Below are 115,343 nucleotides of genomic sequence, written 5' to 3'. Positions count from 1 at the left end.
TGACGGAACACTTAAAAATGAGGTGTTTTTTACCAGCGTTTCTATAGAGGATAGTTATGTAAGTGTTCGTCTGCTACCAGACGAAATGATAAAAGACTTGAAAGAAATTGCTGGTTCTGGCCTTTCGGAGTTGCTGACTGATGCTGGATATTTTAAGATTACTGAATTAGACGATGCTTTACTGGCACATGTTGAAGAAGCAGTAGCGGCAACATTTAAAGTTTATAAAGACAACGGTTGGGTAGTTTAAAACCTTGGCATGCCGAGCTTTTAGAGGAGCTAGATTTTATGGTAGTTCCGTTTGAGCTATTGCCCGATAACTGTTACGACTTGGTATCTTTAAAAGCAGGCACCGTCGTTCTTAATTTGATGAGCTTCGACAGTACAAAGTTGCCTGAAGAGTTAATTGAACTTCAAGAAACGTTTGGACGAAAAAATTCACAACTGATCCACGTTTGGGAAGACGTATGGGGCAGCAGAAAAGAACAGGTTTTAAGTCGGATAAAAGCGATAGTTGGGTTCAACACACGCATTCATGCTCGAAAAACAGCTGTTACCATTTTATCTCAGTTAGAGGCCGACGCGTTTCTTAATGAAAATCATTTACAGTATACTGTTCGTCTAAAATATCGGTATGGGCTCGTCTTAGATAGCAGATTGGTTGCAGTTGCTGGTTTTAGCGCATTACGAAAAATGCATAACGATATGGATGACTACAGATCTGCTGAGTTGATTCGCTTTGCAAACCTGCAAGATACCACAGTGGTAGGTGGATTCACCAAGATACTGGCTCATTTTATAAAAGTTCATCAGCCAGACGATGTGATGAGTTATGCAGACAGGGATTGGTCACTGGGTTCAAGTTATGAAAGATCTGGATTTAAACATGTTGAAACCACGCTACCTTCCAGAATTTTCGTGGACAAGAAGACGCTAGCAAGAACTTTCCCTCATCGTTTGACGAATATTTCAAGCGAAAACGGATATTTTGAAGTCTATAATACCGGTAATTTGAAATACATCCTGGCTTGTGAATAGTGTAAATCCTTTGATTATCATATTGGGACCGACAGCGTCTGGTAAAACCAATTTGGCAGTAAGGTTAGCCTACGAGTTAGGTGCAGAAATCATAAGCGCTGATAGTCGCCAGGTGTTTCGGGATATGAACATTGGCACGGGAAAAGACTTGTCTGAATACAGTTTTGCTGGACGCAGCATCGCTCATCATCTAATAGATATCAAATCAGCTGGAGAAAAATATAATGTCAACGAATTTAAAGAGGATTTTTATAAAGTCTTTCAACAACTAAATAGTGAAGGCATATTAACAATACTCTGCGGTGGTACCGGTATGTACATTCACAGTCTGCTTCAAAACCAGACCTATACCGCAATTCCTAACAATCATGAATTACGGACTGCATTAAGTAGTCTTGATATTGAAGAATTACGGACTAGACTAGCCCGTTATCCGGTCGAGTTTACTCGGCATGCAGACCTTAGTTCTCATAAACGACTGGTAAGAGCGATTGAAGTTGCTGAGTATTTACTTGTCAATAAGCTGCCGGTTGCAGCAAAGCCAATTACTAACACTTTGGTAATTGGGTTGAACCCAGAGGTTGAAATCCGAAGGTCAAACATTATATCCAGATTAGAACGGCGCATTGAGGACGGATTAATTATTGAAGTTCAGCAACTCATTGACAACGGGTTAAGTGAAGAGATGCTGGAATACTATGGATTGGAATACAGGTTTGTTGGTGCTTATTTGAAGGGCAATTATACATTAGTTGAACTAAAAGATCGACTTAGCACAGCAATTTGTCAATATGCTAAAAGGCAAATGACTTTCTTCAGGAAGATGGAAAAAGATGGCATTACAATTAATTGGTTCAATCCAAGTGCGGAACCTAATAAATTATTTAATAGCGTGTTAGCGTTAATTAAGAGTTCCATAGACATTTAAATTTTATTTGTTTACAAATTCTTGCGGTGGGATATTCTTGTATGGCATACAATTTGTTATCGTGGTGTTGGCAGTGAAGTTACTGCAAATTGAACTTAAACAAACGAAAATGAAATTATCTACAAAATTTATGGCGTCTGCAGTAGCTGCAGTTGCACTATTCTTATCAACAAATGTTAATGCACAAGAATCTCGTAAGTTCGGGATTGGTCTAAGTCTTGGAGTACCGACTACAGATCTATATAGTTTTGCAATTGGCGCTGACGCTCGTATGCAATTTGACGTGACTAAAAGATTATCAGTTCCTGTGGCAGTAGGTTACAATCATTATATCGCTAAAGATGATGTTGCTGATCTTCATGACTATGGATACATTCCTGTAAAAACTGGTTTGAAATACTTCTTTGACCCAAGTGGATCTGGAGTTTATGCGATGGGTGAAGTTGGAGCTGCTTTCGGAGTAACTAGCGATGCAAAAACAACATTCCTTTATGCGCCAACAGTTGGATACTCGTTTAGTAACGGACTTGACTTAGGTGTAAGATATGAGAACACAGGCAAAGGAGTAAATGCTTTACCAAATACTCAAATGGGCCAAGTAGCATTACGTATTGCTTACGGTTTCAAACTTTAATACGAAATCAAGAGATGCCTTGAGTGCTACTATGCGTTCAAGGCATTTTTTATATCTATAATTATTGTTAGTGTCTCTAAAAAAATATTTATTTCTTCTTTTTTAAAAACCGCCCGGAAGTTTGCTTCGTAAATATAATAAATAACAATCCAATATTATCAACCTTATAAATTGAATCTTATGAAAACTATTACAAAAATTCTTTCAATCGCTGCAGTTGCATTGACGATTGGTACTACTAGTGCAAGTGCACAATCTATGGAACGCACTACTGGAGTACGCCTTGGTTTCGGCCTTAATGGCGGTGTTGCGGAAAAGGGCTCTCCATTTGAATATGGTGTTGGCGCAGATGCAAGACTTCAATTGGACCTAACTAAGGAGCTTTCACTTACTGCTACGGGCGGCTATACTCGCTTAATGGCTAAAGACAACATGGGTGATGATTATGATTTCATTCCGGCTAAAGGTGGTGTTAAAATATTTCCGATAGGTAACATGTATACCATGGGTGAGATAGGTGCTGGTTTTGGAATTAAAGACGGCTCTAAAACATCGTTAATCTTCGGTGGTGGAATCGGTTATGAATGGAATGGTGGAGTAGACATCAGCGCTAGATATGAAGGTTACAGACAAGATAGTTCTTCTAGCACTTACAGACCTCAAAATGGACAATTTGCTTTACGTATAGCCTACGGATTTAAATTGTAACACTTAATTATCATATTCTATTTAAGCCTCTGATTTTTCAGGGGCTTTTTTAGTTATTTAGATTTAAAATAGTAATTTAACAGAAAAACAGCTTGGCGGGCTTTACAACCAAATAAATAACACTATTATGAAAAGATTTCTTGCGGCAGGAATGCTAATGATCCTATTTTCGTGCAGCAACTCTCAGCAAAAAGATACTGCTTTAGCTAGTGATACTGCTGCGGTACCTGGCGAACAAACGAGCGCTGTTAATTTAGTTGATTCTAAAGCTCAAACAATCTACAACGATTACATCTCTTTAAAGAATTCTTTGGTAGCCACCAAATATGAAGAAGCGCAGCAATCAGCGGAGAAACTTAAAGCAAGCCTTTCCAACTACCCTGGTTGTGAAAACACCGCATTAATTGCCGGAAAGATCTTTACTGCTAAAGATATTCCGGAGCAACGTAAGGAATTTACCTTATTAAGCTCAGACGTTATTGCAATGTTCAAACATACTGACCTGACTAGTGGTTCTATCTATGTTCAACACTGCCCAATGGCGAACAATGGCAACGGCGGTGATTGGCTATCATCTGAAAAGAAAATTCAGAATCCGTATTACGGAGATGAGATGTTAGAATGTGGAGCTGTTTTAGAAACAATCAATTAGAAGTATTATAATTTAAATTTAGAATATATATATGTCAGATATTGTAGAAATTAAGATTGATGGTAAGGTGTATGAGTTTCCTGTAGTAACAGGAACAGAAGGGGAGAAGGCCATCGACATTTCAAAACTGAGGGATTTAACCGGGCACATCACATTAGATTTTGGTTACAAGAATACCGGCTCAACAAAAAGTGCAATTACCTTCCTTGACGGAGAGCAGGGGATACTTAAATACCGAGGTTATCCTATTGAAGAACTAGCTGCCAAATCGACGTTTTTAGAGGTTGCTTACCTTTTGATCTATGGAGATCTTCCAGCTAAAGAAGAACTTGACGGTTTTCAATCAAAGATCAGAATGCATACGCTGATTCATGAGGATATGAAAAAGTTCCTTGACGGATACCCTTCAAAATCTCACCCGATGGCTCAACTGGCATCACTCGTGTGTTCTTTATCTACATTTTATCCAGAATCTTTAAATGCAAATTCTTCTGCTGAAACCATGGATCTAACCATGATTAAGTTGTTGGCTAAGTTTCCTACAATTGTTTCCTTTATCTACAAGAAGTCGCTAGGTCATCCACTTATTTATCCTAAGAACAAGTACGACTACGTAAGTAACTTCCTCAACATGATATTTGGACAACGGACCGAAGAGATCGAGATTGATCCGGTTGTTGTTACGGCAATGAACACCTTGCTGATCCTGCATGCTGATCATGAACAAAATTGCTCTGCATCAACGGTAAGAATGGTTGGTTCTTCGGACTGTAATCTTTATGCGTCTGTTTCTGCAGGCATCGCTGCATTGTGGGGGCCACTGCATGGTGGCGCAAACCAAGCGGTAATCGAAATGCTGGAACTCATCAAAGAAGATGGTGGAGATACAGAAAAATGGATCAATAAGGCTAAGGATAAAAATGATCCTTTCAGAATGATGGGCTTCGGTCACAGAGTATATAAGAACTTTGACCCAAGAGCAAAGATTATTAAGAAAGCCTGTGATGATATCCTTGAGAAACTCGGCATAGATGATCCGGTTTTAGAGATAGCAAAAAAATTGGAGGAAGCCGCGTTAAGTGATCCTTATTTTGTTGAGCGTAAACTTTACCCAAATGTGGATTTTTACTCAGGTATAATCTATCGAGCATTAGGATTTCCTACGGATATGTTCACCGTGTTATTTGCTTTAGGCCGTCTTCCAGGGTGGATTGCTCAGTGGAAAGAGATGCATGAAAACAAGGAACCAATTGGTCGCCCTCGTCAGATTTATACAGGACACACGAATAGAGAATTCGAAGCTATTGAAAACAGATAATAGCATTCCGCTTAATAAAAAACCCGTTTCATTAATAATGAGGCGGGTTTTTTATTAAGTCATCATGAAATAGATGAGATTTCGAATTAATGCTTCAGTCAGATACAAAGAAAACGCATACAAAAAGAATAGACTTATCATCTTCCCAATTGTTTTACCTTTAGACCTTTTGTAGAAAACTCTTAATCCCGTATACAAATACCAGCATACCCATACAAATATTCCGAATCCAAGCGCGGTTCCCATAAAAGAACCAATTCCAAAAATGTATTTGATAACCGGGTATGTGACGATGGATACAATAAAGTAAGCAGTCATTCCATGAATAGTAAAAATCAGATGATCCAGGTAATAAATGTGATTCTTCCTGAAGTTTATCATAATAAAGAAGGCCAGTAGAGGCATGAGAAGAAAATATTGCTTAGGTTCATATTTCTTCACTTCCTCACCGATTGTCCAGTTGCCTTTAGCCGACTTAACATTAACCTTTATGTCCTGTTTTTTAAGTTGGCGCTCGAACCAATTGTCTCGTTCTGCCTCTGGTAAATGCTTTTGTCTGAAAAGGTACGAGTCATAAGTGCTGTCCCGCCTTTTTTCATGAACCCGCTCCAGCGAAGTGATCAAATCATTTAGCGACTTGGAACTGGACGAATCAGGGCGTATTTTCCTGAGACTATCGAGATATCTACCTTGAGCAGCGAAACTCATCATGTCATACTGATACTTAACCCCTTCAATTTTTGCTCTGTCAAGGACATACTTAAGTTCACCTTTTAAATTACCAGCCTTATCAACCCTTGTCTGAACATTATCAAGTGAAGCTGCGGTCACAGCCTTTGCCTTTACGTTGTCTTTCTCGGTATGCTCTTCCCTCGCAGCAGGAACAATTAAGAAATAGACGATAGATACAAAAATATAGAGATTAACCGGGTTTATATATCGGGCCCTCTTACCTGCGATATAATCCAAAGTCACCATTCCTGGCTTCGTTAACAGGGGAGAGATGGTTTGAAAGAACTTTGAATCGAAGTGAAAGTAATGGGCTATGCTATGCCCGATAAAGCCCCAGAATGATTCCTTTAGCTCAATATTTGGTTGCCCACAGTCGCTGCAGTAGTGCTTTTCTACATAGCTGCCGCAATTCAAACAAATGTGTTCTTTCCTATACTTTCCGGTTGACATAAAATTCTAGTGATTCATCGCTTTGATGGCCTCGTCTTCTGCCCGGTTATGCTTGTATTTAAATATGAAAGGAAATACCAATGCAAGGACCAAGGTATATGCTGAGAAGGTTAGCCATATGTTATGCCAGTCCTTGCTTTGATCCGCGAAAGTAAAGAACTTCTCGATGATCAAGCCGCTAGCGAAGCTCCCAAACAATGCTCCAAACCCGTTTACCATCATCATAAACAATCCCTGGGCACTTCCACGCATCGTTTGATCAATTTGTGTTTCAACAAATAAGGAACCTGAAATGTTAAAGAAGTCAAACGCCATTCCGTAGATAATGCAGGATAGGACAATCATCCATAAACCCCCGGCCGGATCAGCAAAAGCAAACAAGCCAAACCTCAATACCCAAGCCAGCATACTAAAAAGCATCACGTACTTGATGCCAAACTTTCTGAGAAAGAATGGTATAGCCAAAATAAACAGTGTTTCCGAGATCTGTGAGATAGACATTATAATTGCCGGGTATTTTACTGCCAGCAAATCTGTATAAGCGGGAATGTTTTTGAAGTCATGTAAAAAGGTATCGCCGTAGGCATTGGTCAATTGTAATGCTGCGCCGAGAAACATGGAGAACAGAAAGAACACCGCAAACTTTCTTTGTTTGAACAACGTAAAGGCGCGTAATCCTAGGGCATCAACAAAGGTTTTCGTCTCAATCTTGTTTGCCAAAGGAGGGCATTTGGGTAGCGTAAAGGAATAGATGCCTAATATTAACGATACTGCAGAAGCGATGTAGAATTGATTGGAGGAAGCCTCGTTGCCGGACAAGCTTACTACCCATAAGGCAGCGATAAACCCAATTGTTCCCCAGATTCTAATTGGTGGATAATCTTTGACCACATCCTTGTTGTTACTTTTAAGCGCTGAGTACGCTACCGTGATGGATAAGGACAGCGTAGGCATGTAAAAGATCATATTCAATAGGATGACCCAGAAGAAGGTTGTCGGATTGTCTACCAGGGGCAAGCAAAAAAGAACTATTGCACCAAGAATGTGCATGGTTCCGTACAGTTTCTCGGCATTTATAAAGCGATCGGAGATAATTCCTGTAATTGCTGGCATAAATATCGAAGCAATACCCATTGTAGAGAAGATCACTCCGAATTCTGCCCCTGACCATTGCTTATTTTGGAACCAATAGACCCCAATAGTTATTAGCCATGATCCCCAGATGAAAAATTGCATGAAATTCATCAGGGTCAAGCGAAACTTAACGTTCATAATTGTAGTTTAGTTTGAAAATAGCAAGTAATGGCTGAATATAGTACTGTTTCAAATAGGAACCTTATTCGGATTTATTTCTTTTGTTGATCTCATCCCGTATTCTTGCAGCTTTCTCGTAAGCTTCCTCAGTTATTGCTTCCTGAAGTTTTTGCTGCAGCTCTTCGGTACTCCAATCTTTGTAACCCGAAGACGGAATCGACGTGGTGATGTCTTCAGAGCCTTGTTCTTTCGGAATATTGTCCATATTCTCTAGAAATAGTAAGTCGTTGCCTTCAATCACAATCCCTGCAGAGGAAAGGATGAATTCATAAGTATAAATTGCAGCATTGAACCGAACCGCTAATGCTATGGCATCTGAAGTTCTTGCATCAATTTCTTTGGTGTTCTCTCCATCACTACAGATTAGTTTTGCGAAGAAGACTCCTTCAACAAGGTTATATATCAGTACTTCCTGGATTTGTATGGCATAAGCTTCGGCTAAGGTTTTAAACAGATCATGCGTTAGTGGCCTCGATGGAGTCATTTGCTCAATCTCAATCGCGATTGCCTGCGCCTCAAATGCACCAATAATTATTGGCAGACGTCTTCTTCCATTCACTTCCCCGAGAACTAAAGCGTAAGCGCCAGACTGAGTTTGGCTGTAGGACAAACCTACAATGTCAAGTTTTACTTTTTTCATATTAAGATGAGCCGCTGTCAGGACAAGCCTAAGCAGCGGCTTATGTTTACCCTTTATGGGATTTTAAGGCTTCAATTAACTTTGGAACAACGTCAAATGCATCTCCAACAATGCCATAATCAGCTACTTTAAAGAAAGGAGCCTCCGGGTCTTTGTTAATTACAACAATGACTTTTGAAGAGCTGACTCCAGCTAAATGCTGTATTGCTCCAGAAATACCTATAGCGATATAAAGATTCGGACTAATTGCGATTCCAGTCTGACCTACGTGTTCAGAATGTGGTCTCCAGTCTGCATCAGAAACTGGCTTGGAGCAGGCCGTGGCCGCACCAAGAAGAGTTGCTAACTCTTCGATCATTCCCCAGTTCTCCGGGCCTTTTAAACCACGTCCTGCTGATACCACCAATTCTGCATCGGGCAATGATACCTTATTTGTTGCTCTTACGATCTCCTTTACGATGGCATTAAGATCAGTTGATTTAATAATAGGACTAAAAGCTTCAACTGAAGCTTCAGTCGCACTTTCTTTTACGCCAAAGGCATTGGGGTTCAGTGCAATAACCTTCTTCTCAGATAGAAGTTCGGTCGTTGCAAAAGCCTTACCGGAGAAAGCGGTCTTTTTAACCAGGAACTTTCCACCTTCCATAACAGGAAGCTCAACTGCGCCGTCGATTAAGCCGGCCTCAAGCTTAACAGCTATTCTTGGTGCAAGTCCCTTTCCAGAGAAAGAGTTCGATAATACTACGATGTCTGCAGACTCAGCTTTAGCTGCTTCTACAATAATAGATGCATAAGCCTGATTGACGAACTTTTGCAACTGCTCATTCGAAACATTGAGGACCTTTGATGCGCCATAGCTCCCTAATAATTTTAATTCTAACTCTTCAACGTTTCCTATGGAGATTGCTGTTAAAGTGGTGCTTTGTTTATCTGCAATGGCTTTTGCATAAGAAACTGCCTCAAATACAGATTTCTTGAATTTACCATCGACTTGTTCTACATATACTAAAACTGACATACGGTCTTTTAAGATTTAAAATTGATGAACTTTAAATGACTTTCGCTTCCTGATGAAGAAGGTCAATTAATTTAGACGGATCCTCTGCCGGAACTAATTTAACGGTTCCCCGGGGAGGAGGTGTTTCAAAATTGCTAATTTTTACTACTTCAGCAACAGGCTTTGCTTCTAGAACCTGCAAGGGTTTAGTTCTCGCAGACATGATCCCCCGCATATTAGGTATTTTAGGTTCGGCAGTACCTTCAGCACAACTCGCCACAAATTTACCGGTAACGGTGATCACTTCTTTTCCACCTTCTATTTCACGGTCAATCGTAGCCGTAGATCCGTCATATTCAAGTTTCTTTATAATTGAGATTGATGGGATATCCATAAATTCTCCAATCATAGCAGCTACCTGTGAGCCATTATAATCGATAGACTCACGTCCACACAAGATCATATCGAAATCCTGTGTCTTGGCATATTCAGAGATTTGATAGGCCACATAGTATGCATCCCTTGGGGTAGCATTGATCCTAACGGCATCATCCGCTCCAATCGCCAGTGCTTTCCTAACGGTAGGATCAGTCTGACTTTCTCCTACGTTTACTACAGTCACGGTGCCTTTACCACCTTCACATAGCTCAATCGCTTTAGCTAGCGCGATTTCATCGTAGGGGTTAACTATAAATTGCACACCGGCAGTATTGAATTGTGTATTATCGCTGGTAAAAGTTATTTTTGTCGTTGTGTCGGGTACATTACTGATACAAACTAATATCTTCATACGTTTAATATTTATATAAAAGGTTATTCATAAGGTGAGGTGCCTTCAAGACTCCGATGCCTTTGTGCAAATCTACTTAAAAAAGCAGGGATAAAAAATGCAAAGTACCCGATTGGCCAAGTTATTAGAATTTTTAGAAAGTGACCCCAATGATCCATTTATATTATATGCACTTGCTACTGAATACAATTCATTAGCCAATGCAGAGAAGGCTTTTGCCTATTATTTAAAGCTGGTTGCAGAACATCCGGAATACGTTGGAACTTACTATCATCTTGGTAAACTGTACGAGAAAACCGGCGATCTGGATGCAGCGATTAAAGTATATCAAAATGGGATGACCGCAGCAAGAACCAAAAGGGATATGCATGCATTTTCAGAGTTACAAGGCGCCTTCAACTCTGCATCCGGACTGGATTACGAAGACGAATAGTATACTATGCTTAACAGGAAGCACTTATTATTTTTAAGAGACGTTGTCTTCTTTACTCTTACGGCTTTTGGTGGTGCTCAGGCCCATCTATCTCTACTTTTGAGGTATTTTGTTAAGAATAACCGTTACATCTCAGAAGAACAATTGTTGGAGATCAATGCACTGGCACAGGTACTACCCGGGCCGGCATCTACACAAACCCTTGTTGGTATTGCCTACAAGGTTGGTGGCTTAAAACTATCACTGATTACCTTTTTAATATGGATCTTGCCCTCAGCTGCTGTGATGACCTTTGCCGCGATCAGCTATGCGCGGTTCGACCAAAAGCAAAAATTTTCTGAGATATTGGAATATATTCAGCCTATTGCCCTTGGCATCGTTGCCTATGGGGGATACATCCTTGCGCGCCGTGTGTTGGCCACCCAGGTGAGCATCTTTTTAGCAGTATCTGCCGCTATCTGTACCTTAGTTTTAAGAAATGCTTATGTGTTTCCAATGGCTATCCTGATAGGTGGAATGGTTTCCTCCGCCTTAGAAACTCCAAAAGAGGAGAGTGACATCAGAGTTAAATTGTTCTCAAACATCAACAGAAAAAAACTGATCTATTTCCTTGGACTCCTCTTGCTTCTGGCATTATTAGGAGCCATCATTAACAGAACTTCCCCCTTTAGCTTACCTATAAGGCTTTTTGAGAACTTTTACCGCAACGGCATTTTTATCTTCGGAGGAGGGCAGGTACTGGTGCCTCTAATGTTTACAGAGTTTGTACAGATGAAACAGTATTTGCATGCCTCAGGCTTCCTTTCTGGATTTGCACTGCAACAGGTATTGCCCGGACCAACATTCTCCTTCACCAGCTACATAGGCGCCCTGAGCATGAGGAACTTCGGCTACGGATTAGGAGGGCAAGTTCTAGGGGGCTTTGTGGCAGTAATAGGAATAAACCTACCAGGTTTGATCCTTGTGCTGTTTATTGTTCCCTTTTGGGATGATTTGAAGAAAATAGCCCGAATCAAATATTCGTTGTCAGGCATCAACGCTGTCAGCGTCGGCTTTATAATAGCAGCGTTTATCTTACTTGTCATTCCTATCCGACTGGATATTACGGCGATTGGCATACTACTGCTTACCTTTTTGATTCTAAACTTCACCAAAATCAGCCCTAGTATCCTCGTTATAGCAGGTATTTTACTTGGCTACTTTATATAAATCTCCGACTAAAACGGAGCATCTTCATCATGCATATCATCCATCCTTGAAGGCTTGATAATAACGTTTCCTGATGGTCTGTCGAAGTTCTGAGAAGGACTCATTCCTGCGCCTGCACTGTCCATAGAGAAGGAGGTTGGAGCTGCAAAGTTGTCTTCCAGATCGGTAAACTTTACATACTTTCCAATGAAGCGTAAAGGAACAATACCTGTTTCACCATTACGGTGCTTTGCAATGATGACCTCTCCAATTCCGGCTTGCGATCTACCTTGTTCATCTTCAGTGATCCCGTAATATTCAGGTCTGTATAAAAACAAAACCATATCTGCATCCTGCTCAATGGAGCCGGATTCACGTAGATCTGATAGCATTGGTCTCTTACCATTTGCTCCGGGTCTGCTTTCGACAGCACGACTCAACTGGGAAAGCGCCAATACCGGAACGTTTAGTTCTTTGGCAACAGACTTCAAGGCTCTTGATATACTACCAATTTCTTGTTCCCTGTTACCGCCACCACTTTGACCTTCACCTTTACCATGCATTAGTTGCAAGTAGTCGACGATGATCAGCTGAAGATCGTATTGTGATTTAAGTCTACGGCATTTAGCGCGGAATTCAAAAATGTTAAGTGCTGGAGTATCGTCGATCAATAGTGGAGCCTCAGTTAACGTACCTATTTTACTGTGCAGCTGTTGCCATTCCCATTCGGCAAGGTTTCCCTTTCTGATCTTCTCTTGTTCTATTTCCGTTTCCCCAGAGATCAAACGATTTACTAGCTGTACAGAAGACATCTCTAGCGAGAATACTACAACAGGTCTTTTAAAATCTACAGCAGCGTTACGGGCGCAGGTAAGTACGAACGCCGTCTTACCCATTGCCGGTCTTGCCGCGATGATCACCAGATCTGAAGGTTGCCATCCACCAGTTATCCTGTCCAGATCAGTAAAGCCGGAAGGTACCCCAGTTAAGCCGTCACTTTTTCCTCTCAATTCTTCAAGTGTAGCTAGAGATTGTTTAATAATCTCATCCATTTTCTGCGTATCTCTTCTTAAGTTATTTTGAGCGATATCAAACAGATTTTTCTCCGCATGGTCTAAAAGGTCAAAGATGTCTGTAGTGTCTTCGTAAGCACTTTGGATGATCTCAGAAGAGATTCTGATGAGTTCTCTTTGAATATATTTTTGCGATATAATCCGTGCATGATATTCAATGTTCGCCGCGGATGCCACACGATTGGTGAGGTTTGTGATATAATAGGCACCACCAACCATCTCAAGCAGACCAAGAGTTCTAAGTTCTGCAGTTACGGTAAGTATGTCGACAGGTTTTGACTTTTGAAAAAGACCTTGTATCGCCTCAAATATCTTTTTATGCGCTTCATGATAAAAGACATCAGGCTTTAAGATGTCAATAACGGTAGAAAGTGCATCTTTTTCAAGCATCAGCGCACCCAGCACAGCCTCTTCGAGATCGATAGCCTGAGGCGGTATTTTACCCAGCGTATTCATGGAAGTTGCTAATCTGCTCTTCCTTGCTGTGAAATTAGTTTTGTCTTGCCCCTGTGATCCGTTATCGATACTCATAGGTACAAAAATAGGCAAAAATTAAGTCCTGCCTAATTCTGTTTATACACATTCGCCAGTCAATAGTTTGATTGTTTTAACAAGGTGCGAAACCTTTTATAAAATTTATTAACAGCGAAATGTTGATAAGGGATTACAATCCTGCTATTATTGCCAGATAATAGTTCAGAATCATGAATTGAAGATTTAGGTGCTACTTCCCCTTGCACTACTTGCCGACTCACAGGTATTTCAGTGCGTATTCGTTGGGTAAACGACCCCTCTTGCCCAAGGAGTGTGCAATGATATACCTTGGAGTTCCCTAGTTGTGCAAACCGAGCTACATAGCGGCTGATTTCTCCAAACATCTTACCCCGGTCTAAATGGGTGTAAAAACAAGCATTACGGAATCCCCAATAATTTGGACTATTTTTGCCCTTCAATATTAAAAAATGGAAAATTCCAGAAGACCGCAAAGACCTAAAGAGAATAATGAATTTATATTTGGTATCCGTGCCGTTATTGAAGCAATAAAAGCCGGAAAGGATATTGAAAGTATCTACATCCAACGGGGCTTAGGAGGTGATGTCATTCTGGAATTAAAAGCATTGTTAAAGGAAGTAGATGCTCCGGTACATAATGTTCCTGTCGAGAAATTAAACAGAATGACCCTTAAGAACCATCAGGGTGTCATAGCAGTGATCTCAGCTATCACTTTTCAAAAGATAGAAGATATCATTCCTTTGATTTATGAAAAAGGAGAAACTCCTCTGGTTCTGATACTCGATGGAATAACAGATGTAAGAAACATGGGTGCTATCGCAAGAACTGCTGCTTGTGCTGGAGTCCATGCTATCATTGTGCCAACAAAAAACTCAGCACAAATCAATGCAGATGCTATTAAGACGTCTGCCGGTGCTTTGTTTACCATTCCAGTTTGCAGACATCCAAACCTGCATAAGACTGCGTTGTATCTGCAGGAATGCGGTCTTCAAATTGTTGGTTGTACGGAAAAAACAACTGACCTAATCTATGCACCTGATTATACCGCTCCAACAGCGATTGTAATGGGCGCAGAGGACGAAGGAATCTCTAACGAGATCTTAAGGATGGCAAATCACCTCGCGAAGATTCCAATGATGGGAGAGATCAACTCTTTAAATGTTTCTGTATCGGCAGGCGTTATATTATACGAGGCAATACGACAAAGAACGACTCAACTTAGCTAATCCTCTTCAAACAAGTATCCGCTATAAGCAAGCCCTTTCGCTACGCTGATAAAGTTATCGCCGGAGTGAATAGGCTTGTCTGGAAATCTGCTGTTGAATAAATTCCTTACCGCCGAAACCATCGAGGTGCCACCGGTTAGGAACAAGCTGTCAATATCAGAAGTTTGAATGCTGTTCTTAGAAAGAAAATCCTCTAAATAAGTGCTGATCTTGTTAAGGTCTCTTGAAATTATCTGATCGTATTCTACTCTAGAAACACCCTCATTTATATCAATTCCCATTTTAGAATAGCTAAACTGCGTATGGTGACTCCCGGACAATTCCAGCTTACTCTGCTCTATGGACTGAAATAGGGAATAGCCAAGATTGTTTTCTGTAAGCGTGATCAGGTTTTTGAACTTCTTGTCCTGCTTTGAATAGTGGTAATAATTTTGGATATCGTTTTTAATCTTCTGGCCATTGAAGAAATTCATTTGTTCCCAGGAACAGATATTGGCGAATAAGGAAACAGGTACGTTAAGCATTTTACCGGGAGCAGCCTCATATAGGGTGTGTTTCCCAAAATAGGGAGTGCCTTTGTCCCACATAAAGGAGGAGTCAAAACTGTCTCCACCTATATAGATACCCCCATTTGCAATAATGTCTTTTTGCCTTTCCTTCTCACCAGCCCTTGTCGGGTCTAAAGATAGAAAAGTAAAATCTGTAGTTCCTCCACCTAAGTCGGCTACCAGCACTTTCTCTTTCTGTTTTAAGGTTCGCTCATACGCAAAGGCGGCGCCAATTGGTTCAAATTGAAATCTAACCTCTGAGAAATCGGCATTGGTTGCGGCTTTGTTTAGCCGGTTCTGTGCCAACGAATCCTTCGTGGTATCATCATCGTCAAAAAACACCGGCCTGCCAATTACTGCTTTCCGACAATCTACTCCCGTTATAGAATCTGCTCTCCTTTTCAGTTCTTTCAAAATGAGTGTAACAAGATCGGAGGCATTTAACTTAGTATTGTGAACTTTCGTTTCGATGAAACTGCTTCTAGGCAGAATGCGTTTAATGGACTTCATGAAACGACCGCTCATGCCATCACTAACATAAGCGTCAATGGCTTCTTTGCCCACGACATAGTTCAATGGTGCTGAACTACTCTGATCAGCAAAGAAGTACAAGAGCGAAGGAATGATAATGGTTTCTACGATCTCTTTCGAATCTTCGTTGTATATGGAAAGTGCAGAGTTGGTTGTTCCAAAATCAATTCCGTAAAGGAAGTTATTCATGTGTTATTGGGCCCGGGCTATTAAATATATTTTGTACCAAATCTGGATTTTACATCAGCAACTATTTGCTTGACGCTTTGCTCGGCAGATCTGGGGCAAATTAACAGCGTATTATTGGATTCTACTACAATATAATCGTGCAAATCCTGAAGGATAACCAATTTATTTTCTGGAACGTTTACCATGCAATTCGAAGAATTATACATCATCACCTTTTTTGATGGAATCACCGCGTTTCCAACATAGTCGTGTTCAGCGATATCATAGATGGATGCCCATGTTCCAAGATCAGACCATCCAAAGTCCGCAGGCAGCACAAATACGTTTTCGGCCTTCTCCATGATTCCGAAATCTATAGAGATATTGGTGCACTGCTGGTAAGCATCACTAATAAAGTGAGGTTCGCTATCGGTATTATAAAGCGAATTTCCCTGGTAAAAGATCTCATGCATGTCAGGTAAATGCCTTTGAAATGCCTTGTTTATTGAATTGGCAGACCAAATAAAGATCCCTGCATTCCAAAGAAAATCACCGCTTTGTATAAATGACTTGGCCAGGTCCAGGTTGGGTTTCTCAGTAAATATCTTCACCTTAAAGATCTGGTCGTCAGTCGGCAAGGTTTGTTCGGTATATTGAATATAGCCGTAACCAGTGTCTGGCCGACTTGGTTTAATGCCAAGGGTGATCAGGCAATCATTTTCGGCCGCTGCTTTCAGAGACTGTGTAATCGCTGCAACGAAGGCATCCGGATTGGTGATAGTATGGTCAGAAGGCGCTACTACAATAGTGGCCTCTGGATTAAGCATGGCTATCTTCATGGAGCCATAAGAAATACAGGGGGCGGTATTGCGCATAATCGGCTCTGCGAGGATTTGATTGTCGCTGATATCCGGAAGTTGTTCCTTAATTATGTCTTTATAGATCTCGTTGGTAACGATAAAGATGTTTTCGGCGGGGCATATTTTTAGGAAACGTTCATAGGTGCTCTGAATAAGCGTCTTGCCGACTCCAAAGAAATCAATGAACTGTTTAGGGAATTCAGTTGTACTTACAGGCCAGAACCTGCTGCCGACACCGCCAGCCATTATAAGGGCGTAATTATTTTTATTCATAGTGATCTCTAGATAATCCCTTCCTGAAGAAGATCATGTAAATGTATCATACCAAAGTAGTTATTGGAATCGGTAATCAACAGTTGTGTAATGTTATTCTCCTTAATTAACTCGAGTGCTTGTACAGCGAGTACTTCTTTATCAAGATGTTTCGGGTTTGGTGTCATGAGATCCCTGGCTGTTATGTTTGTTAAGTTGGAATGTTGCTCAAGCATTCGTCTAATATCGCCATCAGTAATAATCCCCAAAATGTCATTGCCATCTACAACAACAACAGCACCCAAACGGTTTTGACTGATTTCAACAATAACATCTTTAACCGACGCAGTTGGGTGAATGGCTGGCTTTGAATTCCGAACAGCCAGGTCCCCGGTTTTAAGATATAACCTCTTGCCAAGTGCTCCACCCGGATGGAACTTTCCGAAATCCTTTTCATTAAAATTCCTGGCATTTAAGAGACAAATCGCTAACGCGTCACCCATTGCCAATTGGGCCGTAGTGCTTGTAGTTGGGGCCAGATTATGAGGGCAAGCTTCCTTCTCAACATAGGTATTCAGAACGAAATCTGCCTGCAAAGCAAGCTCCGAATTCAGTTGCCCAACCATGCCAATCACAATATTCCCAGTTTGTTTAAGCAGGGGGGTAAGAACTTTGATCTCAGGGGTGTTACCGCTTTTAGACAGACAAATCACCACATCGTTGTCTCTGATCATTCCTAGGTCACCATGAACGGCATCTGCGGCATGCATAAAAATAGAAGGAGTACCTGTGGAGTTGAAAGTGGCCACTATTTTCTGCGCGATGATTGCACTTTTGCCTATTCCAGTCACTATTACGCGACCTTCAATCTTCACGATTAACTCTACAATCTTAACAAAGTCGTCATCTATATTTTTTATCAGGCCTAAAATTGCCTGGGCTTCTAAGTTTAAAGTGCTGATAGCGTCCTGTATTATGGATTTTTTACTTTTCAAACAGAATTTATTAGTATATTGATGCTTTGTATGAGTGCAAAATTATGTTATTTTGAAGTAAAAATGGCACTGAATATTTTATACACAGAATGGATGTGAAAAAGTCGTTGTTTGACAACTTACAAACCTTTTTTGGTTTTGATAATTTTAAAGGTGATCAGGAGTCGATCATCACCAATGTTCTGGAGAAAAAGAACACTTTTGTTATCATGCCAACCGGAGGAGGGAAATCTATTTGCTACCAATTACCCGCATTGATGCAAGGTGGAACGGCCATCGTTATTTCGCCGCTTATTGCACTAATGAAAAACCAGGTTGATCAGTTAAGAGCGTTCGGAGGAAGTGATAGTATCGCTCATTTTCTAAATTCTTCTCTTAACAAAGCAGAAATCACACAGGTGAAAAGCGACTTGTTATCTGGCCAGACGAAGCTGCTTTATGTTGCGCCAGAATCGCTGTCAAAAGCTGAAAATATTGAATTTCTAAAGCTTATTACTATATCTTTTGTTGCGGTTGATGAGGCTCACTGTATTTCGGAGTGGGGACATGATTTCCGACCAGAATACAGGAAGATCAGACAAGTCATTCAAGGACTTGGAGAAGAGATACCTATTATTGCGCTTACCGCTACAGCAACACCTAAGGTACAGCAAGACATCATCAAAAATCTACAGATGTCTGACGCCGCTCTTTTTAAATCCTCTTTCAATCGTCCGAACCTTTTCTATGAGATCCGGCCGAAGAGAGATGTGCTCAAAGAGATTATAAGGTACATCAAACAAAATACCGGTAAGTCCGGAATCATTTATTGCTTAAGTCGTAAAAAGGTAGAAGAAGTTGCGGAAACCTTAAACTTGAACGGCATCAAAGCACTCCCTTATCATGCAGGCCTTGAGCCTAAGGTTAGGGCAGACACTCAGGATAAGTTCCTTATGGAGGACGTGGAAGTCATTGTGGCCACGATTGCTTTCGGGATGGGCATCGATAAGCCTGATGTTCGTTTTGTGATCCATCACGACATACCAAAAAGTATGGAAGGGTATTATCAGGAAACCGGAAGAGCTGGACGTGATGGCGGTGAAGGAATTTGTATTGCATTTTATGCCCAGAAGGACGTTGATAAGCTGGCTAAATTTATGAAAGACAAGCCAGTATCTGAACGGGAGATTGGTACACAAATATTAAAAGAAGTTATAGACTATGCAGAGTCTGGGGTTTGCAGAAGAAAGCAAATACTACACTATTTTGGCGAGAACTTCAATGAAACAGGTTGCAACTGCATGTGCGACAATTGTAAAAAGCCTAAGCAGCAGTTTGATGCAGAAGATTCTTTAGGAATCCTGTTGAAACTGATCAAGAAGATAGGGGAGAAGTTTGACGATGCACACATCCTCAACCTGATCATGGGTTCTGAGACAGCTCAGACCATTGCTTATGAACACAGTAAGCTGCCTGAGTTCGGAATTGGTGTTGTTGAAGGAGAAAATCATTGGAAATCATTAATCAGGCAAGCAGTATTAAATAATTTCTTGTCGAAAGACATTGATAATTATGGTCTGTTAAGCCTGACGACTATAGGGTTAAATTATATCCACAATCCATACAGCTTGAAGTTCATTTTGAATGAACCAATTGAAAGTGCGGCGGATGATGATGAGGATGATGTTAAGCACGGATCGGGCACGCTGGATACTCAATTGCTTCAATTGCTAAAGGATCTTACGAAGAAGATTGCAAAGCAAAGAAACGTTCCTCCTTTTGTTGTGTTTCAAGACCCATCGTTAGAAGAGATGTGTACCCACTATCCAATTACCATCGAAGAACTGAAACAGATTTCGGGAGTAGGTAATGGTAAGGCGATGAAGTTTGGGAATCCATTTCTTGACCTCATAAAAAAATACGTAGAGGATAATGACATTGAGCGCCCGATTGATCTGATCATAAAAACTCAGGCTAATAAATCGCAGCTTAAGGTTTCTATCATCCAAAACATAGATAGAAAAATTGGTCTTGAAGATATAGCAAAGTCAAAGGGGATAACATACGATGACATTTTGAAAGAAGTAGAAGCAATTGTTAATTCCGGAACCAAACTTAATCTGACCTATTTTGTCGATGAGCTAATTGACGAAGACAGGCAAGATGAGGTATTCGACTATTTTCAGTCTGCAGAGAACGACTCCATTGACGAAGCATTGAAAGAACTAGGAGAATCAGACTACTCTAGAGAAGAAATTCAGTTAATGCGTATCAAGTTCATGTCTGAACTAGGCAACTAAACCATTATCATGATCAACTTTAAATTAGATAAACTTAAGAACCAGGATTCTGGTAACTTCTTTTTAATGGCCGGGCCTTGTGCCATTGAAGGGGAAGAAATGGCGCTGCGCATCGCTGAAAAGATCGTTACCATCACAGACAAGCTTCAGATTCCTTATATTTTCAAAGGATCTTATCGCAAAGCAAATCGTTCAAAAGGAAGCTCTTTCTCCGGAATAGGTGACGAAATAGCGCTTAGGATCCTGGAAAAGGTTGGTAGAACTTTTGGGGTGCCTACTGTGACTGATATTCATGCACATGAGGAAGCGGCAATGGCTGCAGACTATGTGGATATCCTTCAGATTCCCGCATTCTTATGTCGTCAGACTGATTTATTAATCGCAGCTGCAAAAACAGGCAAGGTTGTTAATGTCAAAAAAGGGCAGTTCCTGTCTGCAGGATCAATGAAGTTTGCAGTGGAGAAGATTATGGAAGCTGGTAATAACAAGGTGATTTTAACGGATAGGGGAAATACCTTTGGCTATCAGGACTTAATCGTTGATTATCGGGGTCTACCTGAAATGCAAAGTTTTAATGTGCCTGTTGTAATGGATTGCACTCACTCTTTACAGCAACCAAATCAAAGTACTGGCGTCACTGGTGGTAAACCTGAATTGATCGGGACCATTGCTAAAGCTGCAATTGCTGTTGGTGCAGATGGACTCTTTATTGAAACACACCCTGATCCTGCCAATGCGAAGTCCGATGGTGCTAATATGCTTCATCTCGACCGTCTGGAAGAGTTGCTTGTCAAATTAGTAAGGATTAGACAGGCGGTTATTTAAATCCAGTTACGACAAACGAAGTTCTTCGATTCTGCTGTCTGTTTTGTTCCGTATCATTAGCCTTAATCGGTTGTCGTTTGCCATATCCCTTGTAGGTAAGTCTTTCGGCATGAATTTTCTGCGTCAGTAAATAAGTGTAGACTGATTTGGCTCTATTTAAGGAAAGCTTTTCGTTTTGGTCGTCATTACCAATACTGTCCGTATGGCCTTGTATTTCTATCCTGAGGCTCGGGTTGTTCAGCAAAAGCTGAGACAGGTTATACAGTTCGGTAAGTGATTCAGGAAGCAATGTGAATTCATTCGTATTAAAGAAGACATTTTTAAGTACCACATCATTACCAATCTTAATTTTCGTGAGCTTTACTTGTATTAAAAAGGGCTTGTCAAATGAGCCTTTGAGTGGTGAGATATTCTCTGAGTAGAATAGATAGCCATCGGCGCTTACATTGAGCGCATAATTACCGCCAAGCGCTGTGACTGCAAGAAAGGCCCCATTTTCAGGAGAGGTATAGTCATTGTAAGTGATGTCTTCACTTTTGAGGTTTACCATCTGTACTTCTGAGTCTAGAAAGGCTCCTGTTTCTTTATCAGTTACCGTCCCTCTAACATAGGTGATTGCGAATGGTTTTTTATCCAGGGGCATCTGAAAATGGTAGATATCCATATCCCCAAAGCCACCTTCCAGATTAGAAGAAAAAAGTCCCTGTGTTCCATCTGGAGAGACGATGAGACCAGTTTCTTCCTTAAAAGTATTGATAGGATAGCCTAAATTCTCCGGTCTTGTCCATTTTCCCTGCTCATTGATTCTGCTTAGAAAGATATCCTTGTTTCCCATTCCTGGCCAGCCGTCTGACGAAAAGTACAATGTTCTGCCATCTGGATGCATGAACGGTGTATGTTCATCGTATGGTGTGTTAATGTCAGGTCCGAGATTAATTGCTGCACTCCAATAGCCATCGCTTTGTAAGGTGCTCTTCCAGATGTCGTAGCTGCCGTAACCCCCAGGGCGGTTACTTACAAAATAAAGGGTGCTTCCGTCTGGACTTATAGCGGGCTGGGAATCCCAATAAAGTGAATTTACTTTACCACCCAGGTTGAACGGAATTCCCCAGGTGTTACCTTCTTTATGAGACAGATATATGTCGCAGCGCCCAAAACTATCCGGACGCCCGCAGCTGGTAAAAAAAAGATAAGAGCCATCAGGTGAGAGCGATTGCGCACCTTCATTGAAGTCAGGCGTATTGATTTTAGCACTTAGTGCTTTTGAATCACTCCATTTGCCGTCTTTGCGCTGCGCAATGTAAAAATCTTCGTTATCATTAATATTTCTGCTAAATATCAATGTATTTCCGTCTGCCGTTAGGGAAGGGAAATAGTCTCTGTTCACCGTATTGATTTCCGGTCCCATATTAACAGGCTTGTATTCTACAGGACTTTGTAGGGCTTTAATTGCAAACTCAGCGTCTGTTGTGTATTTCTTAGCTTTACCAGTAAATGTTGGGTCGTTGCCTTTATACTGCCTTATAAATGCTTGAATATGCTTCAGGGCATTCTGGTAGTCGCCTGTTCCCAGCTCAGCTTCTGCTAATCCGAAGTAGACCCTTGGCTCAATCGTTTCAGATAAGGATATTGCTTTTAGATAAGCTGATTTTGCTTTTGACAGTTCCTTTAACCTTCGGTTCAGATCTCCAAGTTGGATAAACGCATATTGGAAGGCAGGATCAAAGATCACTGATTCTTCGAGTGCAGCAACAGCAGCTTCAAATTGATCTTTCTTAAGAGAAACCTGTGCTTTTTCGAAACTATCCTGAGCCTTTTTTACAGAAGATTTCTGAGCCCATACCGTTTGGGCTATAGAAAGACACAGGATAATGATAATCCACTTTTTCATTGAGGCAGGATTAGCTTGATGACTAAAGCTAATGTTAAAAGCTCAGAAACTAAGGTATATTGAGATATTTGTGTGTTTGTAATGAAATTTCCCATTTAGGATTGGCCATCACATATTCAATAATGAGGGGTGTCATCTCCTTTGATCTTGACCATTCAGGCTGCAGGTATAATTTGCAACCTGGCGAAACAGTAGCCGAATATTCTTCCGCCCATTTAAAATCACTTTTGTTAAAAACGATCACCTTTAACTCATTTGCAAAAGGGGTAACATCTGGTCGAGGAGCTTTAAATTTCTTCGGGGAAAGACAGATCCAGTCCCAGTGACCCGACAATGGATAAGCCCCAGAAGTTTCAATAAAGGTAAGGATGCCCCGATCGTGCAGCTTTTTTGTTAAGTAATCAAGGTTATAAATTAAAGGCTCTCCTCCGGTGATGACAACTGCTTTACCAGGAAAACTATCTGCCTTCGCGGCAATCTCATCAGCAAATGTGAGCGGGTGCTGTTCGGCATCCCAACTTTCTTTGACATCGCACCATGGGCAACCGACATCACAACCTCCTAAACGAATAAAATAGGCCGCTTTTCCAGTATTGAAACCTTCTCCCTGAATGGTGTAGAATTCTTCCATTAATGGAAGTAAAGTGCCGTCTGCTGGTATTTGATGTGCCATAAATAAGGCCGCAAATGTAAATAAAATAATATAAGCAGAAGTCAAAGTACGTATATTGACGTGTTTAATGACGACAACATGAAAATGTTGGCCCTCTAAATTCTAAAAGCTTGAATTGGATCAAAGTAAACGACGCTATCCCTTCAGAAGACTTCGTAAAGCAAATAAAGCTTGAGGGAAAAACTTTGTGTCTTATTAAAGAGCAGGGTAAGCTTTATGCAGTTGAAAATTCATGCCCACATGCAGGTGGTATTCTAAGCGGAGGCTGGTGCAAGAACGGAAATATCATTTGTCCGATTCACCGTTGGGAATACAGCCTCGAAAACGGAAGAGGTGCTCAGGGTCAGGGCGACTATATCAATACCTATCCAGTAGACGTCCGGGATGATGGCACCTATATTGGTTTAAAAACCGGCTTTTGGAAGAAGCTTTTTAGTTAATAACTAGTTAATAGATCTCTCCCTTAGCTGAGGCCAGTGTGTTCTTTAATAATCCTACAATAGTCATTAGACCTACACCGCCTGGAACAGGGGTGATCCAGGATGCTTTCTCAGAGACACTTTCAAAATCAACGTCACCAAAGAGCTTGTAACCTGATTTCGTAACCTCAGACGTTTCTCTGTTCATACCTACGTCAATTACAACCGCGCCCGATTTTACCATGTCAGCCGTTATGAAATTCTTCTTACCGATTGCTGCGACAATGATATCGGCTTGAAGGGTTATTTCTTTAAGATTGGTGGTTCTGCTGTGTGTCAGGGTTACCGTGCAATTACCTGGAGAAACATTTCGAGCCATAAGGATGCTCATCGGACTACCTACAATGTTACTACGTCCTACCACCACGCAATGTTTGCCTACGGTGTCGATGTTGTACGCTTCTAACATCATCATGATTCCGTAAGGTGTTGCAGGGATAAAGCAAGGCAGGTTACGCATCATTCTTCCCAGATTTACCGGATGAAAACCGTCTACGTCTTTCCTATAGTCAATCGTTTCGGTAACCTTTTCGGGGTCGATATGCTTAGGCAAAGGAAGCTGAACAATTAATCCATCCACACCTTCATCTGCATTGATCTCTTTTATCTTAGACAACAGATCCTCCTCCGTTACCGAAGTGTCATAACGTACCAGTGAAGATTTAAAACCTACTTTCTCGCAGTTCTTCATTTTGCTCGCAACATAAGTTTCGCTTCCACCGTCGTTACCAACCAGTATGGCTACGAGATGTGGCTTCCTTCCACTTTCTGCAAGAAATGATGCGGCTTCATCCGCAATAGACAATTTAACTTTCTCTGATACGAACTTTCCGTCAAGTAACTGCATGGTCAAGGCTTGTTGCTTTATTTTATTATTTAGTCAAGTTTTAATACGGCCATAAAGGCGGTTTGAGGGATTTCAACGTTACCGACCTGGCGCATGCGTTTCTTTCCTTTTTTCTGTTTTTCCAGTAGTTTACGCTTACGTGAAATATCACCACCGTAGCATTTAGCGGTAACGTCTTTCCGTAACGCTTTAACCGTTTCTCTTGCTATGATCTTCGCACCGATAGAAGCCTGAATTATAATCTCAAACTGTTGACGGGGGATTAATTCTCTTAGTTTCTCACATATCCTCTTACCAAAATCATAAGAGTTGCTGCGGTGGATTAGTGAAGATAACGCATCAACCGGCTCTGCGTTAAGAAGGATATCAAGCCTCACTAAATCAGACTTTCGGTAGCCTATTTGATGATAATCAAATGATGCATAACCTTTTGATATCGTCTTCAATCTATCATAGAAGTCGAACACAATCTCTCCCATAGGGATCTCAAAAACCAGCTCCACCCGGTCAGATGTCAGATAAGATTGGTTGACAATGATTCCACGCTTCTGAATACATAGTGACATTACCGGTCCGACGAATTCTGATTTGGTAATGATATTCGCTTTAATATATGGCTCTTCAACGTATTCCAGTTTGCTTGGATCCGGAAGGTCAGATGGGTTATTTACACTGATTAGCTCCGACTTTGTGGTCATAGCCTGATAGGAAACGTTTGGAACTGTGGTGATCACAGTCATATCAAACTCGCGTTCCAGACGTTCCTGTATAATCTCCATGTGGAGCATTCCAAGGAAACCGCATCGGAATCCAAAGCCTAAAGCAGCAGAAGATTCTGGCTCAAAAACGATAGAGGCATCATTCAGCTGCAACTTGTGCATAGCCTCTCTAAGTTCCTCGAACTCGTCAGTATCCACCGGATATATCCCGGCGAATACCATTGGCTTAACTTCCTCAAAGCCCTTAATAGGCTCTGAACTTGGCTTGTCCTTATGGGTTATGGTATCACCTACCTTTACTTCTCTTGCTTCTTTAATACCAGAGATAATGTAGCCTACATCTCCGGTTTTGATGACATCTTTAGGCGCTTGCTTAAGCTTCAGCGTACCTACTTCTTCCGCAATATATTCCTTTCCGGTAGCAACGAATTTTACTTTATCACCTTTCCTTATCTCTCCGTTAAGTACTTTGAAATAAGCGATGATTCCTCTGAACGAGTTGAATACAGAGTCAAAGATCAGTGCCTGAAGCTCACTGTCGGGGTTACCTTTCGGTGCAGGAACACGCGCTACAATTGCTCTTAAGATATCATGCACACCCTGACCGGTTTTACCGGACGCAGGAATGATATCTTCCCTTTTACAACCGATGAGTTCAATGATCTGATCTTTTACCTCTTCCGGCATCGCTCCAGGTAAATCCATTTTATTAAGGATTGGTATGATCTCAAGATCATGTTCCAACGCCAGATACAAATTTGAAATAGTTTGAGCCTGAATACCTTGTGAAGCATCTACGATCAGTAAAGCACCCTCACAGGCTGCAATTGATCTTGATACTTCGTAAGAAAAATCTACGTGTCCAGGCGTATCAATCAGATTAAAGATATAGGGTTGGTCATCCTGGACGTAATCCATTTGAATAGCATGACTTTTAATCGTAATTCCCCGCTCACGCTCTAAATCCATGTCATCCAGCAGCTGTGCTTGAGATTCCCTTTGAGTAATGGTATTGGTATACTCTAATAAACGGTCAGCCAGCGTGCTTTTTCCGTGGTCAATATGTGCAATTATGCAGAAATTACGTATATGCTTCATCAGTGGCGCAAAGATAAGATTTTGCGGGAACTATTGGCTAGGTCGATCAGATTCTTTACTATGGCACTATCTGTTAAACTATAGCTGTATTCATCTGCATCGCCACCCATGCTAATGCTCTTATTTCTAAAGGCCATATTACTCTGGTAAACTTGCCTGGCAGAACCATGGAACTCCCTGATGCCAGTCGACTGGGTGATTTCAGCAATGTTACTAAGCGCGATACCTGCACCGGCCATTATGGTAATGCGATTTCCAGCCTGAACAACCAATTGTTTAATGATTTCTATACCGTCATATGCGGTGGCCATACCTCCTGAAGTAAGGATCCGGTCGAAACCAAGTGCAATGATATCCTCTAAAGCAGTGAAAAGGTCGTTAGTCATATCGAATGCCCGGTGAAAAGTCACTTTCATGGGTTTTGCCAACGCCACCAATTTCATGCACCTTTCCATATCAACCGATCCGTCTTCCTTTAAGATACCGATCACAACGCCATCACAGCCCAGCTTCTTACATTCTTGAATATCTTCACACATGATATCAAATTCCAGATCAGAATATAGAAAGTCACCGCCCCGGGGCCTAATGATGGGGTAGACCTCAATTTTCAGTCGTTCCTTGGCGAGCTTAATCTGAGCGTAACTTGGCGTTGTTCCACCCTCCAGCAAGTTGTCGCAAAGTTCCACCCGTACTGCACCTCCTTTTTCAGCTTCAATAGCCGAAATGAGCGAATTCGCACAAACTTCCATGTATACCATAACCTCCTTTAGCTGTAATAACTCTTGCCCGCAATCAGCAAGTCATTCTTCTTTGCATCACAAACGGCATAGCTGAAGCCAGTTTGAATCGCATAAGCTCCATATTCACCTTTTTTATTCAAGGCTAAAAACCCCACCTGAATATTCTTTGCGATATCAGGCTTTTTCTTAATAATCCGCATAACGGCTTCTTTGCAAGCTGCCTCCGGGGACAACCCTTGTCGCATCAGTTCAACTACCAAAAAGCTGCCTACGTTTCTGATCACCTCTTCTCCAACTCCGGTAGAGGTTGCACCTCCGATCTCATTGTCGACGTATAAACCAGCGCCAATAATGGGACTGTCGCCAACTCTTCCATGAAGTTTGTAAGCCATGCCACTGGTGGTACATGCACCAGAAAGGTTTCCTTTAGCATCAAGAGCAAGCATTCCAATTGTATCGTGATTATACTGGTTCCCAGGTAACTTTGTAGGAGCTGCTTTATCATAAAGTTTGTTCTCAATGTTCATTACCGGAGCATATTTTGCCGTCTTTAACCAGGCTTTCCAGGCAGCTTCACTTTCTTTAGTAAGTAAATTCTCTTTCTTGAATCCATTTTCTAATGCAAATTGAAGCGCACCGTCGCCAACCAGCATCACATGTGGCGTCTTTTCCATGACCAGTCTTGCTACAGAAATTGGGTGACTAATGTGTTCCATACCGGCCACCGAGCCACAGTTGCCAAATTCATCCATGATACATGCGTCGAGAGTTACGTGCCCATCTCTATCTGGTAATCCTCCATAACCGACGGTTTGAATCTTAGGATCTGCTTCTGGTACGCGAACACCTGTTTCTACAGCGTCGAGCGCTCTGCCTCCGGTGGATAAGACTTTCCAGGCTGCCTGATTTGCAGGTATCCCAAAATCCCATGTGGAGATAACGATGGGGCTGCCAATAGTACGGGCCTGTAATACTGCCGCCATGCTTTTTTTATCTACAGCCAGTAGTGAGGCCGACAATGCCGTTGCCTTAATGAATTTTCTGCGGTTGAACATCGCTTGCTCGTGTTGTTAAATGATTTGAAAATTATCCGCATCCTTTAGAAAAGGGAAGCTGTTACGTGTTTTTACCAGATCGTCGTAGCCTATACTAAAAGTATAAAGGTCTTCATCTTCCGGTTTATAATAAATTGTTTTCCCCATTGGGTCTATACATTGAGAATGACCACTATGGTAGACTTCCTTTCCATCGTGACCCACTCTGTTTACCGCAATTACATAACTTTGGTTTTCAATGGCGCGGGCAGGAATCAGGGCATTCCAATGTGTTGTACGCTTATCTGGCCAGCTTGCAACAAGCAGCAAGACATCATATTCTTTATTCTTATTTCTTAGCCATACCGGGAAACGTAAGTCATAGCAAATGGCCAATCTGATTTTCCAGCCCTTAAGTTCAACTATTACATTTTCTGTACCCGGCTGATAGTTTTTGTCCTCTTCGCTTAACCCAAACAGATGACGTTTATTGTAAAAGCTGAAGGCCCCATCCGGCTGCATCCATATTAAGCGGTTATAATACAGTTCATTCTCTTTAATAATAAGGCTTCCTGTAACTACACAATCATACTTAGTTGCAGTTTCAGCCATCCATTGCATAGTTTTTCCGTTCATTTCTTCAGAAAGTGCAACTGCATTCATACTAAAGCCGGTATTAAACATTTCTGGTAATATAATAACATCTGTCTTCTCCTTAATGCCCATAGAAAGCCGGAGCGCCAGGTTTTGAAGATTTTTATCAATGTTTTCCCAAAACAGATAGGCCTGAAAAATAGTAATTTTTAGGTTACTGATGTTTAGGTAATTGGAATCCTCCATAATACTATTTCAATTAAATGTAACTTATACTTTCATTAATCTCTCAACGGCTTTTTCAAGGGTTTCTTGCTTTTTAGCGAAACAAAACCTCAGTACATGGTGATCTGTATATCTACTGTAGAAGGCAGAAACCGGAATGCTGGCGACTCCAAATTCCTTCACCAGTTTAATCGCCATGTCCTTATCATTCAGGTCGTTAACCCCTTTGTAAGTTACACATTGGAAATATGAACCATTACAAGGTAATAATTTAAATTTGGTTTCATTAAGAAGGCTTCTGAACAGGTCGCGCTTCTGTTGAAAAAAGCCTGCGAGCTCAGTGTATCTGGCAGGGACAGCAAGGTATTTAGCTATGCCGACTTGCATAGGCGTGTTTACGCTGAAAACGTTGAACTGATGAACCTTTCTAAACTCTTTCATTAAGTAAGCGGGAGCTAAACAGTATCCTAGCTTCCAGCCTGTTGCATGCAATAGTTTTCCAAACGAGGCTACAATGAAACTTCGTTCCCGAAGCACAGGATATTTGGATACGCTAAGGTGTTCTTCTCCATCGTAAATGATGTGTTCATAAACCTCATCGCTTAGGATCAAAATATCTGTGTCCTTGGTTAGCTTTATTAACTCTTGAAGGTCAGCTTCCTTAAGCGTTCTACCCGTTGGATTCTGAGGACTGTTTATAATGATCATTTTCGTATTTGCCGAAAATAACTTCTTCACCATATTCCAGTCGATCTCATAATCCGGTTCAGAAAGCTCAAAGGGCTTAACTAAACCACCAAATAATTTAATGGTTGGGGAGTAGCAATCGTAAGCGGGTTCAAAGATGATCACCTCATCACCGGGATTAATAGTTGCAGCAAGTGCTGTAAATATCGCTTGTGTACCACCAGCACAAATGGTTATTTCTGTTTCCGGATCGTATTGGACGCCATATAACATTTCGTTTTTCGCGGCAATAACATTCCTCAGTTCAACACTGCCTGCCATAGGCGCATACTGATTGTTGCCATTGCTCATTGCTTCAGATACATAAGCAATCAACTCTGGATCGCAATCAAAATCCGGAAAGCCTTGTGAAAGATTGATCGCATTATGTTCTGCAGCGAGTTTGGACATTACAGTAAAGATCGTAGTGCCTACTCCCGGTAATTTCGATGATATAGATCTCATGTCCAGCGAAAATAGAAATAATTATTCTCCCTGTATATGAGATTTATTTAATAATTTCAACCTGCTATGACTTTTAAAACTAAAGAGAGCAAGCTCTTGCTCATACTCGGTGCTTTTTTTGTTGCAAATGCCATCTTGTCCGAATTCATCGGCGTAAAAATATTCACCGTTGAGGGCACTTTGGGAATCAAGCATTTTGACATCAATATGCTAGGCGTGCCAAATCTTTCTTTTAATATGTCTGCAGGAGTACTTACCTGGCCTATCATATTTATTATGACTGATATTATCAATGAGTATTTCGGGGTAAAGCAAGTGAGATTTCTTTCCATTCTTACTGCTGTGCTTATTTCTTACGCCTTCCTTGTAGTTGCTGCAGCAATGAACCTGACACCTTCTGATTTCTGGGTTGTGCAAAAAGTTAATGGGAAGCAATTAGATATGGACAATGCGTTTGCCGGTATTTTTGGTTAGGGAATGTGGATTATAGTCGGTTCCATTGTCGCCTTTCTAATTGGTCAGATTGTCGATGTGTTGATCTTCCATAAGATCAAAAAGATAACCGGAGAAAAGGCACTTTGGCTTCGTTCCACCGGTTCAACGCTTGTCTCTCAATTGATCGATAGTTTTGTTGTTATCTTTATTGCTTTTTATCTCAACCCGCAATATAGCTGGAGCTGGCAAATGGTGGCCGCAATCGGACTAGTGAATTATACCTATAAATTTATTGTTGCAATTCTTATGACCCCCATACTTTACCTCGTTCATAGTGTAATAGATAAATACCTTGGTAAGGACCTCTCACAAAGAATGATATCTATGGCCGGAAGGCAATAACAGGCGTAAATTAAATAGGTAGAAACCTTTTTACGTGTCTCAACAGGTTGTCGAGATCAAAGGGCTTGCTGATGAAATCATCAGAGCAGGCTTCCTCAAGAACAGCTTTTTCAGCTGCGTGCGCAGACATGATAATGATGTTGATGTTTTTTGTAAATTCCCGCTCCTTCATGTCCCGGCATATGTCAATTCCATTACCATCTGGCAACATCACATCAAGAAGAATCAGATCAGGTATGTTAGCTTCAAGTGATTGATAAAAGTCGGTAACGTTCGACGATGATTCCACTCTGTAACCAGATTCCACTAATATATATTCTACTATAAACCGTATGTCATCATCGTCTTCAACAACATGTATAAGTTTACTCATAATTAAGCTTCTGTATTTCGGAAAAATAACGCTCTAAAGGAAAAAAGGTTTTGAAAACATGGACATAGTGCTCAAATAATATATATTTGGCGCATAAATTAAATAATTGAACATGGAAAAATTTTCACAAGTGAAGGAATTACTAGCTTCTGTTGAAGCTGATGCGGAGAAGTTTTATAGTGCTGGTAACAGTGCAGCTGGAACAAGAGTTCGTAAAGCGATGCAAGATTTAAAGGTACTTGCGCAAGAAATTCGTGCAGAAGTAACTGATAAAAAAAATAGCGCTAAATAAGTTCGATTTTATTTAAGTCCCAGCAGTGACTCGATCACTGCTGGATATTTCTACTTCTCATCATGAGCTACACTCCTAATCCTGAAAGGTATAACAAAATGAAGTATAGGCGTTGTGGAAACAGCGGTATAATGCTTCCGGAAATCTCGTTGGGCCTTTGGCACAACTTCGGGCATGTGGACCAGCTCGAAAACAGCGCCAATATACTGAAGCTGGCCTTTGATAATGGGATCACCCATTTCGACCTGGCTAATAATTACGGCCCACCCCCTGGATCAGCAGAAGAGAACTTTGGTAAGCTTTTGGAAAGGGATTTCAGAGGTTATAGAGATGAGATGATTATTTCTACGAAAGCAGGCTATACCATGTGGGACGGACCTTACGGTGATTGGGGCTCAAAGAAGTATCTTATTTCAAGTCTCGACCAGAGTCTTAGAAGAATGAAACTGGATTACGTGGACATTTTTTATCACCATAGACCTGATCCTGACACTCCGCTTGAGGAAACAATGTATGCACTTGATCTGGTAGTTCGCCAGGGAAAGGCGTTGTATGCAGGAATATCTAATTACAGAGCGGAAGAGGCAGCGAAAGCAATCCAAATTCTTAAAGAGTTAGGTACGCCTTGCCTCATTCACCAGCCAAAGTACTCCATGTATGAGCGCTGGGTAGAGGGTGGTTTAATGGAACTGCTCGGTAAAGAAGGTGTGGGCTGTATTCCTTTTTCGCCTCTTGCTCAAGGTCTGCTTACCGATAAATACCTAAAGGGCATACCTGCGGATTCCCGGGCCGCCAAAGCTCACGGAGCTTTACAACTTGATCAGATCACTGAAGAAAAGATTGTTCAGCTAAACAAGTTGAATGCTATCGCAGAAAGCAGGGGTCAGAAACTTGCGCAGATGGCACTCTCCTGGCTTTTGAAAGATAAGCGCGTAACATCGGTACTGGTCGGGGCAAGCAAGCCTGAACAATTGGCAGACTCGCTGAAATGTCTTGAAGCTACTGACTTCAGTCCGGAAGAACTCAGCCAGATCGAAGCAATTCTTGCCGTTGCATAATATAGTTATGGAAGAAACTCAAGGTTTGCCTATACTTAATGCAGAAGAAACCAGGATACTGGGTGTCTTAATGGAGAAGTCCAAGACGACTCCGGAATATTACCCAATGACCGTTAATGCCATCACCGTGGCCTGCAATCAGAAGACTTCCCGCAAGCCTGTCGTACAGTATGACGATCAAACTGTGATGCTGGTGTTGGATACATTGAAGCGGAAAGGATTGATTTCTACGGCGACTGGTGGATCCAGCCGGTCAATTAAATACAAGCATAACTTCGCTATTGTTTTTCCTGTACTACCTGCAGAGGTCTCCATCTTATGCTTATTGATGTTAAGAGGGCCACAGACGCCTGGTGAAATTAACACCAACTCAGGTAGGCTATATGAGTTTGATTCTTTGGAAGAAGTGCAAGCTGTACTCGAGCGACTCTCAGAACCGGAAATGCCATATATTATGCAATTACCGAAGAAAGCAGGCCAGAAAGAAACCCGTTACACCCATCTTCTAAGCGGCACTCCAGATCTTTCCCAATTGGAACAAGAAATTGAGACCTTTGCTAAGCCTCCACCTGAATTAGAGGTCAGGCTTGCGAAAGTGGAGGAGGAACTCGCCTTGTTAAAGGCTGATTTTGATAAACTTATGAAAGAGCTAATCGGCTGATTTTATCTTTCCAAGATCCATACTATCAATCTTCAGACTATCATTTATAACCGGTTTCTCTGTGATTTTTGCTTCCGGAGCCCTAAGTCTCAGTTTGGGCTCAGAGCAGGAAGACAATGTAAGAAGGAGCATAAAAGTGCGTAAAATTGTTTTCATAACTTCTGACTAATTGATTACTTCGGTCAAAAGTACAAACAAAGGCGAGGACTCTTTACTACCTGCATTCTTGTGACAAAATTATGGCCAAGGTGATGCATAAAAACAATTCTGTAAATCGCCTGTTAGATCAAAAACATTTTAAAACGAAAGACATGGCTAACGAATCAACACCAAAACCAGAATCAAAAGAATACGATATAGATCATCCTCAAAACCTCGCTGCCCCACAGTTCAATAGTGACACAGATAAACGTGATGGTGCCTCGCTACCTGCTATAGAGAACATGAATGACGAGGATGAGAAAGTGAAACCTGAAGACTCAAACCGAAGTAACTTGCCAGCAACGGATTTAGGGAACAGCCCTGATGACGATGAAGGTGATAAAGAAAGAATTATTAGGAGGTAAAATCTCCTTGCTTAATCTTCTCTTCTTCTTTCTGGGCAATTAATTTGCCCTTTTTTAGGTCTATACGTAAGAGATTATATAAACTCATATAAACGTTGGCAATCCAAATTATAGAGAAACCGGCAATAATATAGCCACGCCAGTCTGAATAAAGCAAAGTATAGCGTGTCATTATTAATATTGCCAGAGTCACATAATGACTGAAGCAGTATTCGCAGGTAAGCATATAAAAAACTTTCCTCGCTACGAATATTTTGCTGTTATGTGACTTCTCGACACAAAAGCTTCTTGGCTCTTTAAAAATCTCTTCCTTAGTGACCGTCCAGGCAATACATGCAACTGGTAAGGCAAGTATAAATATCCAGTAAATAGGCTGATCCATTGAAATTCAAATGACTTGTTTATCCAGTCCTAACAAACTTTGTTAAACATTGTTCTCCAATTAATTCTTCCTAAGCGGATAATGACGTTATTTGTCGTCTAATGAATTCAAATTAGGAGCGATGAAGAAAAGACACAATATCTTTGAACGAATATCCAATCGAATAACAACCTGGACAGGAAGCGCTTCCGCATTCAGTACAGCACTATTAATCATAGTTATATGGTTAATTACTGGTCCAATATTCCATTATTCAGACACCTGGCAGCTCGTGATAAACACCGGAACAACCATTATTACGTTCCTGATGGTGTTTTTAATACAGAAATCACAAAATAAGGATTCAAAAGCAATTCAATTGAAATTGAATGAGCTAGTGGCAGCAAGTTCGCACGCAAGTAACAGATTGGTCGATATCGAGGACCTTACAGAGGCAGAGTTAGATATACTTCACAAATACTATCAAACACTCTCTGATATCGCAGAAGCCGATAATGACATTCATAAATCTCACTCCATAGACCAGGCTATCGTTCGACATAGAAAGAAAAAGACGCTGATTCAGAAGGGCGATTCCTAAATCCATTGGTTACTTTTTTCTAACTTCTTCATACAGCTCTATCAGGAGGCTTTGCAGCTTTATAATTTCTTCCTCCCTTTTATTAAGCTTGTCTGTGAGGTGGCCTAGTTCTTCCTTTTTCCTTGAGTGAAGCTTATCCTGGTCCTGGGCAAGAAGCGTCGTCACCGGCACTTCAAAGATTTTTGCAATCTGGTCAAGTCTGGAATAATTCACATCAGTGATCCCGGTTTCTATTTTCGAAAACGCAGGCGTTGAAATGTTAAGCTGCTTCGCAACCTGGCTTTGATTCCAATTGTGCTTCTGCCTTAAAGCTTTGATATTTTTGCCGATATGATCCATAAATCTGTGAAGTTGTTTGTTAATATAGTATTTAAGTTACAAAGAAAATTAAATGATTTACGAAATAATAACGACGCTAGATTTATCCTTTGCACAAATATCTTGTAAACTTATTAACGGCAGGCGTTTTATCTTTCATTTAAGTTAAAATAGAAACACTTAACATTCTATTCCTGTCAAATCAAGTATTTAGCAAAACGATGTGCCCTTTAAAGTGTTTTACACCTTAAATCCGTCCACATGAGTACTCGTCCGTTTAAACTTTTTTATATTTCTCTAATACCATGTTTGCTTTTCTTTTCCTGCAAAACCAGTATCATAAATCCATTTAAACCGGCATCACCTCATGAGCAATACCAGCGGAAACTTACAAGTACAGGCTTTGATAAAACCGCCGCAGGTTTAGCCTGGATAAGCGCTTCTCAGGCTAGTCTGCAAACGCCTGCGCAGATAAAGCTTCCTTTTAAAGAAAGGGGATATTTTGCTGCAGAGAACATACCTGCTGTAGCTTATACCTTTAATGCCACAAAAGGTCAAAAGATCAACATTTCACTATCACAGAAACCAGTAAATAATTTTAAAATTTACGTTGATCTGTTTTCTCTAGAGAATCAGACAATCAAGTCTCTGGCTTATATTGATACAGTTAAAGCGGCTATTGAATACGAGATTGACTATACTGGCAATTACCTGGTCCGACTTCAGCCAGAATTGTTAACTAACGGAGAGTATACACTCGAAATTAATTACGGGCCCTCACTGGAGTATCCGGTTAAAACAAGTTCTAGAAATACCATTCAAAGCTTCTTTGGAGACGGTCGCGATGCCAACAGCCGTAAACATGAGGGTATAGACATGTTCGCACCTCGCTTAACTCCTGTGATCGCTGCTGCAGAAGGAACGGTAACCCGTGTAAATGAAAATAACCTTGGCGGTAGAGTAGTATGGATGAGACCAACGGGAAAGAACTACACGTTATATTATGCCCATTTGGACAAGCAGATTGCAGTCGAGGGTCAGCAGGTATCAATAGGAGACACCCTCGGTCTTATGGGTAATACAGGCAATGCGCGGACCACTGCACCACATTTACATTTTGGCATTTATACAACAGGTGGCGCGGTAGATCCCTTTCCTTTTGTCAATCCAATAGTTAAACCACTGCCAGAAATCCTGGCTTCAACTATAAATTTGAATGCAACAATGCGGACGAATAGAAGTACCGAGGTACTGTTGGGAACCGAAGAGGGAGCAACAAAGATCTCCACTTTACCATCGAATACCATTGTACGTGTGCATGCTGCCACCCGAAACTGGTATCGGATTGAATTGCCGGATGGAAGAGCAGGCTATCTACAAAGTAATAGAGTCGGCTCGATTGCAAAGCCAATAAAAGCCATAAAGATCAATCGGGCTGAACAAACGGTATTCGATAAACCTGATAGCAATGCTGCGCTTAAAGCAACTATTCCGCTTCATTCTACAGCAAATATTCTAGGTTACTCCGGAGACTTTGCACTGATCGAAGGATCAGCGGATACAGTGGGCTGGATTAAAGCCAGGTAATAAAGAAGGAATTTCACCGACCGATTTCAACAGTTCACCGCCTTTTGCTCCGGACTTTACCTTGCCTCTGTTTCAATGCCAAAGGATATCACTGATCTTTAGTTTAATATTTATATATCGCATATATAATCTTCAACGGTTAGAACATGCTTATTATTTAAATCATTAAGCAATGAACATCATGATTTTTAAAACTTCGGTACAAGACAAAGAGGATTTAACGTTGGTAAGACCATTGATGAATATCCTATTCGGTGAGAAAAACTGGACCTTCGCATTTGAAGATGAAGACAAGATTCTACGTGTCGTAAGCTCCATTCCCTGTGGTCCTGTTATAGAAGAGATCTTTATGCAACGGGGCTTTTTTTGTCAGGAGCTACAGTATTCTTTGAGCGATTTCAATGTCTGATCTGTTTAATTAGTTTTTTCCAGCTATATTGGGCCGAATTCGTTATTGATATAAACTTATTGCCCCTTTATGACTAAAAATATCTTTATAGCGTCAGCAGAGCCCTATAGTGGGAAGTCAGTCATCGCTTTCGGTATGATCAATATGCTCCTGGCAAAGACCCAAAAAGTTGGTTATTTCAAGCCGATCATTGCGCAGGAAAACCCGAAGGAAAAAGACCAGCATGTAGAAGCGATGCTGGATTACTTTTCTCTTCCAATAAATTACGAAGACGCGTTTGCATTCACCCGCCAGGAGATGTTGCATCAGTCAGAAGATTCCAGCGACATTCTAAATACTATTATCAGCAAATATAAAAAGCTAGAGGATAACTACGACTTCACCGTCATCGAAGGCAGTGACTTCCTGGGAGAGGGCATTGCCTTCGAGTTCGAGTCGAACGCGTTAATGGCGAAAAACCTTGGCGCTCCTGTACTGATTGTTGTCTCGGGTAAAGGCAAAACCGCTAGTGAGTTGTTTAAAACGGCAATTAACATCTATCGCAATTTTTTAATGCGAGATGTGCAGGTCTTAGGCGTTATCGCAAACATGGTAAACCCGGATGAGGCCGAAAGAATCAAGCAGGCATTGTCCAATCAACTCCCTCCTGAATTGTTGATCGCTGTTATTCCAATAGAAAGTGGGTTACAGAGCCCTACAATGAAAGAGATCACCGCTGCTCTGGACGCCACTGTGCTATTTGGTGCTGATTTGATGGACAATCAGGTGGACAACTTTGTAACTGGAGCAATGATGCTTCCAAACTTCTTAAGGCATATTAAAGACAATCTTTTAATAGTTACACCTGGCGACCGGGGAGACATCATTATCGGCTCCTTACAAGCCAATCTTTCTGCTAACTATCCAAAGATCGCTGGTATTGTTTTGACTGCAGGCAGCTTACCAGATGAACCTATGATCAAGCTAATCGAGGGTCTGCAAACCATCATTCCAATAATTTCTGTTCAGAAGGGTACCTTCGAAACCACCACTGCAATTGGTGCAATACACTCTAAAATCACTATAGACAATAAAAAGAAGATTGAACTTGCAATAGATATTTTCGAGAAATATGTCGACCTGAAGGCTCTTGATAACAAGATCATTACTTTTAGCTACGAGGGGATCACGCCGCACATGTTTCAATACCAATTGGTTAAATGGGCTAAAAGCCAGAAGAAGCATATCGTACTGCCGGAGGGTAACGATGATAGGATCTTAAAAGCAGTAGAAAAGTTAATCGCTCAGGATATTGTAGAGATCACCTTATTAGGAGATCCCGCAGAGATTGGTGCCAGCGTTAAAAGATTGGGCCTCACCTTGGACTTAAATTCAATTCACATCCATAATCCGGCTGTTTCGGAGCACTACAATGATTATGTGACAACGCTATACGAGCTGCGTAAAACAAAGAATGTGAACATGGAGATGGCTACTGATATGATGACAGACGTTTCGTACTACGGTACCATGATGGTGTACAAAGGTCATGCAGATGGAATGGTATCCGGTGCTGTTCACACGACTCAACACACTATAAGGCCTGCGTTGCAATTTATTAAGACCAAGCCGGGCGTCTCTGTAGTTTCCTCTATTTTCTTTATGTGTTTACCGGAGCGGGTAGCTATTTTCGGAGACTGTGCGGTAAATCCCAATCCAACTGCACAGCAGCTTGCAGAAATAGCGATCTCCTCGGCATTGAGCAGTGCTAAATTTGGCATCGAACCTAGAATCGCCATGCTATCTTACTCCTCCGGAACATCCGGGGAAGGGGAAGATGTAGAACGCGTTAGAGAAGCAACAGCCATTGTTAAGGCAAGGCACCCGGAGCTCAAAATAGAAGGACCAATACAATACGATGCCGCAGTTGACCCACTTGTTGGGCAACAAAAGCTACCTGGCTCAGAAGTGGCCGGCCGCGCCAGTGTATTGATATTTCCGGATTTAAATACAGGAAACAACACTTATAAGGCGGTGCAAAGAGAGACAGGAGCACTTGCGATTGGCCCAATGTTACAAGGTCTCAATAAACCAATTAATGATTTGAGTCGCGGATGCACGGTAGATGATATATTTAATACCGTAGTGATCACCGCTATCCAGGCACAGGAAATCTAATTCTTTTATGAACATTCTAGTTATCAACTCAGGGAGTAGCTCCCTGAAATATCAGCTTTTCAAAATGCCAGTCAAAGACCCGATCTGTAGCGGCTTGGTAGAACGAATTGGCATTGAAGGATCCTTTGTAAAACATAGCGTGTACGTTGGAGCAGAAAAGCATTCTGTTTCCAAAGAAGGTTTTATCGCCAATCACGCGGAAGCCTTAAATCACGTCCTTCATTTGCTGGAGGAAGGCGAGTATCCGGTAATTAATAGTCCCGATGACATCACTGCAGTCGGTCACCGGGTTGTTCATGGAGGGGAGCACTTTAGTGCTGCGACCATCATTAACGCTGAAGTTAAAGGGCACATTAAGCAGCTGTTTTCTCTGGCACCATTGCACAATCCGGTAAATTACACGTGTATTGAAGTGGCTGAAGACACTTTCAAGAAGGCGGTTCAAGTTGCTGTGTTTGATACGGCATTTCACCAAACGATCCCCGAACAGGCATACAGATATGCAATACCAGAATCCTATTATAAAGAGCGTGGAATCCGGGTGTATGGTTTCCATGGTACCAGCCACAAATATGTGAGTGAACAAGCCAATCAATGGCTTGGAAGACAAGATACCAAATTAATTAGCATCCATTTGGGTAACGGCTGTAGCATTACGGCAATCAAAGACGGTCAATCTGTCGACACTTCAATGGGCTTTGGTCCCCTAAGCGGTTTGATGATGGGAACCCGTTCAGGGGATATTGATCCTTCTGTGATTTTTCACCTGATGGAACATGCCGGCTATACCCTCGAGCAGCTTAGTTCGTTATTAAATAAACAATCAGGGCTTCTGGGTGTAGGTGGCTCAAGTGATATGCGCGACATCAGGAAGTTAACTGCTGAAGGCGATGAATCCGCAGTCTTAGCGCTTAAACTCTATGCGTATAGAATTAAGAAGTTCATTGGTGCCTATGCTGCAGTATTAAATGGAATTGACGCCATCATTTTCACTGCGGGGGTAGGAGAAAACGATGTCGCTATGCGGAAGGCAGTCTGCGAAGAATTAGATTTCCTTGGGATTTCCCTAAACGAAGCGCATAACAACAGCTACCATGGAGTAGCCACTGACATCAGTAATCCGGAAGGAAAAGTTAAAATCCTTGTTATCCCGACAAACGAAGAATTTGAAATTGCCAGCCAATGTTATAGCTTAATGAGTTAAAACTTAGCGCGTATACCTATTCCCAATTTGAAAATGTCAGTTACCGATAATGCTGTGGAGTTCTGAAAGAAGTTAACCAGATAATAATCGTTAGTATTAAATTCAGAATAGATACTAAGCGCTTTTAAACCTGTTCTGTCGAGTACTTTACCTTTGGTTAGCTGAAATTCATTACTGAAAGAAAGGTGAGGCCTTGCGGCTTCAGAAAAGTAGTAATATCCTTTTGGATATTGAACCGTGTCAAAGTTGAAACCTAGATTTTTATTAAAGGTATATCTTACAAACAGTCCAGGGTTGAACGGGTAAACTTTCGCCCAGTTACTAATGTTGATCACAAATGGTCTGTAGGCAAATTTCGCAGTTACAATGTGCAAGGAGCCACCTTTAGATTCAGGAACATAGCCATAATTAATATCAATATTCCCACGTTTATTAGGAAACAATTCATAGCCGGCACCTACGCTCAAATAACCGATACTTCCCGCAAATTGTATGATTACATCTTCCGGAATTAAAAACTTTTGAGCTTTACTGTCAAAGCCGATCCCAAGAAGTATTGTAAGTGCGAGTCGCTTAAAAAAATATACGCTCATAAGAAAGTTTGTTATTGATAATTTTAGCCATTAAAAATTCCCGTGCACCTACAGTCGCTGTGATGATATAAGGTATTGAAGAACCCGGATAGCCGAATTCTGAATAGGTATGCGTATGCCCATGAAAAGAGGCAATAAAGCCAGGAGTTTTATCGAACAAAGAATGGTATGGCGTAATCAACGCCGGATCGTAGTCTTCGGAATTTGGTGGTACATGAGAGATTCCAACATAACCGGTCACACCTGCTTGGGGTTGAACTTGTTTAGTCAGCCATCCGATGTCGGGCGCAGTACCGTTAAACCCATATTCTCTACCATTGGTATTGTGGCAAATGAATTTGATGCCCCGGTAAACGAAACTATAATTAAGTTCCCCATACATCCGTTTAAATACGGCAGCTCCTTTATTGACAAGGTCATGGTTTCCGATGACTGAAATGTATGGTGCATTGAGCTTAATCTAGTTCTCTGGCGAGCCATTCCATTTCCTGCAACACGCCGAACTCCGAAAGATCACCTGCCATGGCCACGAAATCCAGTCCGTTAATCTGATTTATCTTTTTAACCAGTGTGGTCACTTCGTTATACGAGCGCTGGGTATCTCCGGTGATGACAAACCTGATGGTGTCATCTTTAAAACTGTTTTTTTGCAGCTTACTTAAGCCAGCAGCATTTAGATCTCTTGGTGAATCCCGGTCGGATGTCTGTTCGGGACTAAATTCCAGTGAGTTACAGGAAAGGAATAAGAAAAGGACTGGTATTAATAGGAAAGGTATTCTCATAAAAGGAATTAAAACAGTCAGCCGACCAAAAACGATGCCTGTTCAGGCCGCAAATGGCTGCATGAGTTAATGAATTTTGTTTATGACATTTCAGAAACGCAAGGCTTTAAACAAAACCCTGATCAGCGGGTTTTGAATTGATGAAACGCATACTCTTCTTTGGCGATAGCCTGACAGCGGGTTATGGACTTGCCAATGTGTCGTTGGATTCTTTGCCAGCTTTACTTCAGCAGAAGATTGACCATAACCATTTGCCTTACCACATTACAAATGCAGGAATCAGTGGAGATACTACAGCAGGTGGTTTGCAACGCATAGGATTACTGTTGCACCAGCAAGTTGATGTCTTCGTGCTCGAACTAGGTGCTAATGATATACTGAGAGGAATACCTCCAAAGACTTCATTAAAAAATCTTCATGGGATTGTTGATACCGTAAAAGCCAAATATCCTGAAGCTAAGTTATTGTTATTGGGAATGGAATTACCTGCCTGGATTCCAGGTTTAGTTGTATCAGAATTCAGGGCAATTTTTAAACAGGTTGCAGAAGCCAATGGGATGGCGTTCGTGCCGTTTTTTTTGGATGGTGTTGCAGGTATAAAGCACCTGAACCTACAGGATGGCATTCACCCCACGGCTGCTGGCTATAAAATTATTGCAGAACGAATCTGGCCTGCACTTAGAAAACTTCTCCAGGATTAATATCTTTCTAATCTGGAGTTTTTAGTAACTTGTGCCTTCCATCGAAATGGGTTGTTTTTTCCAATGTGCAGCCTTTGAAAAGAGCTTACGTGAAGTTACCACAACAACGACTCAGTAACGACTCTGTAATGACTTCGGACGACTCGACAATGACTATAGTCATTTCATAATCACTTAAACGCACGTCAATCTCGTATTTCAGCCATCACTGTGTGAACTCGTTATAAACGGCGTTCTAATTCTGCGCAAGCTTAATGGAGCGTTTGTTCGAAAATAAACGCTTTGTTCGATATCGGGCAAATTTGGAATTGCAAGGTAAGCTTAAATGTCTGATTTTTAAAGGATTGTTATTGGTATTACTGTTGTAATTATCCTGCCAAATAAAAGGCAATGGATAAGTCGATAGCAATCGAGATCACAACTAAACGTAAAAGAAAGCGCAACACTATCATTATAGTGGCAATCGTAATACTGATTGCCAGCGTATTTCTCGTTCGTGCTTTTATCCAACCCAGCATTAGCCGCGCAGAACTCACCTCTGCGGCAGTCGGAATTGGCGACATAGAAAATACCATAAATGCTTCCGGCGAAATATTACCTGAGTTCGAAGAAGTGCTAACCAGTCCTATCAATGCAGCAATACGTGAGGTGCTGATGGATGCAGGCATGAAGATTAAAGCAGGAAAGTCCATCCTCACCCTAGATAAATCTGCTGCTCAGAACGAATACGACAAATTGGGATTTCTTATCGAATCGAAAGAGAATGAGATCCGCAAGCTTAAGCTGGATTTAGAGAAAAGCTTTTACGACATTAAATCTAATAATAGCATCAAGCAGTTACGCATCAGTAATTTCAAAGATGCAGTTTCAAGCGCTCAACGGCTTTTTAAAGCAGGTGGTGGCACCAAAGAGGATATTGATCAGGCTGAGTTGAACTTGAAGGTTGCAGAACTTGAAAAACAGCAATTGGAAAACGAAATCAGAAGTAAGCAACAAACTATGAAAATTGAGATCAGAGAAGCTGAGATCTCTCTGGCGATTCAAAAGAGCGATCAGGCTGCGCTTACCAGAAAACTTAAGTTAGCAGATATCATCGCCACCCGGGATGGGGTAATCACCTGGGTGAATAAAAATATCGGCGCTAGTGTTACAGAGGGACAATCTTTAGCCAGAATCGCGAACCTAACTGGGTATAAAGTTGCCGGAAGTATCTCAGATACACAGCTGGAAGATATTAGAAACAATATGCCGGCTATCATTAGGATCAACGATACACAACTCCGTGGTCGCATAAACAATATTTCCCCGGCGGTTAACAACTCAATCGTTTCTTTTGATGTCCGCCTGGATAAAAAGGACAACAAGCTGCTCCGCCCAAATATGAAAGTAGATGTTTTTTTAGTGACGGCCACGAGAAACAAGGTACTGAGGGTTCCTAACGGTGCTGCTTTCAAAGGTTCTAATGAACAGATGGTTTTTGTTTTAAGTAACGGGAAGGCAGAGCAAAGACGAGTAAGGCTAGGGTTGAGTAATTTCGATTTTATAGAAGTATTGAGTGGTTTGAAGCAAGGAGAAGTAGTCATCACTTCAGATATGAAAGCTTATGAGTATGCCCATCAGATCCTGATCAAATAGCCTGGAGATGAGAAAGATTATAATTTTTAGTATGTTTTTGGCTATGATGGTTGGAAGTTCGCTGGGTTCCTATGGAGGATATCTTGCACAGGTTGATACCCTTAAACTCACCTTAAAAGAGGCCGTTGAACTGGCAAAAGCAAACTCGATCGCTGCTAAACAAGCGGTGACTGTTAAAGAAACAAAGTACTGGGAATGGCTGACATTCAAGTCGAATTATCAGCCACAATTGGCCCTCAGCGGGATCTTGCCTGGTTACAATAAAACGTATGCTCAGGTATTGCAGCCTAACGGGACCATCCTCTTCCAGCCCATCCACAACGACAATTCCTCATTAACCTTAGATTTTAAGCAAAGTATTGCGGCCACAGGTGGTACAATTTACGGGACGACTGAACTACAGCGATTCAGCGACTTTGACCGGAATACCGTTCTATACAATGGAACACCCTATGGATTGGGCTATACGCAACCTTTACTACAATACAATAGTTTAAAATGGGATAAGAAGATTGAGCCGCTAAAGTTCGATGAAAGCAAACAGGCTTATATTGAGTCACAGGAGCAAATCTCTATTAGAATAACTGAATACTTCTTTGATCTTTTGCTTGCGCAAGTGAACCTGCGTCTTGCACAAACGAACTTTGCAAATACAGGGAAGATCCTGAATATCGCAAACACCAAGTTCGAGTTGGGGAAGATTTCTAAGAACGAGATTTTACAGTTGCAACTGGAAGTGTTAAATGCGCAGAAGTCGGTGGGAACAGCTAAGCGGGATTTTGAAATTGCTGCGTTAAACTTAAAAAGCTATAGTGGTATCGAAGGAGAGGAGCGTTTGAGTTTAGTGATGCCAGATCCGGTAGGCCAATTTAGCGTTTCAGCCGAAAAAGTTATTGCGGAGGCCTTTGAGAACAGATCTGACGCCATCGCTTTCGTCCGGCGACTCGCAGAAGCAAAACGCGAGGTAGCAAAGGCGAAAGGGGAAAATGGTTTAGTAGCAACGCTACGTGCAAATCTTGGGTTTTCTAACGCTGCTAACCGGGTATTTGATGTATATCGATCGCCCAAAAGCCAGCAGTCGGTAGAACTACAGCTCTCCATTCCGGTACTGGATTGGGGAAGATCTAAATCCAGAACGAAGACTGCGCAGGCCAATGAGCAATTTGCGGTGTATGAGGTAGAGCAGGACAAACAGACGTTTAAGCAGCAGATCATCACTCAGGTCACCTTGTTTGATATGATGCAGGAGCAAATGGACTTGACGGTTCGGGCAGATCGGATAGCGTCTGAGAAATATCAGATTGCTTCGGAGCGCTATATACTGGGTAACCTGAGTATTACAGATCTAAGTATTGCTTTTCAAGAAAATGACCGGGCAAAACGTGACTTTGTGGCAGCGCTGCGCGACTTTTGGGGCGCTTACTATCAATTGAGATTCCTTTCGCTATATGACTTTGAAACCAACCAGAAAATAAAATATTAAAAGACAGGATATGATAAGATTACAGAACATCGAAAAGGTATACCGGACGGATACCGTGGAAACGCTTGCTATCAACGGCATTAGTCTGGATATCGCGCGAGGAGAGTTTCTCTCCATTATGGGTCCCTCCGGCTGTGGGAAAAGTACGTTATTGAACATTATTGGGCTATTGGATGAACCATCGAAAGGCTTGATAAGGATTGATGACCAGGATACAAGTAGTTTTGGTGACCAGCAAATGGCGAAGTTTCGCAACCAGAAATTGGGCTTTATTTTTCAGAGTTACCATTTGATCAATGATCTCCAAGTGCTCGACAATGTGGAACTGCCGCTTTTGTACCGTGATTCTTCGGCTAAAGAAAGAAGAGAACTGGCGACAGAAGCCTTGGAGAAGGTAGGTCTTAGTAACCGTCTTAAACACTTCCCTAATCAGTTGAGTGGTGGTCAGCGACAACGTGTGGCCATTGCACGGGCAATTGTCGGCAGACCCCAGATCATTCTTGCTGATGAACCGACTGGTAACCTGGATAGTGTAATGGGGAATGAAGTTATGGACATACTCATTAGCTTAAATAAAAAAGAGGGTACAACGATAGTTATGGTGACACATGATGAGCAAATGGCGCATAAGACGGATCGTTTGGTAAGGTTGTTTGATGGATCCCAAGTTCAATAGTTATGCTTAGAAATTACTTTAAAATAGCTATAGCTGTACTAAAGCGAAGAAAGTTCTTCACTTTTATCAGCTTGTTCGGGATCAGCCTAACCCTCACAATTCTTATAGTAGCTACCGCTTATATGGATAAGTTGCTGAGTCCTGATTACCCAGATTATAAAAGAGATCGCTCCTTATACATCACCGGTATTGAATATCAAAACAGTAAAGAAGGTTGGATTAATAGGAGTGACGTTTCTTATTACTTTCTAGATCACTATGTATCCAAGCTCAAAAATGTATATAAAATTGCTATTTCTTCGGGTCCAAAATCATCAAATGCGTATGTTAACAACAAGAAACTCGTCATTGCTTATAAATACACTAATGCAGCGTATTGGGATGTATTAGAATATAACTTTCTGGAAGGAAAACCATTCTCTCAACGGGAGATTGACAACGCAGAATTGATAACAGTCATATCTAAAGAAACCAAGGAAGCTTATTTTGGAAATAGCGGACCCGTAGTAGGGAAATATATCTCTGCCGATAACATCAATTATAGGGTCATAGGGGTTGTGGATAATGTTTCGGAAACACTTAACCATCTGGCAGGTGATATGTACTTGCCCTACACACTCTCCCGCGACGCCAAAAGTACAGAACTTATGGGCGCTTTCAATGGCATTCTGCTGGCAAAAAGCAAAGCTGAGCTACCTTTAATGAAGAATGAATTCAACCAAATGGTCAAAAGGCTTCCTTTACCAAGTAAAGAATTTGACAGATTGTACTGCAATGCCGACTCTTTCTTTGATAATACGACCAGATCTATTGCAGGTGATTCTACAAAAACCGCGACTTCAAAGGTAGTATCCGCTGCTGTTATACTTTTGCTGCTATTTTTGCTGCTGCCGACAATTAACCTGGTAAATATCAATATAACCAGGATTTTGGAACGATCATCCGAAATTGGTGTCAGAAAGGCATTTGGTGCCTCATCAAAAACACTTGTATTGCAGTTCCTTGTCGAGAATTTGATACTTACCTTTTTTGGTGCGCTAATAGGCCTGTGTCTTTCTTCATTAGTTATCTATGTGATCAACGAAGCCAGTCTCATCTCAAATATGCAACTTAAAATAAACTTCACTGTATTGTTCTACAGCCTGATTGCCTGTATTTTCTTTGGTTTGATTTCAGGCGTTTATCCCGCTTGGCTCATGTCCAGATTAAATGTTGTAAAAGCGCTCAAAGGTTAATACTTACTAAAAAAACATTAATATGTTTAGACATTTATTTAAACTCACATGGAATAAAAGAAAGCACAACTTTCTTTTCCTATCTGAAATACTCGTTTCTTTCCTGGTGATATTTGCAGTCTTTTCTTACCTGATCTATAACTATCAGAACTATCGCCAAGCCCCCGGCTTCGATTATAAAAGAGTTTGGGCCATTGAATATGACAATCGTGAACTGACAAAGGACCGCGATTCATTGTCTATGTTTTATGAACGTCTTCACAGCTCATTGAAGTCTATGCCACAGATTGAAGAGGTTTCTTTCTCAAGTGCTAATTTCCCTTATGCTGATAGCTTCATGAGTACAGGGTTAAGTCAGAATGGTCAGAAATTTAATAACGTAAGCAATTTTTTTGTAGGGGCAGATTATACTAAGGTCTGGAATATTTCTTTGACTGAAGGCAGATGGTTTCTTCCGGAAGACGCTAGCAGTAAGAATAGAAGCATCTTAATTAATGAAACGCTAAAGAAGCTGATGTTTGGAAAAGGAACTGCAACTGGGAAACTTATTGGCGATTTTGATAATTCTAATAAGCTAAAAGTTATCGGGGTTGTACCTGATGTTAAAGCCAACGGTGATTTTTCGCCGGTCAATAGTGCAATGTATACTTTACTTGATTCTAATGGCTTGAGAGATACGCACATAATCCTATTGAAAGTAGGGGAAAATGCAGATGCAACTTTTGAAGGTAAGTTGTATAAATTCATGGCAAGCTCAACTAAAAGTGCCGTAGAGATCCGGCATGTCGAGGAAATGCGCGACGCAAAAAACAGGACGACTTACATACCCATGATTATTTTTATGATCATCTCAGGTTTTTTAATATTTAATGTTGCCTTAGGCCTCTTTGGCGTTCTTTGGTATAACATCAGCAAAAGAAGGTCTGAGATTGGGTTAAGAAGAGCGATTGGAGCAAGCGGTGTTTCCGTTTCCTATCAACTTGTTTTCGAAGCAATGATCCTAGCCACAATCTCGCTGGCATTAGGTTGTTTCTTCGCTGTCCAGTTTCCATTACTCAACGTCTTTAGCATTCCCGCCAGCGTGTATATCATTGCTATTTTCTTGTCGGTTTTATTTATCTACACGTTAGTCTTTGTTTGTTCTTTTTATCCCGGTAGACAAGCTGCGGGAATCCGTCCGGCAATTGCATTACACGAAGAATAATAAGTATGTTAACTTTGAATATGATTTTAATCGTTGACGACGATATCGCAGTGAGAACATCTCTGGAGCTTTTGCTTACCGGCTCTGGGAACAGCGTCTTTACCGCAGATAATCCAATAGACGCGTTAGCTATTGTCAATCAACGTGTACCGCAACTGATCATCCTGGATTTAAATTTTTCCATAGGTACTTCCGGTGATGAAGGAATGCAATTGCTCAGTAATATCAGAGCAATTGATGCTCAGGTGCCAATAATTTTAATTACAGGTTGGGCGAGTATCGAGCTTGCCGTTAAGGGGATGAAACTAGGTGCAAATGATTTCATTAATAAACCCTGGAACAATGAGCATGTGTTGCAATCTGTAAACACGCTATTGGATTTGCAGGCACCAAAGGCGAAACATGCAACGCGAAGCCAGCTGGATGCCTCATTCTCTTTTAAGCATATTATAGGCGAGGATCCAGAGATACTAAGTATCCTGGAAACAATTGCGCAGGTTGCAGCAACCGACGCTTCTGTACTCATACTTGGAGAAAGCGGTACTGGAAAAGAACTTATAGCAGAGGCCATTCATGAAAATAGCTTGCGCAGAAACAAGCCGTTTGTCAAAGTAAACCTTGGTGGCGTTTCTTCATCGCTATTTGAGAGCGAAATGTTCGGACATGTGCGCGGTGCCTTTACCGACGCGCGCTTTGACCGGACCGGCAGATTCGAAATGGCAGATAAAGGAACCATCTTTCTGGATGAAATCGGTGAACTGGAAAGTGGCAGTCAAGTAAAACTGCTGCGGGTGCTTCAGGATCGTACCTACGAAGTACTAGGAAGTAGCAAGACAAAAAAGGTTGACATTCGCGTTGTCTGCGCTACCAACAAGGACCTGTTTGAAATGGTTAACATGGAGACTTTCAGAGAGGACCTGCTTTATCGCATCAATCTGATTACGATCAGGCTTCCTTCTTTAAGAGCACGTAAGGGAGATATTCCATTGCTGGTGAATTTTTTCATAGCTAATCTTAAAGAAATATATAACCGTCCACGCTTGTCGGTGAGCCCTGCTGCTATGAAATGGCTCCAACAACTGGAGCTTCCCGGTAACATCAGGCAGCTAAAGAACTTGGTTGAACGCTCTATTTTGGTAAGTAAAACTGATGAGCTTGGTGTTGGTGATTTTCAAGTTCATTTGGAAGTCGCTACTGTAAAGAAGAATAAAGCGGAGCTTCCAGGTGTAGGCGTGATAACCTTGGAACAGATGGAAGTGGAGATGGTTAAAAAGGCAATGCAATTTCACCAAAACAGGATTTCAAAGGCAGCAGCATCACTCGGCATCACAAGAAATTCACTTTACCGTAGGTTGGAGAAGTACCAGATACCGTTCAATGAGACTGAAGACTAAGTACATCCTGTTCATATCTGTACTTCACCTGGCTTTTCTAGGTTTGAGTTATTTGATCTTAAAACAAGATAAGATTATATTTTTCATTTCAGAGGTGCTCATCATTATATCGGTTATCATTTCAATCGGACTTTACCAACAACTAATCCAGCCTTTGTCATACCTTAAAGAAGGTATTAATGCAATTAAGGACCGGGACTTTAGCGTTAAATTTCTGCCAACCGGTAAAAAAGAAATGGATGAATTAATCCAGGTGTATAATGAGATGATGGATGCGCTCAGAGAAGAGCGGACCCGGCAGGAGGAGCAACATTTTTTTCTCGAAAAGCTGATTTATACGTCACCTACAGGTATCATTGTTTTGGACTACGACCATCAGATCAAGCAGATCAATCCAAAAGCAACCAAAATCCTGGCAGAGGGTGAAGAGCAGTTTTTAAGGGATATAGAGTCCTTGAAACCAGGTGAGTCAAGAACATTTAAAATAGGGGTAATGAATACCTACAAGATTCAGAAATCCAACTTTGTTGACCGTGGCTTTGCCAGAGTTTTTATTATGATAGAAGAGCTGACTGCAGAAATCTTCGAAGCAGAAAAAAAGGCCTACGGTAAAGTGATCAGGATGATGGCTCATGAGGTGAACAATACCGTGGGGCCGGTTAATTCTATACTTAACGTCGCCCTTGGAACTGATGATTTGTGGGTTGATGCGCCACGCTCTGCTTTAAAGAATGCAATACAGGTAGCTGTGGAACGCAACCAGAACCTAAATCTGTTTATGAGAAACTTCGCCGATCTTGTAAAACTCTCGCCGGTGAACAGGCTTACCGTGAGCTTAAATCGACTAATCCTGACTGTCGTTGACCTGATGAAGATAAAGGCTGATCAACAAAAAATAGGTCTCGAATTACACCTTCCTCTTAATGAAGTTCTCATTCATGCAGATGCGCTACAAATGGAGCAGGTTTTGATTAACATTATAAAAAATGCCATGGAGTCTATTGAGTTTGGAGGCTTGATTAAGATTACACTAGATGCAGGGTTGCGTCAGGTAGTCTTCAATGATAATGGGAAAGGGATAACCCCGGAACATGCAGAAATGCTCTTCAGTCCATTTTTCAGTACAAAGAAAGACGGACAAGGGATAGGCTTAACGCTCGTTCGCGAAATTCTTCATAATCATGGATATGGTTTTTCTCTTAAAACGCTAGAACAAGGTAACACCGCGTTTACGATAGTTCTCTAACCGCTTCCGGTTGTATGATGATAAAGCTTACAAGCGGGTAAGCTTCCTTGATCGAAGCTCTGATCCTGATAATAGCAGCATTAATACCTTCCGTATTTAGCTCTGCTTTAAATGCAATGATCAACATTAACACTACCTCTTCAGGTGACTGATAGGTCGATAAAACATGCCTTGCCTGTAGTACACTTTCGTCCTGCTCTGCAAGTTTGATGATCTTCTGTTGTGTCTCAGCTGCGATGCCCTCACCCATCAATAAGCTTCTGCTTTCCCTCGCTAAGATCATCGAAATTGCAACCAGCAGTAGTCCCACTAGCAGTGACGCAAATCCGTCCATCCATGGCAGATTGTATTTGTGTCCGATAAATAAGCAAATCGCAACCATACTCAAGCCCAGCACAGCGCCACCGTCTTCGAAGAGTACAAGGAAGTTTGCTGGATTCTTGCTTTTAATTATGGCCGACCACAAAGAATCATTTCCTTTAACTGCCTTAAATTCTTTCCAGGCAATAAAAAGAGAGATCCCTTCAAAAATTAAAGATACGCCTAGCACAACATAATTCCAGAATGGATCACGAAGTTCATCCGGATGAATAATGTGCGTAATGCCCTGGTAGATCGACAAGCCACCACCAAGGCCAAAGATCAATATTGATACAATAAACGACCAGAAATACAACTCTTTGCCGTAGCCAAATGGCCTAGCTGCATCTGCAGGTTTCTTACTCTGACGAATTCCAAATAAGAGAAGCAATTGATTAACGGTATCTACTAAAGAGTGAATGCCTTCGGAAATCATCGCAGCGCTGCTACTTAGGCCTCCGGCAACAAATTTAGTGATGGCAATTAGTAAGTTGGCGATTAAGGCGCTGTAAATTGAATTCTTGGATGCGGTTTTTGGCTTCATTTCCTGGTATTAACAGAAAAGAGACACAAATGATTTTGAGACTAAGAAGAAATAAGTTTCTTTTTTAATTATATTTATAACACACACATTGAAACTAAATATAAACTCAAATGAAAAAATTAATCATGTTGGCAGCGTTTACGCTGTCTTGCCTATGCACTCAGGCACAGGAAAAATCTATTAGGTTAGGAGCCAAAATCGGCGCAAACTTCTCACTCTTCACCCAGTCTGTCGCACCTTTCGATCAAAAGAATGGAACGCGCTTCGAATTCTTTGACCGTGATGCGCGTATTTCAGGCATGGGCGGACTTACCGCAGAATTCATCCTTACCAAAGGGTTTTCTTTTGGTGTTGAATTTCTCTTCAGTTCTAGAGGAATGACTTATAAAGAGGAAAATAACTATGCGGTGATCCTCGATGACGAAGGCGAAAACACAGCTACAAACCGTTACACCTATAATATTGATTACCTTGAAGTTCCTGTTACGATCAATTATAATTTTAAGGAAGCATCTTCCTCTTTACGGTTAGTTGGATATATTGGAATGGCTCCTTCGATGGCTATTCACGGGAAAACTAAATTGAGGTACGCGGAAGGTCTAGATGGAGATGGATACCGGGCTGCCAATGAAAACTCCAGCCTTAATAACGTCCGATTATACAATAACAATATTCTTGTCGGTTTTCAGGCAGGCGAAAACTCCACAAAGAGGCTGGGAGGGTACCTGGATCTGCGGGCAACGCATACCCTACGTCCTACTTTTGTTAACCAAACTCAGGGAGCTAACAATGCCAACACTAAAATCGTTACATTCACATTCGCAGTCGGTATTCGCATTTAGTGTAATATTTCTAAATTAGACTGTTAACCAGGTATAATGTAAGTTATGGATAAAGAGCAACTCAGAAGTCAGGAATGGTTTGGTAAAAAGGGTAAAGACGGTTTTATTTACCGGGCCTGGATGAAGAATCAGGGAATTCCTTCGCATCAATTGAATGGGAAACCGGTAATTGGAATATGTAACACCTGGTCTGAGCTCACACCATGCAATGCCCACTTTCGGGAGATTGCAGAATCGGTAAAGAATGGCATCTATGAGGCAGGTGGCTTTCCGGTAGAATTTCCGGTGATGTCGCTCGGGGAAACGCTGATGAAGCCAACAGCCATGCTTTTTAGAAACCTGGTAAGTATGGACGTTGAAGAGTCCATCCGGGCGAATCCGCTGGACGGCGTAGTATTGCTTTGTGGATGTGACAAAACCACACCTGCTCTGGTAATGGGTGCATGTAGCGTCGACATTCCCACAATAGTCGTATCTGGCGGGCCGATGCTAACAGGCAAGCATCTAGGAAAGGATATAGGAACCTCCGATATCTGGAACTTCTTTGAGAATAACCGCTCGGGGTTAATGACTGACGAGGAACTTTACGTTGCTGAATCTTGTCTGGCGAGAAGCAGGGGACACTGCGCCGTGATGGGTACAGCATCCACGATGGCCTGCATGGTAGAAGCCTTAGGTTTGTCACTAGCTCATAATGCAGCAATACCTGCTTCCGATTCCAGACGCAAGGCATTAGCTCATTTGTCTGGAAACAGAATCGTAGATATGGTACGGGAAGACTTAAAACCTTCCCAGATCCTGACGAGACAGGCGTTCGACAATGCCATTACTGTAAACGCAGCAATAGGGGGTTCCACTAATTTTATCATTCACTTACTTGCAATAGCCGCCAGAATTGGTGTGGATCTAACGATTGATGATTTCAATACATCGGATTGGGGGGTGCCGCTTCTTGCTAACCTTCAGCCGTCAGGCAAATTCTTCATGGAAGATTTTTACTATGCAGGCGGCCTGCCAGCTTTAATGAAGGAGTTACGGTCTCACCTGCACAATGAAGTAATTACCGTTTCAGGTAAGCCATTGTCTGCAAATTACGACGATTGCAACTGTTTCAATCCGAATGTCATTGGATCGATGTCTACGCCTTTTAATACTACCGCAGGCATTATGGTGGTTAAGGGAAACCTTTGTGAGAACGGTGCAGTATTGAAGCCTTCTGCCGCCACAAACGCTTTGATGCAACACCGCGGAAAAGCAGTTGTATTTGAGAACATCGAAGACTACAAACATAAGATCGATGATCCTGAACTAGATGTTGACGAGGGTGACATACTCGTATTAAAAAATGTAGGTCCACGCGGGTACCCTGGAATGCCCGAAGTTGGAAATATGTCTATCCCAAAAAAGCTGCTTGATAAGGGCATTCGCGATATGGTTCGTATTTCCGATGGCAGGATGAGTGGTACAGGATTTGGAACTGTCGTCCTGCATGTTTCACCAGAAGCGGCTGTAGGGGGTACGCTTGCTGTCGTTCAAAACGGAGATATGATCACTTTAGATGTAGCTAATAGAAGCCTTACTCTTGAAATTTCTGATGAAGAGATTTTGGAACGTAAAGGAAAACTCGTTGTAGGAGACGATATTGTTTCAAGGGGTTATACGCATCTGTACCAACAGCATGTGGAACAGGCACACCTCGGCGCAGACTTCGATTTCTTAAAGGGCGGTTCAGGAAGTAAAGTCATTAAAGACTCACACTAGATAGTTATGGATACACAGTTTAATGGGCAAGTGGCCATAGTTACCGGGGCCGGAAAAGGGATCGGTTATCAGATTTCTTCGGAACTTGCAAAGCATGGTGCCTTTGTGGTCATGAACGATACAGATGAACAACTGATTAACGAAGTATCTGCTCAGATCAATGCGCACTACGGTGAAAAAACAGTTGCAGTCTCCGGCGATGCCGGTGACATAGCGCTCATCCAAAGCCTTGTAGACAAAGCTGTGCAGCAATTTGGACAGCTTAATATCGTTGTCGCCAATGCTGGAATTACCTTATTTGGCGATTTTTTAACCTATGAGCCGGATGCTTTTCAATCCGTAATGAAAGTTAATTTACAAGGAAGTTTCTTTCTGGCTCAACGCGCATCCAGAGAAATGATCCGGCAAAACAAGGGTGGGAGAATTCTACTCATGTCTTCTGTCACAGGACTTCAGGCACACAAAGATCTGGGGGCCTATGCAATGACTAAAGCGGGACTACAGATGCTGGCAAAAAATCTTGTCATTGAGCTTTCCGAATATGGCATTACAGTTAATACCGTAGCGCCAGGAGCAACACTTACCGAACGAACGTTAGCAGATGAAGACTACAAAAGTACCTGGGCACGTATTACACCTACCGGCAGAGCTGGTACGGTAGAAGATGTAGCTAACGCAGTATTATTTTTAGTATCTCCCGCTGCATCGCAAATAACTGGTCAGACTCTTGTGGTAGATGGGGGCTGGAGTGCAGTAAGTGTATCTCCGTTTTAAAGCTTCTTTTATGGCAGAACTATCAATTTTCGCAGCCTCCCAAAATGTACTAGGGGAATCTCCCTTCTGGCATCAAGCCCGGCAGAGTGTGTTTTGGGTAGACATTGATTCGGGCACACTGCATGAGCAAGGATTAGTATCTGGCAGCAGTAATACCTGGCGTTTAGGTAATAAGATATCAGTTATTCTTTCTGCAGAGGGCGATCATTTGTTGCTCGGTTCCCTGGATGGCATCGCAAGATTTAATCTGTTGACACAGGACTGGGACCTGGTCGTACCTATTGAAGTCGGCGCGTCTGGGCTTCGGTGTAACGACGGTGCTTTTGACGGGCAAGGAAATCTTTGGATTGGTAATATGAATATGCAGGTTAAGGAAGGTCTTGGAAGTTTGTACCGTGTTCGTGAAAATCGGGAACCTTCGAAAATTCTTGATCAGCTTACCATTCCAAACGGCTTGGTCTTTTCTTTAGATCACAAGCGGATGTATTTCATTGATACCCCAACTAAGACGGTGATGTCTTACTTTATCGACCCAATTGGTAATCTATTATTGGAGAGACCAGCAGTTGTAATCCCAAATAATATGGGAATGCCCGATGGGATGACAATAGATGAACAGGGCATGTTATGGGTTGCCTTGTATGGAGGTGCAGCGGTTAGTCGTTGGAATCCCGAAAATGGAAGATTACTCGAGGTAGTTCCCGTTCCTGCTCTACATGTCACTAATTGTTGCTTTGCGGGCGACGAACTCGATGAGTTAATCGTAACCTCCGCCAGTGAAAACATGACCCAGGCTGAATTAGCAATGTATCCTCAATCTGGTAATGTCTTCAGAATCAAATCCCTTGGCGCAAAAGGGATTAAAATGCAATCTCATAAACCTTCGACCACATTTTTCCAGTGACATACACCTTCTTTGTATCCGGGTCATAAGCAATGCCATTCATTTCGTTAGCATTCGGATTGTCTGCTTTCTCGGCTGCGTAAATGGGGTTCATATCTAGTCTGGCAACTATGTTGCCCGTCGCAGGGTCAATTTTAACGATATCATTGGTGAGCCAAACGTTCGCATAAATGTAGCCGTCTATGTACTCCAGTTCATTGATCATAGGTAAAGGCTGTCCGTCTCTAGTCACCGTAATCGTCTTGATCGGCTTTTGGGTATTTGGGTCGAGGTAAGTTAATGCGCTGGAACCATCGCTCATAATGATGGACTTACCATCTGTCGTCAATCCCCAACCTTCAAGGTTTGCATATTTAAACTCACCTAGCTTCTTGAAGGTGTTTGCATCATAAATGAATCCTTTCTGATTTTTATAAGTGACCTGATACAACTTGTCGTTTAAAATAACTACGCCTTCTCCAAAGTAAATTGAACGGTCCAATTCAATTTTTTCATCGAGTTTACCTGTCTTGGTATTTAAAATACCAATTAGCGATCTGGCGGAAGGTTTATCACTTGGTGAGCCTGTACTTTCTATAAATTGTCCCTTGTGGACAAGGAAACCTTCCGTAAATGATACCGTATCATGGGGAAATGTACCATTCAGCTTAAATGTCAGATTCTGTATGGGATTCGGTAAAACAGCCGTAGCAGCATCTTCCGTAGTATTTTCTTCATTGCTACAGCTATTTAAAACAGCCAGTGCCAGTATGTAAATTAGTGACCTGAATTTCATGCCATAAATCTAATGAAATTAGAGAACTTCGAAACGGTACTTTTTTAAAGTAAATATATAGACTTGTTTACCTATTCAGCTGAAATGCAGATGATGGATTTGTTACTGTAATTTGATCGAATTCTTTTAATGTTAAGCCATTTTGTAGCAGTCGTGGCTTAAGTTTGGTAAACAGCGTGACATAGGGTACGGTATTACCATTTTGATAGGGCTGAAAATTTGTCTCCGAATCTTTGCGGACGACCGCAAACCCATCGTCCTGAGAAACTAGTAACCTTGAAAGCAGGCCTGCTGACTTAAATCTCATGATGTCACTTTCGTACTTGCTCAAAGAGGTTTCTGTACTATTCAGTCCGTCAAGACTGATCCAACAACCACTTTTAGCTAAACGTATCTGGGTGTCGCCTTTCTCATCGTTCTGAGCATGCACCCAGATGAAAGCCGAAGGTTTTACACCCATCGTCTTAAGGATGTCAAGTTGCTGAATTGCCGCTTCGGCGTTGCCTGTATGTATTGCTATTTTTAAGCCAGTCTTCAAGTGGGTTATCGCAGCTGATTTGATCAGTTTGATCTCAATCTCTTTCAAAGGTCCATTGTCAGTGCCCAGTTTTATAAATCCGGGCTTGATTTCGGTACCATCAATTCCATGCGTATATTCAGTTATCCATCGTTCAGAGAGTTGGCGATCTGATTCGGTGTATGCATGATCAGGCAGATATTTTTGTCCAACGGCTGCATAGTACCCCGTGTTGGTGATGATATTTAAGCCGCTTAAAGAAGATAACTGTTTCAAAAGCTTTACATTTTTTCCTATGTATGACGGACTGCATTCGAAAAGACTTTTAATGCCAACTTTTTTTATGGTCTCAAGGTGCGGTAACAACACAGCCAAGGCTCGTTCATCGGTATACTCCGCATGGTCAGTGCTTTTAGCCCCCGCAAAGTCAGTTATAAAATGCTCGTGTGGCAAGCTGTGTCCAAGCTCAGAAGCGTGGATTTTTCCTTTGACTGTCATCAAAAAAGGTTCTGCCACGGGAACGTTGATCGACGACTTCTGCCCCGCAAATGCTGGAACAGCGCAGAGGAAAGCTATAAAGTCCCGTCTCTTCATTCCGTGAATTTAACAATTTTACTTAGATTCGTCTAACCACCTATAAACCAAAAGTATGAATACTAAGCCAGTCGCTCTTTTTGCTTTTTTTATTGTAAGCTTGTCCTCGCTTTGTTTCAACCCTGCTTTTAGTCAGCACTCAGATTTGTCACCACGAGCGCTACGGTGTGAATATTTAGACGATCCGGAAGGACTGGATGAGCGGCAGCCCAGGTTAAGCTGGACGCTTGAAACTAGTGACCCTGAGAAATTCGGTTCAGGGCAAAATTCATATCAGCTTTTAGTTGGTACTTCCTTAAGTAGCCTGAAGGCCGGTAAAGGAGATGCCTGGGATTCCGGATGGATCAAATCTTCGCAGATGCAACTTATCAATTACGCGGGAAGGTCACTCGTGTCCGACAAAAAATATTATTGGAAGGTCCGTATCAAGGATGAAAAAGGTAATGTTTCGTCCTGGAGTAACACTGCCCAATGGAGCACGGGTTTATTAAGTCAATCAGAATGGCAGGCTAAATGGATTGGTACAGATCAGATCTATGATCCTGCAGTGGGCGATTGTAACATCTGGGATCCCTGGCTTCGTAAGAACTTTAGCGTCCCGAAGAAGCCGGCACGTGCCATGATCTTCCTGGCCTCTGTAGGATTCCATGAGCTATATGTTAATGGTAAAAAAGTGACCGATGATGTTCTGTCGCCAGCTGTAACTGATCATACAAAACGTGCAAGATACGTCGCTTATGATATTGCGCCATTCCTTACAAAAGGGGAAAATGTGATTGCAATATGGCTAGGTACTTCTTGGTCGATTTTCGGCCCATACATAGAAAAATCCAGACCAAATACTCCTATTGTAATTGCCCAGGCGAGAATAGATGGGCAGCTTCTAAAAACGGATGAAAGCTGGTTAACCCATAAAAGTCCAAACAAGCTGCTGGGCACCTGGGATTTTGGTAAGATGGGAGGAGAGCTTTACGATGCGAGTAAAGAGGAACCTAACTGGAACGCCTTAGATGTCGACAAAGCAGAATGGCAAAAGGCTGTTGTGTACAAGCCCAACCTAACCCTATCTGCGCAGCAAGTTGAACCGAACAAAGTTTTTGATGAGATCAGGCCTACCTCAATTGTGGCCAGGACAGATGGCTCTTTTCGCGTGGATATGGGTGTCAATTTCGCTGGCTGGACTGCTGTAAATGTGAGTGGCGACCCGGGCGACAAAGTGGAGTTTCTATATTCAGAACGGGAGCAGGAAGATATGACTTTCAATCTTCACAGCGCCTACATCATTGGTAAAACGGGGAAAGGAACATTCAAAAATCGTTTCAACTACAGCTCTGGGCGGTGGATTACCATTAAGGGATTAAAGCATCAGCCTGCCCTAACTGATATTAAGGGCTGGATGCTGCGGACAAATTATAAGGAATCTGCAGAATTCGAATGCTCAGATCCTTTACAAAACTGGATCTATAAAACGGTGAAATGGACTTTTCAAAATCTTTCAATTGGAGGCTTTATTGTCGACTGTCCTCAACGTGAGCGACTCGGGTATGGTGGTGATGCTCATGCTACTTGCGAGACAGGTATGATGAACTATAAGATGGGGGCCTTTTACACGAAGTGGATGGAAGATTGGCGGGACGTTAAAGGGACGGAAACCGTTGTGGGTAATATGTATGATACGGCCTGGTTTCACAAGGGCTCAATGAGCGGTCGCCCTTTAAATAAAGGTATTTTACCACACAGTGCGCCAACCTACATGGGAGGAGGTGGCCCGGCCTGGGGTGGGATAGTAGTTGCGTTACCATGGTTTGTTTATCAGCAGGAAGGTGATGTAAGGATGTTGAATAAAAATTTTGAATTGATTCAGGATTGGCTAGCTTTTTTAAAGACACAGTCCAAGGATAATATGCTGACTAGATATGGCGGAGACTGGGACTTTCTGGGTGACTGGTTATGGCCTGGTGCGACAGCCGAAGGTATGAATAACAACAAGCCACAGGCTGTGTTCCTTAACAATTGCTATATGGTATTTAATTTCAGAACCGCTGCCAAAATTGCCCGTGTCCTTGGCAAGAGCAGAGAGGCTTTAGACTGGGAGCAGCAGGCTTCTGCAACAAGTGCAGCGATTCATGCTAAATATTACAATGCTGATGACCACAGTTATTCTGACCGGTCAATGTCTAATCTTGCTGCTTCGTTGCTAGGAGAAATTATGCCGGTTGAATTAAAGCCATTGATTATGAAGCGTCTCGAAAAGGAAATCATGGAGGTACGAAACGGGCATATAAATGTAGGCATTACCGGTGGCGCTATGCTTTTTAGAGTGTTGAGAGAAGCTGGTCGTGATGATTTGATCTATTCGATGACCTCGAAAACCACTTACCCTAGCTGGGGCTTTATGAAAGAGAATGGAGCAACGACCATTTGGGAAATGTGGGAAAAAGACTTGCCTGGGCATTCGTTGCTGCACAGTTCCTATCTCTATCCGGGAGCCTGGTACATTGATGGCTTAGCTGGAATCAAAAAAGATGCTAACAGGCCTGGTATGCAGCATTTCGTGCTCAGGCCACCAATGCTCAAAGAAGAACAGATGGCTTGGGCAAAGGCTACGATGGATTCGCCTTCCGGGTTAATTAAAACATATTGGAAGCGTGAGAATAGAATACTTTATTATGAGATCACGGTGCCTCCTAATACCAGCGCAACTTTGCAAATTCCTGTGGCTGAAGCAGGCACAATATCAGGAGCAGGCATAGGCTTTAAGGATGCCGGGATGAAAGATGGATTTAAGACTTATCACCTTGGATCCGGGAATTACAAATTGCAGTTTAAAAGGAGCTGAAATAATCATTGATCTCGCATCGGTAGCTGTTTCGCTTTTCCCCAGACCTCGTAAATTTTGTCTCCTTTGCTGCTTAAACCACTGTGATGCCATTTGTCGCCTTCCAGTTTACCGTCGAAGCTAAGCGCAGCGCCCACGCGGGAATTGTCCCTTGAAAAGAATTCAATGTTCTCCGTATATATTCCATCTTTAAACGTGTATGACCCACCTCCTGTACCGGCAAACAGCTTTTTATCCGGATCAATAGCCACCCATTGAAATTTGGTACCAGTAAGCATTTTATAGGTTTGTCTGCTGCCCGTTTGATGGATCTCTGCGACTTTTCCATCGTCACCCATTCTCCCGGTGATCTTCCATACTCCGGCCAGTGGAGCCTTCCCTTCGTCTACTTTGCTAAACTTAATTTCGCCCTGCTCCATTTGCAATGCCAGTTGATTACCTGGTACGGAGAAAGGGATGCTCATTTGTTCACCCACTTTTGTAGAATCGCTGCTGTTGTAAAGTACCTTCACATTCAGTTTGCCGTTAGAAAGCTCGAAGTTACCACCCTGGCTCATGACAAATGCTTTTCCTTGTTTAAGCGTATAAAAACAAAAGTTATCCTGGAAGAATAAATAATGGGTCTCTTCTCCATTTGTGAGCTGCCAGGCGCCTGTCACTGCGGTGGATTGTGCCAGGGTAGCGCTGATGATTGCAAAAAATAGGACTACGATTACAAATAGTTTTCTCATTTTTGGATGTATTTTGTTGTCTTAAGATAGGTACAAATAATAGCATATGGAAATATTTCAGCGGACAATAAGCTTAAGAGCCAGAAGACGAGGCTTTCATTTAATTACTGCAGAACTGGAAGCAGCTTTGCCAGAGATTTCTAAGTTAAAGGTTGGCATTTGCCAGGTTTTTATTCAGCATACCTCTGCTTCTTTAACAATCAACGAGAATGCAGATCCAACAGTCAGAGCCGACTTTGAAATGTACTTTAACAAGACGGTATTGGAGGACGACCCAGAATATCAACACGACTATGAAGGATCCGATGATATGCCTGCTCATTTAAAAGCGGCGCTGCTCGGTTCTTCAGTAACAATTCCAATCACGCGCGGAAGGCTGGCTTTTGGTACCTGGCAAGGCATCTATCTCTGTGAGCATAGAAACCAGGCTGGGCAGAGGAACCTCGTAATTACTGCCTGGGGTAGCACATTATAGGCATTTATTCGTGTTCAGTTAATCCTTAAGTAAGCGTTGCTGAGGGGTTGTTAGGCCGTATCTAGGGCTAAGGGATATACCAACGCCCTAGCAACGCCCTAGCAAGGCCCTAGCAAGGCCCTGGAAACCACGAGCAACATCCGAAAAATATTCTAGATTTGTCTTGAGCGATTGGAAGTAATTCTCTATCTTTCAATGCCTTTTAAAGCGCCGTAACCAAATAATAAACGTCAAACGTCTGTATGAAGATTTTTTACTTGTTAATTGCAGTTACGCTCTCCTGTATTTCGTTCTCTAATGCTCAAAACCTCCGAAAAAAAGTTAAGCTGTTTGATGGCAAGACCTTTAAGGGTTGGCAAGGTGATCTGGGTAAAACATGGACCATTGAAGATGGTGCTATCGTAGGTGGAAATGGCATTGAAATGGTTCTGCACAATGAGTTTATCAAGACAGATGGAGAATACTCCAACTACAGCCTTAAATTAAAATTTAAGCTTACTGGGACGGAAGGCTTTGTAAATGGGGGCGTGCAATTCCACAGTCAGCGCATCACCGATCCTAACTTTGAAATGATTGGTTATCAAGCCGATATTGGAGAAGGGTTTTGGGCATCGTTATACGATGAATCACGCAGGAACAAATTGCTCGCGACCGCTGATCCGGAGAAAGTTAAATCGATACTGAAGCTCAATAACTGGAATGACTATGAAGTCAGGACTGTAGGCCGGCGAATTCAAATCTTTCTTAATGGCAAGCAAACGGTTGACTACACTGAACAGGATCAAAGTATTCCGCAGTCTGGGCATATTGCCTTCCAACTTCATGGAGGTGGCAAGACTAAGGTCCAATACAAGGACATCATTTTGCAAAGGCTCAAATAGCTCCCAAATTCTAAACACAAATAAACCAAATATATCATGACTACCAAACGTTACATCATTACTCTTCTAACTGCTGTGCTTATAATTCCGTTGAGCTATGCATTCAAAAGCGACGCATTAAAACTTATATCCTCAAGAAAGGAGGTTAAATTCGACAGGGAATTTATTCTTGAATCCACTATGCTAGGATATATAGGTCAGGATGGAAAGCGCAACCCTACTTTAAAAATGAGTAAGGGAGAGCTGGTACGTATAAAATTAGTCAATGGCGAATTAATGACGCACGACATTGCGATCGAAAAGGCTGGAGTAAAAAGCAAAACGCTTGTTGAAAAAGGCGATACCACGAGCGTAGTATTCCGTGCAGATAAAAGTGATGTCTATTTTTGCAGTATTCCAGGGCATCGGGCTGCAGGGATGGTTGGAAAGATTGAGGTAACAGAAGGTGCAGTTAAAACAGAAGTTGTCGTTGCAGGGATGCTGCCAAAAAAAGGAACTAAAACGCTGAACCTGAACTTCGAAAAGGCTACACTTGAAGACTGGACAGCTACCGGAGATGCGTTTACTAGTCCGCTGGTTGGAGCAGATATTGCTTCTGTCTATGAAAAGGACGTAAAAACCGGTATCAGTAGTGCCTATTTTGTGAGTAGCGGAGGTACTAAAAATTATAAAAAGACTGGAACACTAACCTCCGTGCCATTTTTGGTCACACAACCCTTTGCTTCATTTAAAGTGTCGGGTGGCGCCTTACAAGATACCAGAGTGGAATTGGTGCAGGCCGATAACAAAAAAGTGTTTTATCAAATCACAGGTGCAGGTAGGGCGACGCTTCAACCGGTAGTTGTTGATATGAAAGAGCTGATGAACAAGGAGATCTTCATTCGCATTGTAGATAATGAGACCGGTATATCGCAGATCCCATACATTGGCGACGATATATGGGGTCATATTAATTTCGATGATTTTCTGTTTTACGCTACCCGTCCCAACTTTTCTAACGAGTTAAAGAAAGAGGATATTATAATTCTTCCGCCGCTGGATCCTGTAGTTAATTCCGGGCTATCTGGTTTAAAAGCCGCAGAAGCGATGACAACTAAAAACGGTTTCAGCGTGAAATTAGCTGCCGCTGAACCAGACATCATTCGTCCAATTAGTTTTACCATTGATGCGAGAGGCAGATTATGGGTTGTTGAGGCCCATACTTACCCAATTCGCGCTGCTGAAGGGCAGGGCAAAGACAGGGTCTTGATTATGGAAGATACCAATGGAGACGGAACGCTGGATAAACGGACTGTTTTTATGGAAGGGCTTAATCTTGTAACAGGAATTGAAGTCGGCATGGGGGGCGTTTGGTTGGGCGCTGCACCGAATCTATTGTTTATCCCAATTGATATGAAGACGGATAAACCTGCTGGTCCACCGCAGATTCTACTTGATGGTTGGGGTTATCAGGATACTCATGAGATGTTGAACAACTTAAAGTGGGGTCCGGATGGATGGCTTTACGGAACGCACGGCGTATTTACGCAATCCAATGTAGGTGCTCCGGGCGCAACCGATGCTGAAAGAACCAGATTAAATGCTGGGGTTTGGCGGTATCACCCAACGTCAAAAAAGTTTGAATTGTTCGCCGAAGGTACCAGTAATCCATGGGGTATAGATTTTAATGACTACGGACAATCATTTGTGACCGTTTGCGTAATTCCCCACATGTTTCAAATGATTCAAGGAGCGAGGTATCTCCGCCAGGCAGGAAACCACTTCAATCCTTACACTTATGATGACATTAAAGAAATGGGCGACCATGTACATTGGATCGGCGATAGAGGTCCGCATGCAGGTAATTTCAGGTCTAATTCTAAAGGCGGCGGTCATGCACACGCTGGTGCCATGATCTATTTAGGTAGTGAAAAATGGCCAGCTGAATACCGCAATAATATCTTCATGAACAACATCCACGGAAGTAGAGTCAATATGGACGTGCTTACACGTAAAGGATCTGGTTATGTTGCAAGCCATGGCGAAGATTTTTTATTGACCAATGACACTTGGTCTCAATGGCTGAACTTTAAATATGACCAGAGCGGCTCTGTGTTCGCTATAGACTGGTATGATAAAAATCAGTGCCACAGTCCGAATCCTGATGTTCACCAGAAAACGATGGGTAGGATTTTCAAGATCAGCCATTCGAGCGACCAGTGGAAGAAGGTAGATTTATACAAGGCTTCAGACAAAGAATTGGTAGAATGCCAGTTGAATAAGAACGAATGGTATGTAAGAGAAGCGCGCCAGATATTACAGGAGAGAGGTCCGAACAAGAAAGTTCATAAAATGCTGAAAGAATTTTTAGCCAATAACCCGGATGAGACCAGGAAGCTTCGTGCACTTTGGGCTTTGCATGTAACGAAAGGCCTGGAAGAAACGGACCTGTTAGCCTTGCTATCCAATACCAGCGAATACGTGAGAAGCTGGGCGATCCAACTAATTGCCGAAGACAAGAACCCTTCTGCTGCTGCCATGAAGCGATTTGCGGAACTCGCGGCATCAGACCCCTCAGCAATGGTGAGGTTGTATTTAACCTCTGCACTACAGCGCGTTGATCCAGGTAAGAGATTTGAAATACTAGAGGCTCTGGTGCAGCATGAAGAAGATAAAGATGACCACAACCTTCCTTTGATGCTTTGGTATGCATTAGAACCAACCGTTCCTGTTGATATGAACAGGGCCCTGGCAATTGCGGCAAAAGCTAAAGCACCAAGGTTACTGACCTTCACTAAAGATCGTTTGACTGCTATTAATACACCTGATGCTAAAAAGGTATTGGATGCATTTAACCAGCAAATGGGTACGATGAAGATGGACCATAGTCAGCATAAAATGAAGTAGAAGTGGACCGCTAAAACCTTATCGGTTTACCTATTGTTTCTAGTGGAAATTGAATTCTTATGGGCTTAGAGAAATATAAGGACAAGCGCGATTTTAGCAAAACTGCGGAACCTAAAGCTGGTAAAAGCAGTGATAAGAACAAATTGCTTTTTGTTATTCAAAAGCATGATGCATCACGTCTCCATTACGATTTCCGTTTGGAAATGGAGGGGGTGTTGAAAAGCTGGGCCGTGCCTAAGGGACCATCAACTGATCCTAAGATGAAGCGACTAGCCATGATGGTAGAGGACCACCCATTTGACTACAGGACTTTTGAGGGGATAATTCCTGAGGGAGAATACGGGGGAGGGACTGTTATTGTTTGGGACCAGGGAACTTACGAGCCCATTGAGGACATCAAGGGTAAGAAAGCACAAGAGAAGCATTTATTGGAGCAGCTGGAGGCGGGGTCGCTAAAGATCAAGCTTCATGGCGAAAAGCTCAAAGGTGAATTTGCCTTGGTCAAGACCCATGGTATGGCTGAAAATAGTTGGTTGTTAATTAAACATAAAGACGATTTTGCGTCTGCCGAAGACATTACAAAGGAAGACAAATCTGTCTTATCGCATCAGACCATTGCAGAAGTAGAAAAGGACAGTGATCAGGTGTGGCATAGCAATAGAACTGACGAGGCTCCTGTAAAGGCAAAAGCGAAACGGGGACCCAAGTCTGAAAAGAAATTAGTAAAAAAAGACAGTGAATTAGGAATTCGTTTGGGTATGAAGCCTATGCTTGCGACGCTGGTAAATGAGCCCTTTGACGACCCGGACTGGCAATATGAGGTTAAATGGGATGGTTACCGTGCGCTAGCGTTTTTGAATAAAGGCGAAGTTGACTTAGTCTCCAGGAACAATAAGAGCTTCAAGGAGAAATTCTATCCGATTTATGAGCTGTTGAAGACCTTTCAAATGGACGCAGTATTTGATGGAGAGATATTGGTGCTAAATGAAAAAGGGATCTCTAATTTTGGAGATCTGCAGAATTGGCGAAGTGAAGCTGATGGAGAGCTTGTTTATTATGTTTTTGATCTGATCTGGCATGATGGAAAAGATCTGAAAGATTTTCCACTTCATGAGCGGCAAAAGCTTTTGGAACAGGTGTTGCCGCAAGATGATGATCGGGTCAGGTTAAGCAAAGTCTTTACTACCAATGGGATTGATTTTTATCGTGCTGCGGAGAAAATGGGCCTTGAGGGAATCATTGCAAAGAAAAAAGACAGTATTTATGTGCCTGATTTCCGTTCGAAGGATTGGCTAAAGGTCAAAGTGCATAAGAGGCAAGAGGTAATTATTGCCGGATATACCAAGAATACCGACACCACTAAACCCTTTAGTTCTTTGTTGCTTGCTGTTTATGTTGACGGTGCATTAGAATATGTTGGAAAGGTTGGAACCGGTTTTTCGGTAAAGCTTCAAAAAGAGATGATGGCGCAATTCGAGCCCTTAATTACCGATGAAAGCCCATTTAAAGAGGTGCCTGACATCAATAAGCCTTCGCGTTTCAGACCAAATCCACCGAAGGCAAAAGCGACCTGGCTTAAACCGGAACTGGTTTGCGAGATTGCATTTGCAGAAGTAACCAGTGACGGTGTATTTCGACACCCGTCCTTTGAAGGCATGAGGATTGACAAGAAGGCAAAAGAGGTTATCCGGGAGGTTGCTGCGCCAACACAAGATTTGGTTGATAAAGTTGCAGAGGTTGTAGAAGAAGTGAGTTCGGAGACTGAGGTGCACGAAACCGGTTTAAAACCGCCTAAGAGCGAAACGAAAAAGACGCTCTTAAATCCGAAAGATGAAACGCAGGTCAGGAAAGTCAATGGTCATGAGTTAAAATTTACCCATTTAAGCAAGCTATACTGGCCTGAGGAGAATATTAGCAAAAGGGATTTGTTTAACTACTACTATCAAATCGCTGATTATATTCTTCCTTATCTAAAAGACAGGCCAATGTCGTTGAACAGATTTCCGGGAGGAATTCACGGAAAGAGCTTTTATCAAAAGAACGTCAAAGACTCCGCTCCTGATTGGGCGAACACCTTCCCTTATTCTACCAGTGACGGTGAAGAAAAGGAGTATTTAGTGGGCACCGATGAGGCATCGCTGCTATGGATGGCATCATTAGGTTGCATCGAAATGAATCCTTGGTTTAGCAGAACGACATCTCCAGACCATCCGGATTACTGTGTAATTGATTTAGATCCCGATAAACAGACTTTTGACCAGGTGGTTGAAACTGCAAATGTGGTTAAGGAAATTCTGGACACAATCGGTGTTCCTTCCTTCTGTAAGACTTCCGGTTCAACGGGCATACATATTTACATTCCCCTGGCTGCAAAGTATGACTACGATCAAAGTCAGCTTTTTGCCAGGATCATTGTCAATATTGTGCACAAGCAACTCCCAGACTTTACGAGTGTGGAACGGATGATTGCAAACAGAGATGGTAAGATGTACTTAGATTTCTTGCAAAACCGGCCCGGGGCAACTATTGCGGGACCTTACTCGTTAAGACCAAAACCTGGAGCTACGGTATCCATGCCACTGCATTGGGAGGAAGTTAAGAAAGGTTTGCAAATGAAAGATTTTACTATTGCGAATGCAGTAGAACGGGTTAGGGCAGAGGGGGACCTTTTCAAAGGTGTGCTTGGCAAAGGCATCGACTTGGAAGAGACGATCAAGAAAGCGAAAAGCATGTTTGAGTAAGGCGTTGTTACGAACGGTCACGGAGCGTCATCAGGGTGACGCTCGTTACCGGTTAAGCGCTACAAAAATATTGGTCGGTCTAGTTTTATCGCGATGCGATGCGCTGCGTTCATTAAGCCAACATGGCTATAGGCCTGCGGGAAGTTACCCCACTGACTCCCATTACTTTCATCTACGTCTTCGCTAAACAGGCCTAAATGATTGGCATATTTGATTATCGACTCAAACTCCCTGATTGCATCATCCAGTCTACCAACACAAGCCAACGCTTCAACATACCAAAAAGCACAAATTAAGAATGTGGTTTTCGGTTTCCCGAAGTCATCTGTATGCTTATACCTGTAGAACAAACCGTTTTCTGCTTTCAACTCTTGCTCCAGCGCCATCAGATGATCTTTCGCTTTTTGCGAATTCGGATCAAGGTAATTCATCAGTATGAGCTGCAGCGTACTGGCATCAAGATGTGAACTTCCTACAGCATGGTTATATACTTTTCGTTCCGGATCGTAGCAGTCTTCAATGTGTTGAGCCGCTTTTTTAATCAAGATGCTGGCCCGCTCTTCAAACTCTGCATTGCCAATGGTCTTGGCCATTTTAAGCGCTGCATTTGCACCTGCCCATTGAAAGAGATTAGTATAGCAATGAATGTGAGCAAGATTTCTAAATTCCCAGATGCCGGCATCTTCCTCATCAATGGTATGTTCAATTTTAGTCAGCAAATAGTCGAGCCACTGAGAAGAGTCTCGCCGCTCTTTAAAGATAAAACGGGAATCTGTATAAAGAGGCAACATAGACACGAGAACCTGACCATAGATATCATTCTGAATGTGTTCATAAGCCTGGTTTCCTATACGAACGGGTTGGTTGCCCTGATAGCCGGCTATATGGTCGAGTATACGCTCTGTAAGTACTCTTTCTCCTGCGATTCCAAATAATGGCTGATAACGTTCATCGTTTCTAAAGGAGATATCCGTCACATAACCGAAATACTTTTCCATTTCTTCAAAGTGTCCAATGTGACTTAGCGCATTGATCACATAGTAAGTATCACGCATCCAGCAGTATCGGTAATCCCAATTTCTAGTGCTCCCCGGAGACTCGGGGAGGCTGGTCGTACTGGCTGCTATTATTGCGCCTGTATCTTCATATTGATGAATTTTCAATACTAATGCAGAACGTATAACGATAGGTTGATAGAAGATGGCTATACTTGAGTGTTTGATCCAGCGCCTCCAGTAATTGATGGTCTCTGTTAAGAAGCGCTCAGCCGTGCTGTTGATAGGTGCGTCGAGATTGTGTCCGTATGTTAAGATCAGATACTTTGTTTCATTGAGTGCAAAATATTTACCATCCTCTATATAACTTAGAGAGATATTGGTACTTAGTTGCATATCTTCATCTGCACCTGTAAATTCAATGTGATTACTTCCACGGTGTCCGAGTTGTTTTATTGTTCCATAATCAGCTACAGGTTTACACACAACTCTAACTCTTGGATTTCCTATGATCGTTTCAATCTTTCTAATCAACATCAATGGCTTATAGTAGCGTTCATGCTGATAAAATCTCGGTGCAAAGTCCGTGATTCTATAAGTGCCTTCTGAATTAGTGATCTCCGTACAGATGACATTTGTATTTTCAAAATAGAATTGGTTAGACTCAAACTCACCGCTTGGGCGAATAGAGAATTCACCACCTTTATCGGCGTCCAGTAGACCTCCGAACACGAAAGTACTGTCAAACCTTGGCCAGCAAAGCCAATCTATATTTGTATTTTTATTCACGTGCGCGAGGTAGGCGCAGTTTCCGATGATACCAGTTTGATAGGTATGTCTTTCTTGCATATTAGGTTGCCCGATTGTTTTATAAGTCTGAAAATGTAGTAAGTAATTCCCTGACCTCGTTATAATCTTTTAAATAATATTTGGCTGCAGAAATGTTACTGCCTACTTTAATGGTAAAAGCCCCGTCTGGGAGCGCCTTAAATATGTCCTCATCCGTATGGTCATCTCCAAATCCAATAATAAAATCCGGCTGGACATCTAACAGCCAGTTTTGAGTGGCTTTGCCCTTATTGACTTCAATGTTTTTGAATTCAATCACCTTATTCCCTTCTAACATCTGAAGCCCCTTGTCGGCAATCGTCATTCGCAGATGGTTCGTGATTTCATTGGCTCTGAGCTCTCCAAGTCCTTTTTCAACACGTCGGTAATGCCAGACCAGTGAGTAACTTTTATCTTCAATAAATGACCCCGGCGTTCTGTCGGTGTAGGCATCCAGTACTGCTTTTACTTCATTCTTCCACTTGTCGGTCAGTAATGGCAGCACCTTCCATTCTTCACCCAGATGCTTTTGCCATGCGCCATGTTCTGCGATCAGATCCACGTTTAAGTGACCGAACCATTGTTCAAGCGTTTGATAGTTGCGACCACTGATCAGTATCACCTTATTTGCAGGATCTTGTGTTAATTTAGTTAAGATAGTATAAAGAGCTTCATCCGGTGCGGCTTTATTGATGTCGCCATGGAAGCCAACGAGGGTTCCATCATAATCCAAAAAGATAAATCTATTTTTCGCGTTAGCATAAGCAGTACCAATATCTGCTCGGATAGCCGGCGATGCGTATTTTGTAAGTAAAGACTCCTGCATTTGTTTAACCTCTGATAATTTCTCCATAAAGTTTTTAACCCAAAGGTTAATATTGAATTTCTTTACGATGTACCGCATACTGGTCATGCGCGTAACCTGCTCTTCCAGAGGCATTTTTATAGCTTCGATGATTGCCCGCATAATGTCACCAATATTATTTGGGTTAACGATAAGCGCATCATTAAGTTCTTTAGATGCACCTGCCATTTCACTTAGAATTAATACGCCATCATTGTTGGTTCTGGAAGCGACATACTCTTTACTAACCAAGTTCATGCCATCTCTCATCGGAGTAACTAAACAGATATCCGCTACAGAGTATAGGGCTGATAGATATTCTATCGAGTAAGAGCGGTAGAAGTAATGAATGGGCATCCAGTTCATCGTTCTAAACCGGGAGTTTATGTTGCCAACTAACTGATCAATATTGTGCCGTAACTCTTTGTATTTTGGAACTGTGTCTCTCGAAGGTACGATGATCATAACCAGTTCAATCTTTTCGATATAATCAGGATGAAGCTGCAACAATAGTTCCAGCGCCTGAAGCCTTTGTATGATTCCTTTGGAGTAATCCAGTCTATCAATAGATAGAATTATCTTCTGATTTTTATGCACATCCTTAAAAGCTGCGGAGTGCCTGGATACTTTGGTGTTTTTCGTTAACTCATCAAATTTATCATTATCGATTCCCATTGGGAAGGCTTCCACTACAATTTGGCGGCTCTTATGAATAAGTACATTTTCTGAAAGCTTCGCTGATGACAGACGGGAAGCGGCGCTTAGGAAGTGACGCACGTCATCGAAGGTATGGAAACCCAAAAGGTCGGCACCTAGAATCCCATCAATAATTTCTTCTCTCCAGGGAATCAACCGGAATATCTCATAGGATGGAAACGGAATGTGCTGAAAGAAGCCGATGGTTACTTGCGGCATATTACTTCTTACATAGGAGGGAAGCAGTAACAGTTGATAATCATGAATCCATAAGGTGTCTCTGTCGCCGATATGATTTATGACCTCCCGACTAAACTTTTCATTGACGGTTTTATAGGAATCCCAGTAGTCTTGTTCGAAATTGGCATAGGTAGCGACATAGTGAAAGATTGGCCATAGGGTTTCGTTGCTGAATCCTTCATAGTAAAGATTGATTTCTTCGTTACTTAGAAAGACAGGTATGAGATTTAAAGCGGTGAGTTTCTGTCTGACTTCTTCCTGCCGATCCTCCGGGACTTCAATTCCAGGCCATCCAATCCAAATATTATTACCGGTTTTGTATACCGAGCCTAGTCCTGTTGCTAAGCCGCCTTCGCTAGCCTGTAGTATATATTCGCCGTTTTGCTCAGTGATCTTTACCGGGAGACGATTTGATACTATTATAGTTCTGTTATCACCTGTCATATCACATAAAACAACGACATCAAGCGTTAATTGTTTATTTTCTTTTTAATTTGGCGCTTTATAATCTATCCTTATGAAGTTGTCTTTTTTAAAATTGTTGCCTGTTTTAGCCGTTGCAAGTTTATGTTCCTGCTCCTCTCTTTACCTACCAAATGTTCCTAACACCCCCATGCTGAGTACAAAAGGAGAATTTAGCGGTGGCGCCCATGCGTCCCTTGGAGGCAACCTAAGTTTAAACGGTGCTTACGCGGCTTCGAACCATTTTGGTGTAATTGGAAGCCTGTCTTATTTAAATAATGATGGCAGCAGAAAGGACTTAAAACAGAAGCTTGGCGAAATAGGAGGTGGGTACTTCAGTTCATTTGGTCCTGACGACAATCGCATCATAGAAGTTTATGCAGGATATGGAGGGGGCAGAACTGACCGAACCTATTTTAACTACGATAACGACATTTTAACAAGTACAGAGCAGCAGGAAACGACGTATAGTAAAACCTTTTTTCAGGTGAATTACAGCTCCAGAAAAGCCAATAATTTAAAACTCTTTGGGAAAGCGTTCCCAATCAATTATGGAACCGCGGTCAGGATTAGTCATGTAAACATGAAGACCTTTTTAATCAATGGAATCGGGCAGCCGAGGGAAGGTAATTTGTTTTTAGAGCCGATCTTTTTCACCCGTATGAGGTTGAGTGATACTTTCCAGTTACAGTATACCTCCAGCGGGAACTTCGGGCTAAATAGCCGGAAGTTCATAAGTGCTGGAAATTCTATATTTACGATCGGTGCCGTCGTAAATATAGGTGGTAAGGTAAAATAGTTTATTTAAGTGTTAAGACCCAATCAACGATAGACTTAACATCAGCAACCTTCATAGTTGTGTGCGGAGGCATTGGAACTTCGCCCCAAACACCTGCACCACCTTTAATGATTTTATTAGTTAAATAATCCATTGCTTTAGGATCGTCTTTATACTTGGCTGCAACTGCCTGAAATGCAGGACCTACAGATTTTTCATTCGTTTTGTGACAGATCGTACAATCTGTTTTAGCCATAATAGCTTTTGCTATGGCTTCTTTGGAAGCAGCACCAGTCTGGTGACCCATAGTTGTTGCGCCCGCTTTGGCGACTGTGGCGGGTTTAGTTACTGCGCCATTGTTGTAATCAATTCTCACAAGAGCTGCATCAGGATTCTTTGCAAACCAGCCTTTTCCGTATTCCAGAACATACAATTTGTTATCCGGACCAAGTTCCATATCAATTGGAGCAGCAAGTGGTACATTACCCATAAAAGGCTCCATGCTAACATAGTCGCCATTTGGCGCCATAGTTACCGCTTTAACCCAACCACGAACCCACTCATAGATTAAAAGCTTACCGTTATAGTAGGCAGGGTATGAGGTAATGCCTGGTTTAGTATAGAATACAGGACCGGCCATTGCTGTACGGCCTCCTTCACCTACCTGAGGGAAATCTGGCGATACTGCATAAGGATACCATATATATGCAGGCTGTGCTGGTGGTAATTGCGTTAAACCAGTGTTGTTAGGTGAATTATTGATTGGCGCAGCAGGGTCAAATGCATCACCACTCTGACCATTTGTATAATCATACGCACGGTAAGGATAGTTTTTGCCAATAAATAATGGCCACCCAAAGTTACCAGCTTTACGTGCCTGGTTAACCTCATCATATCCTCTTGGTCCTCTGTTAGGGTCGTCATTCTGAGCATCAGGGCCTACTTCACCCCAGTATAAATAACCAGTTTTTTTGTCGACTGAAATTCTATATGGATTTCTGTTACCCATTACAAAGATCTCAGGTTTTGCTTTAGGATCATTTTTAGCGAATAAGTTGCCGTCAGGAATACTGTATGTTCCATCAGCGTTCATTTTAATTCTTAAGATCTTTCCTCTTAGATCGTTCGTATTACCCGCTGATCTTCTTGAATCGTATTGATGCAGATCAGGGCGGTTATCCAAAGGAGCAAATCCTTTATTCTGGAACTTGTCATTTGGAGCCTTGGTATCAAACGGTGTGGAGTTGTCACCGGCAGATACATACAGCAGGTTACCGGGACCGAAAGCAATTGAACCGCCGGTGTGGCAGCAAATTTCTCTTTGAGAATAAAATTCCAGGATCACTTTTTCAGACGTCAGGGAAACTATATCATTGACAAGTTTAAAACGTGACAAGCGGTTTACCGATTTTGCGATAGGGCTATAGAACGCGTAAACAAAACTATTAGTCGCGAAATTTGGATCTACTGCGAGGCCTAAGAGGCCTTCTTCTGCATTTACATCTTTAACGCTTGTTTTGCTATAAACATCTAGTTTTCCTGCATCTTTCAGGGTTTTAGTAGCATTTTTATAGATCAGGAATTCTCCTCGTCTCTGAGAGATTAGAACGTCCTTGTTCGGTAACACGGCTATTTCAGTAGGCTCGGTAAATTGTCCCTGCGTAAGGGTTACCTTCACGAATCTGTTCTGATCTGGTGTGTCAATGGCTAGTTTGTTTGTGATTTTGCTAATTACGCCTGTCGTTTTAAATTGGGTAAATGCAAAAAGCGAAGTCAGGACTACGCCTGACAGTACTAATTTCAAAGGTGCTTTCATGAAAGTTTAATGTGTGTTGGTTTCAAAAATTAAATATAGAAAGATATCTTCAAGATTTTCACCTATATTCGAGATTGTAACAAAATCATTATTTTACAAAGTTTACGATTAATCCACGATTTTGCTACTTTTAGACTTTTTAAACCTAAAACACAGTATGAAACTTAATTACCTAAAGTTTGGAACGACCGCTTTTGTGTGGTTGTTAGGAACTGCGCTTGCGTCTGGTCAGCAATTAGCTGATCAATCAGGAATTGATCTTAAAGATCTTTCAGCATTCAAAAACCCGGGTCAGACATGGTCGGTCGCGGGTGGCGTAACTGCAAATCTGAATGAAGTGAACGTTTTAAACATCACGAAAGGGACGGGGGTCCTGGTGAACCAACCAACAAAGAAAATTGCCGGTGCTGATCTGCTTACGGTGGGAGAGCATGGTGACATCGTTCTTGAACTTGATTACCTGATGGCAAAAGGAGCCAACTCAGGAATTTATTTGCAAGGCATCTACGAAATTCAACTGGAAGATTCCTGGGGTATGTTGAATTCAACTGCTTCTAATAATGGCGGTATCTATGCCAGATGGGATGATACTAAACCAGAAGGAAAACAAGGATATGAAGGACATGCTCCACGTCAGAATACAAGTAAGGCACCAGGCCTTTGGCAACATATCAGAATAGCTTTTCAAGCTGCAAAGTTTGATGGTTCGTTGAAAAAAACTCAAAATGCACGTATCATTTCAATCGAACTGAATGGTGTTCAAATTCATGATAATGTTGAATTGTTCGGATCTACCAGAGGAGCTAACGGATTTGAAAAACCACTTGGTGCATTGCGCTTGCAAGGTGATCATGGTGCTGTTGCATTCAAAAACATTAAATTCTCTAAGTTGCCGGCCGATGCGGTAAGCAGACAAAGGGGGAATGATACTGATCCGATTTATATCAATGTGGCTACTACTCCGAACGTCCGCAGTTTTGTAGACATTCCAGGTGGAACTAAAGTAGTTCACGCGATCTCTGTAAGCAGTCCTTCGCAAGTACACTATAGCTATGATCTAGATAATGGATATCTGTTCCAGGCATGGCATGGTGATTTCGTTGATGCGACTCCAATGTGGCATGATCGAGGTAACGGTACTTCCAGACCTCGCGGTAGTGTAACCACTTTCACTAAGACTCCTGTACCTGCATTGGCAAAACTTGCTGACGCAAACGCAGCTTGGTTAGCAGATACAACGGGAACTGGTTTCCGCACGAAAGGTTATATGATCGATGATCAGAATCGTCCAACTTTTACCTACACAATGTACGGCACCAAGGTTACTGATGCAATCAAAGTATTAGATGGTGGTCAGGGATTAAGCAGAGAGATCAGCCTTGCTTCGCCAGTTGATAATGTATATGCATTATTAGCTACTGGAGTCTCTGATATTCAGGAGACATCAAAAGGTGTATACCTTATAGATGGTCAGTCGTTTTATATCAAATTTGACGACATCAAAACCAAACCTGTGATCAGGGATGCGAATGGCAAGAAAGACTTAATTGTTCTTGTACGTGGCAAGTTAAATTATTCTATTTTATTTTAAAGGCGTTTAGATAATGAAATATACTTTTAAAATGCTGGCAATGCTGGCTTTAAGTTTCAGTTTTACAACGGGGTTTGCTCAGGAAACACCAAAGGAAGAAGATTTCTTCAAGATCAATAAGGTAAGGACACCCGAAGGATTGATACTTGAGGTAGGGGGGTTGGTAACACTACCGAATGGTGACCTTGGAATATCTACGAGAAGGGGTGATGTTTATATTGTTGAGAATCCAACAAGCAACAGACCTTTCTTCCGTCACTTTGCAAGTGGATTGCACGAGATTTTAGGATTAGCTTATAAAGATGGCGCATTATATTGTGCACAACGTGGTGAGCTAACTAAATTGATAGATAACAATATGGATGGCAAAGCGGACGTTTACGAAACCGTTTATGCATGGCCATTAAGCGGTCACTATCATGAGTACAGCTTCGGACCAAAAATCGCTCCTGACGGATCATTCTTCGTAACTGGTAACGTTGCTTTTGGTGATGAAATGTGGTATCGTGGCGAGAGCCGTGTTCCAATGCGTGGTTGGGCAATGAATATAACAGAAGACGGTAAAATGCAGCCATGGGCTACAGGAATGCGTTCACCTGCTGGACCAGCTGTTATTGATGGACAATTATATTATACCGATAACCAGGGAGACTGGGTAGGATCGGGTGCAATTTGGAGAGTTAATAAAGGTGATTTTATCGGACACCCTGCTGGACTTAGATGGACAGGCAGATCTGATTCTCCAGTTAAATTAACTGAAGAGTATTTCAGATCTAAAATTAATGAAAGAAGAGATGTTAACGCTGAAGGCAGAGCGATCAAGCCGGAAAACAGAGTTGACGAGAACTTCAAAATGCTTTGGGAGATGAAGAAAGACTTCCCTGAACTAAGATTGCCTTCTGTATGGCTACCTTATGGTATTCTAGGTATCTCTACTTCGGAGCCAACAAAGATTCCCGCAGGAGCTTTTGGACCGTTCGAAGGTCAGATCCTGGTTGGTGATCAAGGTATGAGTATCATTTCACGTATCTTTTTTGAAACGGTTAATGGTGTAGAACAAGGTGCATCGTTTATGTTCAGAAGCGGTTTCCGTTCTGGAGTTTTAAGAATGTCATGGGGTACTGACAATTCACTGTTTGTAGGTGAAAGCAACCGTGGTTGGGGTTCTGCCGGTGATGCAAATGAAGGTCTTGAGCGTTTAGTTTACAATCCAGCGAAAACTCCCTTTGAAATGAAAGCTGTTAGGGCAATGCCTGATGGTTTTGAAATTGAGTTTACAAACCCGGTTGATTTGAAAACGGCTAACGACTTATCTTCTTATAATGTTGAAAGCTACCTTTATAAATATCACCCGGTATATGGTTCGCCACCGATCAACAAACAGGCATTGAAAATCAAAGGAGTGAAAGTATCTGCTGACGGTTTAAGAGCTAGATTGGTTATGGATGGTTTACGTCAGTACTACATTCACACCCTGACTGTTGAAGGTGTGAAAGAAAGAGCTGGTGCTGCTTCTATATTGCACCCAATCGCTTACTATACATTGAACAGTATTCCTAACGGAGACAAATTATCAATGTCTGAATTGAGTACGAAAAATTCATCAAATGATAAAACCGTTTCTACAATTCCGGGCGGTGTTAAAAAGGGGACAATCCCTGGTAAAGTGCTGTCGCCATCTAAGAATGCACCAGAAGTTAAAGGTGCAGCTGCTAATTCAGCTGTAGCAAATTCTGGTAAAACTACTGCACCAACTTATGATCAGGTGAAAGGTTTGTTAACCAGTTACACTTGTGTAGCTTGTCACAACCCAACTAAGAAACTGGTTGGTCCTGCATTTTCAGAGGTTGCTAAACGCAAATACACAGCTGAGAAAATTGTTTCATTGATTCACAATCCACAGCCACAGAACTGGCCGACATATCCGACAGAAATGCCGCCTATGCCGCAGGTTACTAAAGCCGATGGATTGAAGATTGCAGCATACATTAATTCGCTGGCTAAATAGTCATTTACGATAACTTACTACTGATATTTATTTGGTATAATCCTCACAAGTTGAAGATTATATCAAATAAATATTTTATTTTAACACCCTCTTAGAACCTCACAACCGGTATAAACAATGAATAAATTAGACACCTATGATTACGTTGTATTCTTTATATACTTCATAATTGTATCAGCGTACGGATTTTATATCTATTACAAAAAGAAGACTGCCTCTGCAGATTCAAAGGACTACTTTCTAGCAGAAGGTTCGTTAACGTGGTGGGCAATTGGTGCCTCACTTATTGCCTCCAATATCTCTGCCGAGCAGATGATTGGGATGAGCGGTTCCGGTTTCAAACTTGGTTTGGCGATATCCGCTTATGAATGGATGGCTTCTGCTACTCTGATCATCGTGGCAGTATTTTTTATGCCGGTATATTTGAAGAACAAGATCTTCACGATGCCGCAGTTTTTAAGTCAGCGTTATAATGAGCGGGTGGCAATGATTATGGCTGTTTTCTGGTTAATGCTTTATATCGTTGTTAACCTGATGTCTATCCTTTATTTAGGAGCCTTGGCGATTAGCGGTATCTCAGATCTTCCAATTACACTGTGTATTTTGGGACTGGCAATCTTTGCTATCATTATTACACTCGGAGGGATGAAAGTAATTGGGTATACTGATGTTATTCAGGTATTCTTTTTAGTACTTGGCGGACTAGTTGCCACTTATATTGCTTTAAATATGATTTCTGGTGAACAGGGAATTGTTAAAGGATTCAATATTCTAAGATCCGGAGCTTCAGAGCACTTCCATTTAATATTTAAGAAAGACAATCCCAATTATCTCGATCTTCCTGGACTAAGTGTTATTATTGGAGGTATGTGGATCGCGAATCTGAGTTACTGGGGATGTAATCAGTATATCACTCAAAGAGCGCTTGGTGCCTCTTTACCAGTTGCGAGAGCTGGACTGCTTTTTGCGGCATTTTTGAAAATGTTAATGCCTGTTATCGTCGTTATTCCAGGTATTGCAGTGTATTACATCATTAAAGAAAAAGTTCCAGGAATAAGTGGAGCCGATTTGTTGACCTCGTCAGGTATTCAGGATCCTAATAAAGCTTATCCGGCATTATTGGGGCTTTTGCCGATCGGTTTAAAAGGACTTTCTTTTGCCGCATTAACGGCAGCGATTGTAGCTTCTTTAGCTGGTAAAGCAAATAGTATTGCAACAATTTTTACGTTAGACATTTACAAAAAAGCGTTCAATCCTTCTGCAGGTGAAGGCAGATTGGTAAACGTTGGAAAGATCACTGTTGTGGTTTCGATGTTGTTGGCGGTGGTACTTTCACTAATCATTGGGGATGCACTAATGGGCGAAGGTAAACAAGGCTTCCAATACATCCAGGAGTACACTGGTTTTGTATCTCCGGGTATATTCGCAATGTTTATCCTTGGTTTCTTCTGGAAAAAGACCACTTCGAATGCGGCGATGTTTGCTACGATAGGTGGATTTGTTGTATCTGTGATCTTGAAATTCTTACCTGGGTGGGTTGATCTCTCCCCGCTATATGAATTTGGCTGGGCGGCTGCAAACTCTGCAGGCGTATTTGAGATTCCATTTATGGATAGGATGGTTATCGTATTTGTTGTATGTATAATTGGTATGTATATAATTAGTATGGTTGAGTATAGAAAAGGTGTCAAAACCAACGGGCTGGAAGTTGATGCTAGTATGTTTAAAGTATCGAATTCTTTCGCAATCGGGTCATTGATCATCTTTGCAATGATAGTCGCATTGTACACTGCCTTCTGGTAGTCTGCAAAGAGTCTTTTAAACAAACAAAGAGGCCGGATGATTAATTCATCCGGCCTCTTTGTTTATTGTATTTATTGTTATTAGTACTTGAAGACTTTACCGCCTACCATTACTTCTTGCTTCGCTTCGTCGAAAGTTGCCTTCTGGCCAGTTCTTATCGCTGCGTTGGTCATGATATTTGCTATAGAGTGAGAGTATCCTGCCTCAATCGGTGCATTGGTCTCTTTTCTGCTTCTTACACACTCCATCCAGTTTCGCATATGAGCTGAAGTAAGTTTATCACCACCGGTGTTTGCGGATGCGGCAACTTTCTCTACCATCTCACTAAGTTTTATTTCTGGTAGCAGGTTAGCTTGCATATTCATCGCCTTTGCAGCCCCTGCAGATAAGCCTCCTTTTGGAGAAACCGTATTGTTGATCAGGTTCAGCTCTCCTCCGTTGGCATAGTAGATCTCCGCCGGATTCTCATCTCCATTGTGCATTCTGGATGTAAATACTACCTGAAAACCAGTGGTTGGATCATTTTCCTTGCCATAATCAAATACTGCAGTGGTCGTATCCCAATTGCGGCGACCATCTTTCCACTTATAGATTCCCCCATTAGCTACTACACTGCGCGGATGCTTCAGGCCTGAGAACCAGTGGACAGTGTCGATCTGATGGGACATCCATTGGCCTGGCATTCCCGATGAAAATGGCCAAAATAGCCTGAACTCTAAATATTTACGAGGATCCCATTCTTCGAAAGGACGGTTTAATAGGAATCGCTTCCAGTCGGTATCTTCTTGCTTAAGCTTGCCCACTAAATCTGGTCTCCGCCATCTACCTGGCTGATTAACGTTCCAGCTCAGTTCAACCATAGTAATGTCTCCAAACTTACCTTCTTTTATGAACTCCGACGCGGCCTTATAGTTGCCTCCGCTACGTCTTTGAGATCCAATCTGGAAAACTTGCTTAGATGATTTAACAGCCTTTAAAGCCATTCTTGCATCTTCCATCGTTTCTGCAAAAGGCTTTTCACAATAGACATCACACTTGTTGTTAACCGCTTCAGCGGCATGCGAGGCATGTGCGAAATCTGGTGAACTGATGATTACCGCGTCAATGCTTTTTAGTCCATACAACTCATCATTATTTCTGCACGCGGTGATGTCGTGACCCAACTTGCTCTTGAGATGTTCTACACCTAAACCTCTTCGATAATTCCAAAGATCAGAAACAGCTGTGATATCAAAATTCAGCTCTTTATTGTGGTTCAAAAAGCTTGGTAACAGCGCATCTTTAAATCGGTCGGAGAAACCAACTATTCCTACGCGGACCCGATCATTGGCGCCAATGATGTTACTGTAACTTTTGGCTGACCAGCCCATTGTACCTGCATAGGTGGCGGCCGTGGCGATGGCAGACTGTTTGATAAAATTTCTTCTAGACTCTTCCATGATTTATATTAAAGCTCTTTAATTTTGATACTTCTGAATGACACGCGGTCGCCATGATCCTGTAAAAGGATATGGCCTTTAGGTGCCATTCCAAACCCTTTCCAATCTTTATACTTACTTGCTGCAACCAATGCCTGGAATTCCGGTGTGCCCCGGGTAAACTCCGTTACCTTAATCCCGTTTAACCAATATTCTATTCTATTGTCTTTGTAAACTCTTATAAAACCGCGGTTCCATTCTCCAATTGATCGGGTGGAGTTCGCTATCTTTTTACTAGCGATAAGGTCATACAAAGAACCTAAAGTACGGTTCCCGTCTTTGCCAAGCTTAGCATCCGGATGTCTTAGGTCATCCAGGACCTGGTATTCCATGCCAATTGCAGAGCCTTTATTTCCCTCACTCAGTGTTACGAAGTACTTGACACCACTGTTTGCGCCCTCTGTTAGTTTAAAATCAAACTTAAGCTCAAAGGGACCATACTCTTTTACAGTAACAATATCTCCTCCATTCGTTGACTCTGATCCTGTTGCTTTGTCAACGCTTAATTCTCCATTGGAAATATTCCAACCCTTTTCCGGAAACTTATCTTTATAGGCACCGATCCAGCCGGTAGTAGTTTTGCCATCCCATAGTAATGAAAACCCTTCTTTCTTCTCTTGCGCAGACAAGTTATTAGGGATCATATTGACTACGTATATCCCACCTGCTTTACTAGGTTTAAGACCGGTGGTCTGAATGCGTATGTTACGCCAGCGGATTTGTTTCCCTGGTTTATCGTTCTTGCCAATTGCATGCACCTGAAGTGCTATGAAGCCGCTTGGTGTAAGAATATCAACAACATTTGCAGTAGGTATGCCATTGAGCCAGACTCTTATTGAACTGCCAATGCATTCGATTCTGTATTTATTCCAGCCTTCCTTTTTGAAGGCATCTTGACCAGCTGGATTAATATCCATCGGGTACAACCAACCGCGTCTTGCCTCGTCATAGATTCCGCCACTCCATTTCCTGCTGGAGGGATCTACTTCAACCTGATAACCATGTACACGGCCGTTTTGATAGTCTGATTTGCTCTCGCTTCTAATCTGAATACCTGAGTTCATCGAGTTATCGACCATAAGCTCCAGTTCAAGAATGAAGTCACCATAGGTCTTCTCAGTTGCCAGGAAAGAATTTGGCTCATCCGATACTGTAGTTCCTACAATTTCGCCATTAGCGATCGTATAACTGGCCTTACCATTCAGCTGTTTCCAACCTGTTAGATCTTTACCATTGAAAAGGTTTTGCCAGCTACCAGATTGGGCCATTGAAGAAAGCGGGATGGCGCCGATAATTAGCGCAGAGACGATTAGTATTTTTGTATTTCTCATTGTAGGTGTTGACAATTTACGGGCTAGTTCATTTTGGCAAATGCAGTTGCGAGTTCATTTAATGCTTCCGGTTTAACTTCTGTATTGGTGGTGATTAGCATCCGATATCGAAACGTGACGGACTGCCCGGGTTTTAGCGTAAGGTTAAGTTTTTCCTTCCCATTACTGAAGACTTCCTGACCGAGTGGATTTGCGGCAAAAAGTCCATAGTCACGGGCGTGCCAGTATGTAGGGTAGCCGGGATTTTTAGGATGGTCAATTATAGCAACAGAGAGTGGTTTGCCTTCTTTAACACCAGAAAGCATGCACCAAATACCCCTGGTGGCCCATACTCCAGCACCAGTTTTACCTTCACTGGTCAAATAATTTCCACTTGCTCCATTACCGGATGCTGCAACTTTTGTGATGTTGCCATGGCTGTCTGTAAACTCCTCCACTTTGTCCGAGGCAAACTCGAGTTCTTTGGTAAGACGAAGCCCTACCATGCCATCTTTTATGTCTTTAAAACGAACGGTGTCATTTTGAGCAGTTAACGTAGTTATTCTGTCAATAGTTCTTGAATCATCCGCTCCACTAAATAAAAATCTCGTTTGTTCCTTTAATAAAATCTGTTTGTCCTGGTTTTCCCAATTGGCGGTGTAGGATACCTCGCCCACTTTTGAGCCACTTTTAGTTCCTGTTACCTTCACGTTCCTGATCCATCCATATTTAGCTTTTCGGTCTGCCGGTATCGCATAAGAATTGTTCCAGAAGTCCAGGCCATTTACACTTTCATAATTAAGCCAGTAACCGATGTGGTGAGGATGGTCTGTGCGTTCACCATCCCGACTTTTCAATGGAAACCCTCTGGTAACGATTGCGCCATTGGCGGCGTTAATAGGGTATAGTACCGGCTTCTCCATATTGTCTGGAAAGATCAAACTGGTAAAAGCCTTTCCATCGATCATCACAGCTACACTCTTTTCAGTCTTGTTCTCTATTACCTTAACGCTTTTCGTTTGAGCACTGGCTTGCAGCGTGAAACACGAGCAGGCAAGAAGTAAGAATTTGTTCATGATATTTGGTTAGGTCGTTCCACTATTTCAGGGATGTTTAAATAAATATAGCCTTCTTTACGTAAAAACTCCTCAATAACCGCCCTTACCACTGAAAAATTACGAAAACGATTGCGGCACCGAATAGTTGATATGGGTAATAACTCTTATTATTGTAATCAATTTTTCGCTGATGAAACGCAAGCACTTTCTTTCCTTTTTATTGACCGCCAGTGCCATCCTGCCGGTACAAAGAAGCTTAGGGAATGGAAGTGGTTTGGGTCGCCTACTACCGTCTGGATTCAAAATACCGCCCTATCTCAAAAGGGGTGACACTATAGGCATCACAAGTCCAGCCAGCTACATTTCGATAGCAGATGTGCAAGCAGGTGTTAAACTGATGGAGAGCTGGGGTTTTAAGGTAGAAATAGGAAAATCAGTTGGTCAAAAGGACTTTGTCCTCGGTGGTACAGATCAAGAGCGGTTGGCCGACTTCCAGGCGATGCTTGACAACTCAGCCATAAATGCAATTATGTGCGCCAGGGGAGGATACGGTGTGGTAAGAATAATTGACCAGATTGATTTTGATGCATTCAAAGGTAATCCCAAGTGGATAATTGGCTTTAGCGATATCACTTTGCTACATAGTCACGTTAATTCTCGGTATGGTATCGCAACTTTACATTCAAAAATGTGCAATAGCTTTCCTACTGAGTGGAGCGATGCGACTCCAATGCAAATTGAAACTATATTGTCGATCCGCCAAACCCTATGTGGTGAGCCAGTAAAATATACTGCAGTTGCATCAACCTATAATAGATATGGTAAGGTGGAAGGCGCATTGGTTGGAGGCAATTTGAGTTTGATCGAGACGGCCGCTGGAACTTCCTCTGAGTTGACAACCCATGGAAAAATTCTATTTCTGGAGGACACACAAGAGCAGCTTTACAGCATAGACAGAATGCTATGGAATCTTAAGAGAACAGGAAAATTGAAGCATTTGAAGGGATTGATTATTGGAGGTTTTAAGGTAAAAGCTGACACACCAGGCTATGAATTTGGTAAGACTGTCTATGAATTGGTACTAGAAAAGGTAAAAGACTACAAATATCCACTTTGCTTTGATTTCCCCGTTGGTCATCAGGTTGACAATTATGCGCTTAAATGCGGCGCGAGGCATATCTTTACGGTTGACCAGAATGGAGGATCTCTTGTCTCTATCTAGCCACAATTCAATTAAGCTGTCTCAGCTTACTGGACATATCCAACAGACGCTTGATCATGTCTTTGCTAAGCAGACTTATTGGGTGATAGCAGATATCACCAATTACACCTATAAGGCTCAGGCGAACTTCCATTACTTTGAACTTGTAGAAAAGGATTCTGCATCATCGAAAATTATCGCAAAGATAGCTGGGAGGGCATGGGGCAATGCCTCCTTAAATATATTGAACTTTGAAAATGCTACTGGCCAGAAATTTAAGAACGACATCAATGTCTTAATTCAGGTTTCTGTACAGTACAGCGCTGCTTTCGGTCTGCAACTGAACCTATTGGATATAGACACGAACTATACCCTTGGCTTGTTTGAACAACAGAGAAACCAAACACTCGAACGGTTGGTCAAAGAAAACGCTCAGTTTATTCAGAAAGTAGGCGAGCAGTATGTCACCAGAAATAATTCAATTAAATTACCAAGCGTAATCCAAAGGTTAGCCATTGTTTCTTCGGAAACTTCCGCTGGCTATCTGGATTTCAAGCATACACTTGAAACGAATCCTTTTAGGTACCATTTCGAAATAGACGACTATTTTACGCTTGTTCAGGGAGAAGTAAATGCATCGCAAATTGTGGGAAAAATCATTGAAGCTTTCCAATCGGAAAATACCTATGATGCGTTGGTCATTATTCGTGGCGGAGGCGCTCAGATGGACTTTCTGGTATTCGATAATTATGAACTTAGCAGGGCTGTTGCTAAATTTCCAATACCAATTATAACGGGTATTGGTCATCAAAAAAATGAAACCATAGTTGATATTATGGCGCATACAGCAACAAAGACGCCTACAAAAGCAGCTGAATTTATCATAGCGCACAACCGTAGATTTGAAGAAACCATCCTCAGCATGCAAAAAATGATGTTAATAAAAACCCTTCAATCACTCACGCAGCAGAAGGAGAGACTCGGACATTTGAATAACATCATGGTAAATTCGACGAAAGATCTTTTGCATAGCTACTACAAAAATATTGTTAATCTGTCCCGCTTAGTCCTTAACAACCCACGGATTGTTCTATCCGACAAGGTAAAAGATCTTAAAAATGTAATTGCTAATTTAAAATCTTACAATAAATCTTATTTACATAGTCAGCGAGGTCAAATTGCCCATTTTCAATCGGTAGCTAGAATGATGAGTCCGCAGAACATTCTTAACAAAGGATTTGCAATAGTGAAAATTAAGGAGAAGATACAAAGTAGTGCTGACGATATTCGGGAAGGGGATGAGATGACTGTAACCTTCGCAGCCACAGAAGTTAAAACAATTGTACAATCAAAATCAACATACGATGGAAGAGAATTTGACATATGAAGCGGCCTATAAAGAGCTCACTGATATTGCTTACGATATTGAAAATGAATCTGTGTCTGTCGATGTTCTAGCCGACAAAGTTAAGCGAGCGTCGATACTAATCGGATATTGTCAGGCAAAGTTACGCACTACTGAAACCGAAGTGAACAATATTATCAAGCAAATGGAAGGTAACAGCTAGAGCCAGTTGTTTTCTTTATACCAATTCACGGTCTCTGTAACTCCTTTTTCGAGATCAAAACGAGGTGTAAAGCCTAATTCGTTTTTAATGTTTAGTATATTACAGGCCCAGTTTATTGCTGTGAGCTCTGCCATCTTTTCCTTATTTAAGGTTGGCGTGTTTTTACTCCGGCTATAAAGTAGTTCCATAACCGATGCGAGCGCATCGACTACGAAAATTGGAAGATGAAACTTGAAAGTACTTTTCCCTAACGCCTTTTTTATAGCAATGGCCAATGCATAACGATCATAAGTATTGCCATCAGAAACGTTATAGGAAACGCCCACAATATCGGAGAAAAGCGCCTTAACGATTATCTGAGCCAGGTCTATCACATAAACAAAGCTAAGCTGTTGTTCGAAATTTCCGATATGAGGTTCGAGCCCTTTGTTGATCGTATTAAAAAGAATGAAGAGATCTTTTTCACGCGGACCGTAAACTGCGGTCGGTCTCATTGTAATTAACGGCAGGTTGGATACTTCGGAAAGATACTGTTCTGCAAGGATTTTGCTTGCGCCATAGCTCGTCACTGGGTGTGCTGGTGAATTATCCTGCAGCTCCTTCTTAAGATGTGTTAAAGGACCGATTGCCGCAAGACTGCTGATGAAGACGAACTTCTTGATTGTGTAGTTAGCAGTGCTAATTGCAAGGCCTAGGTTTCTGGTAAATTCAGCATTTACTTTATTATAAATGGCTTGATCTTTCGCTTTAGTGATGCCTGCAGCATGAATGATGTAATCAAATTGATGTGTCTCTAAAACAATTTTAAGTTCTTCAACGGAACTGTAATCTAGATTCACATATGAAATCTTAAAAGACTTCAAATGACTTATGTCACTATGCTCACGCACTGCTGCATGAACGTCAAGTCCTGCCGATAGTGCCTGATCAATCAAGTGATAACCAACGAAACCTGTGGCACCAGTAATTAGCACCTTTTCGCTCATATGCTTTTCTCGAAGATTCTGTATTTCTTGTAGGGATCACCCTTAATTGCAATGATAGCATTATTGACCAAATCATTATGCTCCAGGGTCCAGCCAGCCTCCGCATACTTTAAGCCTTTTTCGCGGTAAGCCTGGATGATGCGGGCGTAGATACAAGCCTCAATTCCCATTTTACGGTAACCGTCAACCACTCCCAGTAAGAGAATTCTGATCCCGGTTACCTTACTTTTGCCAAATAGAAGTTTGAATAATCCTGTAGGTAACAAGCGGCCTTTCTTGATCTTGATCTGTATCTGATTCATATCAGGTATTGCTACACCGAAGCCTACTAATTTACCGTCTTTTTCTGCGACTAAACAGAAATCCTTGTCCAGCACCAACTTTAGATCTTTCGCTTGATAATCGAACTCTTCATCATTTAAAGGACTGAAACCAATATTTTTGTCCCAGGCTTTATTATACACCTCCCGTAGACTGGCAGCCTCTTCTTTGAATTTCTTTAAATTAATTTTGCGTATTGTGATCCCATTGCGTGTTAAACGCTCTTCAAGGCGACTCAACAACTTTACAGACCGATCGTCGTAATCATCGCCTGTAAATCTCCAGGCAATAAGATCAACTTTCTTCTTTAGTCCAGCAGATTCCAGTAAGGTGATATAATATTCTGCGTTGTAAGGCATCATCACTACCGGAGGAGAATCAAATCCCTGGATGAGTAGTCCGCAGCTTTCATTAGTGGAGAAATTAACCGGACCAATTAAAGACCCGCTAATACCTTTCTCTTTTAACCAGTCTTCAGCGGTCTTTATTAGAAGATCTGCCGCATTTTGATCATTAATACAGTCGAAAAATCCGAAAAAGCCATCGTTGGCATTATTCAATGTATTGTGGCTGTTGTTTAATATGGACGCTATACGACCTATTACCTTGTCTTCATCGTACAGTAAAAAACACTGCAGCGAAGAGTGTTTATGGAATGGATGGGTAGTAAGTAGATCGCGCTGAGCTATAAAAAGCTCTGGAACATAGTTTGGATCTTGAGCATAAAGATCATGTGGAAAATCAATAAAGGTTGCTAATTGTTTCTTGCTGCTTACAGCAACGATTTTTCTCATGAAATGATTACTTGCGCTTTTGTTTGGACTTGAACCTGTTTCACTGCTGCTGTAAGTTTCTCTACTGCCTCCTCTATTTGCTCAAAAGTATGAGTAGCCATCAACGAGAATCTAATTAAAGAAGAGTCAGACGGTACTGCAGGGGACACTACTGGATTAACAAATATTCCATTCTTACTTAAGATGTTCGTAATTAAGAAAGTCTTGTCATTGTCCCGGATATAAACAGGTATAATTGGACTGTCGGTATGGCCTATATCAAAACCTGCTTCAACCAATAGTTTCTTTGCATAATTAGTGTTGGCCCATAGCTGGTCAATGCGTTCTGGTTCAGACTCAATAATGTCAAGCGCTGCAATCACACTGGCAACCGCTGCAGGAGGCATGCTTGCGCTAAACATTAACGACCTGGCGCGATGCTTAACAAATTCAATCGTTTCTTCTGTTCCAGCAATAAACCCTCCTAAAGAAGCAAGTGATTTACTAAAGGTTCCCATGATCAAATCTACCTTGTCTGTTAATCCAAAATGAGAAGCTGTACCTGAGCCATTAAGTCCGATGACACCCAGACTGTGTGCATCATCCATCATGATATTAGCTCCAAATTCGTCAGCGATTTTAACAATTTCAGGAAGATTTACAAGGTCACCTTCCATACTGAATATTCCATCAGCAACGATGAGCTTAGCGGCATCTTCAGGAAGTCTGCTTAATTTCTTACGCAAATCGTCCATGTCATTGTGCGCATATTTTATAGACCTTGAGAATGATAATCTGCTGCCGTCAATGATTGAGGCATGATCGTATTCATCAAGAATCAAGTAGTCGTTTCTATCGAGCAAGCAGGAGATTACGCCAAGGTTTACTTGAAAGCCTGTGCTGAATAACACGGCGGCCTCTTTCCCAACGTAGGCAGCAAGTCTCTTTTCTAATTCAATATGAATGTCCAGCGTACCGTTTAGGAACCTTGAGCCAGCACAGCCCGTGCCGTATTTGTCAATTGCTCTCTTAGCAGCTTCTTTAATTTCAGGGTGATTCGTTAATCCAAGATAGGAATTAGAGCCAAACATTAACACCTTCTTCCCATCTATAATCACCTCCGTGTCTTGTCCAGATTCAATTGCCCGGAAATAAGGATATAATCCTTTTTCCTTGATTGCTGTAGCGTCTTTGAAAGCAGCTATCCTATCGTGTAATTTTTTACGCATGCTAGTCCTTATGTTTAGATTACAGAGCTGATTGTATTGTAGTTCGGTTTATTATTAGGGATCATTTGCTCTGTTTGATAACACCTTTTTTACATTCAGTTAAAAGTCAACATTTATGCCAACAAATAAACTTCCCAAATCTAAGACCATAAACAGAGAAAACAAAACATAAAAGTCGACCAGGATTGAATATATTACTTTTTAAATTAAATATTACATTTTACTTATAAAAATTAATGCTTTAAGGCTGATGCGAGGTACTCACAATGTGATTAAGGGCAGGCGCCCTGACTAAATAAGATTTAAGGTCAAAAAAAACGGAGGTAAATCTTGCGACCTACCCCCGTTAAATTAACGCTCTCGATTATATAAACGAATCCAACGTCAAAAAGGTTTTATAAAACTGAAAAAAAATTCTTAAAGGAAAACAGGGATAATCCTTTCAGATATATCCCTGTTATAATAGATGGTTAGTCCACCACAGACTAACCTAAACCAAACAAACTACAGCAATAACGTTGGATATTTCAGTTTGTTTCCTTAAAATAAATTCCCACAAAAATGTGACACAAGCATTGTCCTGATTTTAATGATAAAAGATAATATTTCAACCTTCGCTTTTACACGTATATTGTATAATCAAAACATGAATTACTATGGATCAGAAAATAATCAACTTGTATGATGAGTATACCCATACCTCGTTAAGCCGAATGGATTTTATGAAAAGGCTTGCGGTTCTAACTGGGAGCACTGCCTTAGCCTTAACCATATTGCCGTTGCTCGAAAATAATTATGCCTCGGGAGCGATGATGCAAGATGACAACGTAAGTACAGAAAATGTAACCTACCCGGGTGTGGACGGAGATATGAAGGCAGTATTGTCAACTCCGAAAGGAACAAAGAAGCTGGGTAGTGTTTTGGTTATTCATGAGAATCGTGGGCTTAATCCCCACATTATAAACGTTACAAAACGTGTAGCAGCGGCAGGGTTTATTGCTCTTGGAGTTGATGCCTTATCACCTTTGGGTGGAACACCAGCAGACGAAGACAAGGGTAGAGAAATGATCGGCAAACTTGACCCGGCAAAAAATCTCCAAAATTATCTGAATGGCCTTCAATATTTAAGAGCACTAAAAAAAGGCAACGGAAGGGTAGGATGCATAGGTTTTTGTTGGGGAGGGGGAATGGCAAATCAGCTTGCCGTTAATGACCCAAAATTGCAGGCTGCAGTGGCTTACTATGGGTCGCAGGCCAAGGCTGAAGACGTACCAAAGATTAAGTCCAGCCTGATGCTTCACTATGGTGGCCTTGATGAGCGCATAAATGCAGGTATCCCGGCATATGAGGCTGCACTTAAAGCTAACAATATTGATTACAAGGTTTTTATATATGAAGGGGTAAACCATGCCTTCAATAATGATACTTCTCCAACCAGGTATAATGAGGCAGCAGCTAAGCTTGCCTGGGATAGAACTATTGCCTTATTCAAAAAAGTGTTATGAAACCATGAATAAATTAGGCACAGTAATCTGCATACTTATTTACGTTAGTTTAAGTTTATCCTCGTTTTTAGTAACCGCGCAGGATAAGCTCCGTATTGCAGATTCTGAAACAATTACAGGTTTTTTAGGAAATCGTTTAACAAAGTCTTACGACAACCGGATTCTTTTTCAGGATGTTAACATATTGGTAGAACCTTTCCGACATCGGGAAGAGACTAGTCAGTGGCAAAGCGAATTCTGGGGAAAGTGGTTCACATCTGCGGTGCTTGCTTACCGGTACCAGCCTACTCCAGCCTTAAAAGCAAAATTGCAGGATGCTATTAGCGGACTCCTCGCTACTCAAAGTCCGGATGGTTACATTGGGAACTATTCTGAGAAGGCGAGATTACAGGAATGGGATATCTGGGGGCGTAAATATTGTATGCTGGGTTTGCTCGATTACTACCAGTTAACAGGAGATACTAAAAGTCTGCAGGCGGCAAAGCATTTAGCCAATAACTTGATTGCAGACCTGAAAAAAGCGGATGGTATTATAGTCACGAAAGGCAACTATCGTGGCATGGCTGCTTCATCAATCCTTGAGCCAATTTGCAAATTGTATAACGCAACCAAAGATAAAAAGTATCTGAGTTTTGCAACAAACATTGTTGACCAATGGGAACGACCCGACGGGCCGAAATTGATCAGCAAGGCAAGCATTGATGTAGCCAAGCGCTTTCCGAAGCCAAAGAACTGGTATTCATTTGAACAAGGACAAAAAGCCTATGAGATGATGTCCTGCTACGAAGGCCTTCTTGAACTCTATAGAATAACCGGCAGAGTGGAATACAAAAAAGCTGTGGAGATGACCTGGCAAAACATTTATGACACGGAAATCAATCTGGCTGGTTCAGGTGCTTCATCAGAGATGTGGTTTGGAGGGAAGAGTTTGCAAACCGATCCAATACACCATTATCAGGAGACTTGCGTTACTGTGACCTGGATTAAGTTATGCCATCAACTTTTCAGGCTCACAGGAGAGTCAAAGTACGCCGATGCCGCCGAACAAAGCTTTTACAATGCGCTGCTTGGTTCAATGAGTTTAGACGGACACGACTGGGCAAAGTACACACCATTATCTGGGTTAAGATTACCTGGCACCGGTCAGTGTGGCATGGATCTGAATTGTTGCGTCGCAAGTGGTCCACGTGCGCTATTTAATTTCCCTGCACATATGGTCATGAAGGCTGATGGTGGTATTTTTATTAACTATTACGCCGCTGGCATTTTCAAGACCACCACTCCGAAAGGTCAACAGGTCGACGTAACCCAGCAGACAGAATACCCAAAAACCGGGTTTATCAAGTTAGCATTAAAGCTTGCTAAGTCAGAAACGTTTGCTATTGCCATAAGAATTCCTGCATGGAGTAAAATTAATCACTTGACATTGAATGGTATACCGATCGAAAATATAAGTCCTGGATATCACATCATAAAGCGTAAATGGAGCAACGCCGATGTTATAGAACTAAAACTTGATATGCGTGGAAGAGTCACCTATTTAGGCGAAAAACCTGCTTATGTAGCTCTATTAAGGGGGCCTATTCTATTGGCAAGGGATGAGGCGTTAAAAGGAATAAATATGGCTGCAATTGTGAGTCCTGGAAGCACTGATGGGTATGTAGCTTTGGAAGAGGTTAGTTCCTCAAGTACCTGGATGCAATTCCGGTTAAAGTTCAGCCCGGAATCCTACAAGGAATCTGGTGACCAACCCGATTATGTACCACTTTGTGACTATGCTTCGGCGGGTAATTCCAGCGCTACTTCATTCAGAACCTGGTTTCCGCAGTTAATTGATCCCAAGGGTTTCCAAATAACGAATTAAAATTCCCAGGCGCTGTGATAGCTTAGTTTTTCGTCCGCATATCGGACAAAATTTGAGTAAAAAGCGAGTTTAGACAATGTAGCACTGTCTCCAATAACAACAAGTTTTTTTCTAGCTCTGGTCATAGCAACATTCATTCGTCTGATATCTGACAGAAATCCAATAACTTGCTCGTCATTGCTTCGGGTAAGGCTCAAATAGATAACGTCTCTTTCCTGACCCTGGAAGCTATCTACTGTATTTATGGTAATATTTTCACATACTTCGGCGGCGATGCCACTGGAATCCAGTCCAGAGCGCAGCATTTTTACCTGCTCCTGATAAGGTGCAATGACACCAATGCTTGGAAATTTTTCCAAATCGTAATAAGTTCTTAAAATAGTTATATAGTCAGCAAGATGTTTCAATAGGAAGTTAGCTTCGTCGGGGTTTGCCACGCTGCTGCCTTCCAGCCTTTCTTCAAAACCCCGCCCTGCAGTGTCGATGAACTGAAGGGCCTTATCACCCGGAAAAAGCAAATGACCTGCTACTGACGCATGTGCCTTAAGTACACCTCCGTAAAATACTTCTGAGGAATAGCCCATAATGTCCTCATGCATCCTGTATTGCTCTTCCAATAACACGACCGCCTCCGGGTATAGCGCTACAACTTTTTCAAGTAAAGTTTTGCTTAATCCCTTCCTCGCCGCTTCCGCAGACTTGATAGTAGGACTCAACTGACAATGGTCGCCGGCAAGGACTAGTTTCGAAGCTTTCAAGATCGGTATCCAGCAGCCCGGTTCTAACGCCTGTCCGGCTTCGTCAATGATTACCGTGTGGAACTCCATACCCTTAACCAAGCGGTGATTCGCGCCGACTAAAGTAGCTGATATTACTTGAGCTTTAGTCAAGAGCTGGTCTATGATATATTGCTCTATATCGTCTGCTTCTTTCAGGACCTTATGCGCCTCATTAAATAATGCTTTCCGTTGCTCTTGCTCCGCACGACCAAAGTTGCGCTTATACTTATGCGCCATGTTTTTGTATTCTGCAGCTTGTTTCTTTAACTTCTTTATAGATTTTAAAGACTCATGGCCAGCCATTTTGCCATCAATAGTTAGCGACAACAATTTCTCAGAAACCCTGGTGGGGTTTCCGATTCTCAAGACCTCAAGACCTTCGTCCGCCAGTTTTTCAGTTAGCAAATCAACTGCAGTATTGCTTGGAGCGACTACCAGAATCTGTTTTCCATCGCTTTTGATCAGCGCTTTAATCGCTTGAACAAGGGTAGTAGTCTTACCTGTTCCAGGCGGCCCGTGTACAATTGCAAGTTCGTTTGCTTCAAGAATTCTTCGAACAGCCTCCTGTTGCTTCTCATTCAAGGCAGGGATATCGTAAAGATAGTTTGCTTGTTGAAAACGAGGCTTAACAGCACCGGTAATTACTTTCAATAATGGAATAACTGGTGATTTTAATTTGCCACCTTCCAACGTATCTGTTAATAATGCCGAAGCTTTTTTTAAAGCGAACTGCATTTCATCATAAGTGTAATTGTCAAATAGAAGATCAACACCAAGTTTACCTTGTCTGCTCCAATCAGGAAGTTCGTCGACTTTTAAGCTGATCTTCATTTTATCGCTACCCACATAGGCCACAACCCCTTCTATACGGTCGTTTCCTTCATCATGGTTTGAAAATAAGGCAACTGAAGATCCAAATCTAAACTGGTGATTTAAATCCTGATGTGTTGTGCGTTCTAATTCTATAGTCAGGTAATCGCCTCTACCAATCTCAGTGCCCCTTATCGCAATTGGATACCATGAAAGGCCCTTTAAACGCCTGTCAGCCGCCGATGACGATTCAGTCTGATCGTGATATGATTTAAGGTCTGCGTCTTTCTCAAGTCTGAGCAGCTGGGTTAATTGATCGAAATAGTCCATGAACTGCAAAACTAACGCATATTGCACTAAACAGTTTCAATTAGATGCAGTTTAATGGTAGGTTTAAAGTTTTAAAGCTATTTAATATATGCAGCATGATAACTTATTCTCATAAGATAACGTTAACTCCAGAGTCTTTAAAAGATATTTATGGAAGTGATGATAGTTCTAAGCGTCTGGAAGTAGTATTGTCAGGCTCAACTGTGCTTTACACGTTGATATTGGATTATGAGTATGGCAAAGGAAATCTTTCAAATGTTAAGCTCATTGAGAATAGTTTGGTGATGAATTCTGAAGCGACGGGCAGCTTCAGAGTAAGTTATGATATCAATGAATTCTCCGTTTGTTCTGCACTGGATTACACCGGAGTGTATTCGATGCTCTTGAACTTTGTTCTGAATTGGGAAAGTGCAGAAATCGTTTTAACGGGAGAAGATCGCTACGAATGATTAAGTAAATAAGCCGAAGCTATCTTGTGCATCGTTCCAAAAGTTGTCTAAAGCCAACAAACGCGGCTTTAAAAAGCTGATCAATGCGGGCCAGTCTTCCCTTTTAAATATGCTTAATCCGTAAACTGCGGTCGAGATCCTTGATATCGCCTTTCCATAGTCATCAGTCGTGTGCAATTCCCATGTCCAGTCTTCATCCAGGTGGTCCCTTAACATGCTTTTAAATTCTTGGAACTGTTCAAATAGAAGGCTTTGCATACTCAGGTCAGTATGATTCATTTCTATGCCAATTCGCGCTTTCTTACCATCGGCTTCCATTTTGAAATATAAATGTTTAATGCCGGTCTTATAATTAACCCAATTCACCCGTAGTCCTGCACTCGATGTCTCCAATGCCATATATTGACCGAAAGTCGTCCAGAATTCTTGTTTAAGCGTAGCTACTTCGTCTTTTGAATACAAAATGTAAATTGAGTTTAGGTTCGCGGTAAATTTACAAACATGGTGATAACAAAGGAAGACTAAAATAAAAGACCGATCCCTTACCAGGCTCGCTGGTAGCCCAGATTCTACCATCGTGACGTTGAATGATCTCGGCACTTAAATAAAGACCTATTCCAAATCCGGAAATATGTTTAGTATTTTGGTTTTCCACGCGATAAAATCTATCAAACAATTTTCCCAGATCGGTAGAATTGATGCCAATTCCTTCATCTGAAATAGACACTTCAAGAAAATCCTGCTTAACGGCGCAGTGCACTTCGATGCAGCCACCGCCTGGGGAATACTTGATGGCATTTCCTATCAAGTTTGAAACAACAGAGCCAATTTTTTCCCGGTCCGCAAATACTGGGATACAACCGCAATGAGCAAGGTCAATATTGTGAGTGCTAACAGAGAGGCGAAGCTCTTCAATAATTTCTTTTACCAGTTCGTCTATATCAAAATACTGTTTTTCAATAAGAATCTTTCCAGATTCCAACCTGGAAAGATTAAGAAAGCCATTTATCATTGAGCTCATCTTCTTAACCTGGAGGTTTGTCTTTTTCAAAACACCTTGAGCAAAACTGTCATTGCTGGTTTCAGCTTTAGTCATAAGAAGTTGGGTATACCCCATTACCGAGGTTAGCGGCGTTTTAAGCTCATGGCTTACCATTCCAATAAAGTCATTTTTGCGCAGCTCGTTTTCTTTTTCCTCTGTGATGTCTATGACTAATCCAGAAAAGTGTCCTTGCTGAACTCCTTTTGAAGGATAAATCTTCCCTAATGCCCTGATCCATCTTTTCTTTCCGTCGAAGCCAAGGATAGGATGCTCCATGTGATAAGCTTTTCCAGCATGGAGTGCCTCCTCTAGCGCCATCTTAACCAGTTCCCGATGATCTTCCGGTATTCTATCGACGATTTCTTCATAGGTAAACTCAACCTGCGATGAGAGTCCAAATAGTTCCTTAAGCCTGTTTGATGCGAGAAACTGTTTAGTTCCAAGTTCCATATGCCAAGTAGCGGCCTCGGCTGCCTCTATGGAAAGCCGCAGCATCTCCTCCGCACGTTCCAACCGTTCGTTTGACAATGCGAGCTCCTGATTTGAGAAGCGCATTTCTTCATTAATGGCTTGTAACTCTTCTGCTGTTTCCTCTATCTGATGTCGTGTTCGAACCTGCTCCGACACCTCCGTGCCAATCGAGATAAGACCGTTAATATTGCCTTCCAAATCAAATAAAGGCTCATATACGAAGTTGAAATACACCGTTTCGATGGTATCTTTCCGCTGAATATTCATAGGTAACTCTGTAGCTACAAATGGATCACCACTTAGATAGATAAGATCCAATAGGTTGATAAAACCCTGCGCTTTCAATTCAGGTATAGCTTTTAAAATAGGTTTGTTGAATACATCTGCAGACTTACGGCCCCAAAGTTCCAGGGCTCTCGAGTTTACGATCTCTACAATGTGGTCAGGCCCCCGGAAGATTGCGATAGCAACTGGAGCCTGTAAAATGATCAATCTTAGATTCCGTTCGTTTTCTTTGATTTTCTTCTGCTGAAGTACCTTTTTTGTTGTTTCATTAAAAATGATCAAAACACCGGCAATTTGACCCCTTTCGTCATGAACTGGATTATAGCTCAATGTGACATAGATATCTTCGAGCTTCCCCTTGCGATACGCCGACAGCAATTCATCTTCTTTCCAGGCCGCATCGCCTCCGTTCATTACTTTCATGACGCCAGGCTCAATTTTTGCCCAGCTTTCCTGCCACACTGAACCCCCTGTTGGCACTGCATTTAAAGAACTTGTAGCCCAATCATTCGCAATTAAAAGAAAAGCGTCGTTATGAAAGCAGATCAGGTCCTCACCCCAGATGAGTAGCATAGGGAACTTCGCATTCAATACAATACCCACAGTAGTTTTAAGGCTTTGTTGCCAGGTATGTGGCTCACCTAATTTTGAAGCCGACCAATCAAAGGAACGTAGGGCTTCTCCTGTCTCACCACCGCCCTGTAGGAACGGATGATTCTGATTTTGAGTATGTTCAACCACTGCCATCTAACTAAAGTACGATGTTTTCTGTAAATTTTAAAAAACATATGGCCTGATTTTTATTAGATTTAATTTATGAAGATAGCAACTTACAATGTTAACGGTGTAAACGGCAGGCTTCCTGTTTTACTTAGATGGCTTGAGCAAGAAAAGCCTGATATTGTTTGTTTACAGGAGTTAAAAGCACCGCAGGAGAAATTTCCAGAGCAAGCTATTAAAGAAGCAGGTTACAACGCCATATGGCAGGGCCAAAAAAGTTGGAATGGTGTTGCAATCCTGGCCCGGGGTTTAGAGATCAAAGAAACCAGGAGAGGTTTGCCAGGAGATGAAGAGGATTTGCACAGCCGTTACATTGAGGCGTTTGTTGGCGGTATAATTATCGGTTGTCTGTATTTACCGAATGGAAATCCAGCGCCAGGTCCCAAGTTGGATTACAAGATGGCTTGGTTCAATCGCCTGGCCCAACATGCCAAAGAGTTGCTTACTTATGATTTGCCAATTGTCCTGGTAGGAGATTATAATGTTATGCCAACAGAAAATGATGTCTATAAACCCGAACGTTGGGTGGATGACGCTTTGTTCAGACCAGAAGTGCGGGAAGCCTTCCACAATCTGGTGGCATTAGGCTGGACAGACGCCATACGAAAACTATATCCCACGGAGACGATCTACACATTCTATGACTACTTTAGAAATGCATATGCTCGTGATGCCGGACTTCGCATAGATCATTTTTTACTAAATCCAATATTGGATAAACGTCTTCTCGCAGCTGGTGTCAATCGTGATGTTAGAGGTTGGGAGAAAAGTAGTGACCACTGTCCGGTTTGGATCGAAATCAAAGATTGATATTTAGCCGATAGCAGGCAAAAGAAAACGGGGGCATAGTCCCTAAAGACCAAAATCCCCCGTTTAAATTAACGCTCTCGAGGCAAATATAAGGTACTTCTCTTGTGTAGACAAGTATTTTTTGTTTTAAATCTCATAGAGTGTCTCAAAGGGCTCAATTCCAGCGAGAAAGAATTTTTGATTACAGGCATTTAGTTTACAGCAACAATTTCTAATAAAATATTGTTAACAAGGAAAATCAGTACATACATGAAGAAAACTCTCTTGAATCTCCGATACCTATGTTTAGGATTGTGGGTTGCTGCTACAACGCTTGGGTGTACAGAAGATCAGCCAAAGTCCCAAGGGCAAACAAAAAAAAGTGAGATCACATGGTACCGAAATCCTTTCATCTATAACGTAGATGTTGATGCCTTTAAAGATAGTGATGGTGACGGTACCGGAGATTTTAAAGGTCTCACCTGGCAGCTTGATTACTTAAAAGAACTGGGTGTTGATGTCATCTGGTTATCTCCGTTCCAGCCAACGCCTGACAATGATGACGGTTATGACGTTACTGACTATTACGGTATTGATAGCCGCCTGGGTAAGGAAAAGGATTTCTCTAAATTTATGCAGGAAGCCAAAAAGAGGAATATAAAGGTGATCATGGATGTTGTGCTTAACCACACTTCGATCGATCACAAATGGTATCAGGCAGCACGGTCAGACACAACTTCGAAGTTTAATTCATGGTACGTATGGTCTAAGGAACAGCCTAAAGATTTCGATAAAGGTATGGTTTTCCCCGGAGTGCAAACAGAAACCTGGACTTGGGATGACATCGCCAAGCATTATTATTTTCATAGGTTTTACGATTTTCAGCCAGACCTGAATTATAAAAACAAGGATGTACAACAAGAGGCAGTCAAAGTGCTAAAATATTGGCTCGGTAAAGGCGTGGACGGTTTTAGATTAGATGCTGTGCCATTTATTATAGATGTTCCAAATGCACAAGGCAAATCCGCAGATCCCATGTTTGACATACTTACTATGTTCAGGGATTCAATTAAAGCAATCAAGCCTGACGCAGTGTTATTAGGAGAGGCTAACGTAAGTGCGGAAGAGAACCGGGATTTCTTTGGAGAGAACGGAGACCGACTTCAAATGATGTTCAATTTTTACGCAAATCAGTACTTGTTTTATGGTTTAGCCCTGCAAGATCCGAAGCCTTTCGCTAAAGCATTAGAGGAATTTAGAGAGAAACCGGGATCATCGCAATGGGCCTTCTTTCTAAGAAATCATGATGAAATTGATCTGGGACGGTTATCCAAGTCCGAACGTAACAAGGTATATGATGAATTTGGACCTGAGGCGAATATGCAACTGTATGATCGTGGCATTAGGCGTCGTCTGGCACCAATGCTCCAAGATCCTTTAAAGATAAAGATGGCATACAGTCTGTTGCTATCTTTGCCAGGGGCGCCTGTAATCCGGTATGGAGAAGAATTGGGTATGGGAGATGACTTGACACTTAAGGAACGACTGTCTGTGCGAACGCCCATGCAGTGGGATACCAGTAGTAACGCTGGATTTTCGTCCTCATCTAAACTTTTCAGGCCGGTAATTAGCATTGGTAAGTATGCCTATAATAAAGTTAATGTGGCTAAGGAAGAGAAAGACGCTCATTCATTATTAACGTTTATTAAACAAATGGTAAAGCTAAGAAGGGAGCATCCGGAAATTGGTTTAGGGGAGTGGGAGGTTCTTAAAACGAAATCGAAGGTTTTTGTTATCAAATACACTTATGGAGATAAAGTGTTAATAGCGGTAAACAATTTTAGTGAGAAGCCTGAGGAGGTTTCGCTCACACCCTTCAATGAATCCAAAAAGCGAATTGTGCCTTTGATCCCAGGTGAACAACCACAACCGAAGAACAATAGCTTTAATATAGATGGATACGGTTACCAGTGGTTCGCGCTTCAGTAATAAGTGAAATTTACTTGCCGTTTCCGCTTGACAAAGCGATAAGTATAGCGCCTGATAAAATCAGGGCTCCACCTACCATTAGTTGCCATGTTAATTTTTCTTTAAGAAATATTACTGACAGCACTATGGTGAAAAGGAGGGATGTACGCTCTATTGTAACAATAAAAGAGGCCGGACCCATGGTTAAAGCTTTATATGATAATAACGTGGAAAGCGTAGTCAGCACGCCAGCGAGTAACAGAACGAGCCATGCTTTGCCTTCGATCTCTTTGATAGTGGTGTGATTGCCCTGATAAAAAACTACGGACCAGGTTATGGACAGGATAAGAACGGCTTGAATAGCAAAAGCTAGACTGGGGTCAACGTTTTTTAGACCAAGCTTAGTAAGAAAAATAACTAATGCAGCAGATAGTGCGGCAAGTACGGCGTATAAAATCCACATATATTATTAATTTATTAGTTAGCCTTTTTAATCAAACCTTTTACTAAACCCTTCCATTGCGGATAAGCGAACCCAAGCATAGCACTCCAGCCAACCACGGTATTTCTAATATTATCGAAGGTATTAGCCGTGTCCCTGTTAGGCATCTCATTGCGGCCATGTTGTTCAGCGAGAACAAGAAGTCCCGATCTTTTAACCTGAAAGGTTGAGCTGGCGACATCAGTTAGAAAGTGTGCCGTATTCTGATTGTCGCTTAAAGGATGAACCGAGGGCCTGACGGTCATGCTGATAACGGCAGCATCTGGGTCGTTCTCCTCTAGTATAGTCTCGATGACTACCCAATCATACCCTTGACCTGCTTTTGTTCCAGGGCCGGGAATATCGATTCTGATGTAATCGCCTTCAATCGCTTGCCTTTCAACTACTCTTCCTGAATGGTCGAAAAGCTTAAAAGACGATAGGGGAAGCATCGCATATTCAAACCACCTATTTACATTAAGCAACCGTTGCTTAACCATAGCATAATGAGAAATCGCTTCTTCCATAGTGGACAAAGTTTCTTCTGAACTTGCATTTATCGAAGAACCAACTGTCTGGTCTGGAACGTGTGTCTTGCCAAGATCATCGCTTTCATTGTTGCTCATAATCGCTTGCCTTAAGAGGGGTTTACAAATTAGCTTAACAATAATTACGGACAGTTGTTTAATGAACTATCTAATCCAGCCTGCAGGATTTTGAGCCTTAAGGCCTTTCCATATCTGAAATTGTAAATGAGGTTTACCCGCTTCATTTGCAACAACTCCGATCGCTTGATTTGTGCTTACTTTTTCGCCGACAGACACACTCACTGATTTCAGATTATGATAAACGGTATAATATAAACCGTGACTAATTAGGACGTAATATTTTCCATAAGGACTCGCCACTTGTTTTACTGTTCCATCGAAGACGGCATGAACTGCGGCATTTTCGTCAGGTTCAAGATTAATCCCATCGTTATAATAGACCGCCTGCCCTTCGTTATGCTTTCCAAACCCTTCAGTTATTCTGCCTGCTACAGGCCTTGGTAATGAACCTCTGTTTCTTTCGAAGTCGGAAGATAGTTTAGTTAAAACCGTAGGTACCGTAGTCGGGCGCTCCGCTTCTGGTTCCTTTTTTGTCGCTACAGGAGCTGCTGGAATTGGTTTGTTGGCCGCCTTAGCTTTCGCCACCTCTGCGGCTCTTAACTTGGCCTGTGCAATTCGCTCTCTTTCTGCAGCTGCTTTCTTCCTGGCCAATTCGAGCCGTGCGGCCTCCTCAGCCTTTCTCTTAGCAATAGCAATGTCTCTCAGGATCGCCGCACGAATCTGACCGTCTATTACGGTTTGCTTCTTTCTTCGTTCAACGATACCCTGACGGAATTTCTTTTCTTCCGCACTATACTTATTAAGTGCCTGATCTTGCTCTTGTTTACTTTGCCCTAGCTTGGTCTTTTCTGATTCCTGCTCCTTCATCAGACTACCTTTCTCTCTCAGATTCTTATCGAGGATAACGATCTTGTATTTTAGGTCTTTCTCTTTCCCTTCAATGAATCCAGCTTGTTTTTTGCGATAATCACCAAATTGCCGGAGGTACTTCATCCTCATGTAAGCCTGATGAAAGTCGCTGGAAGCAAAAATAAACATCATTTTTGTATAGGAGTTCTGGTTCTTTTGAGCAAAGCGAATCATGCTTGCATACTCCTTCTTAAGCTCGCTTAATTGCCCATGAAGGTTATTTACCGTCTTTGAATTTTTATGGATTTCCTGATCGAGTGATCGCATCTCAGAATTGATGACATCCATTTTTTCTTGCATCAAAGAGATCTTCTTATTCAGATCAGCAATTTGCTTGATGGTTAGATTCTTGTTGCTTGCTGCTTTGTTCGCATTTCTCTGAAGCTGATCTATTTCCCGCTGCAACTGTTCTTTCTTCTTTCTTAGTGCTGCGGGGTTGCTTTGTCCGAACGCCAGAATTCCACATAGAATTAGAGTCAGCAAGGCGCACAGCGGTTTTGTTAGCTTCATTGCCGCAAAAGTATCAAAATTATCAGAAATAATCCTGTAAGAAGTATTCTTGGGTGTTGCAATAAATGGAAGAATAAATGTTGAGATCTTTTACATTAGTTTGCAGCCTCCTCTTCATATGAACCAATGGCTCGGCAATCTTAACATTCAGTAATTTACTCACTTGCTTATCCCCATTTACTGCCCATATCTTTTGCTCTCCGGTTGCAATGTCAATATTGTAATGTTCTTTGATGGTCTTAAAGAGTGATACATTTTCGAGATTCTTACTGATAAACCGTGGAAGGTTCAAATTAGTGATATAGGTTTCTTCATACAAAACCGGGATGTTATCAATTTGTCTTAGTCTGGTAAAGTACAAACAGCCTTTTTTTAATTCAACCTCATTTAATTCATAAAAGAAGTCAAGCGGCCAGTGTTGTTTCGTTTGTTTCTGTAAGATTTGTGTAGTTAGCGTCTGGTTTCCAATGCCAGCAGTTACTCCGGAAAAAGAAAGAATCCCCAAGCCTCTTTTTGGCTCCGTTACAATACTTCCTTTTCCATGCTTCCTGGTGATGTAACCCATGTTTGTAAGTCCTGAAAGCGCCTGGCGGATGGTCACCCTCGTTGTGTTATAGGTTTTGCATAAATCATTCTCCGACGGAAGCAGATCACCTTTTATATATTTAGAATCATCAATTGACTTTTTTAAGTCATCTATAACCTTTTTATAAAGTGGAATCGTATCTCTTCTGATCATTGGGTAGCGTCTTAGGTAGGTTAAACAAATATAAAATATTTCCTCAGGTTTGTACTTGTGTATACAAGTTGTAAAATATATATTTGGTTATGAAAACCTATAAGTTAAACAGACTCTTCAACAGTCAATCGGGTAATTGCTTCGATGTTGCTATTGATCATGGCTTCTTCAATGAGCATTCTTTCCTCAGCGGTATTGAAAATATACAACAAGCCGTGAACACGCTCGTGGAAGCTGCTCCAGATGCTATTCAATTAACTATAGGCCAGGCACATTACCTTCAATCGATACCCGGGCGTCAAAAGCCTTCCCTTGTATTGAGAACAGATGTAGCAAACGTTTACGGTAAAGAATTGCCTGCTAAATTATTCAGTAGAATGATCGAACATCCGGTCGAGCAGGCAGTAGGTCTGGACGCGGCTTGTGTAGTCGTTAATTTGTTCAGTATTCCAAACGAGCCCGAAGTTATGGATCAATGCATACAAAACATTTTAAAAATAAAACCCCTGTGTGAACAGTATTGCATGCCACTGATGATAGAACCGCTGGTATTCCAGAAAAATAGTGCTGCTGGTGGTTATATGGTCGATGGCGACCTGGGTAAAATTGTTTCGCTGGTAAGACAAGGCGTAGAGTTAGGTGCTGACATCATTAAAGCTGATCCGACCAATACTATAGATGACTATCACCGGGTGGTAGAAATTGCCGGCAATATCCCTGTATTAGTTAGAGGTGGCGGTAAAGCGAGTGATCAGGAGATCTTAGAGAGAACTTATGGACTGATGCAGCAAGGTATCCGGGGGATTGTCTACGGCCGTAATGTAATCCAACACCATAATCCGGCAGGGATGACAAAAGCATTAATGTCTATCGTTCATGATCATGCTACAGCAGAGCAGGCTTTCAAATATATACAGTGATGGAAAAGGTCAATGTTGGAATCATCGGTGGTGGTTTAATGGGTAAGGAGGCAGCAAGTGCCTTTGGACGATGGTTTGTGTTAAATGATTTTCCAGTAGAAATTGAACTCGTCGCAGTTTGTGACTTGAGTGACGATGTTCTCGAATGGTATCGAAAAGTCCCTACGGTTCGGTTACTTACAACTAATTATAAGGAGCTGCTGGCAGATGCCGCAATTGATGTTGTTTACGTGGCTTTGCCACACAATTTGCATAAAGAATATTATATTGAGGTGTTAGAATCTGGTAAAGATTTGTTGGCTGAAAAGCCATTTGGCATAGACCTTCAAGCTGCGATCGAGATTGAAGAATGTGCAACACGTCTTGGACGTTTTGTGAGATGTAGCTCGGAGTTGCCGTTTTTGCCCGGACCGCAACGTGTCATTAAAGAAGTTAAGTCTGGAAGGCTTGGCGAAATTATTGAAGTAAAGGCGGGTTTTTTGCATTCCAGTGATCTCGATCGACTAAAGCCGATTAATTGGAAACGTCAAAACAAATACTGCGGTGTAATAGGGGTAATGGGTGATCTTGGTATGCATGTGTTACATATACCCTTGCGTTTAGGATGGAAGCCAGCTAAAGTTTATGCCCAGCTTCAAAAAATAATAACAGAAAGGCCAGACGGCAAAGGGGGTGTAGCCTTATGTGACACCTGGAACAACGCTTCTCTACACAGCGAAGTGTTAATCGATGGCAATACTGTGCCAATAACTTTTGAGATGAAACGGATCTCTCCGGGAGAAACCAATACCTGGTATATAGAGATCTTAGGCACCAATGGAGGCGTTAAGTATAGTACTAAAGATACCAAGGCACTGTGGACCTTTACTCTTCAAAATGGAGAGCAGCACTGGCAAAGAACAGATCTTGGATCTAAAGAAATTGCTTTTCCAACCATTACAGGTGGCATTTTTGAAGCGGGATTTGCAGATTGCTTCCTGCAAATGCTTGCTTCTTATTTTGCAGAACGAGCTGGAAAGTTAGAAAGGAAATTTGGATGCGTGACTCCTCAGGAAGCCGTTGCCAGTCACTATTTATTTGATGCCGCTTTAAAATCCGAGGCTGCCAGCAGTCTTGAAACAATTACATACCATTAAACGCAACAGGATGAAACGATCGGAAATTAATAAGGTCATACAAGACGCAGACCTGTTTTTTAACAAGAATTGCTGGACGCTTCCACCCAATCCTAAGTGGGATGTTACAGATTTTGGCTTAGGATCTTTCATGCAATGTGGACTTGTACTAGTTAATCTAGCTGAAGAAGAAGAGTATTGTGAAAAACTAATGTATGCGGTTAGGGCTCAGGTTACTCCTGCTCATACACATCGAAAGAAAAAAGAAGATATTATTTGCAGAACAGGTGCACTGGTAGTCCAACTTTGGGATCAAGATCCTCAGATACAAAAGTCGGAAGAAAGATTGCGTATTAAAATCAACGGTAACATCCAGACCATCTCTTCAGGCGAAAAGATCACACTGCAAGCCGGGAGCAGGGTGACCATCGAACCGGGCGTATGGCATGAGTTTTATCCTGATTCAGATGAATGTATCATCGGGGAGGTCTCTACCGCAAACGACGATCTTAATGACAATTTCTTTTCAAATCAGGAGATTGGCAGGTATACGGAGATTGTCGAAGATGAATTAAGGATCGTTAAATTACTTAGTGAAACAGAAAATTGAGAAACGGAATATTAGTTGGCGGTAACTGGATCATCGACCAGGTGAAGACTATTGACACCTTTCCGGAGGAGGAGAAGTTAGTGACTATAGTATCTGAATGCCTAAGCAATGGTGGATCTGCATATAACATCCTGAAAGATCTTGTAAAACTGCAGGCAGATTTTCCGTTAAGCGGGCTTGGACTTGTCGGAGATGATGAACGTGGTGATTATATCATTAACGACTGCAAAACGATGGGGATCGATACCACTCAAATTCGAAAGACTTCAACGGCCCATACCTCTTACACTGATGTCATGACTGTGAAGTCCAACGGGAAGCGGACCTTCTTTCATCAGCGGGGTGCTAATGCATACCTTGACATCAATGACTTTAATTTTGCAAGTTCTAATGCCAGGGTGTTTCATCTGGGGTATCTGTTACTGCTTGATCAGCTGGACCGATTGGAGGCTGACGGTTTAACCAGAGCCGCCAAAGTACTTAAGGCTGCGATTAAGTCAGGCTTTATTACCTCTGTAGACGTTGTCAGTGAGAACTCTGATCGCTTTAGTACTTTGATTCCACCTGCGCTGCCATATATAGATTATCTTTTTTTAAATGAGTATGAAGCCAGTATGATAACGGGAATAACCACATCTGTAACCGGAAAGGCCAGTAAGGATCTTTGCGAGCAAGCTGCCTTAAAGATCATCACTATGGGTGTTAAAAGGTGGGTGATTGTGCATTTTCCAGCCGGTGCGGTCGCAGTAAGTAACACCAAACAAGTTCTTTTTCAATCGAGCATTAACGTCCCTGAACATCTGCTGATTGGCTCTGTTGGTGCGGGAGACGCCTTCGCGGCCGGTGTGTTAATGGGAATTCACAATGAACAGTCGATGGAGAAGAGCCTGCAATTAGGAGTGGGCGCTGCAGCATCAAGTTTATTTTCTTCAACGTCATCAGATGGAGTTTTAAGTTCGAAAGAATGCCTGAGCTTAGCCGCGATATACGGATATCGACAAAGCCTCTAAGACGCCTGGTTATAAAACAAAAGGCTATAGTCAGTGTTTATCAGGAAATAATAACTGAGAGCTATGAAAACTGAAGAAAATATCGCTTTATTAAAAAAAATGACAGAAGACGTGCGAATATGCATGTTCACCACTTTATCTGATACTGATGAGTTTTCCAGCAGACCAATGGGTACTGCAAAAGTAGATGAAGCAGGAAGCATCTGGTTTTTCACGAACGAATATTCTTTGAAAACGAAAGAAATCTCTAAAGAAAATCAAGTTACGTTAGGCTATAGCGATCCCTCAAATAATACGTATATTTCAGTAAATGGTAAAGCTGAGCTTGTGGATGATCAGTCGCTGAAAGAAGCGTATTTTTCGCCAGCGATAAAAGCATGGTTTCCTGAAGGTGCAGAAGATCCAAAATTAATCCTTATCAAGGTTGAGCCTACATCTGCGGAGTATTGGGATAGCAGCTCATCAAAGATGGTTGTGGCATTTAATATGCTTAAGGCAATTGTTACCGGTACCACCTTTGATGAGGGTAAGCACGACAAGATTAGCTTTTAATCTGCTATTACGCCATTCTTATACATATCGTTTAGCAACTTTTTTGTGAATTCTGAAGCTAACGACTGCGGACTACTTGGATTAAATGTTTTAGTCTTTGCAGAATAAAGTAGTTTATCGGAATCTAGGCTGTAAACGCTTCCTTCCAATATAAACTTGTTATCATCTGAGTAATAACCAGGGATGTAAACCCTACCATAAAAGTTGCTATAGTAATTGTTATAATAGCCCCAGAATCTATAAGGATATGGGGCTATTGCCATTCTTCCATGTTTATACGTCGATTCTTTCGTCTTATCTAACAAAGCTATCGTAAAGGCGCCATCAAAGCCTTTGTCTTTAATTTTCTTCATGGCCGTCTTTTCATCAAGTGATTTTAATGAATCGCCACCAAACTGTTCAATTGCAGAGCCTGCATTAATGCCTCTGGCCTGAAGGTTCTGAACCATGATCTTTTCCATATTGGCCCTTAGCTTCTTATCCTGATCCCCCATCATTGCCATTACAAGCACCTTGCTGCTCTTATTAAGTTTAGAGTTGGGTGAAACATAGGAACTAAGCAACTTAGTGTTGGAACAAGAACTAATGAGCGCACAAGTTGTAAGCAATGCTACCACCGTACTTTTAAAAAATGTTTTCATATTGATTAGCGTTTATGTGTTTATACAATTTACGTAATTAATCACGAGTTGGTATGCCTGTGCTAAAGATTTGATAAACAGAATACAAATGAGCGTGTTTAGTAGAACAAATTGAACTTATGCCATCATCAGTAGTAGCTAAGATGTCTTATAATCCGGAAAGTAATAATTTAACAATTGTCTACACCTCAGGTAGCGTATATGTTTATAAAGAAGTGCCGTATAATGTCTATATTAGCATGAGAGCTGCAAAATCAAAGGGAAAGTTTCTAAACGAGATGATAAAAGGAAAGTACGAGTTTGAACCAAAATAAAAAGGCCAGCTATATTAGCCGGCCTTTCCATATCTGTTAACGAAATTTAGCTTGCTGTAGAATCTCTCAACATTTTGATTTTATCATGCGAGGTTCTCAAATCTGCTTTCTGCTCCGTGATCGTTGCTCTAAGATCAGCAGACAGACCGTCTGACGCTAGTGCGGTTTTATAGGCAGTTTGTGCTGCATCTTCTCCAAATTCACAATTGTTAAGTACTGTTTTTCTGTCATGGCCAGTAAATATGGCTTTAACATCCATCCAAGCTCTGTAAATCTTTCCAGAATTGGTAGTTCCAGTTTCAGCGTCTCCGCCTAAAACCTGAATCTCTTGTACCAAAGTTGCCTTATGCTTGTGACTTTGTCCAATCATCTCAGCAAATAAGGTTTTTAAATCTGCATCACCGTCCTCAAGTTCATCGATTGCTTTCTGGTAACCAGCTACTCTGTCATTGTTGATCTCGATTAGATCATTTAAGATCTCTTTATTTACACTTGTAGTTTCCATTTTATTAGGTTTTTTGATGTAAGTGAACAACAAGGTTCTTTTAGAAAAGTTTTTTGAAATCAATACGCGTATGAAACAAATTTCTCGATATGGAGTTAAATAAATATATTATCCCCTATGAAGTTTAAACTACTCCTTTTGTTGAGCTTAATCAGCAATATTCTGTCCGCTCAGGACAACTACTGGCAGCAACATGTAACGTATGAGATCGATGCCACATTAAATGATAAAAACAAATCTGTAATCGGAAGCGAGCGCCTGGTCTACAAAAATAACTCGCCCAGTACGCTTAGCTTTATATGGTTTCATATTTGGCCTAATGCCTATAAGAACGAATCAACAGCACTATTTCAGCAAATAAAGAATGACACGTCCCGTGTAACTAAATTGGATAAGTATGAATACGGAAGCATCAGCGGTCTGAATTTTACCGTCAATGGTAAAAAGGCTATTGTCGAGCCACATCCTAACCCTCAATATATTGACATTATTAAGGTTAATCTGGCAGAGCCCCTTAAGCCCGGAGACTCCGTAGCAATAGCAACAGACTTCAATGTTAAGTTGCCTTCCTACTTCTCCCGTTCAGGTCATGCTGATGGTGAGTTTATGGTCACGCAATGGTATCCAAAACCAGCAGTCTTCGACAAAACTGGTTGGCATGAATTTCCTTACCTTGACATGGGTGAATTTTATAGCGACTACTCATCATTTAAGGTCAATATAACTGTTCCTTCTGCTTATATCGTTGGAGCCACAGGGGTTCTTCAAACAGAATCTGAGCTCGCGCAATATAAAAGTACCGGTACGCTAAACGTTAAAAACAGGACTGGAAAGCCTGCTTTGTATGTTCCTAAAAGCAAATCGGCCACTAAAAAGTTGACTTATTTAATGAATAGCGTTCCTGATTTTGCCTGGTTTGCAGATAAGAACTTTGTAATTCAATATGACACTCTAAAGCTTGCCTCTGGTAAAGTAGTTGAAGCGTTCAACTACTACCACAATAAGCCAGGTACGATTTGGAACAACAGCATCGATTATACTAAAGACGCAGTCAAAAGATACAGCAATTGGGTCGGCGAATATGAATATCCTGTCGTACAGGTCGTTGAAGGTCCGAAAAACAATGCCAGCGGTGGCATGGAATACCCAACAATCACATTGATCACCAGTCCGGATGCCAAAGTGGAAAGCCTGGATGCTGTTATTGCGCATGAAGTGGGCCATAATTGGTTTATGAGCATGTTGGGAAGTAACGAGCGACAACATACCTGGCTTGACGAAGGCTTAAACTCATTTTTTGAGTTCAGGTATGAGGCTGAAAAATATCGGACGAACTCTGTTTTCGGTGAAGCTGCGATCCCTGCTAATATTAAAGCGTTGCCCGCTAAAGACTTCCTGGCCAGTTTGTATGGTGCCATGATTGAGATTCCAATGGACTCTCCAATCGAAACCCCGTCAGAAAAGTTTAAATCCTCCAATGAGTATGCGCTAATCTCCTATGTAAAAACTGCCCTGTGGTTATATTTATTAGAGTCGCAGGTTGGGACTGAAAAAATTGATAAAGCCTTCAAACTTTATTTTGCGACCTGGAAAAACAAGCACCCACAGCCTGAAGATCTTAAGGCATCATTTGAAAAGTCGCTTGGTCTGGATCTTACCAAGTACTTTGAGCTGTTAAATAAGACAGGGCAATTCAAATAATTTGGTTGTACGACTGCTCACTCTGGTCACAAATATCTAGTTCGTCTGATTAATGCAATATGCTCAATTAAGACTGTAACAAAAATGATTTGGACTCCTGTTTAGGCTCAGAATTTGTTTAGGATTTGTATTTTCGCACAAAATTTCAGAAATGACCTTTACAAATAGTAATTCGGAACAAACTGTTGATGTAATATTGATCGGCGCTGGCATCATGAGCGCAACCCTGGGTGTATTATTAAAAGAATTACAGCCGGACCTTAGTATTGAAATATTTGAACGGCTGGATGTTGCTGCCGCAGAAAGTTCTGACGCCTGGAACAACGCTGGTACCGGTCACTCCGCTTTTTGTGAATTAAATTACACACCTGAAAAACCCGATGGTACAGTTGAGACTGACAAAGCAGTAGCAATTGCAGAATCGTTTGAGGTATCGAAACAATTTTGGTCATTCCTGGTAAAAAGTAAATTAGTTGATTCACCTGAAACATTTATAAAAAGTATACCTCACATGAGCTTTGTATGGGGGGAAGGAAATGTAAAGTTTCTTAAGACCAGGTACGACAAACTTCAGGAGTGCGTTTTGTTCAAAGAAATGGAATATTCGGAAGATCCAGCTCAATTACAAGAGTGGATGCCCGTAGTGATGGAAGGCCGGTCTAATGAGGAGTCACTTGCTGCTACGAGAATGGAACTGGGAACAGACGTTAATTTCGGATCCCTTACCAGAATGATGTTTAACTACTTAAAAGAATCTGAAGCAATCAATCTTCATTTCGACCATGAGGTAAGACAACTTCACCAGAAGAACAATTTGTGGGAGGTTAAGGTAAAAAATGAGACAACCGGCGCTAAACGACTGGTCAAAGCTAAGTTTGTCTTTATCGGCGCAGGTGGTGGATCCCTTCCATTATTGGAAAAATCAAATATTCCTGAAGGTAAAGGTTTCGGAGGCTTTCCTGTAAGTGGACAGTGGTTGAAATGCATTAATCCTGAAGTAATAGCGCATCACAATGCGAAGGTCTACGGAAAAGCCTCTGTAGGTGCTCCACCAATGTCTGTACCGCACCTAGATACCAGGATGATTGATGGAAAGAAAGCATTGCTTTTTGGCCCTTATGCTGGGTTTTCTACCCGTTTCTTAAAGCATGGATCCTTAATGGACTTGCCATTATCTATTAAAGTAAATAATATCAGACCGATGATTGCTGCCGGTTTGGACAACTTGCAGCTTACTAAATACTTAATTGACCAGGTAAGACAGTCTCCCGAAGATAGGCTGAAAGCACTTCGTGAATACCTTCCAACAGCGAAATTGGAAGACTGGGAGTTAGAAACTGCTGGTCAACGCGTTCAGGTAATTAAAAAAGATGAAAAGCATGGAGGTATCCTTGAGTTCGGAACAGAGGTTGTGACTGCTGCAGACGGTAGTATCGCTGCATTGCTAGGCGCATCGCCAGGTGCTTCAACAGCGGTTTCCATCATGATCACGCTTATGGAGCGTTGCTTTCCTGAATATATTAACAAACCCGAATGGCAGGCAAAATTAAAGCAGATGATCCCTTCCTACGGACAATCCTTAAGTGATGATGCGGATCTGACTGCAAAGATTAGAATGCAGACCAGTCACACTCTCGGACTAAAAACGCCAGAATTGACTAACTAATCTTCTTTAAAGAATTGATCTCGGCATTGTCCATTATAGGCATGATCTAGTTGTGCTTTGGACTGAGTCTGGGTGAGGGCGCATTAAAGCAACACTGCTCCCACTATGAGGCCACCTTTTCTCTAGTAAAAGGCGGCCTCACCGTGGCCTCACTGTGGCCTCATGGTGGCCTCACCCAAAGCGAGACCCAAGCAAGATCTGGACATATAAGCGCATAAAGTCGGTAGAAATCCTAAGGATCCCTGGCTATCAAGAATAAAAGTTGATAGTCAATTAATTGGCATACGGATTGAGCCTCCAAGAGTTAACACTCTAATCTTAAACTACAAAAGATGCCACGTTGGTCAAAAATCGCTCTCAGAATTTTCGGAATATTAGTTGGATTAGTTATCCTCGTGTTTATTGGCCTCGCATGGTATGTC

Annotated in this window: 105 protein-coding genes and 1 pseudogene (1 of these 106 running past the window's edge); 60 read left to right on the top strand and 46 right to left on the bottom strand. The window is 41.8% G+C overall.

Features of this window, described 5'->3' with window-relative positions; all coding sequences use genetic code 11:
* The 7 genes from WKF66_RS05630 to WKF66_RS05600 all read left to right on the top strand — a co-directional run.
* Window positions 1-250, top strand: partial view of a hypothetical protein gene (locus WKF66_RS05630; protein WP_489673443.1) — the 3' portion only. 131 nt of this gene lie to the left of the window's left edge; the window shows 250 of its 381 coding nt (coding positions 132-381); its start codon lies off the left edge, out of view; the stop codon is at window positions 248-250.
* Entirely contained in the window at window positions 238-1,038 is an 801-nt protein-coding gene (locus WKF66_RS05625) for a hypothetical protein (RefSeq protein WP_489673442.1), read from the top strand. Before WKF66_RS05630 ends, WKF66_RS05625 begins: the two co-directional genes overlap by 13 nt.
* Before the next feature lie 10 nt (window positions 1,039-1,048).
* A complete protein-coding gene (gene miaA / locus WKF66_RS05620; protein WP_489673441.1) occupies window positions 1,049-1,966 on the top strand; it encodes a tRNA (adenosine(37)-N6)-dimethylallyltransferase MiaA in 918 nt (305 codons plus the stop codon).
* A gap of 109 nt (window positions 1,967-2,075) precedes the next feature.
* Window positions 2,076-2,600, top strand: coding sequence for a hypothetical protein (locus tag WKF66_RS05615; RefSeq protein ID WP_489673440.1), 525 nt, complete (start codon window positions 2,076-2,078; stop codon window positions 2,598-2,600).
* Between the two features lie 180 nt (window positions 2,601-2,780).
* Window positions 2,781-3,308, top strand: coding sequence for a hypothetical protein (locus tag WKF66_RS05610; RefSeq protein ID WP_489673439.1), 528 nt, complete (start codon window positions 2,781-2,783; stop codon window positions 3,306-3,308).
* 127 nt (window positions 3,309-3,435) lie between these two features.
* Complete coding sequence (locus tag WKF66_RS05605; RefSeq protein ID WP_489673438.1) at window positions 3,436-3,960, top strand: DUF3347 domain-containing protein; 525 nt, start codon at window positions 3,436-3,438, stop codon at window positions 3,958-3,960.
* A gap of 31 nt (window positions 3,961-3,991) precedes the next feature.
* Window positions 3,992-5,278 carry a citrate synthase gene (locus WKF66_RS05600; protein ID WP_489673437.1) on the top strand — a complete coding sequence of 429 codons (1,287 nt, stop codon included), beginning with the start codon at window positions 3,992-3,994 and terminating at the stop codon, window positions 5,276-5,278.
* A 54-nt stretch (window positions 5,279-5,332) separates the two neighbouring features.
* Here WKF66_RS05600 and WKF66_RS05595 read toward each other — a convergent pair whose 3' ends face one another.
* From WKF66_RS05595 to WKF66_RS05575, 5 genes are all read right to left on the bottom strand, one after another.
* A complete protein-coding gene (locus WKF66_RS05595; RefSeq protein ID WP_489673436.1) occupies window positions 5,333-6,460 on the bottom strand; it encodes a DUF3667 domain-containing protein in 1,128 nt (375 codons plus the stop codon).
* A 6-nt stretch (window positions 6,461-6,466) separates the two neighbouring features.
* Window positions 6,467-7,732, bottom strand: coding sequence for a nucleoside permease (locus WKF66_RS05590; RefSeq protein WP_489673435.1), 1,266 nt, complete (start codon window positions 7,730-7,732; stop codon window positions 6,467-6,469).
* Window positions 7,733-7,796: 64 nt separating this feature from the next.
* Window positions 7,797-8,414, bottom strand: coding sequence for a bifunctional nuclease family protein (locus WKF66_RS05585; RefSeq protein ID WP_489673434.1), 618 nt, complete (start codon window positions 8,412-8,414; stop codon window positions 7,797-7,799).
* Window positions 8,415-8,460: 46 nt separating this feature from the next.
* The gene (locus WKF66_RS05580) at window positions 8,461-9,432 is read right to left on the bottom strand and encodes an electron transfer flavoprotein subunit alpha/FixB family protein (RefSeq protein ID WP_489673433.1); all 972 of its coding nucleotides are present in this window, start codon (window positions 9,430-9,432) and stop codon (window positions 8,461-8,463) included.
* A 31-nt stretch (window positions 9,433-9,463) separates the two neighbouring features.
* A complete protein-coding gene (locus WKF66_RS05575) occupies window positions 9,464-10,201 on the bottom strand; it encodes an electron transfer flavoprotein subunit beta/FixA family protein (RefSeq protein WP_489673432.1) in 738 nt (245 codons plus the stop codon).
* Between the two features lie 97 nt (window positions 10,202-10,298).
* Between WKF66_RS05575 and WKF66_RS05570 the strand changes: the two genes are divergently transcribed.
* Together WKF66_RS05570 and chrA are read left to right on the top strand one after the other, a co-directional pair.
* The gene (locus WKF66_RS05570) at window positions 10,299-10,634 is read left to right on the top strand and encodes a tetratricopeptide repeat protein (RefSeq protein ID WP_489673431.1); all 336 of its coding nucleotides are present in this window, start codon (window positions 10,299-10,301) and stop codon (window positions 10,632-10,634) included.
* A gap of 6 nt (window positions 10,635-10,640) precedes the next feature.
* Window positions 10,641-11,843 (top strand): chromate efflux transporter, encoded by a 1,203-nt coding sequence (gene chrA, locus WKF66_RS05565; protein WP_489673430.1) that lies wholly within the window; start codon window positions 10,641-10,643, stop codon window positions 11,841-11,843.
* Between the two features lie 8 nt (window positions 11,844-11,851).
* Here the strand turns inward: chrA and dnaB are convergent, their stop codons facing one another.
* The gene (gene dnaB, locus WKF66_RS05560) at window positions 11,852-13,426 is read right to left on the bottom strand and encodes a replicative DNA helicase (RefSeq protein ID WP_489673429.1); all 1,575 of its coding nucleotides are present in this window, start codon (window positions 13,424-13,426) and stop codon (window positions 11,852-11,854) included.
* Window positions 13,427-13,857: 431 nt separating this feature from the next.
* On the opposite strand from dnaB, the gene rlmB reads away from it, so the two are divergent.
* Window positions 13,858-14,634: a 23S rRNA (guanosine(2251)-2'-O)-methyltransferase RlmB gene (gene rlmB / locus WKF66_RS05555; protein ID WP_489673428.1), complete on the top strand. Its 777-nt coding sequence runs from the start codon at window positions 13,858-13,860 to the stop codon at window positions 14,632-14,634.
* Here the strand turns inward: rlmB and WKF66_RS05550 are convergent.
* From WKF66_RS05550 to WKF66_RS05540, 3 genes are read right to left on the bottom strand one after another with little or no spacing between them, the layout of a single operon-like run.
* Entirely contained in the window at window positions 14,631-15,902 is a 1,272-nt protein-coding gene (locus tag WKF66_RS05550) for an Hsp70 family protein (RefSeq protein ID WP_489673427.1), read from the bottom strand. The two genes, rlmB and WKF66_RS05550, sit on opposite strands and share 4 nt — an antisense overlap.
* Window positions 15,903-15,922: 20 nt before the next feature.
* Entirely contained in the window at window positions 15,923-17,014 is a 1,092-nt protein-coding gene (locus WKF66_RS05545; RefSeq protein WP_489673426.1) for a mannose-1-phosphate guanylyltransferase, read from the bottom strand.
* Window positions 17,015-17,022: 8 nt separating this feature from the next.
* A complete protein-coding gene (locus tag WKF66_RS05540) occupies window positions 17,023-17,988 on the bottom strand; it encodes a KpsF/GutQ family sugar-phosphate isomerase (RefSeq protein WP_489673425.1) in 966 nt (321 codons plus the stop codon).
* A gap of 89 nt (window positions 17,989-18,077) precedes the next feature.
* Between WKF66_RS05540 and recQ the strand changes: the two genes are divergently transcribed.
* Both recQ and kdsA read left to right on the top strand, forming a co-directional pair.
* Window positions 18,078-20,267 carry a DNA helicase RecQ gene (gene recQ, locus WKF66_RS05535; RefSeq protein ID WP_489673424.1) on the top strand — a complete coding sequence of 730 codons (2,190 nt, stop codon included), beginning with the start codon at window positions 18,078-18,080 and terminating at the stop codon, window positions 20,265-20,267.
* A 9-nt stretch (window positions 20,268-20,276) separates the two neighbouring features.
* On the top strand, window positions 20,277-21,092 hold the full coding sequence (gene kdsA, locus WKF66_RS05530) for a 3-deoxy-8-phosphooctulonate synthase (RefSeq protein ID WP_489673423.1): 816 nt from the start codon (window positions 20,277-20,279) through the stop codon (window positions 21,090-21,092).
* Here kdsA and WKF66_RS05525 read toward each other — a convergent pair.
* Window positions 21,085-22,983 carry an OmpA family protein gene (locus tag WKF66_RS05525; RefSeq protein WP_489673422.1) on the bottom strand — a complete coding sequence of 633 codons (1,899 nt, stop codon included), beginning with the start codon at window positions 22,981-22,983 and terminating at the stop codon, window positions 21,085-21,087. The two genes, kdsA and WKF66_RS05525, sit on opposite strands and share 8 nt — an antisense overlap.
* Window positions 22,984-23,032: 49 nt before the next feature.
* Window positions 23,033-23,656 (bottom strand): 7-carboxy-7-deazaguanine synthase QueE, encoded by a 624-nt coding sequence (locus tag WKF66_RS05520; RefSeq protein WP_489673421.1) that lies wholly within the window; start codon window positions 23,654-23,656, stop codon window positions 23,033-23,035.
* Window positions 23,657-23,766: 110 nt separating this feature from the next.
* Between WKF66_RS05520 and WKF66_RS05515 the strand changes: the two genes are divergently transcribed.
* Window positions 23,767-24,096 carry a Rieske (2Fe-2S) protein gene (locus tag WKF66_RS05515; protein WP_489673420.1) on the top strand — a complete coding sequence of 110 codons (330 nt, stop codon included), beginning with the start codon at window positions 23,767-23,769 and terminating at the stop codon, window positions 24,094-24,096.
* Between the two features lie 7 nt (window positions 24,097-24,103).
* Here the strand turns inward: WKF66_RS05515 and WKF66_RS05510 are convergent, their stop codons facing one another.
* Genes WKF66_RS05510 through WKF66_RS05485 form a run of 6 tightly spaced genes read right to left on the bottom strand, consistent with a single transcriptional unit; the run spans window position 24,104 to window position 30,586 of the window.
* Window positions 24,104-24,982, bottom strand: a complete 879-nt coding sequence (locus tag WKF66_RS05510; protein WP_489673419.1) for a bifunctional 5,10-methylenetetrahydrofolate dehydrogenase/5,10-methenyltetrahydrofolate cyclohydrolase — start codon at window positions 24,980-24,982, stop codon at window positions 24,104-24,106.
* 29 nt (window positions 24,983-25,011) lie between these two features.
* Complete coding sequence (gene lepA, locus WKF66_RS05505) at window positions 25,012-26,799, bottom strand: translation elongation factor 4 (RefSeq protein WP_489673418.1); 1,788 nt, start codon at window positions 26,797-26,799, stop codon at window positions 25,012-25,014.
* Window positions 26,799-27,560, bottom strand: coding sequence for a copper homeostasis protein CutC (locus WKF66_RS05500; RefSeq protein WP_489673417.1), 762 nt, complete (start codon window positions 27,558-27,560; stop codon window positions 26,799-26,801). The genes lepA and WKF66_RS05500 overlap by 1 nt, the downstream gene beginning before the upstream one ends.
* 8 nt (window positions 27,561-27,568) lie before the next feature.
* A complete protein-coding gene (locus WKF66_RS05495) occupies window positions 27,569-28,597 on the bottom strand; it encodes a glycosylasparaginase (protein WP_489673416.1) in 1,029 nt (342 codons plus the stop codon).
* A 15-nt stretch (window positions 28,598-28,612) separates the two neighbouring features.
* On the bottom strand, window positions 28,613-29,416 hold the full coding sequence (locus WKF66_RS05490) for a nitrilase family protein (RefSeq protein WP_489673415.1): 804 nt from the start codon (window positions 29,414-29,416) through the stop codon (window positions 28,613-28,615).
* Between the two features lie 24 nt (window positions 29,417-29,440).
* Window positions 29,441-30,586, bottom strand: coding sequence for a methionine aminotransferase (locus WKF66_RS05485; protein WP_489673414.1), 1,146 nt, complete (start codon window positions 30,584-30,586; stop codon window positions 29,441-29,443).
* A gap of 66 nt (window positions 30,587-30,652) precedes the next feature.
* Here WKF66_RS05485 and WKF66_RS05480 point away from each other — a divergent pair.
* Window positions 30,653-31,423, top strand: a pseudogene (locus WKF66_RS05480) (queuosine precursor transporter).
* 10 nt (window positions 31,424-31,433) lie between these two features.
* Here WKF66_RS05480 and WKF66_RS05475 read toward each other — a convergent pair.
* Window positions 31,434-31,796: a response regulator transcription factor gene (locus WKF66_RS05475; protein ID WP_489673413.1), complete on the bottom strand. Its 363-nt coding sequence runs from the start codon at window positions 31,794-31,796 to the stop codon at window positions 31,434-31,436.
* 112 nt (window positions 31,797-31,908) lie between these two features.
* Between WKF66_RS05475 and WKF66_RS05470 the strand changes: the two genes are divergently transcribed.
* From WKF66_RS05470 to WKF66_RS05460, 3 genes are all read left to right on the top strand, one after another.
* Complete coding sequence (locus WKF66_RS05470; RefSeq protein ID WP_489673412.1) at window positions 31,909-32,088, top strand: histone H1; 180 nt, start codon at window positions 31,909-31,911, stop codon at window positions 32,086-32,088.
* 62 nt (window positions 32,089-32,150) lie between these two features.
* Window positions 32,151-33,146: an L-glyceraldehyde 3-phosphate reductase gene (gene mgrA / locus WKF66_RS05465; RefSeq protein WP_489673411.1), complete on the top strand. Its 996-nt coding sequence runs from the start codon at window positions 32,151-32,153 to the stop codon at window positions 33,144-33,146.
* A gap of 7 nt (window positions 33,147-33,153) precedes the next feature.
* Window positions 33,154-33,807 carry a YceH family protein gene (locus WKF66_RS05460; protein ID WP_489673410.1) on the top strand — a complete coding sequence of 218 codons (654 nt, stop codon included), beginning with the start codon at window positions 33,154-33,156 and terminating at the stop codon, window positions 33,805-33,807.
* Here WKF66_RS05460 and WKF66_RS05455 read toward each other — a convergent pair.
* Window positions 33,796-33,963: a hypothetical protein gene (locus tag WKF66_RS05455; RefSeq protein WP_489673409.1), complete on the bottom strand. Its 168-nt coding sequence runs from the start codon at window positions 33,961-33,963 to the stop codon at window positions 33,796-33,798. The genes WKF66_RS05460 and WKF66_RS05455 overlap by 12 nt on opposite strands.
* Before the next feature lie 155 nt (window positions 33,964-34,118).
* On the opposite strand from WKF66_RS05455, the gene WKF66_RS05450 reads away from it, so the two are divergent.
* Complete coding sequence (locus WKF66_RS05450) at window positions 34,119-34,373, top strand: hypothetical protein (protein WP_489673408.1); 255 nt, start codon at window positions 34,119-34,121, stop codon at window positions 34,371-34,373.
* Here WKF66_RS05450 and WKF66_RS05445 read toward each other — a convergent pair.
* Window positions 34,363-34,755 carry a hypothetical protein gene (locus WKF66_RS05445; RefSeq protein WP_489673407.1) on the bottom strand — a complete coding sequence of 131 codons (393 nt, stop codon included), beginning with the start codon at window positions 34,753-34,755 and terminating at the stop codon, window positions 34,363-34,365. The genes WKF66_RS05450 and WKF66_RS05445 overlap by 11 nt on opposite strands.
* A gap of 121 nt (window positions 34,756-34,876) precedes the next feature.
* Here WKF66_RS05445 and WKF66_RS05440 point away from each other — a divergent pair, with 121 nt between their 5' ends.
* Window positions 34,877-35,335, top strand: coding sequence for a low affinity iron permease family protein (locus WKF66_RS05440; RefSeq protein WP_489673406.1), 459 nt, complete (start codon window positions 34,877-34,879; stop codon window positions 35,333-35,335).
* Window positions 35,336-35,344: 9 nt separating this feature from the next.
* On the opposite strand, the gene WKF66_RS05435 is transcribed toward WKF66_RS05440, so the two are convergent.
* Entirely contained in the window at window positions 35,345-35,674 is a 330-nt protein-coding gene (locus tag WKF66_RS05435) for a helix-turn-helix domain-containing protein (RefSeq protein WP_489673405.1), read from the bottom strand.
* Window positions 35,675-35,914: 240 nt separating this feature from the next.
* Between WKF66_RS05435 and WKF66_RS05430 the strand changes: the two genes are divergently transcribed.
* The 4 genes from WKF66_RS05430 to WKF66_RS05415 all read left to right on the top strand — a co-directional run bounded on the left by WKF66_RS05430 (window position 35,915) and on the right by WKF66_RS05415 (window position 41,010).
* Complete coding sequence (locus tag WKF66_RS05430; RefSeq protein WP_489673404.1) at window positions 35,915-37,240, top strand: peptidoglycan DD-metalloendopeptidase family protein; 1,326 nt, start codon at window positions 35,915-35,917, stop codon at window positions 37,238-37,240.
* Between the two features lie 172 nt (window positions 37,241-37,412).
* Window positions 37,413-37,649 carry a hypothetical protein gene (locus WKF66_RS05425; protein WP_489673403.1) on the top strand — a complete coding sequence of 79 codons (237 nt, stop codon included), beginning with the start codon at window positions 37,413-37,415 and terminating at the stop codon, window positions 37,647-37,649.
* 69 nt (window positions 37,650-37,718) lie between these two features.
* Window positions 37,719-39,806 carry a phosphate acetyltransferase gene (gene pta, locus WKF66_RS05420; protein ID WP_489673402.1) on the top strand — a complete coding sequence of 696 codons (2,088 nt, stop codon included), beginning with the start codon at window positions 37,719-37,721 and terminating at the stop codon, window positions 39,804-39,806.
* A gap of 7 nt (window positions 39,807-39,813) precedes the next feature.
* Complete coding sequence (locus WKF66_RS05415) at window positions 39,814-41,010, top strand: acetate/propionate family kinase (RefSeq protein ID WP_489673401.1); 1,197 nt, start codon at window positions 39,814-39,816, stop codon at window positions 41,008-41,010.
* Here WKF66_RS05415 and WKF66_RS05410 read toward each other — a convergent pair.
* The 3 genes from WKF66_RS05410 to WKF66_RS05400 all read right to left on the bottom strand — a co-directional run bounded on the left by WKF66_RS05410 (window position 41,007) and on the right by WKF66_RS05400 (window position 42,385).
* Window positions 41,007-41,603 carry a hypothetical protein gene (locus WKF66_RS05410; protein WP_489673400.1) on the bottom strand — a complete coding sequence of 199 codons (597 nt, stop codon included), beginning with the start codon at window positions 41,601-41,603 and terminating at the stop codon, window positions 41,007-41,009. The two genes, WKF66_RS05415 and WKF66_RS05410, sit on opposite strands and share 4 nt — an antisense overlap.
* A complete protein-coding gene (locus WKF66_RS05405; RefSeq protein WP_489673399.1) occupies window positions 41,584-41,985 on the bottom strand; it encodes a hypothetical protein in 402 nt (133 codons plus the stop codon). Before WKF66_RS05405 ends, WKF66_RS05410 begins: the two co-directional genes overlap by 20 nt.
* A 73-nt stretch (window positions 41,986-42,058) precedes the next feature.
* The gene (locus tag WKF66_RS05400; RefSeq protein WP_489673398.1) at window positions 42,059-42,385 is read right to left on the bottom strand and encodes a metallophosphoesterase; all 327 of its coding nucleotides are present in this window, start codon (window positions 42,383-42,385) and stop codon (window positions 42,059-42,061) included.
* 140 nt (window positions 42,386-42,525) lie between these two features.
* On the opposite strand from WKF66_RS05400, the gene WKF66_RS05395 reads away from it, so the two are divergent.
* From WKF66_RS05395 to WKF66_RS05360, 8 genes are all read left to right on the top strand, one after another.
* Window positions 42,526-43,086, top strand: coding sequence for an arylesterase (locus WKF66_RS05395; RefSeq protein WP_489673397.1), 561 nt, complete (start codon window positions 42,526-42,528; stop codon window positions 43,084-43,086).
* Window positions 43,087-43,476: 390 nt separating this feature from the next.
* A complete protein-coding gene (locus WKF66_RS05390) occupies window positions 43,477-44,721 on the top strand; it encodes an efflux RND transporter periplasmic adaptor subunit (RefSeq protein WP_489673396.1) in 1,245 nt (414 codons plus the stop codon).
* Between the two features lie 7 nt (window positions 44,722-44,728).
* Window positions 44,729-46,204, top strand: a complete 1,476-nt coding sequence (locus tag WKF66_RS05385) for a TolC family protein (RefSeq protein ID WP_489673395.1) — start codon at window positions 44,729-44,731, stop codon at window positions 46,202-46,204.
* A 10-nt stretch (window positions 46,205-46,214) separates the two neighbouring features.
* A complete protein-coding gene (locus tag WKF66_RS05380) occupies window positions 46,215-46,880 on the top strand; it encodes an ABC transporter ATP-binding protein (RefSeq protein ID WP_489673394.1) in 666 nt (221 codons plus the stop codon).
* A gap of 2 nt (window positions 46,881-46,882) precedes the next feature.
* The gene (locus WKF66_RS05375; RefSeq protein WP_489673393.1) at window positions 46,883-48,115 is read left to right on the top strand and encodes an ABC transporter permease; all 1,233 of its coding nucleotides are present in this window, start codon (window positions 46,883-46,885) and stop codon (window positions 48,113-48,115) included.
* Between the two features lie 22 nt (window positions 48,116-48,137).
* Window positions 48,138-49,319, top strand: coding sequence for an ABC transporter permease (locus tag WKF66_RS05370; RefSeq protein WP_489673392.1), 1,182 nt, complete (start codon window positions 48,138-48,140; stop codon window positions 49,317-49,319).
* Window positions 49,320-49,339: 20 nt separating this feature from the next.
* On the top strand, window positions 49,340-50,713 hold the full coding sequence (locus WKF66_RS05365) for a sigma-54-dependent transcriptional regulator (protein WP_489673391.1): 1,374 nt from the start codon (window positions 49,340-49,342) through the stop codon (window positions 50,711-50,713).
* Window positions 50,697-51,959: a sensor histidine kinase gene (locus tag WKF66_RS05360; RefSeq protein WP_489673390.1), complete on the top strand. Its 1,263-nt coding sequence runs from the start codon at window positions 50,697-50,699 to the stop codon at window positions 51,957-51,959. The genes WKF66_RS05365 and WKF66_RS05360 overlap by 17 nt, the downstream gene beginning before the upstream one ends.
* Here the strand turns inward: WKF66_RS05360 and WKF66_RS05355 are convergent.
* Window positions 51,943-52,863: a cation diffusion facilitator family transporter gene (locus WKF66_RS05355; RefSeq protein WP_489673389.1), complete on the bottom strand. Its 921-nt coding sequence runs from the start codon at window positions 52,861-52,863 to the stop codon at window positions 51,943-51,945. The genes WKF66_RS05360 and WKF66_RS05355 overlap by 17 nt on opposite strands.
* Before the next feature lie 110 nt (window positions 52,864-52,973).
* On the opposite strand from WKF66_RS05355, the gene WKF66_RS05350 reads away from it, so the two are divergent.
* From WKF66_RS05350 to WKF66_RS05335, 4 genes are read left to right on the top strand one after another with little or no spacing between them, the layout of a single operon-like run.
* Window positions 52,974-53,705 (top strand): porin family protein, encoded by a 732-nt coding sequence (locus tag WKF66_RS05350; RefSeq protein WP_489673388.1) that lies wholly within the window; start codon window positions 52,974-52,976, stop codon window positions 53,703-53,705.
* A gap of 45 nt (window positions 53,706-53,750) precedes the next feature.
* Window positions 53,751-55,466: an IlvD/Edd family dehydratase gene (locus WKF66_RS05345; protein WP_489673387.1), complete on the top strand. Its 1,716-nt coding sequence runs from the start codon at window positions 53,751-53,753 to the stop codon at window positions 55,464-55,466.
* A 6-nt stretch (window positions 55,467-55,472) separates the two neighbouring features.
* Window positions 55,473-56,240: an SDR family NAD(P)-dependent oxidoreductase gene (locus tag WKF66_RS05340; RefSeq protein WP_489673386.1), complete on the top strand. Its 768-nt coding sequence runs from the start codon at window positions 55,473-55,475 to the stop codon at window positions 56,238-56,240.
* A 10-nt stretch (window positions 56,241-56,250) separates the two neighbouring features.
* Window positions 56,251-57,144: an SMP-30/gluconolactonase/LRE family protein gene (locus WKF66_RS05335; RefSeq protein ID WP_489673385.1), complete on the top strand. Its 894-nt coding sequence runs from the start codon at window positions 56,251-56,253 to the stop codon at window positions 57,142-57,144.
* On the opposite strand, the gene WKF66_RS05330 is transcribed toward WKF66_RS05335, so the two are convergent.
* Both WKF66_RS05330 and WKF66_RS05325 read right to left on the bottom strand, forming a co-directional pair.
* Window positions 57,101-57,919, bottom strand: coding sequence for a glutaminyl-peptide cyclotransferase (locus WKF66_RS05330; protein ID WP_489673384.1), 819 nt, complete (start codon window positions 57,917-57,919; stop codon window positions 57,101-57,103). The two genes, WKF66_RS05335 and WKF66_RS05330, sit on opposite strands and share 44 nt — an antisense overlap.
* Window positions 57,920-57,986: 67 nt before the next feature.
* Window positions 57,987-59,030: a phosphotriesterase family protein gene (locus WKF66_RS05325; RefSeq protein WP_489673383.1), complete on the bottom strand. Its 1,044-nt coding sequence runs from the start codon at window positions 59,028-59,030 to the stop codon at window positions 57,987-57,989.
* Between the two features lie 55 nt (window positions 59,031-59,085).
* On the opposite strand from WKF66_RS05325, the gene WKF66_RS05320 reads away from it, so the two are divergent.
* The gene (locus WKF66_RS05320; protein ID WP_489673382.1) at window positions 59,086-61,869 is read left to right on the top strand and encodes a family 78 glycoside hydrolase catalytic domain; all 2,784 of its coding nucleotides are present in this window, start codon (window positions 59,086-59,088) and stop codon (window positions 61,867-61,869) included.
* Between the two features lie 5 nt (window positions 61,870-61,874).
* Here the strand turns inward: WKF66_RS05320 and WKF66_RS05315 are convergent, their stop codons facing one another.
* Window positions 61,875-62,600: a hypothetical protein gene (locus tag WKF66_RS05315; RefSeq protein ID WP_489673381.1), complete on the bottom strand. Its 726-nt coding sequence runs from the start codon at window positions 62,598-62,600 to the stop codon at window positions 61,875-61,877.
* Between the two features lie 46 nt (window positions 62,601-62,646).
* Here WKF66_RS05315 and WKF66_RS05310 point away from each other — a divergent pair, with 46 nt between their 5' ends.
* The 4 genes from WKF66_RS05310 (at window position 62,647) to ligD (ending at window position 69,583) form a co-directional block, all read left to right on the top strand.
* Entirely contained in the window at window positions 62,647-63,075 is a 429-nt protein-coding gene (locus WKF66_RS05310) for a secondary thiamine-phosphate synthase enzyme YjbQ (RefSeq protein WP_489673380.1), read from the top strand.
* Window positions 63,076-63,317: 242 nt separating this feature from the next.
* On the top strand, window positions 63,318-63,956 hold the full coding sequence (locus WKF66_RS05305; RefSeq protein WP_489673379.1) for a 3-keto-disaccharide hydrolase: 639 nt from the start codon (window positions 63,318-63,320) through the stop codon (window positions 63,954-63,956).
* A gap of 36 nt (window positions 63,957-63,992) precedes the next feature.
* Window positions 63,993-66,842 (top strand): PVC-type heme-binding CxxCH protein, encoded by a 2,850-nt coding sequence (locus WKF66_RS05300; protein ID WP_489673378.1) that lies wholly within the window; start codon window positions 63,993-63,995, stop codon window positions 66,840-66,842.
* 59 nt (window positions 66,843-66,901) lie between these two features.
* Complete coding sequence (gene ligD / locus WKF66_RS05295) at window positions 66,902-69,583, top strand: DNA ligase D (RefSeq protein ID WP_489673377.1); 2,682 nt, start codon at window positions 66,902-66,904, stop codon at window positions 69,581-69,583.
* Window positions 69,584-69,642: 59 nt separating this feature from the next.
* Here ligD and WKF66_RS05290 read toward each other — a convergent pair whose 3' ends face one another.
* Window positions 69,643-71,427 (bottom strand): glycoside hydrolase family 15 protein, encoded by a 1,785-nt coding sequence (locus tag WKF66_RS05290; RefSeq protein WP_489673376.1) that lies wholly within the window; start codon window positions 71,425-71,427, stop codon window positions 69,643-69,645.
* A 19-nt stretch (window positions 71,428-71,446) separates the two neighbouring features.
* Window positions 71,447-73,630 carry a bifunctional alpha,alpha-trehalose-phosphate synthase (UDP-forming)/trehalose-phosphatase gene (locus WKF66_RS05285; protein ID WP_489673375.1) on the bottom strand — a complete coding sequence of 728 codons (2,184 nt, stop codon included), beginning with the start codon at window positions 73,628-73,630 and terminating at the stop codon, window positions 71,447-71,449.
* A 169-nt stretch (window positions 73,631-73,799) separates the two neighbouring features.
* Here WKF66_RS05285 and WKF66_RS05280 point away from each other — a divergent pair, with 169 nt between their 5' ends.
* A complete protein-coding gene (locus WKF66_RS05280) occupies window positions 73,800-74,447 on the top strand; it encodes a hypothetical protein (RefSeq protein WP_489673374.1) in 648 nt (215 codons plus the stop codon).
* A 1-nt stretch (window position 74,448) separates the two neighbouring features.
* Here the strand turns inward: WKF66_RS05280 and WKF66_RS05275 are convergent, their stop codons facing one another.
* Window positions 74,449-76,242, bottom strand: a complete 1,794-nt coding sequence (locus WKF66_RS05275) for a PQQ-dependent sugar dehydrogenase (RefSeq protein WP_489673373.1) — start codon at window positions 76,240-76,242, stop codon at window positions 74,449-74,451.
* A 157-nt stretch (window positions 76,243-76,399) separates the two neighbouring features.
* On the opposite strand from WKF66_RS05275, the gene WKF66_RS05270 reads away from it, so the two are divergent.
* The 3 genes from WKF66_RS05270 (at window position 76,400) to WKF66_RS05260 (ending at window position 81,644) form a co-directional block, all read left to right on the top strand.
* Window positions 76,400-77,833, top strand: a complete 1,434-nt coding sequence (locus WKF66_RS05270; protein ID WP_489673372.1) for a 3-keto-disaccharide hydrolase — start codon at window positions 76,400-76,402, stop codon at window positions 77,831-77,833.
* A gap of 13 nt (window positions 77,834-77,846) precedes the next feature.
* Complete coding sequence (locus tag WKF66_RS05265; RefSeq protein ID WP_489673371.1) at window positions 77,847-79,841, top strand: hypothetical protein; 1,995 nt, start codon at window positions 77,847-77,849, stop codon at window positions 79,839-79,841.
* Window positions 79,842-79,958: 117 nt separating this feature from the next.
* Entirely contained in the window at window positions 79,959-81,644 is a 1,686-nt protein-coding gene (locus tag WKF66_RS05260; protein ID WP_489673370.1) for a sodium:solute symporter family transporter, read from the top strand.
* 80 nt (window positions 81,645-81,724) lie between these two features.
* On the opposite strand, the gene WKF66_RS05255 is transcribed toward WKF66_RS05260, so the two are convergent.
* The 3 genes from WKF66_RS05255 to WKF66_RS05245 all read right to left on the bottom strand — a co-directional run bounded on the left by WKF66_RS05255 (window position 81,725) and on the right by WKF66_RS05245 (window position 85,508).
* Window positions 81,725-83,083 (bottom strand): Gfo/Idh/MocA family protein, encoded by a 1,359-nt coding sequence (locus WKF66_RS05255; RefSeq protein ID WP_489673369.1) that lies wholly within the window; start codon window positions 83,081-83,083, stop codon window positions 81,725-81,727.
* 8 nt (window positions 83,084-83,091) lie between these two features.
* Window positions 83,092-84,390 (bottom strand): 3-keto-disaccharide hydrolase, encoded by a 1,299-nt coding sequence (locus WKF66_RS05250; RefSeq protein WP_489674214.1) that lies wholly within the window; start codon window positions 84,388-84,390, stop codon window positions 83,092-83,094.
* Between the two features lie 86 nt (window positions 84,391-84,476).
* Entirely contained in the window at window positions 84,477-85,508 is a 1,032-nt protein-coding gene (locus tag WKF66_RS05245) for a DUF6807 domain-containing protein (RefSeq protein ID WP_489673368.1), read from the bottom strand.
* Window positions 85,509-85,680: 172 nt separating this feature from the next.
* On the opposite strand from WKF66_RS05245, the gene WKF66_RS05240 reads away from it, so the two are divergent.
* Genes WKF66_RS05240 through xseB form a run of 3 tightly spaced genes read left to right on the top strand, consistent with a single transcriptional unit; the run spans window position 85,681 to window position 88,259 of the window.
* The gene (locus WKF66_RS05240) at window positions 85,681-86,712 is read left to right on the top strand and encodes a S66 peptidase family protein (protein ID WP_489673367.1); all 1,032 of its coding nucleotides are present in this window, start codon (window positions 85,681-85,683) and stop codon (window positions 86,710-86,712) included.
* Window positions 86,687-88,078 (top strand): exodeoxyribonuclease VII large subunit, encoded by a 1,392-nt coding sequence (xseA, locus tag WKF66_RS05235; protein WP_489674213.1) that lies wholly within the window; start codon window positions 86,687-86,689, stop codon window positions 88,076-88,078. Before WKF66_RS05240 ends, xseA begins: the two co-directional genes overlap by 26 nt.
* Window positions 88,056-88,259, top strand: coding sequence for an exodeoxyribonuclease VII small subunit (xseB, locus tag WKF66_RS05230; RefSeq protein WP_489673366.1), 204 nt, complete (start codon window positions 88,056-88,058; stop codon window positions 88,257-88,259). Before xseA ends, xseB begins: the two co-directional genes overlap by 23 nt.
* Here the strand turns inward: xseB and WKF66_RS05225 are convergent.
* Genes WKF66_RS05225 through spt form a run of 3 tightly spaced genes read right to left on the bottom strand, consistent with a single transcriptional unit; the run spans window position 88,256 to window position 91,568 of the window.
* On the bottom strand, window positions 88,256-89,245 hold the full coding sequence (locus WKF66_RS05225) for an NAD-dependent epimerase/dehydratase family protein (protein ID WP_489673365.1): 990 nt from the start codon (window positions 89,243-89,245) through the stop codon (window positions 88,256-88,258). The two genes, xseB and WKF66_RS05225, sit on opposite strands and share 4 nt — an antisense overlap.
* Window positions 89,242-90,360, bottom strand: a complete 1,119-nt coding sequence (locus tag WKF66_RS05220; RefSeq protein ID WP_489673364.1) for a GNAT family N-acetyltransferase — start codon at window positions 90,358-90,360, stop codon at window positions 89,242-89,244. Before WKF66_RS05220 ends, WKF66_RS05225 begins: the two co-directional genes overlap by 4 nt.
* The gene (gene spt, locus WKF66_RS05215) at window positions 90,357-91,568 is read right to left on the bottom strand and encodes a serine palmitoyltransferase (protein ID WP_489673363.1); all 1,212 of its coding nucleotides are present in this window, start codon (window positions 91,566-91,568) and stop codon (window positions 90,357-90,359) included. The genes WKF66_RS05220 and spt overlap by 4 nt, the downstream gene beginning before the upstream one ends.
* 656 nt (window positions 91,569-92,224) lie before the next feature.
* On the opposite strand from spt, the gene WKF66_RS05210 reads away from it, so the two are divergent.
* Both WKF66_RS05210 and WKF66_RS05205 read left to right on the top strand, forming a co-directional pair.
* A complete protein-coding gene (locus WKF66_RS05210; protein WP_489673362.1) occupies window positions 92,225-93,073 on the top strand; it encodes a dienelactone hydrolase family protein in 849 nt (282 codons plus the stop codon).
* A gap of 4 nt (window positions 93,074-93,077) precedes the next feature.
* Complete coding sequence (locus WKF66_RS05205) at window positions 93,078-94,937, top strand: glycoside hydrolase family 127 protein (RefSeq protein WP_489673361.1); 1,860 nt, start codon at window positions 93,078-93,080, stop codon at window positions 94,935-94,937.
* Here WKF66_RS05205 and WKF66_RS05200 read toward each other — a convergent pair.
* Complete coding sequence (locus WKF66_RS05200) at window positions 94,934-96,856, bottom strand: AAA domain-containing protein (RefSeq protein WP_489673360.1); 1,923 nt, start codon at window positions 96,854-96,856, stop codon at window positions 94,934-94,936. The two genes, WKF66_RS05205 and WKF66_RS05200, sit on opposite strands and share 4 nt — an antisense overlap.
* Window positions 96,857-96,951: 95 nt before the next feature.
* On the opposite strand from WKF66_RS05200, the gene WKF66_RS05195 reads away from it, so the two are divergent.
* Window positions 96,952-97,305 carry a hypothetical protein gene (locus WKF66_RS05195; protein WP_489673359.1) on the top strand — a complete coding sequence of 118 codons (354 nt, stop codon included), beginning with the start codon at window positions 96,952-96,954 and terminating at the stop codon, window positions 97,303-97,305.
* Here the strand turns inward: WKF66_RS05195 and WKF66_RS05190 are convergent, their stop codons facing one another.
* On the bottom strand, window positions 97,306-97,767 hold the full coding sequence (locus WKF66_RS05190; RefSeq protein ID WP_489673358.1) for a DUF4268 domain-containing protein: 462 nt from the start codon (window positions 97,765-97,767) through the stop codon (window positions 97,306-97,308).
* A 31-nt stretch (window positions 97,768-97,798) separates the two neighbouring features.
* Window positions 97,799-99,850, bottom strand: coding sequence for a sensor histidine kinase (locus WKF66_RS05185; protein ID WP_489673357.1), 2,052 nt, complete (start codon window positions 99,848-99,850; stop codon window positions 97,799-97,801).
* 69 nt (window positions 99,851-99,919) lie between these two features.
* On the opposite strand from WKF66_RS05185, the gene xth reads away from it, so the two are divergent.
* Together xth and WKF66_RS05175 are read left to right on the top strand one after the other, a co-directional pair.
* Entirely contained in the window at window positions 99,920-100,693 is a 774-nt protein-coding gene (gene xth / locus WKF66_RS05180) for an exodeoxyribonuclease III (RefSeq protein ID WP_489673356.1), read from the top strand.
* 249 nt (window positions 100,694-100,942) lie between these two features.
* Window positions 100,943-102,661, top strand: coding sequence for an alpha-amylase family protein (locus WKF66_RS05175; protein WP_489673355.1), 1,719 nt, complete (start codon window positions 100,943-100,945; stop codon window positions 102,659-102,661).
* A 10-nt stretch (window positions 102,662-102,671) separates the two neighbouring features.
* Here the strand turns inward: WKF66_RS05175 and WKF66_RS05170 are convergent, their stop codons facing one another.
* The 4 genes from WKF66_RS05170 to WKF66_RS05155 all read right to left on the bottom strand — a co-directional run bounded on the left by WKF66_RS05170 (window position 102,672) and on the right by WKF66_RS05155 (window position 105,887).
* On the bottom strand, window positions 102,672-103,103 hold the full coding sequence (locus WKF66_RS05170) for an EamA family transporter (RefSeq protein ID WP_489673353.1): 432 nt from the start codon (window positions 103,101-103,103) through the stop codon (window positions 102,672-102,674).
* Between the two features lie 14 nt (window positions 103,104-103,117).
* Window positions 103,118-103,747 (bottom strand): hypothetical protein, encoded by a 630-nt coding sequence (locus WKF66_RS05165; protein WP_489673352.1) that lies wholly within the window; start codon window positions 103,745-103,747, stop codon window positions 103,118-103,120.
* A gap of 66 nt (window positions 103,748-103,813) precedes the next feature.
* Window positions 103,814-105,148 (bottom strand): murein hydrolase activator EnvC family protein, encoded by a 1,335-nt coding sequence (locus tag WKF66_RS05160; protein ID WP_489673351.1) that lies wholly within the window; start codon window positions 105,146-105,148, stop codon window positions 103,814-103,816.
* 22 nt (window positions 105,149-105,170) lie between these two features.
* Window positions 105,171-105,887 (bottom strand): GntR family transcriptional regulator, encoded by a 717-nt coding sequence (locus WKF66_RS05155; protein WP_489673350.1) that lies wholly within the window; start codon window positions 105,885-105,887, stop codon window positions 105,171-105,173.
* A gap of 89 nt (window positions 105,888-105,976) precedes the next feature.
* On the opposite strand from WKF66_RS05155, the gene WKF66_RS05150 reads away from it, so the two are divergent.
* From WKF66_RS05150 to WKF66_RS05130, 5 genes are all read left to right on the top strand, one after another.
* Window positions 105,977-106,807 carry a class I fructose-bisphosphate aldolase gene (locus WKF66_RS05150; RefSeq protein WP_489673349.1) on the top strand — a complete coding sequence of 277 codons (831 nt, stop codon included), beginning with the start codon at window positions 105,977-105,979 and terminating at the stop codon, window positions 106,805-106,807.
* Entirely contained in the window at window positions 106,807-107,943 is a 1,137-nt protein-coding gene (locus WKF66_RS05145; RefSeq protein WP_489673348.1) for a Gfo/Idh/MocA family protein, read from the top strand. The genes WKF66_RS05150 and WKF66_RS05145 overlap by 1 nt, the downstream gene beginning before the upstream one ends.
* 10 nt (window positions 107,944-107,953) lie before the next feature.
* On the top strand, window positions 107,954-108,532 hold the full coding sequence (locus WKF66_RS05140; protein WP_489673347.1) for a D-lyxose/D-mannose family sugar isomerase: 579 nt from the start codon (window positions 107,954-107,956) through the stop codon (window positions 108,530-108,532).
* Window positions 108,529-109,542 carry a carbohydrate kinase family protein gene (locus WKF66_RS05135; RefSeq protein ID WP_489673346.1) on the top strand — a complete coding sequence of 338 codons (1,014 nt, stop codon included), beginning with the start codon at window positions 108,529-108,531 and terminating at the stop codon, window positions 109,540-109,542. Before WKF66_RS05140 ends, WKF66_RS05135 begins: the two co-directional genes overlap by 4 nt.
* Window positions 109,543-109,605: 63 nt before the next feature.
* Complete coding sequence (locus WKF66_RS05130) at window positions 109,606-110,094, top strand: pyridoxamine 5'-phosphate oxidase family protein (protein WP_489673345.1); 489 nt, start codon at window positions 109,606-109,608, stop codon at window positions 110,092-110,094.
* On the opposite strand, the gene WKF66_RS05125 is transcribed toward WKF66_RS05130, so the two are convergent.
* The gene (locus tag WKF66_RS05125) at window positions 110,091-110,735 is read right to left on the bottom strand and encodes a hypothetical protein (RefSeq protein WP_489673344.1); all 645 of its coding nucleotides are present in this window, start codon (window positions 110,733-110,735) and stop codon (window positions 110,091-110,093) included. The two genes, WKF66_RS05130 and WKF66_RS05125, sit on opposite strands and share 4 nt — an antisense overlap.
* A 119-nt stretch (window positions 110,736-110,854) precedes the next feature.
* Here WKF66_RS05125 and WKF66_RS05120 point away from each other — a divergent pair, with 119 nt between their 5' ends.
* On the top strand, window positions 110,855-111,049 hold the full coding sequence (locus WKF66_RS05120; RefSeq protein WP_489673343.1) for a KTSC domain-containing protein: 195 nt from the start codon (window positions 110,855-110,857) through the stop codon (window positions 111,047-111,049).
* 46 nt (window positions 111,050-111,095) lie between these two features.
* Here WKF66_RS05120 and WKF66_RS05115 read toward each other — a convergent pair whose 3' ends face one another.
* Complete coding sequence (locus tag WKF66_RS05115; protein ID WP_489673342.1) at window positions 111,096-111,554, bottom strand: PA2169 family four-helix-bundle protein; 459 nt, start codon at window positions 111,552-111,554, stop codon at window positions 111,096-111,098.
* Between the two features lie 117 nt (window positions 111,555-111,671).
* On the opposite strand from WKF66_RS05115, the gene WKF66_RS05110 reads away from it, so the two are divergent.
* Window positions 111,672-113,255, top strand: a complete 1,584-nt coding sequence (locus tag WKF66_RS05110) for a M1 family metallopeptidase (protein WP_489673341.1) — start codon at window positions 111,672-111,674, stop codon at window positions 113,253-113,255.
* Window positions 113,256-113,397: 142 nt separating this feature from the next.
* Window positions 113,398-114,921, top strand: coding sequence for a malate:quinone oxidoreductase (locus WKF66_RS05105; RefSeq protein ID WP_489674212.1), 1,524 nt, complete (start codon window positions 113,398-113,400; stop codon window positions 114,919-114,921).
* The last annotated feature ends 422 nt before the right edge of the window (window positions 114,922-115,343 follow it).

This window comes from Pedobacter sp. (assembly GCF_037719805.1).
Lineage (GTDB): Bacteria > Bacteroidota > Bacteroidia > Sphingobacteriales > Sphingobacteriaceae > Pedobacter.
Note: the sequence above shows the minus strand (reverse complement) of the source record. Positions and strands in the feature narration are given on the sequence as shown.

What these genes read in the sequence shown, in the direction of transcription:
- WKF66_RS05615 (WP_489673440.1), top strand. Translation starts at nt 2,076, where the DNA reads ATGAAATTATCTACAAAATTTATGGCGTCTGCAGTAGCTGCAGTTGCA.
- WKF66_RS05610 (WP_489673439.1), top strand. Translation starts at nt 2,781, where the DNA reads ATGAAAACTATTACAAAAATTCTTTCAATCGCTGCAGTTGCATTGACG.
- WKF66_RS05605 (WP_489673438.1), top strand. Translation starts at nt 3,436, where the DNA reads ATGAAAAGATTTCTTGCGGCAGGAATGCTAATGATCCTATTTTCGTGC.
- WKF66_RS05600 (WP_489673437.1), top strand. Translation starts at nt 3,992, where the DNA reads ATGTCAGATATTGTAGAAATTAAGATTGATGGTAAGGTGTATGAGTTT.
- WKF66_RS05595 (WP_489673436.1), bottom strand. Translation starts at nt 6,460, where the DNA reads ATGTCAACCGGAAAGTATAGGAAAGAACACATTTGTTTGAATTGCGGC.
- WKF66_RS05590 (WP_489673435.1), bottom strand. Translation starts at nt 7,732, where the DNA reads ATGAACGTTAAGTTTCGCTTGACCCTGATGAATTTCATGCAATTTTTC.
- WKF66_RS05585 (WP_489673434.1), bottom strand. Translation starts at nt 8,414, where the DNA reads ATGAAAAAAGTAAAACTTGACATTGTAGGTTTGTCCTACAGCCAAACT.
- WKF66_RS05580 (WP_489673433.1), bottom strand. Translation starts at nt 9,432, where the DNA reads ATGTCAGTTTTAGTATATGTAGAACAAGTCGATGGTAAATTCAAGAAA.
- WKF66_RS05575 (WP_489673432.1), bottom strand. Translation starts at nt 10,201, where the DNA reads ATGAAGATATTAGTTTGTATCAGTAATGTACCCGACACAACGACAAAA.
- WKF66_RS05570 (WP_489673431.1), top strand. Translation starts at nt 10,299, where the DNA reads ATGCAAAGTACCCGATTGGCCAAGTTATTAGAATTTTTAGAAAGTGAC.
- chrA (WP_489673430.1), top strand. Translation starts at nt 10,641, where the DNA reads ATGCTTAACAGGAAGCACTTATTATTTTTAAGAGACGTTGTCTTCTTT.
- dnaB (WP_489673429.1), bottom strand. Translation starts at nt 13,426, where the DNA reads ATGAGTATCGATAACGGATCACAGGGGCAAGACAAAACTAATTTCACA.
- rlmB (WP_489673428.1), top strand. Translation starts at nt 13,858, where the DNA reads ATGGAAAATTCCAGAAGACCGCAAAGACCTAAAGAGAATAATGAATTT.
- WKF66_RS05550 (WP_489673427.1), bottom strand. Translation starts at nt 15,902, where the DNA reads ATGAATAACTTCCTTTACGGAATTGATTTTGGAACAACCAACTCTGCA.
- WKF66_RS05545 (WP_489673426.1), bottom strand. Translation starts at nt 17,014, where the DNA reads ATGAATAAAAATAATTACGCCCTTATAATGGCTGGCGGTGTCGGCAGC.
- recQ (WP_489673424.1), top strand. Translation starts at nt 18,078, where the DNA reads ATGGATGTGAAAAAGTCGTTGTTTGACAACTTACAAACCTTTTTTGGT.
- kdsA (WP_489673423.1), top strand. Translation starts at nt 20,277, where the DNA reads ATGATCAACTTTAAATTAGATAAACTTAAGAACCAGGATTCTGGTAAC.
- WKF66_RS05525 (WP_489673422.1), bottom strand. Translation starts at nt 22,983, where the DNA reads ATGAAAAAGTGGATTATCATTATCCTGTGTCTTTCTATAGCCCAAACG.
- WKF66_RS05520 (WP_489673421.1), bottom strand. Translation starts at nt 23,656, where the DNA reads ATGGCACATCAAATACCAGCAGACGGCACTTTACTTCCATTAATGGAA.
- WKF66_RS05510 (WP_489673419.1), bottom strand. Translation starts at nt 24,982, where the DNA reads ATGCAGTTACTTGACGGAAAGTTCGTATCAGAGAAAGTTAAATTGTCT.
- lepA (WP_489673418.1), bottom strand. Translation starts at nt 26,799, where the DNA reads ATGAAGCATATACGTAATTTCTGCATAATTGCACATATTGACCACGGA.
- WKF66_RS05500 (WP_489673417.1), bottom strand. Translation starts at nt 27,560, where the DNA reads ATGGTATACATGGAAGTTTGTGCGAATTCGCTCATTTCGGCTATTGAA.
- WKF66_RS05495 (WP_489673416.1), bottom strand. Translation starts at nt 28,597, where the DNA reads ATGTTCAACCGCAGAAAATTCATTAAGGCAACGGCATTGTCGGCCTCA.
- WKF66_RS05490 (WP_489673415.1), bottom strand. Translation starts at nt 29,416, where the DNA reads ATGGAGGATTCCAATTACCTAAACATCAGTAACCTAAAAATTACTATT.
- WKF66_RS05485 (WP_489673414.1), bottom strand. Translation starts at nt 30,586, where the DNA reads ATGAGATCTATATCATCGAAATTACCGGGAGTAGGCACTACGATCTTT.
- WKF66_RS05475 (WP_489673413.1), bottom strand. Translation starts at nt 31,796, where the DNA reads ATGAGTAAACTTATACATGTTGTTGAAGACGATGATGACATACGGTTT.
- WKF66_RS05470 (WP_489673412.1), top strand. Translation starts at nt 31,909, where the DNA reads ATGGAAAAATTTTCACAAGTGAAGGAATTACTAGCTTCTGTTGAAGCT.
- mgrA (WP_489673411.1), top strand. Translation starts at nt 32,151, where the DNA reads ATGAGCTACACTCCTAATCCTGAAAGGTATAACAAAATGAAGTATAGG.
- WKF66_RS05460 (WP_489673410.1), top strand. Translation starts at nt 33,154, where the DNA reads ATGGAAGAAACTCAAGGTTTGCCTATACTTAATGCAGAAGAAACCAGG.
- WKF66_RS05455 (WP_489673409.1), bottom strand. Translation starts at nt 33,963, where the DNA reads ATGAAAACAATTTTACGCACTTTTATGCTCCTTCTTACATTGTCTTCC.
- WKF66_RS05450 (WP_489673408.1), top strand. Translation starts at nt 34,119, where the DNA reads ATGGCTAACGAATCAACACCAAAACCAGAATCAAAAGAATACGATATA.
- WKF66_RS05445 (WP_489673407.1), bottom strand. Translation starts at nt 34,755, where the DNA reads ATGGATCAGCCTATTTACTGGATATTTATACTTGCCTTACCAGTTGCA.
- WKF66_RS05440 (WP_489673406.1), top strand. Translation starts at nt 34,877, where the DNA reads ATGAAGAAAAGACACAATATCTTTGAACGAATATCCAATCGAATAACA.
- WKF66_RS05435 (WP_489673405.1), bottom strand. Translation starts at nt 35,674, where the DNA reads ATGGATCATATCGGCAAAAATATCAAAGCTTTAAGGCAGAAGCACAAT.
- WKF66_RS05430 (WP_489673404.1), top strand. Translation starts at nt 35,915, where the DNA reads ATGAGTACTCGTCCGTTTAAACTTTTTTATATTTCTCTAATACCATGT.
- WKF66_RS05425 (WP_489673403.1), top strand. Translation starts at nt 37,413, where the DNA reads ATGAACATCATGATTTTTAAAACTTCGGTACAAGACAAAGAGGATTTA.
- pta (WP_489673402.1), top strand. Translation starts at nt 37,719, where the DNA reads ATGACTAAAAATATCTTTATAGCGTCAGCAGAGCCCTATAGTGGGAAG.
- WKF66_RS05415 (WP_489673401.1), top strand. Translation starts at nt 39,814, where the DNA reads ATGAACATTCTAGTTATCAACTCAGGGAGTAGCTCCCTGAAATATCAG.
- WKF66_RS05410 (WP_489673400.1), bottom strand. Translation starts at nt 41,603, where the DNA reads ATGAGCGTATATTTTTTTAAGCGACTCGCACTTACAATACTTCTTGGG.
- WKF66_RS05405 (WP_489673399.1), bottom strand. Translation starts at nt 41,985, where the DNA reads ATGTATGGGGAACTTAATTATAGTTTCGTTTACCGGGGCATCAAATTC.
- WKF66_RS05400 (WP_489673398.1), bottom strand. Translation starts at nt 42,385, where the DNA reads ATGAGAATACCTTTCCTATTAATACCAGTCCTTTTCTTATTCCTTTCC.
- WKF66_RS05395 (WP_489673397.1), top strand. Translation starts at nt 42,526, where the DNA reads ATGAAACGCATACTCTTCTTTGGCGATAGCCTGACAGCGGGTTATGGA.
- WKF66_RS05390 (WP_489673396.1), top strand. Translation starts at nt 43,477, where the DNA reads ATGGATAAGTCGATAGCAATCGAGATCACAACTAAACGTAAAAGAAAG.
- WKF66_RS05385 (WP_489673395.1), top strand. Translation starts at nt 44,729, where the DNA reads ATGAGAAAGATTATAATTTTTAGTATGTTTTTGGCTATGATGGTTGGA.
- WKF66_RS05380 (WP_489673394.1), top strand. Translation starts at nt 46,215, where the DNA reads ATGATAAGATTACAGAACATCGAAAAGGTATACCGGACGGATACCGTG.
- WKF66_RS05375 (WP_489673393.1), top strand. Translation starts at nt 46,883, where the DNA reads ATGCTTAGAAATTACTTTAAAATAGCTATAGCTGTACTAAAGCGAAGA.
- WKF66_RS05370 (WP_489673392.1), top strand. Translation starts at nt 48,138, where the DNA reads ATGTTTAGACATTTATTTAAACTCACATGGAATAAAAGAAAGCACAAC.
- WKF66_RS05365 (WP_489673391.1), top strand. Translation starts at nt 49,340, where the DNA reads ATGATTTTAATCGTTGACGACGATATCGCAGTGAGAACATCTCTGGAG.
- WKF66_RS05360 (WP_489673390.1), top strand. Translation starts at nt 50,697, where the DNA reads ATGAGACTGAAGACTAAGTACATCCTGTTCATATCTGTACTTCACCTG.
- WKF66_RS05355 (WP_489673389.1), bottom strand. Translation starts at nt 52,863, where the DNA reads ATGAAGCCAAAAACCGCATCCAAGAATTCAATTTACAGCGCCTTAATC.
- WKF66_RS05350 (WP_489673388.1), top strand. Translation starts at nt 52,974, where the DNA reads ATGAAAAAATTAATCATGTTGGCAGCGTTTACGCTGTCTTGCCTATGC.
- WKF66_RS05345 (WP_489673387.1), top strand. Translation starts at nt 53,751, where the DNA reads ATGGATAAAGAGCAACTCAGAAGTCAGGAATGGTTTGGTAAAAAGGGT.
- WKF66_RS05340 (WP_489673386.1), top strand. Translation starts at nt 55,473, where the DNA reads ATGGATACACAGTTTAATGGGCAAGTGGCCATAGTTACCGGGGCCGGA.
- WKF66_RS05335 (WP_489673385.1), top strand. Translation starts at nt 56,251, where the DNA reads ATGGCAGAACTATCAATTTTCGCAGCCTCCCAAAATGTACTAGGGGAA.
- WKF66_RS05330 (WP_489673384.1), bottom strand. Translation starts at nt 57,919, where the DNA reads ATGAAATTCAGGTCACTAATTTACATACTGGCACTGGCTGTTTTAAAT.
- WKF66_RS05325 (WP_489673383.1), bottom strand. Translation starts at nt 59,030, where the DNA reads ATGAAGAGACGGGACTTTATAGCTTTCCTCTGCGCTGTTCCAGCATTT.
- WKF66_RS05320 (WP_489673382.1), top strand. Translation starts at nt 59,086, where the DNA reads ATGAATACTAAGCCAGTCGCTCTTTTTGCTTTTTTTATTGTAAGCTTG.
- WKF66_RS05315 (WP_489673381.1), bottom strand. Translation starts at nt 62,600, where the DNA reads ATGAGAAAACTATTTGTAATCGTAGTCCTATTTTTTGCAATCATCAGC.
- WKF66_RS05310 (WP_489673380.1), top strand. Translation starts at nt 62,647, where the DNA reads ATGGAAATATTTCAGCGGACAATAAGCTTAAGAGCCAGAAGACGAGGC.
- WKF66_RS05305 (WP_489673379.1), top strand. Translation starts at nt 63,318, where the DNA reads ATGAAGATTTTTTACTTGTTAATTGCAGTTACGCTCTCCTGTATTTCG.
- WKF66_RS05300 (WP_489673378.1), top strand. Translation starts at nt 63,993, where the DNA reads ATGACTACCAAACGTTACATCATTACTCTTCTAACTGCTGTGCTTATA.
- ligD (WP_489673377.1), top strand. Translation starts at nt 66,902, where the DNA reads ATGGGCTTAGAGAAATATAAGGACAAGCGCGATTTTAGCAAAACTGCG.
- WKF66_RS05290 (WP_489673376.1), bottom strand. Translation starts at nt 71,427, where the DNA reads ATGCAAGAAAGACATACCTATCAAACTGGTATCATCGGAAACTGCGCC.
- WKF66_RS05285 (WP_489673375.1), bottom strand. Translation starts at nt 73,630, where the DNA reads ATGACAGGTGATAACAGAACTATAATAGTATCAAATCGTCTCCCGGTA.
- WKF66_RS05280 (WP_489673374.1), top strand. Translation starts at nt 73,800, where the DNA reads ATGCTGAGTACAAAAGGAGAATTTAGCGGTGGCGCCCATGCGTCCCTT.
- WKF66_RS05275 (WP_489673373.1), bottom strand. Translation starts at nt 76,242, where the DNA reads ATGAAAGCACCTTTGAAATTAGTACTGTCAGGCGTAGTCCTGACTTCG.
- WKF66_RS05270 (WP_489673372.1), top strand. Translation starts at nt 76,400, where the DNA reads ATGAAACTTAATTACCTAAAGTTTGGAACGACCGCTTTTGTGTGGTTG.
- WKF66_RS05265 (WP_489673371.1), top strand. Translation starts at nt 77,847, where the DNA reads ATGAAATATACTTTTAAAATGCTGGCAATGCTGGCTTTAAGTTTCAGT.
- WKF66_RS05260 (WP_489673370.1), top strand. Translation starts at nt 79,959, where the DNA reads ATGAATAAATTAGACACCTATGATTACGTTGTATTCTTTATATACTTC.
- WKF66_RS05255 (WP_489673369.1), bottom strand. Translation starts at nt 83,083, where the DNA reads ATGGAAGAGTCTAGAAGAAATTTTATCAAACAGTCTGCCATCGCCACG.
- WKF66_RS05250 (WP_489674214.1), bottom strand. Translation starts at nt 84,390, where the DNA reads ATGGCCCAATCTGGTAGCTGGCAAAACCTTTTCAATGGTAAAGATCTA.
- WKF66_RS05245 (WP_489673368.1), bottom strand. Translation starts at nt 85,508, where the DNA reads ATGAACAAATTCTTACTTCTTGCCTGCTCGTGTTTCACGCTGCAAGCC.
- WKF66_RS05240 (WP_489673367.1), top strand. Translation starts at nt 85,681, where the DNA reads ATGAAACGCAAGCACTTTCTTTCCTTTTTATTGACCGCCAGTGCCATC.
- xseA (WP_489674213.1), top strand. Translation starts at nt 86,687, where the DNA reads ATGGAGGATCTCTTGTCTCTATCTAGCCACAATTCAATTAAGCTGTCT.
- xseB (WP_489673366.1), top strand. Translation starts at nt 88,056, where the DNA reads ATGGAAGAGAATTTGACATATGAAGCGGCCTATAAAGAGCTCACTGAT.
- WKF66_RS05225 (WP_489673365.1), bottom strand. Translation starts at nt 89,245, where the DNA reads ATGAGCGAAAAGGTGCTAATTACTGGTGCCACAGGTTTCGTTGGTTAT.
- WKF66_RS05220 (WP_489673364.1), bottom strand. Translation starts at nt 90,360, where the DNA reads ATGAGAAAAATCGTTGCTGTAAGCAGCAAGAAACAATTAGCAACCTTT.
- spt (WP_489673363.1), bottom strand. Translation starts at nt 91,568, where the DNA reads ATGCGTAAAAAATTACACGATAGGATAGCTGCTTTCAAAGACGCTACA.
- WKF66_RS05210 (WP_489673362.1), top strand. Translation starts at nt 92,225, where the DNA reads ATGGATCAGAAAATAATCAACTTGTATGATGAGTATACCCATACCTCG.
- WKF66_RS05205 (WP_489673361.1), top strand. Translation starts at nt 93,078, where the DNA reads ATGAATAAATTAGGCACAGTAATCTGCATACTTATTTACGTTAGTTTA.
- WKF66_RS05200 (WP_489673360.1), bottom strand. Translation starts at nt 96,856, where the DNA reads ATGGACTATTTCGATCAATTAACCCAGCTGCTCAGACTTGAGAAAGAC.
- WKF66_RS05195 (WP_489673359.1), top strand. Translation starts at nt 96,952, where the DNA reads ATGATAACTTATTCTCATAAGATAACGTTAACTCCAGAGTCTTTAAAA.
- WKF66_RS05185 (WP_489673357.1), bottom strand. Translation starts at nt 99,850, where the DNA reads ATGGCAGTGGTTGAACATACTCAAAATCAGAATCATCCGTTCCTACAG.
- xth (WP_489673356.1), top strand. Translation starts at nt 99,920, where the DNA reads ATGAAGATAGCAACTTACAATGTTAACGGTGTAAACGGCAGGCTTCCT.
- WKF66_RS05175 (WP_489673355.1), top strand. Translation starts at nt 100,943, where the DNA reads ATGAAGAAAACTCTCTTGAATCTCCGATACCTATGTTTAGGATTGTGG.
- WKF66_RS05170 (WP_489673353.1), bottom strand. Translation starts at nt 103,103, where the DNA reads ATGTGGATTTTATACGCCGTACTTGCCGCACTATCTGCTGCATTAGTT.
- WKF66_RS05165 (WP_489673352.1), bottom strand. Translation starts at nt 103,747, where the DNA reads ATGAGCAACAATGAAAGCGATGATCTTGGCAAGACACACGTTCCAGAC.
- WKF66_RS05160 (WP_489673351.1), bottom strand. Translation starts at nt 105,148, where the DNA reads ATGAAGCTAACAAAACCGCTGTGCGCCTTGCTGACTCTAATTCTATGT.
- WKF66_RS05155 (WP_489673350.1), bottom strand. Translation starts at nt 105,887, where the DNA reads ATGATCAGAAGAGATACGATTCCACTTTATAAAAAGGTTATAGATGAC.
- WKF66_RS05150 (WP_489673349.1), top strand. Translation starts at nt 105,977, where the DNA reads ATGAAAACCTATAAGTTAAACAGACTCTTCAACAGTCAATCGGGTAAT.
- WKF66_RS05145 (WP_489673348.1), top strand. Translation starts at nt 106,807, where the DNA reads ATGGAAAAGGTCAATGTTGGAATCATCGGTGGTGGTTTAATGGGTAAG.
- WKF66_RS05140 (WP_489673347.1), top strand. Translation starts at nt 107,954, where the DNA reads ATGAAACGATCGGAAATTAATAAGGTCATACAAGACGCAGACCTGTTT.
- WKF66_RS05130 (WP_489673345.1), top strand. Translation starts at nt 109,606, where the DNA reads ATGAAAACTGAAGAAAATATCGCTTTATTAAAAAAAATGACAGAAGAC.
- WKF66_RS05125 (WP_489673344.1), bottom strand. Translation starts at nt 110,735, where the DNA reads ATGAAAACATTTTTTAAAAGTACGGTGGTAGCATTGCTTACAACTTGT.
- WKF66_RS05120 (WP_489673343.1), top strand. Translation starts at nt 110,855, where the DNA reads ATGCCATCATCAGTAGTAGCTAAGATGTCTTATAATCCGGAAAGTAAT.
- WKF66_RS05115 (WP_489673342.1), bottom strand. Translation starts at nt 111,554, where the DNA reads ATGGAAACTACAAGTGTAAATAAAGAGATCTTAAATGATCTAATCGAG.
- WKF66_RS05110 (WP_489673341.1), top strand. Translation starts at nt 111,672, where the DNA reads ATGAAGTTTAAACTACTCCTTTTGTTGAGCTTAATCAGCAATATTCTG.